This window comes from Pantoea sp. S-LA4 (assembly GCF_054482835.1).
This window is the reverse complement of record NZ_JBTLRC010000002.1, coordinates 57672-173014: the sequence shown is the minus strand read 5'-3', so window position 1 is coordinate 173014 and position 115343 is coordinate 57672. Positions and strand designations below refer to the sequence as shown.

The window sequence follows — 115343 nt, the reverse complement described above, 5'->3', positions numbered from 1 at the left end:
ACCCTGACCCGTGAACAGCTGGCGGAACTGCCGCGCGATGAAGGCGGTAATACGGTGGCCTTCCTCTGGCTGGCGGTCGCACTGATTATCCTGCCGATGTCGACGCGGATGGTGATCGACAACGCCACGGTGTTTGCCGACTATTTTGGCGTCAGCGAGCTGGTGATGGGCCTGACGTTGATTGCGGTTGGCACCAGTCTGCCCGAACTGGCGACGGTGATTGCCGGCGCGCTGAAGGGCGAAGATGATATCGCGATCGGTAACCTGATCGGCGCCAACATTTATAATATTGCTATCGTACTGGGCCTGCCGGCGCTGATGCACCCTGGCAGCATCGACTACCACGCTTTCGCCCGCGATTACTGGGTGATGCTGGGCGTCAGCGCCCTGTTCGCCCTGCTCTGCCTGTTACGCCGCCGACGCGTGGGCCGCCGGGCAGGCGCACTTTTACTCTGTGGTTTCTTCGTCTGGGTGACGCTGCTGTGGATGCAGCCCGCGTTTATGGACGGCTAACAAGGACAGACTGACCATGTCATATCAGCAACCGGCAGTTTTTGATTTCCAGCGCGCAGGCAAAGCGGTATTGCGCATTGAGCGTGAAGGCCTTGAGCAGCTCGATCAGTACATTAACGACGATTTTACCCGCGCCTGTAGCCTGATCTACGGCTGCAAAGGGAAAGTGGTGGTAATGGGGATGGGCAAGTCAGGACACATCGGTAAAAAAATGGCGGCCACCTTTGCCAGTACCGGTACGCCAGCCTTTTTCGTCCATCCGGCTGAAGCCAGCCACGGCGATCTCGGTATGGTAAGCCAGAATGATGTGGTGATCGCCATCTCCAACAGCGGCGAGTCGAATGAAATTCTCGCGTTGATTCCGGTGCTGAAGCGGCAGAAGATCACGCTGATCTGCATGACTGGCCGGCCTGAAAGCGCGATGGGTCGGGCGGCCGATGTCCACTTGTGCGTCAGCGTCCCGCAGGAAGCCTGCCCGCTCGGCCTGGCACCCACCAGCAGCACCACCGCCACGCTGGTGATGGGTGATGCGCTGGCCGTTTCGCTGCTGGAAGCGCGCGGTTTTACCGCCGAAGATTTTGCGCTCTCGCATCCCGGCGGCGCGCTGGGGCGTAAACTGCTGCTGCATGTCGCCGATATCATGCACAGCGGCGATGAACTGCCTCACGTCACTCGTGACGCGTCGCTACGCGATGCCCTGCTGGAAATTACCCGCAAAAACCTCGGACTGACGGTCATCGTCGATGATCTGATGAAGATTGAAGGCATTTTTACCGATGGTGACCTGCGCCGCATCTTCGATATGGGTATCGATTTCCAGCACGCTACCATTGGCGAAGTGATGACGCCTGGCGGCATTCGGGTGCGACCTAATATGCTGGCGGTTGAAGCGCTGAACCTGATGCAAACCAAAAACATTACCTCGATCCTGGTCGCCGATGACGACCATCTGCTCGGTGTGGTACATATGCATGACATGCTACGCGCTGGCGTGGTCTGAACAGGAAATGAAAATGCAACAGGCAACTCCCCCGATTGATACCTGCTACGGACCGGTCAGCGCCGAGGTCATGGCCCGCGCCAGCCAGATTCGTCTGCTGATTTGCGACGTCGATGGCGTGATGTCCGACGGGGTGATTTACATGGGCAATAACGGTGAAGAGCTGAAAGCCTTTAATGTGCGGGACGGCTACGGCATACGTTGCCTGCTGACCTCCGATGTGGAAGTGGCTATTATTACAGGCCGTAATGCGCGTCTGATGGAAGATCGCTGTAAAACGCTCGGCATTCGTCATCTTTATCAGGGACAATCGGATAAGCTTTTGGCCTATGGCGAACTTCTGGATAAACTGTCTCTTTCCGATCGGCAGGTCGCCTATATCGGTGATGACCTGATCGACTGGCCGGTGATGGCAAAAGTGGGATTAAGCGTGGCGGTGGCGGATGCACATCCGGTGCTGTTGCCGCGTGCGCACTACGTGACGCGCATTGCTGGCGGACGCGGCGCGGTGCGTGAACTGTGCGATCTTATCTTAATGTCGCAGAACAAATTTGAGGATGCCAAAGGGCAATCAGTATGAGTAAAAGCAGGCGTTGGATGACGCTGATTCTGACCTTGATTGCACTGGTTTTAATCGGCTGGAATCTTACCAATCAGGATGAGAGTACGCCGGTTGCCACCGATGATCAGGCACCGACCTATACCAGTGCGGATTCACACACCGTGGTCTACAACCCACAGGGTGCGCTGTCGTATAAGTTGATCTCCGATAAAGTGACCTATTTTTCGGATCAGGAGATCAGCTGGTTTGATAATCCGGTCATGACGACTTACGACGAAAATAAAGTGCCGACCTGGAAACTCCGTGCGGACAAAGCAAAGCTCACTAAAGATCGTATGCTCTATCTGTATGGTCATGTTGAACTGAACACGCTGACGCAGGATTCTCAGCTTGAACGGGTCAAAACCGACAATGCCCAGATCAATCTTGTCACTCAGGATGTAACCTCTGACGACCAGGTGACGTTATATGGCCGTAGTTTTAACTCCACCGGCATGAAAATGCGCGGCAATTTACGGACAAAAAACGCCGAGTTAATCGAAAAGGTCAAAACTTCTTATGAAATTCAAAATGAACAAAAATAGCCTCAGGTTTTTACTGGCCAGCATGCTGCTGGCGAGCAGCGTACCTGCGCTGGCCCTGACCGGTGACTCGGATAAGCCCGTCAATATTGACTCACAGAACCAGGCGCTGGATCTGCAGGGCAATGTCGCGACCTTTACCGGCAACGTTATCGTCACCCAGGGTTCGATCAAAATCACCGCCGATAAAGTGGTCGTGACCCGTCCGGGCGGCGACAGCAAGAAAACCATCGTCGATGCCTACGGCAATCCGGCTACCTTTTACCAGATGCAGGACAGCGGCAAACCCGTTCAGGGCCACGCGGCAAAACTGCATTATGAACTGGCTAACGACTTTGTAGAGCTGACCGGCAACGCCTTCATTGAGCAGCAGGACAGCAACATCAAAGGCGATCGCATTACCTATCTGGTGAAAGAGCAGAAAATGCAGGCGTACAGCCAGGGCCAGAACAAGCGCGTCACTACAGTGCTGGTGCCATCGCAACTGCAGGATAAAGGTTCGTCCAACAGCGGAAAGAAGAGTAACTGATAGCTATGGCCACATTAATCGCAGAAAACCTGGCGAAGGCATATAAAGGCCGTCGCGTGGTAGAAGATGTCAGTCTGCAGGTAAAGTCCGGCGAGATTGTCGGCCTGCTGGGCCCGAACGGCGCCGGTAAAACCACCACTTTTTACATGGTGGTCGGTATTGTGCCGCGCGACGCAGGCCGCATTATTATTGATGATGAAGATATCAGTATCCTGCCGCTGCACGCCCGCGCGCGCCGCGGTATCGGCTATCTGCCGCAGGAGGCCTCGATTTTCCGTCGCCTCAGCGTCTACGATAACCTGATGGCGGTCCTGCAAATCCGTGACGATCTCACTGAAGAGCAGCGTCAGGATCGCGCCAACGAACTGATGGAAGAGTTTCACATCGAGCACCTGCGCGACAGCATGGGCCAGGCGCTATCCGGCGGTGAACGCCGCCGGGTCGAGATCGCCCGCGCGCTGGCTGCGAACCCCAAATTTATCCTGCTGGATGAGCCGTTTGCCGGTGTTGACCCGATCTCGGTCATCGACATCAAGAAAATCATCGAGCACCTGCGTGACAGCGGTCTGGGCGTATTGATCACCGACCATAACGTGCGCGAAACCTTAGCGGTGTGCGAACGGGCTTATATCGTGAGTCAGGGTCACCTGATCGCGCACGGCACGCCGAATGAAATTCTGGCAGATGAGCAGGTTAAGCGGGTTTATTTGGGTGAAGAGTTCAGACTCTGATAAGGTGTCGTAAATACTGATGTTTACCTGGGAACTACCATCCTGTCTATGAAGCAAGGTTTGCAACTCAGGCTCAGCCAACAGCTGGCGATGACACCGCAGTTGCAGCAGGCGATTCGCCTGCTGCAACTCTCTACGCTTGAACTCCAGCAGGAGTTACAGCTGGCACTGGAAAGTAATCCGCTGCTTGAACAGACCGATCTGCATGAAGAAATCGACTCTCGTGAGGCTCAGGAAGGCGAAGCGCTGGATACCCGTGAGGCGCTTGAGCAGAAAGAGATGCCTGATGAGCTGCCGCTGGATGCGACCTGGGATGAGATTTACACTGCCGGCACGCCGTCAGGCACCGGTACCGATTACCAGGATGATGAATTACCGGTTTATCAGGGTGAGACGACCCAGTCACTGCAGGATTACCTGATGTGGCAGGTTGAACTGACGCCGTTCAGCGATACCGACCGCGCCATTGCCACCTCGATCGTGGATGCGATCGATGACACCGGATACCTCACCGTTTCGCTTGAAGAGATTCTCGACAGCATCGGCAACGATGAGCTTGAGGCCGATGAAGTGGAAGCGGTGCTGAAACGCATTCAGCGCTTTGATCCGATTGGCGTTGGCGCACGCGATCTACGTGACTGCCTGCTGGTTCAGCTGTCGCAATATGCGCCCGAAACGCCGATGCTGGCGGAAGCCCGGCTAATCGTCAGTGAACATCTGGATCTGCTGGCTAACCACGATTTTCGCAGCCTGATGCGGGTTACGCGCCTTAAAGAAGAGGTGCTGAAAGAGGCGATGCTGTTAATTCAGTCGCTGGACCCGCGTCCCGGTCAGTCGATTAATACCGGCGAACCGGAATATGTCATTCCCGACGTGCTGGTGCGTAAAGTCGGCAACCGCTGGACGGTTGAGCTTAACGCCGACAGCGTTCCGCGCCTGAAAATCAATCAGCAGTATGCCGCCATGAGCGGGGCGACGCGCAACGACAGCGACAGCCAGTTCATTCGCAGTAACCTGCAGGAAGCGCGCTGGCTGATTAAAAGCCTGGAAAGCCGCAACGACACACTGCTGAAGGTGACGCGCTGTATCGTCGAGCAGCAGCAGGCGTTTTTTGAGCAGGGCGAAGAGTACATGCGGCCGATGGTGCTGGCTGATATCGCACAGGCGGTAGAGATGCACGAGTCGACCATTTCCCGCGTGACCACGCAAAAGTATCTGCACAGTCCGCGTGGCATTTTTGAACTGAAGTACTTTTTCTCCAGTCATGTGAATACTGAAGGTGGCGGCGAAGCCTCATCGACGGCGATTCGCGCGCTGGTGAAAAAATTAATCTCGGCGGAAAATCCAGCCAAACCCTTGAGCGACAGTAAACTCACCTCCATGTTATCTGATCAAGGGATCATGGTGGCACGTCGTACCGTCGCCAAATACCGCGAGTCTTTATCCATCCCGCCATCGAACCAGCGTAAACAGCTGGTTTGACAGAAATGAGAAGGAAGACCTATGCAGCTGAACCTTACCGGGCAAAATGTTGAAATCACCGCACCACTGCGCGATTTCGTCAGCGGTAAATTTGCCAAACTGGAACACTATTTCGAACATATCAATCAGGTCTATATTGTCCTGAAGGTCGAGAAGGTCACGCAGGTGGCCGACGCAACGCTTCACATCAACGGTGGCGAGCTGCACGCCACGTCGGAAGCGGAAGATATGTATGCGGCCATCGATGGGCTAATCGACAAGCTTGCCCGTCAGCTGACCAAACACAAAGACAAACTGAAAAAACACTAACCTTCACGCTCGCTAAGCGCGCTCTGCGTGCAGAGCCGACAGTATGGGGCGGATATCCGCCCCGTTTTGTCATCTAAGCAAGCGCCATTCGCTCTCAGCATCATGACAGGCTGAGGGTTAATGACCAGGTTAACTCGCAAGTGAAACGATAATGAACAACGATCTAACACTGGAATTGAGCACAGTGCTTTCGCCCGACTGCACCCGCAGCGGCGTACACTGCCAGAGCAAAAAACGCGCGCTGGAAATTATCAGCGAACTGGCCGCTAAGCAGCTCAACCTGCCGCACCAGACGCTTTTCGAAGCGATCCTCACCCGTGAGCGCATGGGCAGTACCGGCATTGGTAACGGCATTGCCATTCCGCACGGTAAGCTGGAAGAGGATACGCTGCGCGCTGTCGGGGTGTTTATCAGCCTTGAGCAGCCGATAGCGTTTGATGCCGTTGATAATCAGCCGGTCGATCTGTTGTTTGCCCTGCTGGTGCCGGCTGACCAGTGCAAAACTCACCTGCACACCCTTTCACTGGTGGCGAAGCGTCTGGCGGATAAAACCGTCTGCCGCCGTCTGCGCGCCGCGCAGAGTGATGAAGAGCTTTATGCCATTATCACAGAAGGCCAGTCAGAGCAGTAACGCGTCTTTACCGGCTGCGAGCCGGTTTTAAAACGGGAGAGAAGGTCATGGTGCTGATGATCGTGAGCGGTCGGTCAGGCTCGGGGAAGTCAGTGGCGCTGCGCGCGCTGGAAGATATGGGTTTTTACTGCGTCGATAACCTGCCGGTGGTGCTGTTGCCCGAGTTAGCGAACTCGCTGGCGGAACGCAACATCTCGGCAGCGGTGAGTATCGATGTCCGCAACATGCCTGAATCCCCTGAAGTTTTTGAAACCGCGCTGAATAATCTGCCCGACACATTTTCGCCTCAGCTGCTGTTTCTTGATGCCGATCGTAATACCCTGATTCGCCGCTACAGCGATACCCGCCGTCTGCATCCGCTCTCCAGTAAAAACTTATCGCTGGAAAGTGCCATTGATGAAGAGAGCGATCTGCTGGAGCCGCTGCGTTCGCGTGCTGACCTGATCATTGATACCTCAGAGATGTCGGTGCACGAACTGGCGGAGATGCTGCGTACCCGACTGCTGGGCAAGCGTGAACGCGAGCTGACGATGGTGTTTGAGTCGTTTGGCTTCAAGCACGGTATCCCGATTGATGCCGATTATGTGTTTGACGTGCGCTTTCTGCCGAACCCGCACTGGGACCCTAAGCTGCGCCCGATGACGGGCCTCGATCGGCCGGTTGCCGCCTTTCTCGATCGCCATACCGAGGTGCATAACTTCATTTACCAGACCCGCAGTTATCTGGAACTGTGGCTACCGATGCTGGAAACCAACAACCGCAGTTACCTTACTGTCGCTATCGGCTGTACCGGCGGGAAACATCGTTCGGTCTACATTGCCGAGCAGCTGGCGGACTACTTCCGTTCACGCGGCAAGAATGTCCAGTCACGCCACCGTACGTTGGAAAAGCGTAAATCATGACCGTCAGACAAACCGTTGAAATCAAAAATAAGCTGGGCATGCATGCCCGGCCAGCCATGAAATTGTTTGAACTGGTGCAGAGCTTTGATGCTGAAGTGCTGCTGCGCAACGAAGCCGGCACCGAAGCGGAAGCCAGCAGCGTGATTGCGCTGCTGATGCTCGATTCGGCACAGGGCGGACATATTGAAATCGAAGCCAGCGGACCGGAAGAGATCCCGGCGCTGGCTGCGGTTATTGAGCTGTTTGAAGCGGGCTTTGATGAAGATTAAGGCTTAATCCAGCCGGTTACGCTGCAGGAAGCCCTCGCCGCCCAGCTGGCGCATCTGACGCAAAATCCACTGCTGGCGCTGCCGTACGTAGCCCGACGGCGCCGCCGCACGGAAACGGATAGGATTAGGCAGCACCGCCGCCAGCAACGCCGCTTCAGCGGCCGTCAGCCGACTGGCTGGCTTGTGGAAATAGCGCTGTGACGCTGCCTCCACGCCAAACACCCCTGGCCCAAACTCGGCGATATTCAGATAGACGGTTAAAATACGTCGCTTGGTCCAGACCGTCTCAATGCCCACCGTCAGGCCCGCCTCCAGCCCTTTACGAATCCAGCTGCGTCCATCCCACAGAAACAGATTTTTAGCCGTTTGCTGCGACAGGGTTGAGGCACCACGCATCCGGCTATCACTGTTATCCAGTACCGACTCAATCGCCGCGACATCAAAACCCCAGTGAGTTGGGAATTTTTGATCTTCAGAAGCAATCACCGCTAATCCCATCCAGGGTGAAATATCATCGTGCCCGACCCAGTCCGAATGGGCCACATAGCTGAAGTCTCCGCGCAACCAGGCACCCAGCTGACGCTCAACCATCACTGCCGAGAACGGCACTGGCAAAAATGAAAACAGCAAAATGCCCGCCAGCCAAATCCCCAGCCACGCCAGAATGAGTCGGATAGCAATCCGCTTAATACGTTGCCCGACGCTTCCTTTATGCTTACTCATGCAATCTTCCCATACTTGTTTCAGGCGTTAATCAATTACTCGCGTAATCAGTGCGTAGTAAAACCATTTATCGCCGTTTTCGGTGAAAATGGCCGTGCGGTTTCCAGACTTCGGGCCGCTATTTTGCATTAAAAAGCTGCAACAGATCGAAATAGTTCAAGCACTTCCGTAAAAAAGGAATCGGTTCCATTCCTCAGCATTGCTTAGCACCTTTCCAGATAAACGCTTATTAATTGGTGATAAGCATTAATTTGAATCATTTACCATGCTTAACTATCCTGATTTTCTGGCTTCGATATTTTTCATTGATTGCCTACGATTATTCGCATAATGCATCAATTTTTCGCCACTACCTCCCGGCTGGCATGGCTGAGTTGCTTAACTTATGACCCGCCCTGACGGTCGGGGATGGCGGTCAACAGCCTGAAGAAGCGAAATCTTTTTTTCCTTTCCAAAACGTTTTGGATAAATCGCGCCATTTTGCACCCCCGCCGAGTAATATCAGCGCGTTAGCAGTGCAGATCCGCCTGACAGAGCGGCGGCTTCGCCTGACCCCTTCCCCCGGTCTGTCGCTGCCGTCCGGGCGCGTTAAAAGCGCACAAAAAGCGGGAGAACTGATTAAAATTACCGCAATGCAACGCAGAAAATGATTCCTTACTTGACTGTGTTGCCAAATTAATGTTTTCTGTATTTAAACGCTGCTCAACATCACACATTTTAATGAATCTTGTAACACGTTAAGATGAATTTGCTAAGGTGATGGCAGAGTTAACCAATACCATGCGGCTGCATTTATTACTCAAAGCATAGCAGCCGCTACTTTTTCCCTGGTGTTGGCGCAGTATTCGCGCACCCCGGCCTCGGCTGGGGTCATTTTTTTCTGGCGGATGAAACTTCCTGTTCCGCTACCCAGTCGCGCAGCACCTGCACATCATGTCGCCACTCCTGCTTCAGCTCATCAATCCATTCGACGACGTTATCCCACCAGGCTGGCAGTTCCGGGCTCTGGATCTGTTTTGCCAGCAGTTGCAGATGCTGTAACCCCACCGATCCCGCCGCGCCTTTGATTTTGTGACCCTCTTCAGCGATGCCTTTCTGGTCGCGCGCCATCAGATTAGATTCCAGCACCTCCAGGTAACCCGGCATCATCTTTTCAAACATCGTCAGGCTTTGGGTAATCAGGCTCGGCCCGACCAGTTCGAGATACTGTTCCAGCATCGGGATATCCAGCAGCATCTGACTGTTATCCGCCTCGTCGAGGACTGTCTCATCCTCCGGCTCCGCCTGGTAGTCCCAGAACTTTTTGATCATCGCCGTCAGCGCCGGCACGGCCAGCGGCTTGCTGAGCACATCATCCATTCCGGCATCGAAATACTCTTTTTTGTCCTTCAGCACGTTGGCGGTCAGCGCCACCAGCGGCGGCAGATGCACACCCTGATGCTGCTGGCGAATCGCCCGCGACACATCCAGCCCGGTCATGTCGGGTAGCTGAATATCCAGCAGCACCAGATCAAACTCCAGCGGGTCAAACATCGCCAGCGCGTCGCTGCCGGTCATCGCCACCTCTACGCTGCAGCCCAGCTTCTCCAGCACCGAGCGCGCCACAATGACGTTCAGTTCAATATCTTCGACCAGCAGAACGTGCAGCGCCGGTAAAGGCAGGCTGTCATCTACGCCTTCATCTTCGACCTCTTCCGCAATGCGTGGTGCTTTAACCTCTACGGTGAAGCATGAGCCCTGCCCCGGCGCACTTTGCACCCGGATATCGCCGCCCATCGCCTGTGCCAGCCGGCGTGATACCGCCAGACCAATACCGGTGCCGGTCGCCGGTTTGCCGCCGTGCTGATCCTTGACCTGGTAATACATGGCGAAAATCTTGTCCTGCTCCTCCTGGCGGATACCCATGCCGGAATCCTGTACCTCAAAGCGCAGCATCTCATCCTGCCCATACGCCACCCGCACCACGATCTCGCCCTGCTGGGTAAACTTCACGGCGTTGCCAATCAGGTTCCACAGGATCTGTCGCAGTCGGGTGCCGTCGGTGGAGATCATGTGCGGCAGCGGCAGCGCCGGCGCGAGCACAAACTTCAGCCCTTTTGGTTGCGCCAGCAGCCCGGACAGGTTCTCTAAATCGGCGAGGAAACTGGTGAAGTCGAGCGGCTGATTGTCCAGCTGCACTTTACGCCGCTCAATTTTGTCGACCTCAATCACGTCATTGAAGATGTTGCCCAGCGTGATGGCCGAAACATGAATGGTTTTCAGGTATTTCAGCTGCTCCTGATTCAGATCGGTATCGAGCAGAATGCGGCTTAGCCCGACTATGCCGTTAAGCGGCGTACGCAGCTCGTGGCTGATGGTTGAGATAAAGGTGGTCTTTTCCCGGCTGGCGTTCTCTAACGCGTCCTGGTAGCGCTTACGCTCGGTAATATCGCGGCCAAACCCCATCAGTCCACTGCGTTTGCCAACGCGGTCGTAATAAGGCACTTTACGGATCTCAAAACAGGCTTTGCGCCCGTCAGGGTATTGCAGCCACTGTTCATAAGTCAGCGAGACGTTATGACGGAACACTTTCTCATCGGTTTCCAGCACCTTGGTGGCCGCTTCATCATCGTAGATATCGCGCGGCGTCAGGCCAATCAGCTGCTTTTCGCTTTTGCCGGTCAGCAGTTCCATCGCGCGGTTACAGCCCGAGAACTGCTTGTCGATGTTGCGATAGAAGACCAGATCCGGCGAAGCATCGAGGAATGAGCGCAGAAAAGAGGATTGCTGCTCCAGCTCTATCTGTGCCTGTTCGCGCCGCGTCACTTCCTCGCGCAGCTTGTCCATCACCTGTTCACGCGCCTGCTCCGCCTTTTTACGGTCGGTAATCTCCTGATTGAGCTGCGTGATGGTCTCTTTCATCTGCTGATTCAGTTCCAGGTCGCGGGTACGCATCTCTTCCAGCTTGTCCACCAGCCGCGCCAGCCGCTGTCGCGACTCTTCCAGTTGATCGACCACCACCGACAGGAAATAGACCGCCCACGGCGTTATCAGCAGCCCGAAGAACACCGATCGCACCATATCGATGCTCTCGACGTGGCCGCGCAGCACCATGGTGACTGCCATCTGGACAATCATCGCCAGCACCACCAGTGCCGAGGCCAGCAGCAGCGAGAACCGCACCAGGCCGAGCTTCACCATCAAATCAACGTAATATTGCGCCAACAGCCGAATTTGTTTCATAAAAACTCCCTGGAAGAGAAACAGGCTCATGATAGCGTAATTCGGGCTGCGCCGTCGCAGCCGCGCAAGGGAAGATAAGCGATGTAGTGCGCTTTTATGGTGCATCGGCCTTACCGATCGGCGACGTTTATGACAACAGGATTAAAACCCTTGACTGATTGTGCCAAATGAATAATCTGTAAGGCCGCCGCTGAAACGGCAAATCCTCCGCACGGTGTTTTTTCAATCTCCTGGCAACGCTCAGTTGTACAGGCTGACCTCATTTAATGAATACTCATTCATCTTTAATGATGTTTTAAGCATATCCATCCTGATTAATTTTTCTTATAACCCTGCGCTGTTTCATTCAAATATACGGACATAAGAAAAACAGATACATCCTGCGCATCAGCGGTACTGAACAGCATTTAATGCTGTTAAAGACCGACTCACCAGCATGGTGCAGAGATTGGACGGCTGCACTACAGTGAGTCAGTTCACATTTATCGACCGATCGCGAGGGGCTAAAGTAAGACAATTTAAACCCTATAACCCTTTAAATTCATCTAGTTATCGTGATAAACGGCACAATAAGCCCGTCTGCCCGCCTCATTTGACCTGATTACGCTTTCCCGATAAGTTGGAAATCCGCTGAAAGCTTTCCTGACGGGCCAGTGTCTCGGCATATCTATGCAACAAGAAGACTCCCGCGTGGTTTAAGTCATCTCCTTTAAGAGACCGGAAATCGAAGAGCAGCTCAATTAAGGACGTTTCACCGATGTCTGGAGAGAAATGCTCAGGGTTATGACGCGCGCTCGACAGAGCATGGCGATGAAAATGAAGTGCGCCTCAGTTGCGCTAAGACCCTGAAACAGTGCAGGTAATGTCAAAAGCAGTTTAAGGAGACCCTCAATGTCCACTAACAAACCTCATTCCTATGGCTTGTATGACCCAACAGCAGGCAGTGATAGCTGTGGTGTAGGTTTCATAACGCGTAAGGACGGCGAGCAGACCCATGAGATTCTGCAGATGGCGCATAGCGCCCTTTGTACCGTACCGCATCGTGGCGGCATGTCGGCGGAAGGCGTAGGCGATGGCGCTGGCGTTAACGTCGATCTCTCCCTGCATTTCTTCCGTAAAATCACCGGCCAGCCGCTGGAAGCGGGCCGCTTTGGCGTCGGCAACTTCTTTGTGCCGAAAGATGCCGAACTGCGTGCGAATGCAGAACGTCTGGTCGATGAAACGCTGAGCAGCTTTAACCTGCCGGTGATCATGAAACGTGACATGCCGCTCGACAGCAGCGTGACGCGTCCGGCGGCAGTGCAGTTCCAGCTACCGATTCTGCAGTGGATTTTCACCGCACCTCAGGACGTGGTCGATCAAAACGACTTCGAACAACGCATTTACCGCGCCCTGTTAACCATCGAAGCGCGTGCCTTTACCGAAAGCGAATTTGGCGGTCTCTATCCGCTGTCGCTCTCCTCGCGCACTCAGGTATTCAAAGCGCGTCTGAATTCCAATGAAGTCATCCCTTACTTCAAAGATCTGACCGATCCCGATCATCAGGTGCGCGGACTGTTTTTCCATACCCGCTTTTCGACCAACACCGATCCGCATACCACCATGGCGCAGCCGTTCCGCCTGATGGCGCACAACGGTGAACTGAATACCGACCGTAAAAACCGCATCGCCGAGTCGGCACTGGCACTGGCGCGCGGCAAGAAAATTGTGCGGCCGAAAGGCCAGTCGGATAGCTCGCGTCTCGACCAGAGCATCCATAGCCGTCTGATGGAAGATAACCTTGACCTGATCACCGCCGTGGTCTCGATGATGCCGCCCGCCTGGGAAAACGACAGCTCGCTGTCGCCACAGGTGCGCGACATGCTGGAATACTTCTCGCTGTATGAAGAGAAGAACGACGGCCCGGCGGCATTAATCTTCGGTAATGGCGAAGTGATTGGCGCGCGTCTCGACCGTCTTGGCCTGCGTCCGCTGCGCTCGGTGGAAACCGCGGAATATATCGGCGCGATGTCCGAAGCGGGCCAGATCGCCTTCCCACCGGAAAGCGTGCTGCGTCGCGGCCGTATCGAAGCGGGCGGAATGCTCTATTTCGATCATCGCGAAAAACGCAGCTACACCACGGTGCAGGCGCTGGAAAAACTGGCGGCCGAAAAAGATTATCCGGCGCTGCTGCGTGAAGCGCGCGTCGGACTGGAAGATCTGCCAGAGATCCCGGCTGAGCAGCAGGGTTCGCCGCTGCGCTATCGCGGTGACCTGAAAACCTATCAGCGCTTTGTGGCCTACTACTACAACCAGGAAAGCTTCAAGTTCATGATGGACCCGATGCTGAACACCGGCGCCGAGAAGATCTCAGCGATGGGTTACGGCAACGCGATTAACGGTCTGTCCGATCATGAAGGCGGCATGGCGCACTATTTCTCTCAGCGCTTCGCCCAGGTGACTAACCCGCCGCTCGACTCTATCCGTGAAGTGGATGGCATGACGCTGCGGGTCGCGCTGGGTGCTAAACCGCATCTCGGCCGCAGCAAAGGTCGTCAGATCGTGGTGCCTTCGCCGATCCTCAGCCATCTTGATATGTTGCGTTTACGCGAGCAGACCATCGCACCTTATGCCCGCTTTGAGATGCTCTATGAGCCGGTGATTGGCAAAGATCTGTTGAGCACCACGGCTAACGCCAACGCGCTGGAAAAGGCGATTGACGATCTGGCGCAGCAGGTGGTCGATTTCGCCCGCAGCCAGGGCGGCATCGCGGTCCTGACCGATCGCCACATCTCCTCTAAGCAGGCGGCGATTCCGATGCTGCTGGTGGTCTCTGCCATCAACCAGCGTCTGGTGCAGGAAGGCCTGCGTCTGGATGTTTCGCTGGTAGTTGAGAGCGGCCAGAGCATTTCGTCGCACCACATTGCCGCCACGCTGGGCTTCGGTGCCTCGGCTATCTATCCGCTCGGTGTGCAGATGCGCGCCGAAGAGAAGTTCGGTGAAGGCGAAGAAGGCAACAAAGCCTTTAAACGCTATGCCAAAGCGGCTGAAAAAGCGCTGATGAAAACCATGGGCAAAGTGGGTCTCTGTACCGTTGAAAGCTACAGCAGCGGTGAGTTCTTTGAGCCAAACTTCCTCAACACTGACGATCCGGTGCTGAAAAAGTATTTCCCGAATATCAAAACCCCGGTTGGCGGCGCTGGTTTCGCCACCATCGCTCAGATGGCGGTCGACTGGCATCAGAGCGCGCTGAAGATTCAGGGCGAATCTGAAGTGCCGTTGCTGGGTCTGTTTAAAGAGCGTGCCGAAGGCGCGGGCCACTCGTATGGCACCATCGCGGTACGTACCTTTATTGATATGACCGAAGAGCCGATCCGCTTTGCCAATAAAGCGCGTGAAGAGGATAACTTTATCCGCCTGATGACGCTGGCGAAGCTCGACAATGCCTTTGGCATCAAGCCAGAAACCTTTAAAGACAGCAGCTTCGAGCGCATCCCGGATGAGGTGATCAACAATTTCGCCATCACCGCCGATTACCGTCAGTTCTCCAGCCTGATGTACGAAGAGCGTAAACGTCGCCCGGCGGCACTGCGCGATATTCTGACCTTCCCGGCTGACCTGACCCACATCGACAGTGAAGCGGAGTTCCGCCGCAAGCTGGGCCGTTATTCACTGACCAACAACGGCTTTGCGATCCGCGGCCTGGTGTGTGAAGCGGTGGATGGCAGCCTGAATCACTTTATGCTGCGCCTGACCGATGCGATCGCCGGTCTGAAGCCAGAGCCAGAGCGTCTGCAGAACCTGTCGCGCGCGCTGAAATCCCGCTTTAACGACGATATCGAGAGCAGTGAAGTGGTCGACGGTGGTCTGAAAGTGACCGCTTACGGCAAAGCGGCCGATTATCTGTCGCGTATTTTCACTACTCTGCCGTCACTGCCGCTGAGTGAGGTGCAGCCCGCCTGTGAAATCACCCGGACCTTTGCGTCCGGTGCGATGAGTCACGGTGCGCTGGTCGCGCCAGCCCATGAAGCCGTCGCGCATGGCACCAACATGGTTGGCGGCATGAGTAACTGCGGTGAAGGTGGTGAACACTACTCACGTCACGGCACCATCCGCGCATCACGCATCAAACAGCTGGCGTCGGGTCGCTTCGGCGTCTGGGCAGCCTATCTGGCAGATCCAATGCTGGAAGAGCTGGAGATTAAAATTGGTCAGGGCGCGAAGCCGGGCGAAGGCGGCCAGTTACCGGCTGCTAAAGTCACGGTGGAAATTGCCGCCGCCCGTGGCGGTACGCCTGGCGTCGAGCTGGTCTCGCCGCCACCGCATCACGACACCTATTCGATTGAAGATCTGGCGCAGCTGATCCATGACTGTAAAGCCGCTCGAGTACGGGTCATCGTTAAGCTGGTCTCGTCGGAAGGCATCGGCACCATCGCGGTTGGCGTGGCCAAAGCGGGCGCAGACGTCATCAACGTGGCTGGCAACACCGGCGGCACCGGTGCCGCTTCCGTTACCAGCCTGAAATATACCGGCCGCGTGGCGGAAATCGGCATCGCGGAAGTGCATCAGGCGCTGTGCGCCAATGGCCTGCGTGACAAAGTGCTGCTGCGTTGTTCGGGTGCCCAGCAAACCGGCAGCGACGTGGTGAAATCCGCGCTGCTGGGCGGCGACAGTTTTGAATTTGGCACCACTGCCCTGATGATGCTGAAATGCGTGATGGCGAAAAACTGTAACGTCAAATGCCCGGCAGGCTTAACCACTAACGCCGAAGCCTTTGATGGCGATCCACGCCAGCTGGCGCAGTATTTCCTCAATGTTGCGCATGAAGTGCGTGAGATTCTGGCGCGTATGGGCCTGCGTTCGCTGCGTGAAGCCCGTGGCCGCTCTGACCTGCTGCACCTGATGGATCACCCGCTGGAAGTGGGCAAGCTCGATTTACGCGCCATGCTGACCGTGGTGCCGGAGCTGAAAATCGAACATCCGGTTTATCTGGAAAAAGATTTCGAGCTGGATGATGGCTGGGTTGAGCAGCTGAAACTGGCGCTGGTTGAACAGCGTCAGCCAGAGATTACGCTGGGCGATAACGTGGTCCTCAACAACCGCAATAAGAGCGTGGGCGGCCAGCTGGCGATCGATATTGAGCGGATGCTGAACCATCAGCTGAGCGCAGAGCAACTGCAGGCGATGCCAGCGGTGCTGGCGGACGATCGTGGCCGTCACTATCTGGCACCGGAAAGCGTGAGAATTTCCACTTCCGGTTCTGCCGGTCAGTCGTTTGGTGCCTTCTGCAACGATGGTATGCAGATGCGGCACTACGGCACCTGTAACGACGGCGTCGGCAAAGGACAGTGTGGCGGTGAACTGGTGGTGATGTCGCCAGGCGGCGGCGCACAGGATGGCGATGGCAACGTGCTGATCGGCAACTTCGCCCTGTTTGGTGCCACCGGTGGACGTCTGTTTGTCCAGGGTCAGGCGGGTGACCGTTTCGCGGTGCGTAACTCCGGTGCCACAGCAGTGGTTGAAGGGGTTGGCGATTTCTGCTGCGAATACATGACCAACGGAGCCATCCTTAACCTGGGTACCTTCGGTAAAGGATTTGGTAACGGCATGAGCGGCGGGTTCGCCTATCAGTACGATCCCTATGGCTCACTGGCCAGCCACGCTGCCGGCGATTCGGTGCTGTTTGGTTCGATTGCCGATCAGGATGAGATGGCCCAGGTCCACAAGCAGGCGGTGCTGACCATGCTGAACTGGCATCTGGAAGCGACCCAATCGCCGCGTGCGGCGTGGCTGCTGGAGAACTGGGAAACCGAGTGTCACCACTTCGTCTATGTCATGCCGCGCTCGCTGCTGCTCTACCAGGATGGCGGTGAAATCCTGAAAGCGAAAACGCGCAAAGATCTGCTGGAAGAGCTGTCGACAGCGCTGGCGGGTCATCAGGTGGCGAAGTTTAAAGCCGCATGGCGTCAGGGGAAAACCATCGCCAACGGCGCGGTACCGGCTTACGGTGCCACCGACACGCTGGAAATGTATGTCCTGCTCAACAACTACACCGTGCTGAGCTTCGCGCAGCAACTGGCGCTGGGCAAATTGCCGAAAGGGACACCGGTTGAAGATCCGGCGGTTGAAAAAGCGGTGCGCAACCTGCTGATGACCGAAGATTTTTCACTGGTCAGCAAGCTGCAACGCCATGCCCGTTCAGCCATTGAAAGCTACACCGACGATGAGCTGGCCAGCCTGATCGGTACCAAACGGATGTCAGATTACAAAGCCGCGTTAACGCAGCGTAACATCCGTTCGATGGACAGCCTGGCGACCTATGGCTGGATTATGTATCAGGATGCCTGTAACCGTGAAGTGCTGGGACATCTGCCTGATTTTGAAGAGCTGTTTGCCCGTGCGGCACTGCCTGAAATTGCCGCAGCGGTGGGTAAACTGTCCTGACAGGACGGCCGACCTGAGTGAACGTGAATATTATTAATTGATATTATCCGGATTAAGCGTGGTAACGCGCAGCAGAAGGTCCGCCCTCTCCGCCGCCGACTCTGGCGGTGGAGAAACCGGACCGGCTTCCTGCGAACGGCGTGGCTTATGACGGGTGAAAACGGGATTGAGTAAAAGTACCCATGAAAATTCCTTATATTCCAGAAGATGCACCCTTTAATGGCGATCAGAAATACTGGCTGGCGGGCTTCCTCGCCGGTCTTCACTCCCGTTTACTGGTGTTAGAAGACAAGCAGCAGCCTGCGGCCGGAACGGGCGCCGCGGCCACTACCCAACTGCATATTCTCTACGGCTCACAAACCGGCAACGCGGAAGCGCTGGCGCAAACTGCCGCCAAATCAGCCCGTGCCAAAGGGCTGGTGCCGGTGGTTCAGGCGCTGGGCGATGTCGATCTGGATGTGTTCGCCACCATGCGTCACGTGTTGATCGTCACCTCCACCTACGGTGAAGGCGAAATGCCGGACAACGCTCAGTTGTTCTGGGATGCGATCTCCGCCAGTACCGCGCCCCGGCTGGAGCAGATGCACTTTGCCGTGCTGGCGATTGGTGATACCGGCTACGATGGCTTCTGCCAGGCGGGTAAATTCATTGATATGCGTCTGGAGCAGCTGGGCGCGAAACGCGTGGTCGATCGTATTGATTGCGATATCGATTATGAAGAGCCGTCCAGCGAATGGCTGAACAGTTCGATGCCACAGTTTGCCGCCAGCGCGGGCAGTAGCGGCACGGTGCTGGAGAGCGCGCCAGAAGCGCCGGTAATCCCGGGCAGCAACAAGTCGAATCCTTACGCTGCAGCGCTGATCACCAATAAGCGCCTGTCGGGCGAGCAGTCCGCGAAAGACATTCGCCACTTTGAATTTGATCTCAGCGACAGCGGCCTGAAATATGAAGCGGGCGATGCGCTGGGCGTGATTCCGGTCAATGAACCGTCGCTGGTCAGCCTGCTGCTGACCCAGCTGAATGCCGATTACCAGACGCCGGTACCCGGTTTTGACCGCAGCCTCGGCGATCTGCTGACCTATCAGTTTGAAATTTCAGAACCGTCACGCAAGCTGATTGAGTGGGTGGGACAGAACACCACCAACCAGGAACTGCGCCACGTATTGCAGCACGACGATAAAGATGCACTCGGCGTGTGGCTGTGGGGCAAAGATACGCTCGACCTGCTGCAGCTTGAGCTGACCCGTTCGCTGCCGGTGCCGGAATTTGTCGCGCTGCTGCGTCCGTTACAGCATCGTGCCTACTCTATCTCGTCCAGCTCAAAGGCGCACCCTAACCAGGTTCACCTGACGGTGGCGTCGGTACGTTATCACAGCGGTGGCCGTAATCGTGGCGGCGTCTGCTCGACCTATCTGGCCGAGCGCGTGCGTCGTGGTGAAAAGCCCGCCATTTTCATCTCGCCAAACAAAGCGTTTCGCGTACCGGCGAATAACAGCGCCCCGCTGATCATGGTCGGACCGGGCACCGGTATCGCGCCATTCCGCGCCTTTTTGCAGGAGCGCCAGGCGACCGGCGCGCAGGGTAAAAACTGGCTGTTCTTTGGCGATCAGCATCAGGAACATGACTTCATCTATCGTGACGAGCTCACCGGCTGGCATGACAGCGGTTTACTGACCCGGCTGGATCTGGCGTTCTCGCGCGACCAGGAGAAGAAGATCTACGTGCAGACCCGTATGCTGGAACAGGGCGCAGAGCTCTATGCCTGGCTGCAGGAAGGCGCTTATTTCTACGTCTGTGGTGATGCCTCACGCATGGCGAAAGATGTCGACAGCGCGCTGTATGAAGTGGTGCGTCAGTTCGGCGGACTTTCCAGCGAACGTGCCGCGGACTACATCGATCAGCTGAAGAAAGAGAAGCGTTACCTGCGCGACGTCTATTAATCGGCGCCCGCGTTAACGCATAAAAAATCCGGCTTGCGCAGGCAGCCGGATTTTTTTATGCCCGATCGGCAGGCAAAAAAATACCCGTCGTGATGACGGGTATCTGATGTTATTTCACGACGCGCAGTGAAGGCCGTCCGCCACGCGGTGGTGGATCGTCGTCAGGTGGCGTCTCGTCATCGCCGGCATCGTCAGGACGATCACCATCAATCACGGACATCATCGTCTCTTCCTGACCGTCTGACGTCTCCTGAGAGGCCAGCTCGTAAGCCGGTTCAGGTTCAAACATGGTTCCTGCACCGTTTTCGCGGGCATAGATCGCCAGAATCGCCGCCATCGGCACATTAACCTGGCGAGGAACGCCGCCGAAACGGGCGTTGAACGACACCTGATCGTTAGCCAGATCGAGATTGCCGACTGCGCGCGGCGCAATGTTCAATACGATCTGACCATCGCGCGCATACTCAAGCGGCACCTGCACGCCAGGCAGATTGATGTCGACCACCAGATGCGGCGTTAACTGGTTGTCGAGCAACCAGTCATAGAAAGCGCGCAGCAGATAGGGACGACGTGCGGTAAGTTGCGACATTTCCATAAATCAGCCCCGGGCTTGCAGGCGCATTTCACGTTCAGCTTCAGTTAATGAAGCAAGGAAAGAGTCACGCTCAAACACGCGATTCATATAGCCTTTCAGCTCTTTTGAACCGGAGCCGATCAAATCGATGCCCATTGACGGCAGACGCCACAACAGCGGTGCCAGATAGCAGTCGACCAGGCTAAACTCTTCGCTCATGAAGAACGGTGTGCGACCAAACAGCGGTGCAATCGCCAGCAGCTCTTCACGCAGTTGCTTGCGAGCCGCTTCAGCTTCCTGACCGCTGTTGTTCTCAACAGTTCTCATCAGGCTGTACCAGTCCTGCTCAATGCGGTGCATCATCAGACGGCTTTCACCACGGGCAACCGGATAAACCGGCATCAGCGGTGGATGCGGGAAACGCTCATCTAAATATTCCATGATGATGCGTGATTCATACAGCGTCAGCTCACGATCTACCAGCGTCGGCACCGTGCGATACGGGTTGAGGTCAATCAGATCCTGCGGCAGGTTATCCATTTCGACCTGCTCGATCTCTACGCTGACACCCTTCTCCGCCAGGACGATACGTACCTGATGGCTGAAAATGTCAGTAGGACCAGAAAACAGCGTCATTACCGAACGTTTGTTGGCAGCGACAGCCATGAAAACCTCCAAGTTTGTTCACAAAAAGTTACTGCGAATAGCCAACCATCCGGCGACTCACTTGCTCATAGAACTCGCACGCAACCCACGTTAGCTGCGTCGTATACTGATATCCCGACGGCGGGGAGACGCATAACGCACCGGCCTGCGGGCGCAAAGTGACACAGAGTTTACCAGATTTTAGGCAGCTTGTGGGCGTGGAATGAATCTTTGCGGGGAAATTGCGAGCGCCGTTAACGTTTTCCGCCAGCACCGGTACGGCGGCAGAAAGCAAAAAACCCGCCGAAGCGGGTTTTTTGTGCCAATTGTCGCAGCCAGAGCTGCAAACAATTAACGCTTGGAGAACTGAGGACGACGACGTGCTTTACGCAGGCCGACTTTCTTACGTTCAACCTGACGCGCATCACGGGTAACGAAGCCAGCTTTACGCAGCTCCGCACGCAGAGATTCGTCATATTCCATCAGAGCGCGGGTGATACCGTGACGGATCGCACCAGCCTGACCAGAAATACCACCACCTTTAACGGTGACGTACAGATCGAATTTACCAACCAGATCCAGCAGCTCAAGCGGCTGACGAACTACCATGCGGGCAGTTTCGCGACCGAAGTACTGTTCCAGAGAACGTTGGTTGATAACGATGTTACCGCTACCCGGCTTAATAAATACGCGAGCGGTAGAGCTTTTGCGGCGACCAGTGCCGTAGTTTTGAGTTTCAGCCATTGCCTTTAATCCCGATTAAATGTCAAGAACTTGCGGTTGCTGTGCCGCATGGGTGTGCTCGTTGCCTGCGTAAACTTTCAGTTTACGGTACATAGCACGACCCAGCGGGCCCTTCGGCAGCATGCCTTTAACCGCGATCTCAATCACACGCTCAGGACGGCGAGCAATCATCTCTTCAAAGGTCGCCTGTTTGATACCACCGATGTGGCCAGTGTGGTGATAGTAGATCTTGTCAGTACGCTTGTTGCCGGTTACAGCAACTTTTTCTGCGTTCAGAACGATGATGTAATCACCCGTATCAACGTGCGGGGTGTATTCCGCTTTATGCTTACCACGCAGACGGCGCGCCAGTTCAGTCGCCAGGCGACCCAAAGTTTTGCCCGTTGCGTCAACTACAAACCAGTCACGTTGGACGGTTTCTGGTTTAGCTGTAAAAGTTTTCATCGAAAAGCTTACCCAAATTAAGTTACACGTTGGTGAAATCCCAAACGCTTAAGTAAACGAATGAGGCTCACACGACCATTTTGACCAGCAAGCCACCCCTTCGGATAGAGTTACTGGAACACAGAGGATTTGGGAAAAAAATCCTTTGCTGTAACGTGGGGTCGCAAGATTATAGAGAAGTCGGTTACAAAAATCGAACCCTATTTCACTATTTATCCGCTTTATTCTCACGGCAGGTGCGGCAGACGCAGGTACTCTTCGCTCTGCATCTCCTGCAGGCGGGATAAGCAGCGCTGGTACTCAAATTTCAGCCGCGTCCCCTGATAAATCTCGGTCAGCGAGGTTTCCGCCGCCACCACCAGCTTCACATGACGCTCATAAAATTCATCAACCAGTGCGAGGAAGCGGCGCGCCTGATCCTCGGTTTTATAAATCATCACCGGTACATCATGCAGCAGCACGCTGTGGAAACGGCGCGACAGGGCAATGTAGTCATGCTGGCTGCGCCCTTCCCCGCACAGGGTCGTGAAGTTGATCGCCAGCACACCCTCACTGACGCCCAGCGTCGGCATCTGACGGTGGTTAATCTCCAGCACCGGTGCCTGCTCCGGCTTACCGCCCGCCAGCGCCTGGAACATGCGCGCCATCTCCGCATGGGTCGCCGCGTTCAGTGGATAGTTCCACAGATGGGCCGAGGTCAGCGTGCGTAACCGGTAATCGATACCCGCATCAACGTTCATCACATCACAGTGGGTTTTAATCTGCTCAATCGCTGGCAGGAAGCGCGCACGCTGCAGCCCGTTGCGGTAGAGATCGTCCGGCGGAATGTTTGAGGTCGCGACCAGCGCGATACCGCGTTCAAACAGCGCCTCCATCAGGGTACCGAGCAGCATCGCATCGGTAATGTCAGAAACGAAAAATTCGTCGAAACAGAGGATATCGGTTTCGGCTTTGAAGCGGTCGGCGATGATCAGCAGCGGATCGCTCTGGCCCTGCAGTTGGGTCAGCTCTTCGTGTACCCGCAGCATAAAGCGGTGAAAGTGCAGCCGCAGTTTGCGCTCGCCAGGAATAGACTGAAAAAACAGGTCCATGACCCAGGTTTTTCCCCGACCCACACCGCCCCACATGTACAAGCCACGCAGCGGGGCGAGCGTCTCATTTTTCTCTTTGCCGATCAGCTTCGACAGGCGGCCCAGCAGGCCAGATGTGGCAGGCGCAGCAGATTGCTGACGGGCGACCAGAGCGTGCTGGAGCGCGTCTAAACGGGTAATGGCTTCACGTTGTACGTCATCGGGCTTGAATTCGCCCTGCGACAGCGCCTGCTCATAACGAGCAAGCGGAGATGAGGTTTGCATTGTTCTCTCAGAGTCCCTGAATTTTGTCTGATTCATACAGCGGTTGTCGAAAAAAAGGCCGCTCTACACTAAGCCATGCCGCTCCAGAGTTCCACATCCATAAGATTAACGGGTATAGTGACTACTATTGAAATGGTGCAATGCCCTACGGAACAACGGAAATAACACGGGAGTCATTATGACCTGGGAATACGGGCTAATTGGTTTAGTGGTAGGCATTATTGTCGGCGCAGTCGCGATGCGTTTTGGCAACAGGAAATTGCGTGAGCAGCGCAGCATGCAGTACGAACTGGAAAAAACCAAAGCGGAACTGTCAGATTATCGCGAAGAGCTGACCAATCACTTCGCGCAGAGTGCGGAGCTGCTGGACAACATGGCACGCGACTATCGTCAGCTCTATCAGCATATGGCGAAAGGTTCTAACGACCTGCTGCCTAATCTGCCGGGTGAGAAAAACCCGTTTGCCTATCAGCTGACCGAGGCGGAAGCCGATAACGATCAGGTCCCGGTACAGATGCCGCGTGACTACTCTGAAGGGGCATCCGGTTTACTGCGCGGCGAGCGCCCTGCCCGCGACTAATCTTTTTGGGGCGCAGCCGGTCTGCGCCCACGTTTTTTGCGAACCCTGACCTCAAACGACTGTCACACTGATTTATTCCTCCCACTTTTTGCAGCGAGAGCGTTGTAGCAATGAAAAAACAAGCCCGACTGTTTAGCGCATTAGCCTTGAGTATTGGGATGAGCCTTGCCGCCGCGCCAGACGCGATGGCAACGCTACCGGCACAAATCGCCGGTCAGCCGCTGCCAAGCCTGGCGCCGATGCTGGAGAAAGTGCTGCCCGCCGTGGTCAGCGTTCACGTTGAAGGCACCGAGTCAGCGTCTCAGGGCCAGGATATTCCTGAACCACTGAAACGCTTCTTCGGCCAGATGCCTGGCGGAAATAATCAGCCCCAGCCCTTTGAAGGACTCGGCTCAGGGGTAATCATCGACGCCGCCAAAGGTTACGTGCTGACCAATAACCATGTGGTCAACGGCGCGGATAAGATTAATGTGCAGTTGGGCGACGGCAGCGAATATGAAGCCAAACTGATCGGCCATGATGAGCAGACCGATATCGCCTTAATTCAGATCCAGGGTGCAAAAAACCTGACTCAGGTAAAAGTGGCCGATTCCGATCAGCTGAAGGTGGGTGATTTCGCCGTGGCGATCGGTAACCCGTTTGGTCTGGGTCAGACCGCAACCTCCGGTATTATCTCGGCGCTGGGGCGTAGCGGCCTGAATCTGGAAGGACTGGAAAACTTTATCCAGACCGATGCGGCGATTAACCGCGGTAACTCAGGCGGTGCGCTGGTCAATCTGAATGGCGAACTGATCGGCATTAACACGGCGATTCTGGCCTCAAGCGGCGGTAACATCGGCATCGGCTTTGCCATTCCCAGCGATATGGCGATGAATCTCGCTCAGCAGCTGATCAAATATGGCGAAGTGAAGCGCGGCCAGCTCGGCATTAAAGGCACTGAAATGACCGCGGATATGGCCAAGGCGTTTAACGTCGATGCGCAGCGCGGTGCCTTTGTCTCAGAAGTGCTGCCGCAGTCAGCAGCCCAGAAAGCGGGCGTGAAGTCCGGCGATATCATCACCTCGGTGAATGACAAACCGATTACCAGCTTCGCCGAACTGCGGGTGAAGATCGGCACCACCGCGCCAGGCGAGCAGGTGAAGCTCGGCTTGCTGCGTGAAGGTAAGCCGGTCACGGTGACCGTCACACTGGAGCAAAGCGCACAAACCACTGCCAGTGCCCAATTGATGTCGCCGGCACTTCAGGGTGCCACGCTGAGTGATGGCCAGACCAAAACCGGTGATAAAGGGGTGAAGGTCGATACCATCGAGAAAGGCACGCCGGCGGAACAGGTTGGCCTGCAGAAAGATGACGTGATTGTTGGCGTTAACCGCAACCGCGTTCAGTCGATCGCGGAAATGCGTAAAGTGCTGGAAGGCAAACCGCCGGTACTGGCGCTGAATGTGGTACGCGGTGACGAAAGTATCTATCTGTTGTTGAGATAAACCTCGCATTATGGCGGACACAAGCGCGTGTGTGTCCGCCGCTCTCATGTTATTCTGCCCAGCGATCTCCCCTGGCGTAATTTAACACCATGTTTCTTAAACTTTTGCGTGCCGTGGTGCTGGGCCTGATTGTGGCGGGTATTTTGCTCGCAGCACTGCCTGCACTGCGTATGGGCAGCGACGCCCTCTATAACCACGAAGACAGTAACGACGAAACTCCCTTTAGCTTTAACCAGGGGGTGCGCCGTGCTGTGCCTGCAGTCGTGAACGTCTACAACCGTAGCGCGCATGGCAATAACAATCGCGGCATCACTACCCTGGGTTCAGGGGTGATCATGAACGCAAAAGGCTACATCCTCACCAATAAGCATGTCATCAACAATGCCGACCAGATTATTGTGGCGCTGCAGGATGGCCGTTTCTTTGAAGCGACGTTGGTGGGTTCAGACGCCATGACCGATCTGGCGGTGTTGAAAATCACCGCCTCCAGCTTGCCAGTTATCCCGATCAATCCTAAACGTCTGGCCCATATCGGCGACGTGGTGATGGCGATCGGCAACCCCTATAACCTCGGCCAGACGGTCACACAGGGAATTATCAGCGCCACCGGCCGGGTAGGATTAAGTTCTTCGGGCCGGCAAAACTTCCTGCAAACCGACGCCTCGATTAACCAGGGCAACTCTGGCGGTGCGCTGATCAACTCGCTGGGCGAACTGATGGGCATCAATACCCTGACCTTCGACAAAAGCAATGATGGCGAAACGCCAGAAGGCATTGGATTCGCTATTCCGACTGCGCTGGCCTCGAAGATCATGGATAAGCTGATTCGTGATGGCCGGGTGATTCGTGGCTACATCGGCATTACCGGGCGCGAACTGCCGCCACTGCATGGTCAGGGCAGCAGTCTGGATCGGGTACAGGGCATTATCGTTAGCGTGGTGACCCCGGACGGTCCGGCCGATAAAGCCGGTATTCAGGCCAATGATGTGTTGCTGAGCGTCAACGGCAAGCCAGCGGTTTCCGCGCAGGAGACGATGGACCAGGTGGCTGAGATTCGCCCGGGTTCAGTGATTGATGTGCAGGTATTGCGTAACGATCAGACGCTGACGCTGCCGGTCACCATTCAGGAGTTTCCTGACAGCAGCCAGTAGCACAGCACGCGGCATGCCAGCCGCCATGATTTAGCCTGACAGGCAGGGCTGGCCCAGCTGAAGAGCAAAGCGTCCGAGCCAGGAAGGCGAGGCCGACCTACAGGGAAGTAGGTCTCCTTTGCGATCGGCTGGGCCATCCCTGCCCTTTCCACCTTTTTCCCGCCAGATGGTTAGCAACGATCCACCGGGAACGCGATTACATCGCTCAATGACTCCGCTTTCAGCGCCAGCATAATCAGCCGATCCACGCCGAGCGCGACGCCGGAACAGGCGGGCATCCCATGCGCCAGCGCATCCAGCAGATGAGTATCGATGGGATGTTGCGGCAGGCCACGCGCCGCACGACGGCGATTATCCTGCTCGAAGCGCTGACGCTGTTCACGGCTGTCCGTCAGTTCACGGAAACCGTTCGCCAGTTCGATGCCCTTGTAATAGACCTCGAAGCGCTCAGCGACGCGGTGATCCTCGGTACTGATCTCCGCCAGTGCCGCCTGGCTGGCCGGGAAGTGATAAACGAAGCAAGGCTTATCCTGGCCAATCTTCGGTTCCACGCCCAGCATAAACAGCAGCATCAGCAGGGTATCGCGATCGTCTTCCGCCCGCGCCAGTTCGCCTTCGCCCAGCTTTTCTGCCACTTCACGCAGCTGCGCCTTGTCCGCAGAGAGCGGATCGATTTCGAGATGACGAATAAACGCCTGCTGATAGGAGAGGGATTCCGCGCTGTCGCACTCCAGCACCTGTTGCATCAGATCGTCGACTTCATTCATCAGACGATACATGTCGTAGTGCGGCCGGTACCACTCCAGCATGGTAAATTCCGGGTTATGGTGACGGCCCGCTTCCTCATTACGGAAACTGCGCGCCATCTGGTAAATCGGCCCGCTGCCAGCAGCCAGCAGGCGCTTCATGTGATATTCCGGGCTGGTCATCAGCCAGAGATCGCGCCCCTGCGCGGCACCCGGCCCGACAAACCGCGTCTGGAACGGCACCAGATGGATATCGGTAATCGTCGCCTGACTCATCGCCGGCGTATCCACTTCCAGTACGCCACGATCGGCAAAGAAACGACGCACTTCGGCTAAAATCGCCGCGCGTTTTAACAAATTGGCGATGGATGCGCTTGGTTGCCAGCTTGCCGTTTCGCTCATGGTGATGACTCCTGATACAAATAAGGGGTGGAAGTCTACCTGCAATACCTGCGGCAAACAATCTCGCGCCCGCGCTGCCAAAAACAGCGTTTCGGCTTCTATACTTAAACAGTTAAATCACAAAGGAATCCCACTATGTCTCCATGGAAAACCGTTATTGCCAGCCTGAGCGCCTTTCTCTCCGTCGCCTGTAGCACCACGCCGCCAAAGAACGTCACCGTGATTGAAAACTTTGACAGCCAGCGCTACCTCGGCCAGTGGTATGAGATTGCCCGTCTGAATCACCCTTTTGAACGCGGCCTTGAACAGGTGACGGCGAACTACAGTCCGCGCGACGATGGCGGTCTGAAGGTGATCAATCGTGGCTACAACGTGAAGAAACAGCGCTGGCAGGAGAGCATCGGCAAGGCGTACTTTACCGGCGATCCGCAACGCGCGGCGTTGAAAGTTTCCTTCTTTGGCCCCTTTTACGGCGGCTATAACGTTATCGCCCTCGACCCGGACTACCGCTATGCGCTGGTGTGCGGACCGAATCGTCACTATCTGTGGATTCTTTCGCGGACTCCGCAACTGGAGCCAGGCGTGAAAGAGAAGCTGGTCGATCAGGCACGCCGGGATGGATTCCCGGTTGACGAGTTAATCTGGGTAAAACAGAAATAGTGCGGAAACGAACAGCCGGTACGAAAAGTGTTTCGTACCGGTTGGAATAGCGGTTTACTTAGTGCTGTTTTGAATCGCCTGACCACCCGCTTCGACGTCTTCACCCACGCCACGCGTGGTATTACAGGCCGTCAGCAGTGAAGAGAGAAACAGTACAGATAAGAGTGTGACAATACTTTTCTTTAACATAACAATGTCCTTTTTGATGGATGTAAAAGTACAGCGCTTTAAGCATAGCCGGATTTCCGACGACTGCCGCTGGCGAGTCCACAAAATAGACGATGTTTAACAGTCAGTTTGCCGCACGCGAAATGGCACCACCTAAGTGGGAGACATCTTCGCCAAAACCGTGGAAAGTGTTGCAGGCGCTCAGCGCAGAGGAGACCAGCAACGCGAATGCGATTAATTTTGCCAGCTTTTTCATTTTTTCACTCACACAAGAAAAAGGCGCATCTGAGGATGCGCCTGCGGCACTTATTTTACGCGTGACACGTATTCGCCAGAGCGGGTGTCAACTTTCACCACTTCGCCCTCTTGTACGAACAATGGCACTTTCACCACTGCGCCAGTTGAGAGCTTGGCTGGCTTACCGCCGGTACCTGCGGTGTCACCTTTCAGGCCTGGATCGGTTTCGATGATTTCAGCTTCGATAAAGTTCGGCGGCTGAACGGCGATCGGACGGCCATTCCACAGCGTAACGATACATTCAGCGTTATCCTGCAGCCATTTGGCGGCATCGCTGACGGTCTTCTCTTCAACCTGGAACTGCTCGAAGCTTTCCGGGTGCATGAAGTGGTAGAACTCACCGTCGTTGTACAGGTAGTTCAGGTTGGTATCCATAACGTCTGCGCCTTCGGCGGAGTCGGTGGATTTGAAAGTTTTCTCAACGCGAGAACCCGTCAGCAGGCGACGCATTTTAACGCGCGCGAATGCCTGACCTTTACCCGGTTTAACGAACTCACTGGATTCGATGGCATACGGCTCGCCTTCGAACATGATTTTAAGACCGGGACGGAAATCGTTGCTAGAATAAGTCGCCATGAAGGCCCTCTACGAAAATTGATACTGGTACTAAGCCAAAAAAATGGCACACATTGTAACCCTAAAAACACCTTCCAGAGAAGATTGGTTGCAGCAACTTGCTGATGTTGTCACTGAACCTGATGAATTACTGCGGATTTTAGCGCTGGATCAGCATACCGAGCTGGCCGAAGGTGCGGACGCGCGGCGTCTTTTCGCCTTGCGCGTTCCTCATGCGTTTATCAACCGGATGAAGAAAGGTGATGCGCACGACCCGCTGCTGCTTCAGGTACTGACCCGTCGCCAGGAATTCATCGATGCGCCAGGTTATAGCACCGATCCGCTGGATGAACAAAGCAACGTTGTCCCTGGCTTGCTGCATAAATACCGAAACCGCGCTTTATTGCTGGTGAAAGGCGGCTGCGCGGTCAACTGTCGCTACTGTTTCCGTCGTCATTTTCCTTATCAGGATAATCAGGGAAATAAACGTAACTGGCAGGCGGCGCTGGACTATATCGCTGCTCATCCGGAGCTGGATGAGATCATTTTCTCTGGCGGCGATCCGCTGATGGCAAAAGATCATGAGCTCGCCTGGCTGATTGCGGCGCTGGAGAAAATCCCGCACCTGAAACGGCTGCGTATCCATAGTCGTTTACCGGTGGTGATCCCGGCGCGGATTACCGACGCACTCTGTCAGCTGCTGAGCGAAACGCGGCTGCAGGTGCTGATGGTCACGCACATTAACCATGCGCAGGAGATTGACGACGCGCTGCGTGAGGCGATGGGTGACCTGAAACGTGCGGGCGTCACGCTGCTTAACCAGAGCGTGCTGCTGCGTGGCGTCAACGACAATGCACAGACCCTGGCGACGCTGAGTAATGCGCTTTTCGATGCGGGCATTCTGCCCTATTACCTGCACGTGCTGGATAAGGTACAGGGTGCCGCGCATTTTTACGTCTCTGATGACGAGGCGCGTCAGCTGGTGCGGGCGCTGCTGTCGCAGGTCTCCGGTTATCTGGTGCCGAAGCTGGCGCGGGAAATTGGCGGCGAACCGAGTAAAACACCACTCGATCTGCAGTTGCGGCAGGAATAAAAACGGCCGGCGCAAGGCCGGCCGTCGGAAGAAGGCATCATGCCGGATTTACATTACGGGCACTTATAAACCTGGCCGGTCATTTTGCTGTCGAGTGGCGCGAAGGCAGACAGCAGGTTCTGCGTCGGGCTGGTCGCACCGTAAATCACGTTGCCGCCCATTTCCGCTGCCCGGTTGCGCAGATCATTTGCCGCACCGCGCAGGGCGCTGCTCTCTCCACCTGCACCGCTCAGCCAGTTACTCTGTGAGCCGGTAAGATTCCCCAGAAGCTGACACTCACTGCCGGGCTGCTGATCGGTAAAAGTCACGCGCTGGCCTGCCGAGGAGAGTTGAGTAGAGCTGCTACAGCCCGCCAGCAATAACGCGCCAGCCGTCAGTCCGAGCAAGAGGTTAATCCGCATTGTAATCCCCATTTATTATCATCAGAGTCGGGTGGCAGCGTAGCAGAAAGCGATGTTTTCTTTCTGCACATTCATTGCCCTATCCCGTTATATCGTCTCAATATTTCATGCCGCCAGCAGCCTGGCAAGCGTGCCGATCCTGATGAACTGATTTTAACCAGTAGATCCAGCGATGCCCTCGCAGACAGCGTGACATATCAAGAGAAAAGACGAACGATTGCGCCACTACTTATACTATTTTCCGCCCCAAAAGAAAAACCCCCGACCGTTTCCGATCGGGGGTTCCTGATGACTTAAGCAGTCAACGGCAGATTACATCATGCCGCCCATACCGCCCATGCCACCCATACCGCCAGCGCCGCCGCCTAAATCAGGTGCGTCGCCTTTTGGCAGGTCAGTGACCATACATTCGGTGGTGATCATCAGACCCGCAACAGAGGCCGCGTACTGCAGAGCAGAACGGGTCACTTTGGTTGGGTCCAGGATACCGAAGTCGATCATGTTGCCGTACTCTTCAGTCTGTGCGTTGTAACCGTAGTTACCGTCGCCCGCTTTCACGTTGTTAGCGACGACAGATGGCTCTTCACCGGCGTTAGAAACGATCTGACGCAGTGGAGATTCCATTGCGCGCAGCGCAACTTTGATACCGACGTTCTGATCTTCGTTCTGACCACGCAGATCGGCCAGCTGTGCAGCAACGCGAACCAGCGCCACACCACCACCAGCAACCACGCCTTCTTCTACCGCAGCACGGGTTGCGTGCAGGGCATCTTCAACGCGGGCTTTCTTCTCTTTCATTTCAACTTCAGTCGCTGCGCCCACTTTCAGAACGGCAACGCCGCCTGCCAGTTTCGCTACGCGCTCCTGCAGTTTTTCTTTATCGTAGTCAGAGGTTGCTTCTTCGATCTGCTGACGAATCTGGGTTACACGGCCCTGAATCGTCGCTTCTTCACCCACACCGTCGATGATGGTGGTGGTGTCTTTGTTGATCACAACGCGTTTTGCCTGACCCAGATCTTCCAGAGCCGCTTTTTCCAGCTCCATACCGATCTCTTCAGAAATCACGGTACCGCCGGTCAGGATAGCGATATCCTGCAGCATGGCTTTACGACGATCGCCGAAGCCTGGTGCTTTAACCGCAGCCACTTTCACGATGCCGCGCATGGTGTTAACCACCAGCGTTGCCAGCGCTTCGCCTTCTACGTCTTCCGCGATGATCAGCAGAGGTTTGCCCGCTTTCGCCACGGCTTCCAGTACTGGCAGCATTTCACGGATGTTAGAGATTTTCTTGTCAGCCAGCAGGATGAATGGAGATTCCAGTTCAACCGCACCGGTTTCTGGCTTGTTGATGAAGTAAGGTGACAGGTAGCCGCGATCAAACTGCATACCTTCAACCACATCCAGCTCGTCCTGCAGGCCGGTGCCTTCTTCAACGGTGATCACGCCTTCTTTACCCACTTTCTCCATCGCCTGAGCAATCAGCTGGCCCACGGTTTCATCGGAGTTAGCAGAGATCGTACCCACCTGCGCAATTGCTTTAGAGTCTGAGCAAGGTACAGACAGCGCTTTCAGTTTCTCAACCGCAGCGATAACTGCCTGGTCGATACCGCGCTTCAGGTCCATCGGGTTCATACCCGCGGCAACCGCTTTCAGGCCTTCGGTGATGATAGACTGCGCCAGTACGGTCGCTGTGGTGGTACCGTCGCCCGCAGCGTCGTTCGCTTTAGAGGCCACTTCTTTCACCATCTGCGCGCCCATGTTCTCGAACTTGTCTTCCAGTTCGATTTCACGTGCCACAGAAACACCATCTTTAGTGATGGTCGGTGCACCAAAAGATTTATCCAGAACCACGTTACGGCCTTTCGGGCCCAGGGTAACTTTTACTGCATCTGCCAGTACGTTCACGCCACGCAGCATTTTTACGCGTGCGTCATTACCGAATTTTACGTCTTTAGCTGCCATTTTAAATATCCCTTAAATTCGTTTCGTTCAGTGAATTACGCGAAAAAATTACGCTTCAACAACGGCCAGAATGTCGCTCTCAGAGATGATCAGCACCTCTTCGTTGTCGATTTTCTCGGTTTTCGCGCCATAACCTTCGTTGAAGATCACGACGTCACCCACTTTCACGTCCAGCGGCTTAACGTCACCACTCTCAAGGATGCGGCCGTTGCCGACAGCCAGCACTTCACCACGAGTGGATTTGCCGGCTGCAGAACCGGTCAGCACGATGCCGCCAGCTGATTTAGCTTCAACTTCTTTACGCTTGACGATAACGCGATCGTGCAATGGACGAATTTTCATTTGATAGCTCTCCTTTGAGAAGTCCAATCATTCAGTTTTGGGGTTGAACACCGGGCTGCATGGCTTCCGGCCTCGTGACCTGAGAGATAGGGCCGCCGCCACCCTCTTTCAAGGGGGCGGACAACAAATTTTTTACGCAGATGTGATAAGTGATGGCTTTTTGAGCAACCGGCGCAAAGATCGCCGCCGGAAATAAAAAACGCAACCCGAAGGTTGCGTTTTACCGTGCTGATAACGGCATCAGCGATCTTTGGGATCGTCATGGTGCTCAAGGCGATCGCTGTTTTTGCGCTCGAACTCGCCATCCATGGTATAGCCGCTGTCCGGTCCGGCGCCCGGACCGCGCCAGACGCGCAGATGCGGCATCAGCTTCAGGGTCAGATGCTTTTGCACCGGCGGCAACAGCAACAGCAGGCCCAGCAGATCGGTAAAGAAGCCGGGCAGCAGCAGCAGGAAACCGGCGATGATCAGCGACACGCTTTTGATCATCTCTTTGGCCGGGCTTTCGTTACGCGCCAGCTTCTCCTGCATCAGCATGAAGTTTTTCATGCCCTGGTTTTTGACCAGCGAGACCCCGATGCATGAGGTAAAGATCACCAGCAGCATGGTGAGCAGCACGCCCATGACGTGCGCGACCTGAATAAACAGCGAAATTTCGATCCAGGCCAGGACAAAAAAGACTAATAACGGTATCCAGCGCACCGTACTCTCCTGTAAGTGAGGGCTGACCGGCAGCGTGCCGATCAGCAGAAAGCGTTCATCTCAGTGATGATAAGAAAAGAGATGGGCACCCGTGCCGCCTTTTTCAACCGATCCTGTCAAATTTATCCCGCAGGGTTAATTTTGTAACCAACTTCACATATCGTTAACCTGACGGCAGCGTTAAGTGATCTGCATGCGTGCTTTTCTGATGCATCAGAATATGATCGTGCTCACCAGTATGAAGACGGATAAAATGTCGGTACGGGTACACCACGACGAAATAAACACATCCTCTGTGATGGTTAGCGGCAACAACAAGAAGGTTATCATGGCGAACAACATTCGTATCGAAGAAGACCTGTTAGGTATGCGCGAAGTGCCGGCGGATGCCTATTATGGCGTTCATACTCTGCGTGCGATTGAGAATTTTTACATCAGCAATAGTAAAATCAGCGACATACCTGAATTTGTCCGCGGTATGGTGATGGTCAAAAAAGCGGCAGCAATGGCCAACAAAGAGCTGCAAACCATCCCGCGTAACATCGCCAATACCATCATTCAGGCCTGTGACGAAGTGCTTAACAACGGTCGCTGCATGGATCAGTTCCCGGTCGATGTCTATCAGGGCGGCGCCGGAACCTCGGTTAACATGAATACTAATGAGGTGCTGGCGAACATCGGGCTGGAGCTGATGGGACACCAGAAAGGGGAATATCAGTACCTTAACCCTAACGATCACGTCAATAAATGCCAGTCAACCAACGACGCCTACCCGACCGGTTTCCGTATCGCGGTCTACAGTTCCCTGCTGAAGCTGCTGGATGGCATCAGTCAGCTGGCCGAAGGTTTCCAGCGCAAAGCTGACGAGTTCCAGACCATCCTGAAAATGGGCCGTACCCAGTTGCAGGATGCGGTGCCGATGACGCTGGGTCAGGAATTTCACGCCTTCAGCGTGCTGCTGAATGAAGAGACCAAAAGCATTCTGCGCACCGGCGAGCTGCTGCTGGAAGTGAACCTCGGCGCCACCGCTATCGGTACTCGCCTGAACACGCCAGATGGCTATCAGCACCTTGCGGTGCAGCGTCTGGCGGAAGTCAGCAACCTGCCGGTGGTGCCGGCGGAAGATCTGATCGAAGCGACCTCCGACTGTGGCGCCTACGTAATGGTGCATTCGTCACTGAAACGCCTGGCAGTGAAACTCTCTAAGATCTGTAATGACCTGCGCCTGCTCTCCTCAGGTCCGCGTGCTGGCCTGAATGAAATTAACCTGCCGGAATTGCAGGCGGGTTCGTCGATCATGCCAGCCAAAGTCAATCCGGTGGTGCCGGAAGTGGTGAATCAGGTCTGCTTCAAAGTGATTGGCAACGACATCACCGTGACGATGGCCTCTGAAGCGGGCCAGCTGCAGCTCAACGTGATGGAGCCGGTTATCGGCCAGGCGCTGTTTGAATCGATCAGCATCCTGACCAACGCCTGCTACAACCTGCTGGAAAAGTGCGTCAACGGCATTACCGCCAACCGCGCGGTGTGCGAAGCCTATGTCTTCAACTCGATCGGCATTGTCACTTACCTCAATCCTTACATCGGCCACCACAACGGCGATATCGTCGGCAAAATCTGCGCGGAAACCGGTAAGAGCGTGCGTGAAGTGGTGCTGGAACGCGGACTGCTGACCGAAAGCGAACTGGACGATATTTTCTCGGTACAGAACCTGATGTATCCGGTTTATAAAGCGAAACGTTATACCGACGAAAACGAGCAGTAAGGTTTAACCCACGCTGGTTAACTAAAGGCACACCGCGATCAACACGGTGTGCCTTTTTCTTTGGTAAACAGCACAACAGATTCTCGCAGGTTAAATATTCAGGAGTGATGCATGTTTGTGGTTGAGCTGCTTGTCGTGTTGCTGGCGATCTGGTTGGGTGCGCGTCTCGGCGGCATCGGCATCGGGTTCGCAGGCGGAATGGGCGTACTGATCCTGACGCTGGGCTTCGGCCTGCCGCCAGGCACCATCCCGTTCGACGTGATCGAAATTATCATGGCGGTGATCGCCGCCATCGCCGCCATGCAGGTCGCAGGCGGAATGGATTATCTGGTGAGCCTGGCCGAACGGCTGCTGCGCCGGCATCCGCGTCACGTCACGCTGCTGGCCCCGCTGGTCACCTACCTGATGACGCTGCTGGCCGGCACCGGCCATACCGCCTTCTCGACATTGCCGGTGATTGCGGAAGTGGCGAAAGAGCAAGGCGTGCGTCCTTCCCGTCCGCTCTCCATCGCCGTGGTCGCCTCACAGATTGCCATCACCGCCTCGCCGCTTTCCGCTGCGGTGGTATTCTTCGCGACCCTGCTTGAACCGCGCGGCGTCAGCTACATTACGCTGCTGGCTATCGCGATTCCCTCAACCATGGTCGGCCTGTTTCTGGCGGCGCTGGTCACCAACTTCCTTGGCAAAGAGCTTAAAGATGATGAGGTTTATCAGGCGCGTCTTGCCAAAGGCGAAGTCAGACTTCGCGGTGCCAGCGTCTATCAGCCGAAACCGGGCGCAAAAAAATCGGTGCTGCTGTTTCTGGTTGGCATCATCGCCGTGGTGCTTTACGCCACCGCTACCAGCCCCAGCGTTGGGCTGATCGTTAATCCGCCGCTGCCGCGCAATGAAGCGATTGTGGTGTTAATGCTGACCATCGCCACGCTGATCAGCCTTAGCTGCAAACTGGATACCGGCGAGATCCTCAGCGCCAGCACCTTTAAGTCTGGCATGAGCGCCTGTATCTGCGTGATGGGCGTCGCCTGGCTGGGCGATACCTTCGTTAAAGCCCATCTGGCGGATATTCAGATGCTGGCCGGCGATGCCCTGAAAACCTATCCCTGGATGCTGGCGCTGGTGCTGTTCTTCGCCTCGATGCTGCTCTATTCGCAGGCTGCGACCACCAAAGCGCTGATGCCAGCCGCCCTGCTGCTCGGCGTCTCGCCGCTTACCGCCATCGCCTCCTTTGCGGCGGCTTCGGCGCTGTTCGTGCTGCCGACTTACCCTACCTTACTGGCGGCGGTGGAGATGGACGACACCGGATCGACCCGGATTGGCAAGTTTGTTTTCAACCATGCCTTTATTATTCCCGGCGTGATCGCCATTACGCTGTCGGTGATGGCTGGCTTTATCTTCGGCGGGATGCTGCTATAGCCCGATAACGGCATCGCTGTCTGAGCGTGCTATCATCGGCGCTCTTTGAAACAGGAGCATTGCGATGAATGCCGTCGTTATCCTTTGTACCGCGCCCGATCAGGCGACGGCGCAACGTCTGGCCACCCTGGCGCTTGAGGCCAGACTGGCGGCCTGCGTCACGCTGCTGCCGGGCGCGACCTCGCTTTACCTCTGGCAGGGCCAGCTCGAACAGAGCAGCGAAGTGCAGATGCTGCTGAAATGCGATAGCGATCACCAGCAGGCATTGTTCGATCTGATCAAACAGGCGCATCCCTACGAGGTGCCGGAACTGCTGGCGCTACCGGTTCAACATGGAGACAGTGAATACTTGTCATGGCTGCACGCATCTCTCGCTTAATTACGCTGCTGCTGGCGCTGTTTATCAGCCTGCAGGCGCACGCTTCCCTTTTTTCCAACACCGCCAGTAGTCGTTTTGTGCCGGTCGATCAGGCGTTTGGTTTTGACTTCGACCAGCAGGGCGCGCAGCTCAATCTGCACTGGAAAGTCAAATCGGGCTACTACCTCTATCGTCAGCAGATTCACCTCACGCCAGCCAATGCCACGCTGGCACCGCTGACGCTGCCCGCCGGACAGCCGCATGAAGATGAATTTTATGGCAAGAGTGAGATCTATCCGCAGGATCTGACGGTGCCGGTGACGCTGCTACAGGCCGCCAGCGGTGCCACGCTGAGCGTCACTTATCAGGGCTGTGCCGCTGCCGGGTTCTGCTATCCGCCTGAAACCCGCACCGTTCCGCTGAGTCCGGTCACGGCCAGTAGCGCCCCGCCGGTGGTAAGCCTGCCGCCTGCACCCGCCACGCCGCTGCCCTTTTCACCGCTGTGGGCGCTGCTGATTGGTATTGGCGTCGCCTTCACGCCCTGTGTGTTGCCCATGTATCCGCTAATTTCCGGCATTATTCTCGGCGGCCAGCGCCACTATTCGTTTGGCCGGCTGTTTGCACTGGCGATGGTCTATGTGCAGGGCATGGCGCTGACCTACACCCTGCTGGGTCTGGTGGTGGCCGCTGCCGGTCTGCGTTTCCAGGCGGCGTTGCAGCATCCCTGGGTGCTGTCGGCGCTGTCGCTGCTGTTTATCGTGCTGGCGCTGTCGATGTTCGGCCTGTTTACGCTGCAGTTGCCCGCCAGCCTGCAAACCCGCTTAACCCTGTGGAGTAATCGCCAGCAGGGCGGCTCGCTGCCCGGCGTATTTTTGATGGGCGCGCTGGCCGGTTTAATCTGCTCCCCCTGCACTACCGCGCCGCTCAGCGCCATTCTGCTCTATATCGCGCAGAGCGGTAATCTGTGGGCCGGTGCCGGTACCCTGTGGCTCTATGCGGTTGGCATGGGCTTACCGCTGATTGCCGTCACCCTGTTTGGCAATAAGCTATTGCCGAAGAGCGGGCCGTGGATGCAGACGGTTAAAGAGGGGTTTGGTTTCGTCATCCTTGCGCTACCGGTTTTCCTGATGGAACGGGTGCTGGGCGAGCTATGGGGATTGCGGCTGTGGAGCCTGCTGGGCGTGGCGTTCTTTGGCTGGGCGTTCAGCGTCAGCCTGCGCGCCAGCAGCGGCAAGTGGCGCGTGGTGCAGATTATCGTGCTGGCTGCGGCCCTGATCAGCGCCCGTCCGCTACAGGACTGGGCCTTTGGTGGCCCGACCGCGCAGCAGACGGTGGCACACCTGCCGTTCCAGACCATCCAGACGCCGCAACAGTTACAGACAGCGCTGCAACAGGCCAATGGCCGCATCACCATGGTCGATCTCTATGCCGACTGGTGTGTCGCCTGCAAAGAGTTTGAAAAATACACCTTTAGCGACAGCGCGGTACGCGATAGCCTGAGCCAGGTGCAGCTATTACAGGCTAACGTCACCGCCAATAGCGCCAGCGATAATGCGCTGTTGCAGCATCTTCAGGTGCTGGGATTACCGACCATTTTATTCTTTGATGCGCAGGGTCATGAGATTGCTGATTCGCGCATCACCGGGTTTCTCAATGCTGCCGATTTCCAGGCGCATTTGCAGAAACTCACCCGATAAACAACACTGGAGTCAGGCAATTGCCCGGTGTAAAACGCCGGGCCTGCATACCAGAGGAGAGTCACTTGCAGCGTGAACAAATACTCGAGCATGCATTGAATGTGCTTGAACAGAACGGCCTCGCCGCCACCCTCTCATTGGAAACCCTGGCGGGCCAGACCGACCTTTCGCTCGAACAGCTCCGGCTGTTCTGGCCCGATCGTGACGCCCTGCTCTACGATGCGCTGCGCTGCGCTATCACGCCCAGCAGATTGATACCTGGCGGCGTCAGATCCTGCTGGATGAGGCGCTGTCGCCGGAACAGAAGCTGATGGCGCGCTATGAAGTGTTAAGCGAACACGTCAGCAAAGGCCGTTTTCCTGGCTGTCTGTTTATTGCCGCCTGCAGTTTCTATCCGCAGCCGGACCAGCCGATTCATCAGCTGGCGGAGCAGCAGAAGCGCGCCTCCTGGCAGTTCACCCATGAGATTCTGCTGGAACAGGCGCTGGATAACCCGAGCATGGTGGCCGATCAGATGGAGCTGATTCTGGAAGGCTGTCTCAGCAAACTGCTGGTGAAGCGCAACGTGCAGGATGTCGCTACCGCTCAGCGGCTGGCGGAAGATGTTTACAGCATTGCGCTGTGCCGTAAAAACGGCGCGCTGGCCTGAGGTTTTACCCGCTTTGACTGAAAAGCAGGCAATCAGTCACGTTTCCCGTGGTTTTTTGGTGAAAGCCGTTGACGCCCGGCGGCCTTTACGGTTTAATGCGCCCCGTTGCCCGAATAGCTCAGTCGGTAGAGCAGGGGATTGAAAATCCCCGTGTCCCTGGTTCGATTCCGGGTTCGGGCACCATCTTTAAAGAACCCGCCTCTGGCGGGTTTTTGCGTTTCCGGGCGACGAACCCGTCATCGAAGGTTCGATGACCTCGCCACATCCCTGTGGCTCGCCCTGCGGGTTCGCGCGCAGGCGCGCGATGCAAAAATGCTCCCGGCATTTTTGTCCGGGTTCGGGCACCATATTTAAAGAACCCGCCTCTGGCGGGTTTTTGCGTTTCCGGGCGACGAACCCGTCATCGACGGTGCGATCCACGCCTCACTTCAGCAATCGACCCACACCGCGCCGGCATCCGCGGATTTCACACACTGCGCCACCCAGCGCACGCCCATTAATCCGGCATGCACATCGGGATACCAGAAATCCTGCAGGAAGGCGCTGTCACGCCGATCGGTGGCATCCATCGCCAGCGCGAAGCGCCGATAGAGATTCGACCAGGCCTCAAATAAACCTTCAGTATGCCCTCCGCCGATGCGGTCCTCTTCCAGCGCGCGCGGACTGAGATAGCCCATGCCGCGCTCCAGAATCCGCACCGGCTCGCCCTGCACTTCGTAACGTAGCTGGTTCGGCTGCTCATCCCACCACTCCAGGCTGGCTTTTGAGCCGACAACCCGAATTTTCTGTCCGTGCATTGAGCCAGCATTCACCGCTGAGGCCCAGAGCGTACCAACCGCCCCGTTGTCATATTCCATCATCACAAAGGCGTTATCCTCCAGTGGTGCGCGGCTAGCGACAAAGCTCTGACGTGAACAGAGCAGCCGTGTCACTTTCAGCTGCGGCAGCATCGTTTCCGCGATAAACAGCGGATGCGTGGCGAGATCGCCCAGCACATAACTTGGCCCGACAAAGCGCGGATCGACCCGCCAGCGGGTACTTTCGCTTTGCAACTCGACTGCCTCATTGTGGAAGCCATGCGCAAACTGCATATTGACGATGCGGATCTCACCCAGCGCACCGGCAGCGATCATCTCGCGCGCCTGATGGACCAGCTGATGCCCGGCATAGCCGTAGGTCACGCCGACCACCTTCTGCTTCTCCCGGCTCAGCCGTTCCAGCTCATCCGCCTCTTCGACGGTGAAGCAGAGCGGCTTCTCGCACACCACATGCAGTCCGGCGTTCAGCGCTGCCCGACAAATGGCGAAATGGGTATTGTTGGGTGTGGCAATCGAGACCGCTTCAATGCCATCTTCCCGTTCCGCTTCTGCGGTAAACAGGCTGGCGTAATCGGGATAACAGCGTTCAGATGCCACACCAAGCGCATTGCCAAATTCACGCCCGCGCGCGGCGTCGATATCAAAGGCGCCCGCCAGCAGCGAGAAGTTGCCATCGCGCTGCGCCGCAGAACGGTGGATATAGCCAATCTGGCTGGTTCCGCCGCCGCCGACCATGCCCCAGCGCAGTGAGCGATTCAGTGCTTTTTTACCGTTAATCATGATGTTGTCCTCAGAATCCGATTGAGCGCAGGTAGTTCAGGCTGGCGGTGACATCAGCCAGGCTGGTGTCGGCCTGGCGTGGGTCACGTTCCTGTTCGATGGTGATCCAGCCCTGATAGTCACGTTCGGCCAGCAGCGCGCGCACCGCCGGATAGTCAATCGTGCCCTGCCCCAGCGGACACAGCACGCCTTCAGCGCAGGCGCTAAAAAAGTCGAGCCCGCGCGTAATCGCGTCGCGCCAGCGCGCATGATTAACGTCTTTGAAATGCAGGTAGTCGATACGCGTCCAGTAACGTTGCAGTGCTTCAATCGGGTCCATACCGGCATAGTAGAGATGGCCGGTATCAAGGCATAAACCAGCGACCTGATGCGGAATATCATTCACCAGCCGCGCCAGTTCATCAGCAAACTCGATATAACCGCCGACGTGCGGATGGATCACCGGCCGCACGCCATACTCCTGCCAGGCGATCTGACTCAGCGTGGTGATGTGCTGCATCATGCGTTGCCACGCCTCATCGGAGAGTCGCGGCGCTTTGTCTGACTGACCAGCATATTTCGCCCGCAGCGGATTGCCGAAATCGATAATCACCAGGTAAGGCGCTGGCGCATTGGTTGAGTGGGTTTTCGCGGCGGTCGGCACCCGCGCCAGGTTGCGGCACAGGTTATGCGTCAGCGTCACCAGCGAGGGAAAATGCGCTTCGCTGACTAAGTCATCAAAAAGCGTGCCCGCCACCAGCGACAGCTGATGGTCATTAAGCTGCCGGGTCAGTTCTTCGGGATCGGTGGGTAAATAGCCCCAGGGTCCCAGCTCGATACTGCGGTACCCCGCCTGGGCGGCTTCGGTCAGCACTTTCTGCCAGGGCGGCAGAAACGGATTATTCGGATCGTCAACGCCCCAGCTGCAGGGCGCGTTTGCAATATGTAAGGTCATGATATCTGCCTTTATGGTAAGGATCGCAGGCAGTATCAAATAAAAATTTCATCCCAGACAACAATGAAAGTTTCATTTTTTGATAGGGATCGCGTTTAAATATTTCATTTCATGATAGTTTTTTATCATAACCGCTCTATCTGGCGGATTTTACAGGTTTTCCCGCGTCACCACCTCAAACGGCAGCGTGACCTGAGCAAAGTGATCGCGCTGTTCCGTACCGCCGTTCAGGCATGTGGCGATCACCACATCGGCCATCACATCAAGCCGATGGCGCAGCATCAGCGATATCGTGCCGTCAATCAGCGCCAGTTCATCGCCGGGTAGCGGACCGTGGCACAGCAGATCAATCTGGCGACGTCCACTGTCACGCAGGGCCTGTACCACGCCCTCAATGCCGCCGCAGGGCGCATAGATCATCACCAGATCGTCATGCGCCGCCAGTAACTGCCGGGTTGCCTGATAGCCGCCCTCATTGGATTCGTGGGTTTTTAACGGTTCGAGTACCCGCTGACTGACGCCCGACTCGCGCAGGTAAGAGCGGAAGCTGATCTCACAGCGCTCCTGGCAGGTAAAGCGATGGTCGCCCAGCAGCACGCCGACGCATCCCGGCTGCCGCAACAGGTGCTGTGCCATCCATCCGGCGGTGCGCCCCGCTTTCTGGTTATCAATGCCGATAAAACCGGCATGCTCACAGGGCGAGAAATCTGACAACAGCGCGTAAACCCGCACGCCCAGCCGCGACACATCCTGAATCGCGTGACGAATCAGCGGATGATCCAGCGCCACCAGGCCAATCACATCACAACACTGAGCCAGCTGGCGCAGAGAGCGAGCCACCGCCTCCACTTCGTGAATATCGTGCCAGCGAAATTCGGTTTCGCTGCCCGGCGGCTGATGCCCGCGCGCCCGCTGTTGCAGCGCTTCACTCAATTGCTGATAAAACGAATAACGGGCCGGCAGCAGGATAAAACCAAAGCGCAACTGAACCGCTGCCGATTGCGCCGCAGGCAGGCTGTACGCCGCAGGCAGCCGATAACCAAGCTGCCGGGCCGCCGCCAGCACCTTCTGCTCGGTTGCGCTTCGCACCGGCGCACGGCGGTTCAGTACCCGATCGACCGTCGCGACCCCCACGCCTGCCGCGTGAGCAATTGCCGTCATGGTGACTTTTGACATCCATCCTCTCCCTGTATCACTTCTCGTTTACCGTCACGGGATAACTCCCTGACAATATCTGCGCTGCTCTGGCACCAGAAAGTCACGGCTGCCGCAAGCCCGATCATTTTCTCTCATTTATTTGATAGGAAACACCTCATTATTTTGATCCCCTTCGCAAAATGAAATATTTATTCCTTTTTGGATTCTGTTTAAAACGGGCATTTGCTAAAACGGGGATCAATCTGACGCTAAACCGCATGATGGAATCCCATCATCGAAACAATAGAGCGGTGGCAGCAGGCTTCCTATAGTGGGGTTCTGACTGGACCCTGCACCGATAACAAGGACTGGCTATGTTTCCTTCAACGCTTCCTGCCCCACGCTTACCTGACGCCCGAACCCTGCCGCCGCTACGCTGGGGAATTATCGGTCCCGGCTGGATTGCCGATCACTTTGCCCATGCGCTGCGTCATCACACCGATCAGCAACTGACGGCGGTGGCAGCACGCAACCCGGCCAAAGCGCAGGCGTTTGCCGAAAAATGGTCAATCGCTTATGCGGCCAGCAGCATGGATGCGCTGCTGGCACGGGATGATGTCGACGCGGTGTATATCGCTACGCCACATAACCACCATTTTCCGGATGGCCTGCGCGCTATCGCGGCGGGAAAGCACCTGCTGATTGAGAAGCCGCTGGCGCTGAATGCGCAGCAGGCGACTCAGCTGAAGCAGGCGGCGGCGGCCCGTAAGCTGCTGTGCATGGAAGCGATGTGGTGCAACTTCGCGCCAAAATATGACGTGATCCGTCAGTTGCTGGCGGATGGCGTGCTCGGCGATGTTCATACGCTGATCGCCGATCATGGCGAATATTTTACCGCGGATCACCGCATCTTTAATCACGATCTGGCTGGCGGACCGATGCTGGATCTCGGCAGCTATCTGGTGGCTCTTAGCGTATTTATCGGTGGCGGCGCACCCGACAGCATCATCGCCCAGGGCCAGCCGGTGCCGGGCGGCAGCGTAAACGGCCAGACCTCAATGTTGCTGACCCATCATCACGGTATGCAGTCACTGCTGAATACCACGCTGTTCAGCAACACGCCAGGCGGTGCGGTGATTGCCGGGCGCGATGCCAGCCTGGTGCTGGACGGTCAGTTCTACGCGCCGGGTCACTTTCGCCTGACCTCCAGCGATCGGCGCCATAGCCTGCAGTGGCAAGAGCCTGCCAACCGCTATCAGCAACTGTGCCATGAAATCAACCACTTCGCCTGGTGTATCGGGCAGAACCTGATCGACTCACCGAACCATCCGCTCGATCAGGCAATCACCACCTTAGCCATCATGGATAACGTCAGACAGCAGATCGGCGTCACGTTTAATGAAGAACAGCAACCTTAATGTTTCCGGAGCAGACAGATGAAAATCGCTTTTGATGTGGATGTGATCAAAGACCTGGGCATCACCCGCATGGTCCATCAGGTGGCTGACTGGGGATATAAATATATCGAACAGTCGCCGCATCCGCAGATCAACCCGTTCTATAAGCATCCCAAAGCCAGCCGTGAAATCATGACGGAATATAAGAATGCGCTCAACGCCACCGGGCTGGAGATCTCCTCGTTTATCGTGGTCTATCGCTGGTCCGGTCCGGACGAACTGCGCCGTCAGGCCGCGGTGAAGAACTGGAAACGGATGATTGAGATTGCGGTTGAGATGGGTGTGCAGGTGATCAACACCGAACTCTCCGGCACGCCTAACGAGCCGGAAATTTGTGAAGAGATGTTTTATCGTTCGATGGATGAACTGCTGCCGATTATCGAACGTGAAGGTATCCGCATCGAGATTCAGGCGCACCCGTGGGATTTCTGCGAAGAGAACAACGAAACGGTGGATATCGTGAAGTCGTTCCGCAGTGATAACGTCAAGTATATCTACAGTGCGCCGCACACCTTCTTCTATGACAAAGGCAAAGGCGATGTGAAACCGATGCTGGAGTATGCCGGTGATGACCTGTCACACATGCTGATCGCGGACACCATGAACCACACCAAACATTGCCGCTACATCGTTAACCCGCCAGGCGTTGATGCCACGATTCACCAGCATGTCGGTGTCGGCGAAGGTGAAGTCGACTTCGATACGCTGTTCCAGACGCTGCGCGACACTCACTTTGCCACACGCAGTTACAAAGTCGGTGGCGAGCCGATCATCGCCGCCTCGCTGTTTGGTTATCCGGAGAAAATGAAGGTGCAGGCGGTACAAACCCGTGAACTGATTGAGCGCGAATTACTGAGCAAATAACCTCGCTGGCCGCCACTGGCCGCGCTTTGCCCCTTCTCTGCCCGCCTCGCCGTCCGCGCGGCGGGCACCGTTTGCCCGTCGTCTCTCACTTCTCCCCCAGCCGATAACCCGGACGACAGACAATTTGTCAGACCGCGATCACCGCCAGCAGAGTTAAACCGGCTTTTTTTCACCTGCTACACTCCAGACAAACATCACACAAAGGCGAACCTTCACTATGTCGGAAAATGCATATCAGCCCGCAAAAGTCTGGAACTGGGACCCTGAAGCAAAGGGCAACGGCGCGAAAACCAATCGTCCGTTCGCTGGCCCTACCCATGAAAAAGCGCTGCCGGTCGGCAAGCACCCTTTGCAGCTCTATTCGCTCGGCACCCCGAACGGCCAGAAAGTGACTATCCTGCTGGAAGAGCTGCTGGCGCTGAACGTGATTGATGCCGAATATGATGCCTGGCTGATCCGCATTGGCGAAGGCGATCAGTTCTCCAGTGGTTTTGTTGAAGTGAATCCCAACTCCAAAATTCCGGCGCTGAGTGACCACTCCGCCACGCCGCCGATTCGGGTATTCGAGTCGGGCAATATCCTGCTCTATCTGGCGGAAAAGTTTGGCTACTTCCTGCCAAAAGATCTGGCTCAACGCACCGAAACGCTGAACTGGCTGTTCTGGCTGCAAGGCTCCGCGCCTTATCTGGGCGGCGGTTTCGGCCATTTCTATCACTATGCGCCAGAGAAAATTGAATACGCTATCAACCGCTTTACCCTGGAAGCCAAACGTCAGCTCGACGTGCTGGATCGCCAGCTGGCGGACCATCGCTACCTCGCCGGTGACGATTACACCATCGCCGACATCGCGACCTGGCCGTGGTACGGCAATCTGGTGCTGAACGACCAGTATGGTGGCGCTGAGTTCCTCGATGTGCAGTCCTATAAAAATGTGGTGCGTTGGGCGAAAGAGATTGCCCAGCGACCTGCCGTGATCCGTGGCCGCAAGGTTAACCGTGTGATGGGCGACCCGGCCGATCAGCTGCATGAGCGTCATGATGCATCTGACTTTGATACCCAGACCCAGGATAAAAAAGCTTAAGGAGACACCCTGTGAGTGCTTACGTCGTATTTATTCGTGATAACACCCTGAACGATGATGAAATGGCGATTTACGCCGAGAAAGCGGGCCAGGCACGCGGCGATCATCCGATCACCCCGCTGGCTTTTTATGGCGAGCTGGAAACGCTGGAAGGTCAGGAAGCAGAAGGCGTGGTGATTCTGGAATTTCCAACCCGCGAAGCGGCACACGCCTGGTATGACAGCCCGGAATATCAGGCAGCCAAAGTGCATCGCCTGAAAGGGGCCAACTACCGCGCGATCCTGGTTCAGGGCGTCGAGAAATAAAAAAGGGACGCCGTCGCGTCCCTTAATGTGCAGGCGGCAACGCTGCCGCCTGCATCCGTTACTCCAGTCCGATCCGTACCACGCTGTCCAGCCCCTGACTGCTGTGATCCGGGTTAACGCCCTGTTTCACCGTGACATACAGTGTCTGACCATCAGGCGACACCAGCAGACTGTTGGGATGGCCGTCGAACGACCAGCTATTTTTCACTGCATAGGTGGTGCCATCCAGCTGCAGCACTTTCTTCGACTCACGCTGACTGATGTAGATCTCATTGCGCTTGCCGTTGAATTTAATTCCCAGCGAATCCCCCAGATCCAGCCGCTTAATCACCTTACCGCTGCGCTCATCGAACACCAGCGTATTTTTTGCCTTTGAATTATCGGTGACAAACAGCCGGCCGGTCGCCGGATCTTCCGCCATATTGAGGAACAGATACTCTTTGCCGTCACCTGCGGTCAGCCGCTGTTCAATTTTGTTATTCCGCGGATTGATCACCAGGATTTCGCCGCTGCCGTTGGCGGCATAAATTCTATCGCTGACCGGGGAATAGATGATGCCGGTGACCCATTTTCCGGCATTTTTGATGCGGGTTTTCAGCGTCAGGGTTTTTGCATCGACCACCCAGATGAGACCGGGATCGCCTACGCCGCCGACATACAGCAGCCCATCGTGCAGGAAAATTTCCCGCGTCCCGAACGGCAACCCTTTTTCATTTTTCTCACTGAACATCAGGCGCTTCAGCACCTTACCGCTTTCCGGATCGATTTGTGAGATGCCGCCATCGAGCGAATTGGTGGTATAGAGCGCGCTGCCGTCGGGTGCGCTAATCAGACCGAAGTTTTTCAGGTCGTAATGCCCTTCGCCGGTGGTCTTCAGGGTCGTGGCATCCAGCCGATAAATCATGCCGCCGCTGACCTCTTTGAAGCCCTGTGCGCTGGCCACATAGAGTGCATTTTTGGCGGGCAGATAAGCCATTTCGTACAGGCCTTCACCCAGTTCGCGTTGCGTCAGTTTGCCCTGACCTGAGGTTTCCAGCGTGACAGGCGTGCTGGTGTCTGCTTTTCGCGCCGGGAACTGACAGGCCGTCAGGCTGAACGTGGTGGCAATCGCCAGAACGAGTGCCGCTTTACGCGGGCTGAACAAGGTTTTCATTCTTAACTCCAGTAAGAGGCGAACGGCTTCCGTCAGACCGCGGCGCGGCGGGAAGGCTCAGAACAAAAAGAATGAGAATCATACGCATTAGAAAAAAAGATGTAAACGCAGCGGCACTACCGTCGCCATTGCGGATTTTGCACTGTATGCCGGTAGCGGGTCCGCCATTGCAGCGTCACGCTCCGACCGGCAGCAGTTGCTGTTGCAGAAACGCAACGAAGGCGCTGATGCGCGCAGGCAGCTGGCGTTGCGCCTGCCAGACCGCGAAAATATCGCCATCCGGTGCCTGCCAGTCTGGCAGCACCGGCAGCAGATCGCCCGCATCAATGCTGTGCTGCGCATCCCACCACGAACGCAGCAGAATGCCGTGTCCATCCATCGCCAGCCGCATCGCCACTTCACCATCATTGGTCACCAGGCTGCCGCGCACTTTCTGGCTGAGGCTCTGCTCACCGCATGTCAGCCGCCACAGAGTGAAATCGCTGTCGTGCTGGCGCAGCAGAATACAGTTGTGCTGCGCCAGATCGCGTACCGTCTCTGGCAGGCCGTGTCGGGCAGCGTAGGCCGGAGAGCAGCAGAGAATGCGCGGATTGGTGCGGAGCTTTCGCGCCACCAGCCGCGAGTCGGGCGGTTCGCCGACCCGGATATCAATGTCCATGTGCGCATCGAGAAAATTGAGCGGCTGACTGGTGAGCTGCAGTGACAGTGAGAGTTGCGGATGCAGCGCGGCAAACGCCGACACGCAGGGAGCGATATGGCGACGGCCAAATCCAAACGAGGCGTTAATGTTGAGCGTGCCGCGCAGTTGCGCCGTCTCGCCGCTCACCGCCTCTTCCAGCGCCGCCAGCTGATCCAGCAACGGACGCGCGCCCGCCAGATAACGGCGTCCTTCCGGCGTCAGCTCCAGCCGTCGGGTGGTGCGACGCAGCAGTTGTACCCCGAGCCGCTGCTCCAGCTGGCTCAGTCGTTTACTGACGGCAGCCAGCGATAGCCCGAGTTCACGAGCGGCGGCGGTCAGGCTGTCCAGCGCGGCAAGCCGCACGAAGAAAGCCAGGTCGTCGGTTGAGGTGCGGGATTCTCTACTTTGATTCAACACTGGATTGCGTTTCAGGCTCATTATTTCCCCGGAATCGACAGTTATACTGCGTACACAATTCGAACATCAACCGGAAAGGTGCCCTGTGACTGACAAAATCCATCGTATTGCCGTAATTCCTGGCGACGGTATCGGCAAAGAAGTGATGCCGGAAGGCATCCGCGTGATGAATGCGGCGGCGGAAAAATTCAATATTCCGCTGCGCTGGGAGTGGTTTGATTATGCCAGCGCCGACTACTGGCAGCAGCATGGCAAGATGCTGCCCGACGACTGGTTTCCGCAGCTGAAAGCGTTTGATGCCATCTACTTTGGCGCAGTCGGCTGGCCAGAGGTGGTGCCTGACCACGTTTCGCTGTGGGGCTCGCTGTTGCAGTTCCGCCGCGAGTTCGATCAATACGTCAATCTGCGTCCGGTGCGCCTGATGCCGGGCGTTAAAGCGCCGCTGGCCAACCGTCAGCCGGGTGATATCGACTTCTATGTAGTGCGCGAAAATACCGAAGGTGAATACTCCAGCGTCGGCGGCACTATGTTCCCCGGCACCGATCGCGAGGTGGTGATCCAGGAGACGGTGATGACCCGCACCGGGGTCGATCGCATCCTGAAATTTGCTTACCAGCTGGCGCAGAGCCGCCCGAAAAAACACCTGACCTCCGCCACCAAATCGAACGGCATTGCCATCACTATGCCTTACTGGGATAGCCGGGTTGAGGCGATGGCCGGTCAGTTCCCCGAGGTTCGCGTCGATAAGTATCACATCGATATTCTCACCGCTAATTTCGTGCTGCATCCGGACTGGTTTGATGTGGTGGTCGCCAGCAACCTGTTTGGCGATATCCTCTCCGATCTCGGTCCGGCCTGTACCGGCACCATCGGTATCGCGCCGTCGGCCAATATCAACCCGGAAGGCCACTTCCCGAGCCTGTTTGAACCGGTACACGGGTCCGCGCCGGATATCGCCGGTAAAGGCATCGCCAACCCGATTGGGCAGATCTGGTGCGGGGCAATGATGCTGGAGCATCTGGGCTACAAGGCGGCGGGTGACGCGGTGTTAGACGCGATTGAACGCACGCTGGCCGCCGGTGAGCATCTGACGCGCGATCTCGGCGGCAGCGCCAGCACCGAACAGCTCGGCAGTGCCATCGCCGCCGCGCTGTGAGTTAGTCCGGCAGTTGCACCACGCTGTCGGGATGCCAGCCTGGCGGTAACGGCTCCGGCCGCACGATCGCCAAGTTGTGCAGTTGCAGGTTCTCCACGCCGCGCGCAAACAGTCCCGGCAGACCGCCGGGATAGCGCTCTACGCCAAAGGCTTCGCCGGTTTTCGGATCGAGCTTATAGGCGTTATCCAGCCCCATGCCGGTCGGTGAATCGGGATTACACGGCGGCCGGATGTCATACTGACCCTGCGCCACCTGCGCCACGCTTTGCCGCAGCTGCACCTGGCTGATTAGCACATCGCGGATCCAGCCCGGCTGCGCCGCATGCAGGTTAATCGCTCCTTCTGCTACGCCCGTCAGATTACTGAACTGCACCTGCTCCACGATACCGGGCGCAATCGCCGGATCGCGACTCCGCACCGAGATAAACAGCGGGTCGGCTTTACCCCAGTGGCACGGCGGCGCATGGTGACAGGCAAAAGTGAGATTGCTGAACAGCAGACGCCGCATCGCCCCGCCGTCGCGTGACAGAATGCCAATCGCCCGATTGGAATCGAAAATGGTGCAGCCGGTCACCGTCACATCCTCCACATCATCCCAGGTTTCGGTGCCGATCTTAAAGGCGCAGCTGTAACTGCGCAGCAGGCAGTTGGTGATCATAATCTGCCGCGCCGGACGCCGCAGCGCCGCAGGCTTGTGGGTGGTCTTGATGCAGATGGCATCATCGGCGGCGCTAAGGTAGCTGTTACTGACAAACACCGCTTCGCAGCTGTCGATATCGAGCGCATCAGTGTTCGGCATGGTCATGGCGTTGTCGATGGTGAGATGATCGATATGCACATGGCGGCAGCTCACCAGATGCACCGTCCACATCGGGGCCTGCACGATGGTGAAATCTTCCAGCCTCACCTGCTCACAATCTTCAAAAACGAGGATACGCGGGCGGTCGGCACGCGGCAGACGATAGCCCTGCTCATCACGTTCGGCGGCAAACCAGGCTTCGCCATCGCCATCAATGCGACCGGTGCCGCTGATAGTAATGTTGCGCTGGCCCAGGGCGTAGAGCAGCACGTTGTGTGACTTCTCAGCGCTGCTCAGCGCCTGTACCGGCTGATAATCGGCCAGCCGCTGGCTGGCGATCAACACCGCACCCGCTTCGAGGTGCAGTTCAAAATCAGAGGGTAGCGTCAGACAGCCGCTGCGATAACGTCCGGCAGGCAGCGTCAGGCGGCCACCACCGGCCGCGGCAATCTGATCCATGGCGCGTTGCAGCCGCGCGGTATCCAGCGTTTCGCCGTCGGCGGCAGGATGAAAATCGGCAAGGGAAAGGTGCATCATGCGTCTCCCGCAGGATTGAGGAGGAGGAATTGCAGCACGTTGCGGCGCAGTAAACCTTTGTCTGGTCGCCATTGCGCCGTTCCGTGCCGACGCTCACAAATTACTTCACGGCACCTTCGGTCACACCGCTGATAAATTTGCGCTGGAAAATCAGGAACACCGCCACCAGCGGCATAATCACAATCATCGCGCCCGCCATCAGCACCGGAATGTCGATGGTGTTTTTATTCTGAAAGAACATCATGCCAATCGGCAGGGTACGCAGCTCATCTTTGTTGACCAGAATCAGCGGGATCAGGAACTCGTTCCAGGTCCAGATAAACAGCAGCAGACCCAGCGTGGAGAGCGTCGGCCAGATCGCCGGAACCAGGATGCCCCACAGAATTTTGACCCGCGAAGCCCCATCCATCACCGCCGCTTCCACCAGCTCTTTCGGCACCTGCTGAAAGGCACTGGCGATCATCAGGGTGGTAAAGGGTAGCGACAGCGCAATCTGCGGCAGGATCAGCGCCAGATAGGTGTTGGTCAGCCCCATCCAGCGCAGCTCGTGATAGAGCGGGATGATAAACGCCTCGCTCGGCAGCACCATGCCCAGCGCCAGCATCGCCGCGATCGCCTTTTTACCGGGGATCTTCAGCCAGGCAAAGCCAAATCCGGCCAGAATCCCCAGCAGCACGCTGCACAGCACCACCGGGATCACCACCAGCACCGAGTTGAGGAAGTAGACGTTAAAATGTCCCTGCTGCCAGGCGGTGAGATAGTTTTTAAAATTAAGCGAGGCGGGCAGCGTGAAGACGCCCTGAAACAGCTCCATCTGGGTTTTGAACGAGGTCATCAGCGCCATCAGAAACGGCAGAATGGTCATCAGCGCCACGATCCAGATCAGCGCGCGTGAAATCACCGGCGTACTACGCATCAGTACCGCTCCTTTAAGGCCAGGTGAATCAGGTAGTTAATCCCTAATACAATCAGCATGCTGAACACCGCCACCGACGAGGCATAGCCAAAGTAGTGCAGGTCAAACCCCTGCTTGTACATAAAGATATTGGTCACCATGGTCGACGTACCCGGTCCGCCCTGCGTCATGACATAGACCAGGTCAAAGGCTTTCAGGCTGGCGATCACCGTCAGCAACAGGGCAATCCGCACCTCAGGCCGCAGGCCTGGCAGGGTAATGCGCATAAACTTCTGGCGACGCGACGAGCCATCCAGATCGGCCGCTTCCAGCAGCGAAGGGTCCATTCGTTGCAGGCCCGCCATAAACAGCACCAGACAGAAACCGAAGAAGTACCAGGTGGCGACCAACCCGACCGCCGGCAGCGCCCAGGTAAAATCGCCGAGCCACGACATCGCCAGCTGCGGCAAACCGATAGCCCGCAGTAGCTGATCGATCGGGCCAAACGCCGGGTTATAGAGCCAGCGCCATACCACGCCCAGCACCGCCATCGGCATGATATAGGGCAGGAAGAAGAGGATGCGCAGCACGCTGCGTTCGCTGTTGTTGCGGGTGTCATACAAAAAGCTACACAGCAGCAGACCGATGCTAATCGGCAACAGGGTGTAGAACAGCATCAGGATGGCGTTATTGCCCAGCGCGATCCAGAACACCGGATCGCTGAACATCCGCAGATAGTTGCTGACGCCGCTGAACACTGGCAGCGAGGTGCCGTCCCATTCGGTGAAGCTGATGCCGAGCGAGGCCAGCAGCGGCAACAGCAGAAACACCGCATAGACCAGCACCGCCGGCAGAACATAGAGAAAATTACGCCAACCGCTTAAATTCAACATAACCGTACTCGTGGCTCAGAACGACGCTCAGGCCCGGCGGTGCGCCGGGCCACCGGCTTAGTGTTTCAGGGTTTTCAGGTAACGCTGATAGTTGTTATCGAAATTGAGCACCATCTGATCGGCAGTCTGACGCCCGGCCAGCAGTAACTGCACGTTCTGGTTCAGTTCGGCATTCATGGTCGGCGTCGCCCAGTCCACGTAGTGGCCTAAACCGTCATAGTCGTTGAGCGTCAGCCAGACCTGATACGCCTCCGCCAGCAGCGGATTGTCCGCCGGCATTTTGGCGGCTTTGTTGGTGCTGGCGGGCAGGAAGCCCACCTTCAGCCAGCGGTCTGCCATCGCATCTGACACCATATAGTTGATGAACTTCGCCGCCGCATCCTGCTGCTCTTTGCCCTTCGCGGTGCTGGTCACCGAGAAGGCCAGATCGGTGCCGCCGACCATCAGCGGCTGTTTCACGCCCTCACCGGCCGGCATCGCGGCAAAGTGAATATCTTTGTTATCTTTAAACTGGCCGAGATACCAGGTGCCGCTCACCAGAAACGCCGCCTGATTGTTCTGGAACAGCGTGGCGGCATCATCGTGACCGATGCCCTGGAAGCCAGGGAAGAAGTAGCCTTTATCGGTCCAGCTCTTCATCATGCTGGCGGCCTTAACCAGTTTGTCATCTTTGAAGCTGCCGCCGACGTCGTAGATCAGATTATCCAGCGTCTTGCGGTCATGACTTTCGATCTGCGCCTGCCACAGCGTGCTGAGCAGTTGCTGACCCATGTTGCCATCCAGCAGGCCGAGCATCATCGGCGCGGTGCCCTGCTGCTTCAGCTTCGCCATCGCACTCTCCAGCTCGGCCAGCGTTTTCGGCACCGCGATTCCCGCTTTATCCAGCAACGCTTTGTTGTAGTAGAGTCCGACCATTTCGCCGAGGCTGGCAACGCCGTACAGTTTGCCGCTGCCGAACTCGCCGCTGTCTGACCAGCGGTTACGTTTGAGGATCGAGTCGGGGAAGCGGGTGGTCCAGCCATCTGCGCTGGCGTAACTGTCCAGCGGCACCAGCAGCTTATCTTTGACCAGCGATCCCATATCACCGCCGCCCTGATTGACCTGGGCGATCTGCGGACCGTCGCCTGCGGTCAGTGCCAGCTTGAGCGGAATACGCGTGTCTTCAAATGAGTGAACCGAGCGGTTAATCACGATGCCTGGATTCTGCTGCGTGAACTCTTTGATACCTTCATCCACCGCCGCGGTCTGCTGCGGATAGTTATAGATATCCCACTCATTCAGGGTAACGGCAGCCTGCGCGACGTGGGCAACGCTGCCCGCCAGCAAGCCCGCCGCCAAAAGCCGACCCAGACTGCAAACCCGGAACAAACCAACTGAGGAAACAGACATTATGCTCACCTTCTCCAGACCAGGATCGGCATCCCTTCATCTCACCGCCTGCCATCCCGCAGACTGAAGCCGCATAGAAAATGCACTCACCCATACTTACTTTAATAAAAAAATAAAGTCAAACAGCCAGCTGGTGAAATTGCAACGCTGTGAGCGCGCGCAAATAAACAGCGATCTGCGGCTAAAATCAGCCGTTTGCGCTGGCCGGGTGAAGGATTGCCACGGTAAGAAAGGCTGAAGCAACCTGCACGCAGCATGATATTCCAGCGCCATTCTGACAAAATAACTGCCTGATAAAACATATGAAAATCCTATCACGCTCACAGTTTACTGTTTTTTCCAGCCGTCAAAGCACAGACAAGTGCCGTGCGCCGGGCGTGTTGGCGATCACAGTTGTGAAGTGAGAAACGGGTAAAGTTTGCTGAACCAGGGGGGTTAGTGCGATAAGGTAATTATTCTATCTTGAAAACTAAGTCCACTTTCATTAACGTAACTTTTATCGGCGGGCAGCCTCTGTCACTGTCCCCTTCATCCACTCATGAGAACTCACCATGGCGAATCAAGGTGTCACTCGTCCGGCGACCCCGGCGGACTATCCGGCGCTCTACCGTATCTGCCTGGAAACAGCGGATGCGGGCGGAGATGCCCGTGCGCTCTACTCTGATCCCGACTATCCCGGCCAGCGGTTTGCCGTGCCTTATGCGCGCTTCGCACCCGATTTTGCGTTTGTGCTGGAGATCGCCGGTGAGGTAGTGGGCTATGTGGTCGCCGCGCCCGATACCCGCGCCTTCGAGGCGCAGCTGGAAGCGCAGTGGTGGCCGCTGCTACAGCAGCATTATCAGCAACGCCGCGCCGACGCCCCGCTCGACGACAAAATACTCGACGCCATTCGCCATCCCGATCGTGCGGCTGACGCGCTGGTTACCCAGTGGCCCGCTCACCTGCATATCAACCTGTTACCGGCCGCACAGAAAGGCGGCTGGGGACGCAAAATGATTGAGCATGAGCTGGCGGCGCTGCGGGCAGCGGGCGTCAGCGGCGTTCATCTTGGCGTCAGCCTGCAAAACGAGCAGGTCTGCGCCTTCTATCAGCGCATGGGATTCACCCCGATTATGCGCAGCAACGCCATCTACATGGGCCAGTTACTCTGAGTGAGGTAGCCGATGACCAGCCTGCGCTTGCAGAATGTGAAGAAGTCTTACGAGCACGTTAATGTGATTCATGGTATCGATCTGACGATCAACAGCGGGGAATTTGTGGTCTTTGTCGGCCCATCCGGCTGCGGTAAATCGACGTTGCTGCGGATGATCGCCGGGCTGGAGGAGATCAGCAGCGGGCAGCTGCTGATTGAGGAAAAGGACATGACGCAACAGCCCGCCACCGAGCGCGGCATTGCGATGGTGTTTCAGTCCTATGCGCTCTACCCCAACATGACGGTGCGCGGTAACCTGGCCTATCCGCTTGAGGTGATGAAGAAGTCGAAGGCGGAGATTAACCAGGCCATTGAGCAGACCGCCGCCCGTCTGCACCTGACCGAACTGCTTGACCGTCTGCCACGCGCGCTTTCCGGCGGGCAGCGGCAGCGCGTGGCGATTGGCCGGGCGATTATTCGTCATCCGCGAATCTTCCTGTTCGATGAACCGCTCTCAAACCTTGATGCCGAGCTGCGCCTGCAGATGCGGATTGAGATCGCCCGGCTGCACGCCTCGCTGGGCAACACCATGATCTATGTGACCCACGATCAGCTGGAAGCGATGACGCTGGCGGATCGGATTGTGGTGCTGCGGCAGGGCCGGATTGAGCAGGTCGGCGCGCCGCTGACGCTCTATCACGACCCGGATAACCTGTTTGTCGCCGGTTTTATCGGCTCGCCGAAGATGAACTTCCTGCAGGCGGAAATCGCGGCGGTCGGAAACGGTGAAGTGCAGCTGCGGCTGCCGGAACTGAAGATAGATGGCCTGGTGCTGAACATCGCCGCGCCGTGCCAGGAAGGACAAACCGTGACGCTCGGCATTCGTCCGGAACACTTTCAGCCCGCCGCGCAGACGCCGGACGCACTGCGCTTTCACGGCGAGCTGGCCTATGGCGAGATGCTGGGCCATACCAACTATCTCTATCTCGATATTGGCCGGGAGCAGATGCTGGTCGTGGAAGAGCGTGAGGCGCATCAGCGTGAGCTGGGGGCGCAGGTCGAACTGGGGATTTCCGCCGCCCACTGCCTGCTGTTTGATCAGCAGGGATTACGCCTGCGTTAGGGTGAAGAGGTGACGATCGGCGGGCGCTTCGGCGCCCGTTTTGCTGGCAGAAGCGGTCAGGTGACCGGCTCTTCATCCGCCTGGGCGGCCAGCAGGTCGAGCAGACGATTCACCGCAAAGCCGGCCGCGCCGAGTGCCCACATCCGGTTGGATTCGGTGAGAAACTGCAGCGGCGTCATGTGTGGCGTCAGTTTCAGCCGGTAAGCCTGAAAGCTCTGGGTGATGTGGTCGAGCAGAATGCGTGACGCCATATGCGGCTCCATCGCCAGATAGACCACGTCCGGATCGTAGGCCACCGACAGGTTCGCCAGCGAAATCCCTAATTCCCGTCCCGCCTCTTCCAGCGCCGCCAGCACCTCAGGCGTCGGGCGCTGATCCAGCGCCTGTAAGGTCAGCGTAGCCGGTTCGTCTTCCGCTACCCGCTGTAAAATAGCGCGCGAGGAGGCCACATCTTCCAGCAGGCGCAGCGAGCCATCCCCGACCAGCCCGTTACCGATCTCGCCCGCTTTGCCGTGGCGACCGCGATAGAGCTGACGATTAAGGATAATCCCGGCGCCGATCCCTTTACCGTAGGTGGCAATCACCGCCGACTGGGCGGTGCCCAGCTGGCCAAACACCAGTGCCGCCATTGCCATCGCGTTGGCGTCATTCTCAATAAACACCGGCAGTGAGAAACGCTCCTCCAGCTGGCGGGCAATGGGAACGTTATCCCAGTCGAGCACCTTCGAGCGGATGCAGTAACCATTTTCGGCATCCACCAGTCCCGATAACGCCAGCCCGATGGCCCCGACCCGCTTCTCTTCCACCCCGCGCAGAAATTTCGCCAGAGCATCACCGAGCTGGCGTGGGGACATGCTGCCCGGCGGCATCTGCTGTTCACCCAGCAGATTGCCACTGAGATCGGTCATGACGATCAGGTTACGCTCTGCGTTGAGCTGGATGCCGATGACGCTGGCACGATCGGGATTGAGTCCGAGCAAGGTCTTTGGCCGCCCCATCGACACGCGCCGCAGTCCCAGCTCCTGCACAATCTCTTGTGCCAGCAGGCGATTGGTCGCTTGCGAAACCGTCGACATGCTCAGCCCGCTGCGGACTTTCAGGTCGGACTGGCTAATCGGCGCGTTTTCAACAATCAACCGCAGGATGCGTGCAGTCACGTTGGGAGCGGTCATAAATTCCTCAGATTGACGCACTGACGCTGGGGAACCGGCTTCAGGTCAGTGATGGGGTAAAGGGAGCGGGCTGGTCGCCGGCAGCCAGCGTCCGGGCGAGCGTTAAGGCTCCGCTCAGCGCGTCACCCAGCGGCGTGACCAGCCGGGTCTGAATATCGGTCGCCAGCCAGCGGTAAACCGGCGCGGCCAGCCCGCCCATCAGTGCGACCCGTCCATTGCTCAGCGCGGTCAGACGACGCACCATCATGCCGATATCGGCTGCGGTCTGCTGCAGCAACGCCTGCGCATGGTCATCACCGGCGCTGGCCGCCGCGAAAATCTGCGGTACCACGCGCGCCCAGTCGGCAGGCGCGGCGGTACGGGTCCACAGCAGCATGGCTTCCGGACTGTGATCAAACTGCGCCATCAGCTGCTGCGTCAACGCGCTGTGTTCAACCATCGCCTCGTGGGCCAGCAGCGCCAGACGCAGCGCCCGGCGACCCAGCTCCGCGCCGGAACCCTGATCGGAAAGCGCAAAGCCCCAGCCACCCAGCAGCGTGAAGCGCTCGCCATCCCAGGCCGCGCCCTGACTGCCGGTGCCAATAATAAATACCGCGCCAGGCTGCCCGGCGTGCGCGCCCGCACAGGCGATTTCCACATCGCTGACCACCTGCAATGCGGCACAGGCAGGCTGCCAGCCGGAGAGACGCGCCTGCACCGAGGCGACGTTGGCACCGGCTAATCCGGCCACCAGTGAGGTCTGCGCCAGCGCCTGTGGCGTTAATCCGGCCAGGGAAAATACCCGATCAATCAGCTGTTCAACGCAGGCCAGCGCCGCCTCATACTGCGACCAGACGTTGGCGGGTCCGCCCGTGGCTTCCGCCAGCACCGTACCCTGAAGGTCGGTTAACCGCGCACGACACTGGGTGCCGCCGCCATCAATGCCAAGGAGATAGTGTGATTGCACGCGCTTCCTCCCGCCTCCACTGATTAAGAGTTGTTGCCATCATCAGCGAACGATAGGGTAAAAAAACTTAAATCGCAATAACAAATAAATATGGCAATAAAAGATTGGATATTTTTTGTTAATTTACATAGATATAACACAAAGACACCTCGCAAAACGCGCAGGCGGATATTGACATTACTTTTTCTATCGTAATAAGTTGATGGTCAGATTATCAACAGCCGCGCCGGGCGACGGGCGGGCTCTGCATCATCCGAATTCAGCATCAGGGGTTTAACATGAAAGTAGGCATTATCGGTCTCGGCTTTCGTCTGTCCCACGTGATTAAAGAGTTTAACAACGCCGACGACGCCTTCTCGGTAGTGGGTTATTACGACCCGGCACCTGCCGGACTGCCCAATCTGCACAGCTTCGCTATCGATCCGGGCCAGTCGTTTGAGTCGATTGAGGCGCTGTTGCAGCACGGCGGTATGGATGTGGTGCTGGTCGGCTCACCCAATTTTCTGCATCTTGAGCATGTCGGCCAGGCGCTGGCAGCGGGCTACACCGTGTTTACGGAAAAACCGGTGGTGATCAATGAACAGCAGACCATGGAGATGGCGAAGCTGGTGCGGCAGTATGGCGAGGCGCGCATTCTGGTCGGTCTGGTGCTGCGCTATTCCCCGCTCTATCACGATCTGCTGGCGGCGCGTGACGCTGGCCGGCTGGGCGAGATCACCTCGATTGAAGCCACGGAACATATCAAGCCGTATCACGGCGCTTTCTTCCAGCGCGACTGGCGGCGGCTGGAAAAGTACGCTGGCCCCTATATTCTGGAAAAATGCTGCCACGACATCGATCTTTATCAGGGCTTAATGCAGCAGCGTCCGGTGCGGGTTGCCAGCTTTGGTGGCCGTAAATCCTTTACGCCAGCCCATGCGCCGCAGGGTGCAATCACCGCCGACGCAGAGGTGTATCACATCAAGCCCAGCGGCTGGTCCAGTACCGATGCGGTATTCGACAGCGACGCCGATATTGTCGATTACCAGACCGCGCTGATTGAATATGCCGGCGGTGCCACCCTCGCCTTTCACGCCAACCTCAACGTGCCGGATGAGTTCCGCCGTTTCTGCGTGATCGGCACTGACGGCATGGCTGAAGGCGATTTCGTCCGTAACTACTTCCGCGTTCACAACGCGCGTAGCGGCGAGAAAGAGATCGATACCGCTTACAGCGGCAATGCTTACGATGGCCACTACGGCGCTGACGCGCTGATGGCGGAAGAGATCGTCAAACACATTAAACAGGGAACGCCGCTGAAAGTTTCAGTGGTGGACGCGCTGGAAGCGGGCCTCACCGCGATAAAAATCGATGAGGCGCGCAAAACCCGCAGCGTAGTGGACATGCGTGAAAGCTGGCAAACATTTGACGCCAACCTGGGAAAAACCGGGGCCTGATGGCCCTACCTGCGGGTCGGCCTCCCCCGTCGCCCCACAGGCTGTGACTAGCGGTATGACTGGAACCTGACTGTAACCGGCCTGCGGGCCGGTTTTTTTATGCCGGATCGACGTCGTTCTCCAGCTTCTGACGCCGCCGTAAATGCGGAAACAGCTTCATCCACAGCGCCACCACCACCAGCGTGCCAATACCGCCAATCGCCACTGCCGGTACCGCTCCCAGCCAGGCCGCCAGCAGCCCCGACTCAAATTCCCCCAGCTGATTAGAGGTGTTGATGAAAATGGCGTTCACCGCATTGACCCGCCCGCGCATCGCATCCGGCGTATCGAGCTGCACCAGCGCGCCGCGGATCACCATGCTGACCATATCAAATCCGCCCAGCGCGGCCAGCGCCAGCAGCGACAGCCAGAGCTGACTGGAGAGCGCGAACACCAGCGTCGCGACGCCAAAACCGGCCACCGATCCGAACATAATCATGCCGACATGCTTGTCCAGCTTGTGACGACTCAGCCAGATCCCCACCAGCAGCGCGCCTACCGACGGCGCACCGCGCAGCATCCCTAATCCCCACGGTCCGGTGTGCAGAATATCTTTCGCAAAGATCGGCAGCAGCGCGGTGGCACCGCCCAGCAGCACCGCAAACAGGTCCAGCGAGATCACTCCCAGCACATCTTTGCGCTCACGGATGAAGTGAATCCCGGCAAACAGGTTCTTCATGTTCATCGGCAGCCGCGGCTGGCTGGGTCGCTGATAGCGCAGCAGGGCGACCAGCGTCAGCGAGATAAAATAGAACAGCCCGGAGACGCCATAAACCACTTCAGGACCGGCCACGTAGAGCAGCCCGCCCAGGGTCGGTCCGACAATCACCGCCGCCTGCCCGCCCACCGAGTTCATCGCCATCGCGCGCGCCAGAATCGACGGCGGCACCAGTGATGGCAGCATCGAGGACATGGCGGGCCACTCCAGCGCTTTGGCGACCGCAATCATAAACACCAGTCCCCACAAAGCGGTTTTATCGACCGAATGAAACAGCGTCAGAACCACCAGCCCCAGCAGTGCGGCAAACTCCACCAGCTGACCGAACAACACGATACGTCGCCGATCGTACTGATCGGCCAGATGTCCGGCCGGCAGCGCCAGCAATACCGAGGGGAGAAACTGCATCAGACCGATCATGCCTAACGCCAGCGCACTGTTGGTCAGTGCGTAAATCTGCCAGCTGATCGCCACTGAAAACATCTGAAACCCAAACGACGAGCAGGTGCGTGCCAGCCAGAATGCGACAAACGTCCGGTGTCGCCACAGCGACTCTTCTGCTGCCGGTGCCATCAATCCCATGTTCTATCCCATATTAAGTGATGATTCCCGCGTTGTTGCGCGGTGTTATTGGTGCAGTCTGACGGCATGATAAGGGTCAGGATGCGCGGACCGGCCGCGTCAGCCTTGCCTGCCTGCACGGCCAGCGGGTCTCATCGGGATCTGCCCTGATAATTACCAGCCTATTGGTCCTTACTGTTGAATATATTCCAGGTAATCATCAGACGCCAAAGGAATAATTTTCTCTTTCATATCGGCTTTATTTACTTTTTCCGGCAACAAAGGGGTGATTTGGAATAAGCAGTTGATCTATATTTATTCACGCGTTCAGAAAAATGCGACTTTTTATATCAATAATTATCAACACCACCTTTTATATTGCATTTCATAGAGATAATGAAAAACAGTTTATATAACCCCTATGTGACTGAACCTATCCATCATGTTGAGCGACAAGTCGCTGGCATTTGCTATAGCGTTCCCTATCTTCAACAAACTCAGGACAGCAGTAATATACTTAATACACACAACATTATTTCGCTACACAATCAAATTGCTACTGAAGCAGCATTAATGATTATTCCGGTTGAGGCTATTCGTTTACAGGGAATGATTGCCCTGCCGGAAGCCTATTTGCATTTACAGGACCCGCGTGTCCGGGTAGGGATTAATTATCGCAGTTTAGTGGCGCACGGCGCGTCACTGCTTGAATTAACGGAGAAATTTAATTTCTGGCTGTATGATTTTGCTCCACCCGGTGCCGACTGGCGATTACTGGAATCGTTCCCCTTTTCCGGTATTGTTTTAAGCGAACCGTTCTTTAAAGATAATTATCAAAAATTCACCTTCCCTTATTTTATGGCGTCGTTTCGGGAAAAAGGGGCAGAAGTGATTGTCCGCAGTCAGTCGCCAGCTTTAACGGCGGAGCAGTTCGCTGAGATTAATATCAGCGGCTGGCAACAACAACGCTCGGATGGCGAACTTATTAGCTGCTGATTCACAAATCCTGCCTTCCGGCGTTAAGGGCACATGGCGGTGCGCTTAACGTCTCATAACCCCCCATAAAATGTCGTATGACTTCGTATGTGAAGCGATTTAAGCTAAAAAAATCAAACCTTGATCTAATTTTGCTATAACATTTAACACAAAGGGATCGTCTGACTTAGCGGAAGAGAGATTTAAGAACACCCTTCATCATTTGTACTTGATAACTGAAGACAACCTATCTGGTTGTTTTCGTGTGTTTTATGGCAACGAAACGAGGTCGATATTATGGGGAAAAACTCCTCATCTTTTGGCGTAATTCGTTTCCTGACGGTGCTGTTCGCAGTGCTGACGGGTGCGTTTATGCTGATTGGCGGTATTTGGTTAGCCGCCATTGGTGGTTCCTGGTATTACATCGTCGGCGGTGCAGCAATGCTGATCACCGCTTTCCTGCTGTGGCGTCGAAACAGCGCCGCGCTGGTGGTATACGCCCTGCTGCTGCTGGCTACGCTGGCCTGGGGCGTCTGGGAAGTCGGTACTGACTTCTGGGCGCTGGCACCGCGTACCGATGTGCTGGTGATCTTTGGCGTCTGGCTGGTGCTGCCGTTTGTCTGGCGCAGCCTGCACAATGTGGGTAAAGGTCCGCTGGGTGCCATGGCCGTGGCGCTGATCGCCAGTGCGGTGGTACTGGCTTACGCCGTGTTCAACGATCCGCAGGTCATCAACGGGACGCTGCCGGAAACCGCTGACAACGCCCCGCAGGCACAGCCGCTGAGCAACATTCCGGACGGTGACTGGCCAGCTTATGCGCGCGATCAGCAGGGAACCCGCTTCTCTCCGCTCAAGCAGATTAATCACCAGAACGTTAAAGAGCTGCAGGTCGCCTGGCAGTTCCAGACCGGTGATTTAAAAACCGCCAACGATCCGGGTGAAATCACCGACGAAGTGACGCCGATTAAAATCCGCGACACTCTTTACCTCTGCTCGCCACACCAGATCCTGTTTGCACTGGACGCGGCTACCGGCAAACAGAAGTGGAAATTTGATCCGGGCATGAAGGTGAATCCAACCTTCCAGCACGTCACCTGTCGCGGCGTCTCTTATCATGAAGTGCCGGCCGCTGCCGATGCAGCCAACAGCCAGCCTGCGCTCTGCTCACGTCGCATCTATCTGCCGGTCAACGATGGTCGTCTGTTTGCGCTGGATGCGGAAACCGGCGAACGCTGCCCGTCATTCGGCGTCAACGGCGAGCTGGATCTGCAACACAAACAGCCCGTGACCACGTCAGGTCAGTATGAGCCGACTTCACCGCCGGTGATTACCAACACCACCATCGTGATGGCGGGTGCAGTCACCGATAACTACTCAACCCGCGAGCCGTCAGGCGTGATCCGTGGTTTTGATGTGAATACCGGTAAACTGCTGTGGGTGTTCGATCCGGGCGCGAAAGATCCAAACGCGATACCGGCCGATGAACACACCTTCACCATGAATTCCCCGAACTCATGGGCACCGGCGGTGTACGATCCGAAACTGGATACGGTCTATCTGCCGATGGGCGTGAGCACACCGGATATCTGGGGCGGTAACCGCACGCCAGAACAGGAACGTTATGCCAGCAGCGTGGTGGCGCTGAACGCCACCACCGGTAAGCTGGTCTGGGCCTATCAGACCGTGCACCACGATCTGTGGGATATGGACCTGCCATCGCAGCCGACGCTGGCTGATATCACCGATAAAGAGGGCAACACCGTACCGGTGATTTATGCGCCGGCGAAAACCGGTAACATCTTTGTGCTGGATCGTCGTACCGGCAAGCCGGTTGTTCCGGCTCCTGAAACACCGGTTCCGCAGGGTGCGGCGAAAGGCGATCACGTCTCCGCCACCCAGCCCTACTCTGAGCTGACCTTCCGTCCGAAACAGAATCTGACGGACAAGGACATGTGGGGCGCGACGATGTACGACCAGCTGGTGTGCCGCGTGATCTTCAAGCGTCTGCGCTATGAAGGTCCGTTCACCCCGCCATCTGAGCAGGGTACGCTGGTGTTCCCGGGTAACCTCGGTATGTTCGAATGGGGCGGCATCGCTGTCGATCCACATCGTCAGATCGCGATTGCTAACCCGATGGCGCTGCCGTTTGTCTCGAAGCTGATCCCTCGTGGTCCAGGCAACCCGATCGAACCGCCGAAAGGCGCTGAGGGGGGTTCAGGCACGGAAACCGGTATTCAGCCGCAGTATGGCGTTCCCTACGGTGTTGAGCTGAACCCGTTCCTGTCACCCTTTGGTCTGCCGTGTAAACAGCCAGCGTGGGGTTACGTCTCTGCGGTGGATCTGAAGACCAACAACGTGGTGTGGAAACAGCGTATTGGTACTACCCGCGACAGCGCGCCAGTACCGATTCCGTTCAAAATGGGTATGCCGATGCTGGGCGGTCCGATCACCACCGCCGGTAAAGTGTTCTTTATCGGTGCAACTGCCGATAACTACCTGCGTGCTTACAGCACCGATACCGGTGAGCTGTTGTGGCAGGCACGTCTGCCAGCCGGTGGTCAGGCTACGCCAATGACCTATGAAGCGAATGGCAAGCAGTACGTTGTCATCGCGGCCGGTGGTCACGGCTCGTTTGGCACCAAACTGGGCGATTATGTGATCGCCTACGCGCTGCCAGACCAGAAATAATCCTGTCATCAGCGGTTAACATCAGGCGGACTCCGGTCCGCCTTTTTTGATCGCGCTATCTTTCATTGCCCGCCCGTTCAGCCATCCGCACAGCAGCATCACCGCGCTGGTCGCCAGAAATACCGGCCGCATCCCAAACGATCCCCCGACCAGACCGCCGAACAGCGGGCCCGTCACCTGGCCGATATACTGTGCCGATGTCGAATAGCCCAGCATCCGTCCGACCTGCGATCCCGGCACGCTGTGCCGGATAATGGCGGTGATGCAGGGCAACAGTCCGCCCAGCGCCATCCCCATCAGAAAACGCAGCAATACCAGTTGCCAGGCAGCGGTAATAAAAGCCTGCGGGATCAGCAGCAGCGCACTCACCACTAAGCCCGCTGTCAGCACCCGCTCGTGTCCGACACGGTCCGCCAGCCGTCCGAGCCGCGGTGCGGCGATCACCGTGCCCAGTGCGGCAGCCGACATCGCCAGTCCGGCGACCCGCGTTATCTGGTGATTACCCGACACAAACTCGCCGACATAGAGGGTGATAATCGGTTCAATCGACATCGTAGCGAAGATCAGCAACATGCCTGACAGCCACATCAGCCAAACCCGCCGCTGATTTACCGGTGTTGCTGCAGGCGCTGGCGCGGAATTTTCCCGCGGCGAGGCGGCGGCGCGTGGCTGCTCTTTCAGCAGAAAAGTGGTCGCCAGGAAGGCGAGAAAAATCACCGCGCCGGTTAACCAGAAGGTCTGGCGAATACCGATCAGCGGCGGCAGCACGCCGCCCAGCAGCGGCCCAACCACGTTGCCCGCCATGATACCGGAGGATAATATGCCCAGCGCCCAGCCGGTCTGGCCTTTGGGCGTTTGCGCCGCCACCAGAATGGTCGATCCGGAGGCGTATCCGCCCAGCAAACCCGCCAGCAGACGCAGCGCCACCAGCTGCCACGGCGCGGTCGCCATGCCGATCAGTGACATGGCGATAGCCATCCCGAGGCTGGCGCGGATCAGCATCAGCTTACGACCATAACGGTCAGCCAGTCGGCCCCAGAGTGGCGCGGTCAGCGCCGCGCTGAAAAATGTGGCGCCATAGGCCAGCCCCGACCAGCGCGCAATGGCGGCGGGTTGCTGCACGCCAAGCTGCTGAACGTAGAGCGGTAAAAACGGCAGCAGCAGCGTCATCGCCACGATGGTGCTGAATGAGCCCAGCACACAGACCCATAAGTTGCGCTTCCAGTGCTGAAATTCTGCTTTTTCTGCTGGCAGTTGCATAAAGATATCCCGTCATTGATCAGGGATACAGGCTAACCAGGCGCGCCGGATAACAACAGTGGCGGCACGATAGTTACTTTGTGGCGCTGACTGTTGCACTACAGCAACAATCACGGGCTGACCAGCGCGGCGATCAGCGTGTCGCATAATAAGCTGACTGGCGAAGCGGGCTGCAGCGTGTCGTGCAGCAGCAGATAGCTCTGTAGCCGATCCATCTGCCACTCCGGCAGCAGTTGCTGAATATCCCCACGGGCGACCGCTTCCTGCGCCATATAGGAGGGCAGATAGGCGATGCCGCTGCCCGCCAGCGCCGCGTTCAGCAGCGCCATGCTGTTATTGGCACGAAAACGGCTGCGGACATCCAGTGCCAGCCGCTGCTTGTCGCGGCGAAACGGCAGCGCGGCGGTATGCGCCGGCCCATGAAACAGCAGCAGGTCATGGCGCGGCAGCATCTCAGGATGATCGATAGCAGGCCGCTGCGCCAGATACGCCGGTGCCGCATACAGTCCCCACTCAATGTCGCTGATCACCCGAAAATGCCCCTGCTGCGGTGGCCGGGATCGAATCACGATGGCCACATCCACCTGCTCATCCAGCCGATCGTGGTTACGGTCGGTCAGATCGAGGTCGACGTTAATGTGCAGATGGCGGCGCAGAAAGCGATTAAGCACCGGCACCACGCACTGACAGCCATAGGTCACCGGCGCCTGCAGACGTACGTTACCGGCCGGTTGCTGATGCAGTTGCTGGACAAAGGCATCGGCCCGCTGCACTTCTGCCAGCATCCGGACGCAATAGGGATAGTAAGCCTGACCGAGCTCGGTCAGCGCCAGTCGCCGGGTGGTGCGCTGCAACAGCCGGATGCCGAGCCGCAGCTCAAGACGGGAGATTTCGCGGCTGACGTGGGATTTAGACCAGCCGAGCGCCCGCGCCGCTTCACTGAAACTCTGGAGTTCCACCACCCGCGCAAACACCAGCATGGCGGTTAAATTAGCACTGTTTTCCATGCGTTACCGCTCCGATACCCTGAGGATTCTGGCATCAAACTAGCATGTTCGGGGCAGCTTACGGCGGCAGGTCAGTAAAAAAGAAGGGATGGGATCAGACAGCGGAGCCGTGCCTGCCGACCTTCCCGCGCGTTTCATCTGGCGGGAAGGCCATCAAAGGCATCAACTGGCCATGGCCAGCGGAAACAGTAACCGGTCCGGCTCGACCCGGCGCTGGCGGCGTAGCTGGCCTGGCGTCATCATAAAATAGTTTTTGAAGGTGCGGGTGTAGGCCTGCTGGGTGTCGAACCCGTAGTTCATGGCGACCTGCAATATCGCTTCATTGCTGCTCAGCAGCGTCAGCGCAGATTCGGTTAACCGGCGCTGTCGGATATATTCCGCCAGGGAAAATCCGGTATGCTGGCGAAACAGCCGTTGCAGATGCCAGCGGGAATAGCCAGAGCGACGCGCCACCTCATCCAGATGCAGATCGTGTCCTAAGTTGTTCTCAATCCAGTCCAGCAAACTCCGAATAAACTCGCGCTGATTCATGGGTTCCTCCTGATTTACGCTGATGTGCAGTGAACCCACTTTACCCGGTTAAATTTATCCCTTAATTAGCAGAAAATTAGCGCAGAATTAGCAACCGCCAGATTCCGGCCTGCGGCCCCCTTTATCGGTCAGATAACGGCAACAACCTGCCTGAATAATAAGCATTAAGTGATCCTGGCAATCCGGTAAAATAATTTGCGTTAAGTTACATCGGCGTCGATTTAACTCTTTTTCGTTGCCTCCTGGCGGCCAGCATTTAAATAATTTGTGTTAAGTCACCGTCGAATCCGCCAGGCTAATTTGCGTTAAGTCACACCCGATTCGCCCCTATAATTCGTATTACCGCAAGGCGGCCAGACGTAGCCAACGCCGCTGTAGTACGAAGTATGACGGCGGAATGACGGCGGATAATTCTGACCTAACAATTGATGTATAAACTCTCTCCCATCTTTACGAAGGAGATCAGCCATGCGCGTGTTATTGGTTGAAGATGATGAAATGATCGGCGCGAACCTGCAGCAGGCTTTAGAGGGCGCGGGCTGGTCGGTGGACTGGGTACGCGATGGCGTTTATGCCCATAACGCCTGGAGCGAAGGCGGCTACAGCTGCGTGTTGCTGGATCTCGGCTTACCGCGTGATGACGGATTGCAGGTGCTGCGCCGGGCGCGCGGGCGCGGCGATTCTACGCCGGTGCTGATCCTGACTGCGCGCGATACGGTGGCGCAGCGGATACAGGGGCTCGACAGCGGCGCTGACGATTACCTGCTTAAACCTTTTGATCTGCAGGAAGTGCTGGCCCGGATGCGGGCGATTACCCGACGTCGCCACGGTGCGGCGGATTCGGTGCTGGGCAGCGGCGATGTGCAGCTGGATATGATGACGCGCGAAGTGCTCTATAAGGGCCAGCGCGAGCAGCTGACCGCGCGCGAATATGCCCTGCTTTATGCCTTGCTGGAGCGTCCCGGCGCGATTCTCTCGCGCGAGCAGCTGGAGAACCGTATTTACGGCTGGGGCGACGAAGTGAGCAGCAACGCGGTTGATGTGCTGATCCACGGGATGCGGCGCAAGCTGGATAACGACGCGATTCGCAATGTACGCGGGCTGGGCTGGCGGGTGCCGGCAATATGAAACCGTTCCCCTTTATGCGTTCGTTACGCAATAAATTACTCAGTACGCTGCTGATTATTCATCTGCTGATGATTGGCGGCGTCACCTGGTACTTCTTCAGCTGCTATGGCGACATGGTCGGCACCATGAAGGACGATCAGCTGTCGAAAATCGCCGATGCCTGGTCGACCAACAAGCAGATGCCGGCACTGATGCCGATGCTCATTCCGCCTGACAAGGCGAAGAGCGCTTTTGTGGTGCAGCTGTGGGATAACCAGGGCCGGCTGCGTGCCAGCTCGTGGCCGGAACTGCACGCACCGCTGCAAGCCCAGCGCGGTTACCGCGATGTCGATGTGGGCCATTGTGATGACTGCGAATGGCGTATCTATACCCGACCCGGTCAGCCTGGCAGTGAGATCAAGACCATTCAGGTGATGCACAACCTCAGCTACATGAAAGCGCTGATGGTCAAACGGGCGCTGTCGGCGATCATTCCGTTGATCCTGATGATGCCGCTGTCGCTGCTGGTGATCTGGCTGGTGGTGCGGAAGATCACCCGCGATCTGCAGGTCGCCTCGCGGCAGATCGCGGCGCAGGAGACGCATCATCCGCACAATGTCTCACCGGAAGGCTTGCCGGATGAGATCCTGCCGCTGGTTGCCGCGTATAACGCGTTGCTGAATAAGCTGCGCGAGGCCTGGTCATCCCAGCGGCAGTTCCTGGAAGATGCCGCTCACGAACTGCGAACCCCGGTCACCGCTGTCACGCTGCAGCTGGAGAATCTGCGTCAGCATATTCAGCCGGGCGAGGCCAGCCGGCAGTTCAGTCAGCTCGAAGCGGGCGTGACGCGTACCCGTCACCTGGTGACCCAGTTGCTGAACGTCTCCCGTCAGGAAGATCAAAGCGTGGTGGCCAGCATTGAGCAGATTGAACTGGAAGATCTGCTGAAAGAGAGCATTGAGCAGTTGATGGTGGTGGCCGATAAACGCGGCATCGATATCGGCTTTAACGGCTCGACCCAGTATCGCCTGCAGGCCAGCCGCTCTGAACTGCGTAGCCTGTTCGACAACCTGATTGGTAACGCCATGTTGCATACGCCGGAAGGGAGCCTGGTGGATGTTCTGCTGCATCGGGTGGCGGGCAAGACGGTGGTGGATATTGTCGATAACGGACCAGGTATGCCGGAATCCTTTATTGAACGCGCCTTTGACCGTTTCACCCGTTCCCCTGACGTTAAAGCGCAGGGCAGCGGTCTGGGTTTATCGATTGTGCGCAGCGTTGCGCAGAAGCATCAGATTCATGTCGCCCTTTCCAATTGCCTGACGCCACAGGGTGCAATTTGTGGTTTGCAGGTCCGCGTCACTTTTCCCTGATCCCGCACGTTTGATCGCGAACCAGACAACGTAAACGGTTGCCTGGTTCCGTTCGATCACCGCCATTATTGTGAAGCACGTCACATTTTCACTGAATTGTAATGCAACACTTTTTGACAAACGTGAGCAAAATCTATTTTCTATCGCTATGTTGCAGGCACGCTACGCGGGCTGGAAACTGGCTGTTATGTCCTGAATAACTCACTCCCCACCCCGGGATCGACTTCTCTCTGACTGCGCCTGCTGTGCAGCGGTCAAAAGCATGTGGTTAATGATAATGAAATTCAAAACGTTGATAGCAGGTGCCGTACTGGCATGTTCCTGGACGGGTGTTGCGCAAGCCGCTGATAGCGATCCGCAATATCTGTCCGACTGGTGGCATCAGAGCGTAAACGTGGTGGGCAGCTACCACACGCGCTTCGGGCCGCAGTTTAACAACGACGTTTATCTGGAATATGAAGCGTTTGCCAAAAAAGACTGGTTCGATTTCTACGGTTATCTCGATCTGACCAACTTCTTCGGCGCGGGTAACAGCAACGCCAACGGTATTTTTGACCACGGTTCGCCGATGTTTATGGAGATTGAACCGCGCTTCTCGATCGACAAACTGACTGGCACCAGCCTGGCCTTTGGTCCGTTCAAAGAGTGGTATTTCGCCAACAACTACATCTACGACATGGGCCGCAACAGCGATAACCGCCAGAATACCTGGTATATGGGTCTGGGCACCGATATCGATACTCACAGCGATGTGGGTCTGTCACTGAACGTCTATGCCAAATATCAGTGGGAAAACTACGGTGCGGCAAATGAAAACAGCTGGGATGGCTATCGCTTCAAGGTGAAATACTTTGTGCCGATCACCACGCTGTGGGGCGGTAACCTTGGCTATGTCGGCTTCACCAACTTTGACTGGGGTTCCGATCTCAACGAGAAAGGCGGTTCGTCGCGCACCAGTAACTCAATCGCTTCAAGCCATATTCTGTCGCTGGGTTACGATCACTGGCACTTCTCAGCCGTGGCGCGTTACTTCCACAATGGCGGTCAGTGGGCGGATGGGCAGGAGCTGAACTTCGGTAACGGTCCGTTTGAAGTGAAATCGACCGGCTGGGGTTACTACCTGGTGGCGGGTTACAACTTCTGATGAGCGGGCGGCTGGCTGCAAGGCTGGCCGTGCTCAGGCGACCCTAAAACGGCGCCGCTGTCACCGGCGCCGATCCCGCATCCTGCTTTATTCCTGCGGCTTCACCACGTTGATGCGCCACGGAATGCCGAACTGATCGATAAACATCGCAAATCCATTTGACCAGAACGTCTCCTGCCACGGGGTCGTCACTTTGCCGCCCACGGACAGTTTTTCAAACCAGGTTTTGCCCTGCTCTGCATCCGTGGTGGCGAGGCTGACCGCATAGCCGGCGTGATCCGAGGCCGGCGGCTTCTGCGTGTTACCGTCGCTCAGCATCAACTCTCCCTGACCGATACGCAGATGCGCGTGCATGATTTTTTCCGGCGGCTGCGGCGGCGCAGATTGATCGCCTACCTGCTCGCCCTGCTCTGGCATATCGCCAAAGGTCATTTTCTCCAGCAGTTTCCCGCCTGTGGCCTGCAGGTAAAACTCGATTGCCTCTTCACAGCGACCATAGAGAAACAGATATGGACAGACTTGCATCGTCACCTCCGATTGTGGGTTGAACTCACATTTACGCGAATACACCAAGTGTAGACGATGAGAGAACGCTACCCGTCAGCGCTGGCAATAACGACGAAATAACTGCGCCATATAACTGCTCATCGGCGTCAGCGCGGTATCCTTACGCTGAATCAGATAAAAGATCGCTTTCGGCAGCGGTTCGTCCAGCGACAGCGCCACCAGCGAGCGGCCGAGAATGGGATCGTCGATCACATCCACCGATAAAATACTGATGAAATCGCTTTGCGCCACCAGGCTGGTACAGGCCATAAAGGTTTCGCAGGTCACCACTATTTTGGGTGCCATGCCGCGCTCGTCAAACAGATCGTGCAGTAAGCGATAGTAGCTGCCCTTGGGCGTCGGCATGGTCCAGTCCGCCTGCTGCAACTCGGCCAGCGAGCGTGCCTTCTCCAGCGGATGGCCCTTGCGCACCACCACTTTATACTCGCGCTCCATCATTCGCTCATACATCAGCTCCTGATCGAGATGACTTTGATCGTAGGTATTGATGGTGAAATCAAGCGCGCCCTGCCGCAACTCATGCACCATCGACACCAGTTGCCCTTCTACGATGCGCACCTTCACCAGCGGGTATTCACGATGAAACTGGTTAATCACCTGCGGCATGATGGTGCGCGCCACGCTGCCGCCGACGCCGATGTTCACCTGCCCGCCGCCCAGCCCCAGCCGCTGCTGGATATCCTCCTGCGCTACTCGCAACTCCGCCAGCACCAGACTGGCATGTCGAAAAAAGTTATCACCGATATCGGTTAAGACCACGCCCTGCTGACGGCGGATAAACAACCGGGCACCGAGTTCACGCTCCAGTTCCTGAATCGCTTTGGTTAATGCCGGCTGCGAAAGCCCGGAAAGACGGCTTGCCGCCCGGATGCTGCCCTGGCGTGCCACGTCAACAAAGGCGCGCAGCTGATGAAGTTTAAGGTTGGCAGTCATAGTTTTTGTGATAACCGTTGTTTATCAGTCACAAGATATTCGCATCTTATGCCGGCTAATACCATTGTGTAGATTCGAGGCAGTGCGTAAAAAACCAACAGTAAGGACAGTGCCGATGAATACCCTTTCCGACCTTATCAGCGCCCGGCTGGCGCAGCTCAAAAGCTGGCGCCGGGAGTTCCATCATTACGCGGAATCTGGCTGGCTGGAGTTCCGTACCGCCACGCGGGTCGCCGACGAGCTGCACAAGCTGGGTTATCACCTGCAACTGGGCCGTGAGGTGATCGACGCCGATGCGCGCATGGGCTTACCCAGCGAGACCGTGCTGCAGCAGCAGGAAGCCCGGGCGCTGCAGCAGGGCGCGTTACCGCAGTGGATCAACCACTTCTCCGGCGGTTTTTGCGGCATCGTTGCCACGCTGGAAACCGGTCGTCCCGGCCCGGTGATCGGCTTCCGGGTCGATATGGACGCGCTCGATCTCAATGAGAGTCAGGCGGAAGATCACCTGCCACAGCGTGAAGGCTTCGCCTCCTGCAATCCCGGCATGATGCACGCCTGCGGACACGACGGCCACACTACCATCGGCCTCGGCCTCGCCTCGGTGCTGATGGCGATGAAAGATCAGCTGAGCGGCACGATTAAACTCATTTTCCAGCCCGCCGAAGAGGGGGTTCGCGGTGCCAGAGCGATGGTGGCGGCTGGCGTGGTGGATGATGTTGATCTGTTTACCGCTATCCATCTCGGCACCGGCGTGCCAGCGGGTGAGCTGGTGTGTGGCAGCGACAGCTTCCTCGCCACCACCAAACTCGACGTCAATTTCACCGGCGTCGGCGCGCATGCCGGTGGTCGACCGGAAGAGGGCCGCAATGCCCTGCTGGCGGCGGCTCAGGCAACGCTGGCGCTGCACGGTCTTACCCAGCACAGCGGCGGTGTGGCGCGTGTCAACGTTGGCGTACTGCAGGCCGGTACCGGACGTAACGTGGTGCCCGACTGTGCGCTGCTGAAAGTCGAAACCCGCGGCGTCACCAATCAGGTTAACGATGACATCTACCAGCAGGCGCTGCGGGTCATCGCTGGCGCGGCGGCGATGTATGGCGTTGAGCACCAGGTCACGCTGATGGGGGCCGCCCGCAGCTGCACCCCAACCCAGCCGTGGGTCGATTTTATCCATCAGCAGGCAGAGGCGCTCGGCATCTTCGATTCGGTGGTCGATCGTAAGGCCCAGGCGGCCGGATCGGAAGATGCCACTTACATGATGGAGCGGGTGAAGCAACGCGGCGGGCAGGCTTCGTATGCCATCTTCGGCTGCGATCTGGCGGCGGGTCACCATAACGCGAAGTTCGACTTTGATGAGCAGGTGATGCCCGTGGCGATCGCGATGCTGGCAACCCTGGCGCTGAATCAGGCGCAGTTTGACGGAGGCCGATGATGGAAGCGTTCATTGCTGATTATATCGACCGTCATCAGGCGCGCTTCAGCGCACTCAGCGACGCCATCTGGGATACGCCGGAGACCCGCTTTGCCGAGACCCGCTCCTGCGCGCTGCTGGCCGATGCGCTGGCGGCGGAGGGCTTCACGGTAGAACGCGGCGTGGGCGGCCTGGATACCGCCTTTATTGCCAGCTTCGGCAGCGGTAAACCGGTGATTGCCATCCTTGGCGAGTTTGATGCGCTGGCGGGCCTGAGCCAGCAGGCGGGATGCGCCCGCCCGCAACCGCTGGAGGCCAACGGCAACGGTCACGGCTGCGGCCATAACCTGCTCGGTACCGCAGGCGTGGCGGCAGCCAGTGCGGTGAAAGCCTGGATGCAGCAACATCATACCGGCGGAACGGTGCGCTTTTACGGCTGTCCCGGTGAAGAAGGCGGCTCCGGCAAAACCTTTATGGTGCGCGAAGGGCTGTTTGATGATGTCGATGCCGCGGTGACCTGGCATCCCGAAGGCTTCAGCGGGATGTTTAATCTGCGCACGCTCGCCAATATCCAGGCGGCGTTCAGCTTCAAAGGCGTCGCGGCACATGCTGCTAACTCACCGCACCTCGGTCGCAGCGCACTGGATGCGGTCACCCTGATGAACACCGGTGCCAATTTTCTGCGTGAGCACATCGTGCAGGAAGCACGGCTGCACTATGCGGTGACTAACAGCGGCGGCGTCTCGCCGAATGTGGTGCAGGCCGACGCGGAAGTGCTCTACCTGATCCGCGCGCCGGAACTGCAGCAGGCGCAGGATATTTACCAGCGGGTGATCAATATCGCCCGCGGTGCGGCGCTGATGACCGACACCACCCTGACGGTGCGTTTTGACAAAGCCTGCTCTGACTACGTGCCCAATCGCGCGCTGGAAGCCGTGATGGAGCGTTATTTGCATCAGTTTGGTCTGCCCGATTACAGCGATGAGGAGCGAGCGTTCGCGGCAGAGATACGCGCCACCCTGACCGACGACGATCTGCGCAATGCGCGGCTCAACGCAGCCCGAACCGGCGGCGAAGCAGGCCAGGCCTGGGTTGAGCAACTGGGTGACCGGCTGTTTATGGATCAGGTAGCGCCTTATGCCGTGACGCGCGAGCTGCTGTATGGCTCAACGGATGTCGGGGATGTCAGCTGGGTGACGCCGACCGCGCAGTGCTTTGCGCCCTGCTTCACCTTCGGTACGCCGCTGCATACCTGGCAGCTGGTGGCGCAGGGTCGCACCAGCATCGCGCATAAGGGGATGTTTCTGGCTGGCAAAGTGATGGCCGCCACCGTCGTCACGCTGTTGCAGGATTCGGCGGCGCTGGCCCGTTGTCAGGCGGAGTTCGATCGGGTGCGCGCCTCACAGCCTTATCACTGCCCGATCCCGGCGGGGATCACACCGACAAAACTGGCCGAATGAGCCAACGGCCGCGTCACCGGCGCGGACCGCTATAAAAAAATATGATTGCAAACACCTTCCCGGATTCCGGCGTGCCGTTTGTAACCTATCGCCGGACGTCTCACTCAACGACCGGCGTCAGCGAACGCGCACCCGGATGACGGGACACAAGACGAGACCAGAAACTATGGAAGCAACATCAGAGAACCGCAGCCCTGGGCGACTTTTTAGCTGGGTTGAGCGGGTGGGAAATAAAGTTCCTAATCCCTTTTTACTGTTTGTCTATTTGATTGTGGTGCTGATGATCGCCACCGCCATTATCAGCGCGCTGGATCTGGCGGTTAAAAACCCCAGCAACGGCGAAATAGTGCGGGTTAATAACCTGCTGAGCATCGCCGGCATTCAGTGGATATTGCCCAACATCATCAAAAACTTCAGCAGTTTTACCCCGCTGGGATCGATTCTGGCGCTGGTGATTGGTGCCGGTCTGGCGGAAAAAGTCGGCTTACTGCAGTCGCTGATGGTGAAGATGGCGTCGCGCGTCAACCGCCGCTACGCCAGCTACATGGTGCTGTTTATCGCCTTTTTCAGCCATATCTCTTCCGATGCGGCGCTGGTGGTGATGCCGCCGCTGGGCGCGCTGATCTTCCTGGCGGTCGGCCGTCATCCGGTGGCCGGACTGCTGGCGGCGATTGCCGGTGTGGCCTCCGGCTTTACCGCCAACCTGCTGATCGTCACCACCGACGTGCTGCTTTCCGGCATCAGTACCGAAGCAGCCAAAGCGGTCAGCGACACGGTGCACGTCAGCGTCATCGATAACTGGTTTTTTATGGCGACCTCGGTGATTGTGCTGACCCTTGTCGGAGCGCTGCTGACCGATAAATTTGTTGAGCCGCGCCTGCCACAGTGGCAGGGCAGCGGCGAAAAACTGGCGGCTCTTACGCCGCTGGAGAACCGCGGCCTGCGCGCCGCCGGGATTGCCGCCCTGCTGTTTATCGCCCTGATGGCGCTGCTGGTGATACCGGAGAATGCGCCGCTGCGTAACCCCACCAGCGGGGCCATTATTCCCTCGCCGTTTATTCAGGGTATTGTGCCGATCATCATTCTGTTCTTCTTTGTGGTGGCGATTGCCTATGGCGTGGTGACCCGCCAGATCCGCCGTCCGGATGATATTCCGCAGCTGCTGGTCGATCCGATGAAAGGGATGGCGGGGTTTATTGTAATGGTGTTTCCGCTGTCGCAGTTCGTGGCGTTCTTTAACTGGAGCAACATGGGCAAGTTTATGGCGATCGGCCTGACCGACGTGCTGGAGAGTGCCGGCGTAAGCGGCGCACCCGCCTTTCTCGGGCTGATGTTCCTGTCGGCGTTTCTCTGCATGTTTATCGCCAGCGGCTCGGCGATCTGGTCGATTCTGGCGCCGGTGTTTGTGCCGATGTTTATGCTGCTCGGCTTTCATCCCGCCTTTGCGCAGATGATTTTCCGTATCGCCGACTCGGCGGTGCTGCCGCTGGCGCCGATGTCGCCGTTCCTGCCGCTGTTCCTCGCCTTTTTGCAGCGCTACCAGAAAGATGCGCAGCTCGGCACCTACTACGTGCTGATCTTCCCCTATCCGCTGGTGTTCTTTATCAGCTGGATTGCGCTGCTGGTGGTGTGGTACTGGCTGGGACTGCCGATCGGACCGGGCATCTGGCCGCATCTGCCGTAATGCACAACGCCACGGACGGCAAAAAGTGCAACGTACGTTGCTAAAAACTCACCAACATGCCTCTCGGCAACCGCAGGCGAATTGATTATTCTGCTATTTCTTCGCGTGCTAAGGGTTAACTATTTTAATAAGCATCAGCCCTGCGATTCCTGCAAACACTGCCCGAGGTCTGCCCCGACATGACAACCACCGTTACCACCGGGATCACGCCGATGCCTGCCGCATCGGCCTCCCGTTCCAGCTTAGCTGGCCGTATTGATGCCCTGCCCTCGTCCGCCGGATTATGGCGCTTTATCACCCTGCTGGCGCTGGGCGGCTTTTTCGAACTCTACGATCTGTTTGAAACCGGCTATATCAGCTCCGGCCTGCTGGCGGCCGGACTGTTTCACACCGGCGGCGCTGGCGTGTTCGGATTCTCCGATCAGGCGGCGTTTGCTTCTGCCACCTTTCTCGGTCTGTTTATCGGTGCCAGCCTGCTGGCTCCTTACGCCGACCGCTTTGGCCGCCGTCTGACCTTTATGTGCGCGCTGTTGTGGTACGGCCTGTTTTCACTGCTGATGGCGTTTCAGCAGAGCGCAGAGATGATTATCCTGTTCCGCCTGCTGGTGGGTATCGGCCTCGGCGTCGAGCTGGTAACCATCGATACCTATCTGTCGGAATGGGTGCCCAGTCATCTGCGCAGCCGGGCGTTCGCCTTCGCCTTTTTTGTACAGTTTCTGTCGGTGCCCGCCGTGGCACTGATCTCCTGGTGGCTGGTGCCACAAACGCTGCTCAGCCTCGAAGGCTGGCGCTGGGTGGTGATCGCCGGTGCGGTCTGTTCGCTGGTGATCTGGTTGATTCGCAAAAACCTGCCGGAATCGGCGCGCTGGCTGGCACAGCAGGGCCGTCATCAACAGGCACACCAGGTGCTTTCTACCATGGAACAACGCTGCGGCCTGACGCCAGGCGCGCCCTTTCCGCCCGATGACGCCGCCGCACAGCTGCCAAAACGGGGGCGTTTTCGTGAAATCTGGTCACCCGCATACCGCCAGCGCACCCTGATGCTGGTGGTGATGAACTTCTTCCAGGCGATCGGCTTCTTTGGTTTTGGTAACTGGCTGCCTGCGCTGCTGTCGGGCAGCGGCACCACGGTGACCCACAGTTTGCTGTATGCCTTTTTTATCACGCTGGCCTATCCGCTCGGTTCGCTGATCTCCAGCCGCTACGCGGATAAGCTGGAGAATAAATGGCAGATCGTGTTGTCATCGCTGATGACCGTGGTGTTCGGCACGCTGTTTGCCTTTCAGACCCAGCCGCTGATGCTGATCGCCTGTGGTTTCCTTATCACCTGGTCTAACGCCTGGCTGACCTTCAGCTATCACGCCTATCAGACCGAGATTTTCCCGACCCACATTCGCGCCCGTGCCGTTGGCTTCTGCTATTCGTTCAGCCGTCTCTCTACGGTGTTCAGCAGTATCCTGATCGGTGTGATTTTGCAGTACGCCGGTACGCCAGGCGTGATCGCCTTTATCGTACTGAGCATGTTGATTGTGATGCTGTCGGTGGGCTTGTACGGACCTAAGACCCGCGGGATCGATCTGGAGAATATCTAGCAGAAAAGAAGCGGCCGGTACCGCCAGGGTACCGGCCCGCTTTATGGCAGTTTACTTACCTTCCAGCACCCGGATATCGGCGCTGCCCAGGCGATCTTTCTCATCTTTACGCAGCTCAGCGACCTGCTTTGCGCTGACCGGTTCAGACGCTTTGTTGCCCCAGCTGTTGCGCACGAAGTTCACCACATCGGCAACCTGCTGATCGTTCAGACGCCAGCCGAACGCCGGCATGGTAATGGTTGACGGTGCGCCCTTCACGCCAGGCAGCTGACCGCCCACCAGCACGATATGGATCAGCGAGGTCGGATCATCGGCCTGTACCACCGGATTGCCACGCAGCGCCGGGAAGAAGCGCTGATAGCCGCTGCCGTCGGTTTTATGGCAGGCGGCACAGCTGTCGACATAGACCGATGCGCCGGTCGCGCTGTCATCGCCTTTCCACAACGCTTTGGCGGTGGCGTCATCGATGCTGAAGACCGTCTGGTGCGGATCTTTCGCACCCAGCGACTTCAGATAGCGCGCAATGGCGGTGATATCGGCGTCGCTCAGATGCTGCAGACTGTGCTCCACCACCTCGGTCATGCCACCAAAGGCGGCGGTCTGATCGTTGCGGCCATAGCGCAGGAACTGACGCAGATCCTCTTCACTCCAGCGGCCCAGGCCGTCACGGTTATCGCCGCGCAGGTTGCTGGCGGTCCAGCCATCAATCGGCGCGCTGCTGCCAGCCAGATAGTCGTGACCTTCCTCGTTGTTCAGCGCTTTTTCCTGCATGGTGACGCTACGCGGCGTGTGGCAGGCACCACAGTGGCCCAGCCCTTCGACCAGGTAGCGACCGCGCGCCAGCACCGGGTCCTCCTGTGCGGCAGGCTGGAACGCCTTCACTTCCGGCGCAAATACCGTACGCCAGATCGCCAGCGGCCAGCGCATCGACAGCGGCCACGGAATGTCACTCTCTTTATTCGGCTGCTTCACCGCCGCCACGCCGTGCATGAAGTAAGCATACAGCGCCTTCATGTCCTCATCGCTGACCACCGCGTAAGAGGGAAACGGCATCGCCGGATAGAGCGTATCGCCATTTTTCGCCACGCCGTGACGGACCGCTTTCTGGAAGTCATCGTAGCTGTAGTCGCCAATGCCGGTCGCCGCATCGGGCGTGATATTGGTGGAGTAGATTGTGCCAATCGGCGTCGCCATCGGCAGGCCGCCGGCAAACGCCGCACCGTCTTTCGCGGTGTGGCAGGCCACACAGTCACCGGCTCGCGCCAGATACTCGCCCCGCTTCACCAGCTCGTCACGGTTGTCATCCGCCAGCGCGGCGAAGGTCAGGGTGCCCAGAATCAGGGCCAGAATGCCATTTTTCATCGCCATGTTCCTTATGCCTGCACCAGTGGACCTGGGTTTTTCAGGTACTGCTCACGAATCGCTCTGGCTGACCAGTATGTCAGCGCCGCCACCATGCCGGTCGGGTTGTAGCCCAGTCCCTGCGGGAAGGCGGAAGCGCCTGGCACGAACACATTTGGCACATCCCAGCTCTGCAGATAGCGGTTGACCGCGCTGGTTTTCGGGTCCTCGCCCATGATCGCGCCACCGCTGATGTGGGTGGTCTGATAGACGGTGGAATCAAAATGGGCACCCGGCTTTTTCGCGCCGCCGATGATCATTTTCGGGTTCATCGCTTCGGCGATTTTATGCATCTTGCCGACCATGAACTGCGCCATTTTGATGTCGTTCTCCTGCCAGTCGAAAGTCATGCGCAGCAGCGGCTGACCATAGGCATCTTTGTAGTTCGGATCGAGATCGAGGTAGTTCACGCGATAGGACTGGTGCGCACCGTGGGCATCCATCGACAGATGATGGGTATAGGTGTCGGCCACGGCGGCTTTCCACTGGCTGCCCCAGTTTGGCGTGCCCGTTGGCACCGGCAGGCCAGAGACCGGTTTGGTGCCCGCCTGGTTGACCCAGAATGGCGATCCGCCGACAAAGCCATGCGGGCCGTGATCGAAGTTATCAGCATTGAAATCATCAATCCCGACGCCCGCGCCACCCGCACCGATAAACGGGTTGGTGGTGGTATTTTTGTCGAACAGCGCCTTCAGCGTCGAGAGGTTCTGATAGGCGAAGTTACGACCGACGGTGCCTTCGTTGGTGATCGGGTTGTAAGGCTTGCCGATGCCCGACAGCAGCATCAGGTGCACGTTGTGGAACTGGAAGGCGGAGAGGATCACCAGATCTGCCGGCTGCACCTGCTCACGGCCCTGGCCATCCACATAGGTCACGCCGGTGGCGCGCTTTTTGTCGTCAGTGAGGTTAACGCGCAGCACGTAAGCGTTGTTGCGCAGCTCAAACTTCGGCTCCTGGCGCAGCGCGGGCAGAATATTGACGTTCGGCGAGGCTTTGGAATACATGTAGCAGGCATAGCCACTGCAGAAACCGCAGAAGTTGCACGGTCCCATCTGTGCGCCGTAGGGATTGGTGTAAGGACCTGAGGTATTCGCAGACGGCAGATCGTAAGGATGATAGCCCACTGATTCCGCCGCCTGGGCGAACAGCTGCGCCGAATAAGTGCGCTTCTGCGCGGGCAGCGGGAAGTTATCTGAGCGATCGGGCGCAAACGGGTTACCGCCCTTCTCTTTCCCCACCACTTTGCCTTTGATGCTCCAGGCGCTGCCTGAAGTACCAAACACCTTTTCCGCCTTGTCGAAGAAGGGCTCCAGTTCGTCATAGCTGACGCCGAAGTCCTGAATCGTCATGCCTTCCGGAATGAAGTTTTTGCCGTAGCGCTCTTCGTAATGGCTGCGCATCTGCAGCTCAATCGGATCAACGCGGAAATGGACGCCGGACCAGTGCAGGCCTGCGCCGCCGGTGCCGGTACCCGGCAGAAACGCCGCCAGCTGGCGATAAGGCACCGCAGTCTGCGAAGCATCATGACGGATGGTGACGGTGCTTTTAGAGAGATCCTGGAACAGTTTTTTGCGAACGTTATAGGTCAGCTCGTCAATTGACTGCGGATACGCGCCGTCAGGATAGGTATCGCGATGCGGTCCGCGCTCCAGCGCCAGCACGTTGAGGCCCGCCTCGGTCAGCTCTTTCGCCATGATCGCGCCTGCCCAGCCGAAGCCGACAATTACCGCATCCACTTTTTTCATTTCGTTTGCCATGCTTACGCTCTCTCCCCGCGAATTGACACTGACGGGAACGGATAACGTTCACCGCGCTCTACCCAGTCCATAAAGTCGGCGCGTGCGCCAGGGAAGTTGATCAGCTTCCAGCCCACCATCCCCTGATTGCCGCCGTGGATGGGATCGCTGAAGAAGCCTTCGCGGGTGTTTTGCAGCAGGAACGCAAAGAAAGTTTTGGCCGGTAGCTGGCTGAACTGCGCGCTGCCGCTTTCCATCGCCTGCAGTAAGGCATCCTGCTGTTCGCCGCTCAGCTGCGCGAACGCCTTGCCATGCTGCTGTTGGCTGAAATGATCGGCGTCGGCAATGCCGAGGCGATAGATCTGCTGCGGTACCAGCGGCAGCTGGTAGCCCAGCTCTTTGGGCAGGTCGGGATTAAACGGTCCCTGCATATACCAGTTGGAGCCGGTGGCGTACGGAGTATTCATCTGACGATCGATGAACTCAGGTACGCCCGCCTCCAGCGCGCCAGGACCGCGTTCATCGTTTGGGATCAGGCGCGCAACGGCGGCGGTGATAAACGCAAATTCTTCGGCGGTGAACCAGGCTGGCTGGTAGTCACGCGCCTGTTGCGGTGCGGCCGGGGCCTCAGCCGCCTGTGCCGCCAGCGGCAGCGACAGTGCGCCCATCGCCGTGGTGCCTACCGCCATTGCTGGCGCCAGGGTAATAGTCTTCAGCAAAAAATCCCTGCGTGAATGACCCTTTTTTTGTTCTGACATGACATTGCCTCATTCCCGCCATTCAGGCGGTATGAAAGGGTAAATGGTTGCGTTGTTATGGTTTTTATTAGCGGATTCAGGGTTACAGCTTGATTGTTACCGGTAACAATGGGCGCTAGTGTAACACTGCTGTCGAGAAAGATTTAGCCTCTGGAAACAAAACCGCACAATTTCATTAACATCTATCCCCTTACTGTCATCAGCAGAAACAACAGACTACAGACATCAGGCAGGCAAAACGTTATAACAGGCAACACACAACAGCGGAGTGCCTATGTTTAAGTCTTTTTTCCCGCGGCCAGCGCTGTTTTTCAGCTCAGCGGCCATCTGGAGCTTATTAGCGATTTTTGCCTGGTTCGGCTTTGCCGCGCACCTGCCCGGTATGTGGCCAACATTCGAAGCCGCCATGAAACAACCTTTGCCAACCACTGCCGCACGGTTTATCGCCGCCAGCCAGCTGTGGTTTTATCTCTATTACTGGGTAATGGTGGCCATTTTTGCCCTCGCCTGGCGGCTGATTGATAATCATCCGTGGCAGCGCTGGTCAGTCTGGGGTTCGGCGCTGATTATCTTTGTCACCTGGTTTGGGGTGCAGGTCGGCGTAGCGGTCAACGCCTGGTATGGCCCGTTTTACGATCTGATTCAGAAGGCGCTGACAAAAGCAGGATCGGTGCAGATCGTCGAGTTTTACCACGAAGTACGTGCATTTCTCGGCATCGCGCTGATTGCGGTGGTGATTGGAGTCCTTAATTCCTTCTTTATCAGCCACTGGGTTTTCCGCTGGCGTACCGCCATGAACAATTACTACATGCACAACTGGCAGCGACTGCGTCACGTTGAAGGTGCGGCGCAGCGTGTACAGGAAGACACCATGCGGTTTGCCTCCACGCTGGAAGACTGGGGCGTCAGTTTTATTCAGGCGATCATGACCCTGGTGGCCTTTTTGCCGGTGCTGGTGGCGCTATCACACCACGTTAAAGATGTGCCCTTCCTTGGCAATATTCCTTATGCGCTGGTGATTGCCGCCGTGCTGTGGTCGGTGTTTGGCACCGGATTACTGGCGATAGTCGGGATTAAACTGCCAGGCCTGGAGTTTCGTAATCAGCGGGTGGAAGCGGCTTACCGTAAAGAGCTGGTGTATGGCGAGGATAATGCGGACCGTGCCCGGCCGCAGACGGTGCAGGAGCTGTTTGGTCGGGTGCGGTTCAACTACTTCCGCCTCTACTTTCACTATCTCTACTTCAACATCACCCGCATTCTCTATCTGCAGGTTGATAACGTGTTTGGCCTGTTCCTGCTGTTTCCGTCGATTGTGGCGGGCACCATTACGCTGGGCCTGCTGAACCAGATCACCAACGTGTTTGACCAGGTGCGCGGTTCGTTCCAGTACCTGATCGCCTCATGGTCAACGCTGGTTGAACTGATGTCGATCTACAAGCGTCTGCGCAGTTTTGAGCAGATTCTGGATGATATCCCACACGATGAGATGATGCGCGAAGCGTCAGAAGAGGTCTGATCGATTAAGGATAGCGACACTGTAGCTAGCGTGATCGGCTTCCCGCCTCGGTCGGAAATGACCTCAGCTCCCGGCCCGCGTCAGCGGGCTTTTTTACGGCAAAAAGCCACTCGTCAGAGTGGCTTCAGAGTACACAACGCCGGGGTTAAACGGCTCGCCCGTGCCGATAAGCGGCGATCACCTTTTACAGTGCAATACGCATTACGCTGTCAGGATCTTTTGGCGGCGCTTTACGCGAACCCGGTTGCTTCACGCTGACATACAACGCTTTGCCGTCAGCAGAGAGCGCCAGGCTGTTGGGTAAACCGGGGGTTTTCACGCTGCGCTTCACGCTGTAACTGCTGGCATCAATGATGCTGACTTCACCCGCTTTACGATGGGTGACATAGAGCTCATTACGATCCGGATTGAACAGCACCGCCAGCGACTCCGGCACAGCGATCCGCTGGATCACCTGCTGATTACGCAGATCCACCACCAGCACCTGCGCCTGCTTCGAATCGCTGAGGAAGGCTCGCTGACCGCGCGTATCCAGCGCAATGTTCAGGAAAAAGTGCGCTTTATCGCCATCGATCTTCTGCTTTTTCTCCACGGCATTGGTGCGGGCGTTGATGGTGACCAGTTCACCGTCGCCGTTGGTCACGTAGACTTTCTGCGCCGCCGAATCGACCGCCAGGCCGGTTCCCATCTTGCCGGTATCTGGCACGGTACTAATCAGTTGCAGCGTGCTGCCATCCACCACCCAGACCACGCTCTGCGGTCCCAGACCGGTAACATAGACGCGATTGGTTTTGACATCGACCGCCACCTGTCGCGGCTGCAGCGGACGCACCGTTTCACTGCGCTTACGGCTATCCAGTACCAGAGTGTTCAGCACTTTTCCGCTGCTGGCATCGATGGCGGTCAGCGAACCCTCAACGGTATTGCCGACGTAAAGCACATTTGTCTGCGGATTGATCGCCGCGCCAAACGCCTTCAGTTCGGTATTGATCGACTGCTGCACCGCCAGCGTGGTGGGATCGAGACGGAACACCGTGCCGCCGTTACCGCTGCTGTTCTGCGATGAGGCCACAAACAGCGCGTTATCTTTTGGGCTGACGGCCAGTTCATATACGCCTTTGCCGATCGGCTGATTGATATCGTCTGCCTGCGCCGTCACTAATCCTGACGCAGAAAACAGCGCGGTTGCCAGCACCAGAGGACGCAGCGCCCAGCGGGTTTTGATTAACGCTTTCATAACTTCTCCATAGTTAATTCACCGCAGACGCGGTGAAAAGAAAGCCCGACATTGCAACCAGAAAGTCTCTGATCCGGGATCAGATGAGTTTGTTTTTGAGAATAATAATTATTTCGGGGGGAAAGAGACAGGATTATTATGGATGAGCGGCAAACGCCGCCAGGACGCCGGGTGGCGTCCTGTCAGCATAAGCGGATAAAGCGTGGCTTATTTCAGCAGTTCAGCGGTCATGTGAACGCCGTTATTGGTGTAGGCTTCGGTGATTTTATATGAAGCACCTTGTTCCTGCGCCTGAGCAGCAATTTTCGCTTCAGCGCCATCAAGCGTAGAGTCGATAGCGGTCACAGACTGGGCGAAACTGGCGAATGGCAGAACAGAAAGCGCGATAACTGCTGCAAAAGTTTTGATAGATTTCATGGTCAATTCCTCGATTAAGTTTTATCAGGTAAGGCGTGCTGCCTTGTTGATAGATATACTAGACCGGATCTTGATCAGTAAAAAGCGGAGACTTTTGCTTAACTCATTCAATAAAACTGATGATAAAAAAGCACGTCTTGTATAGTTATCGCTCAAAAGGTTAATAATCCACACTCAGAAAAAAAGGCAGCATAAATGGCTGCCTTGCTCGATTTAACCGTGATGCCGTACCCGGGTGAAGATAGTCAGCGCCGCCAGCAGCATCAGTCCCCCGCTGGCGAGGAACACACCGCCTGCGCCGCGCAGGTCAAACATCCAGCCGCCTGCCGCTGCCCCAACGGTGATCGCCAGCTGGATGGTAGCCACCAGTAAGCCGCCGCCCGATTCTGCATCGTCCGGCACGGCGCGTGAAATCCAGGTTGACCAGCCGGTCGGCATCGAACCAAACGCCATGCCCCATACCGCCACCCCGACGCCTACCAGCCAGCTGACGTCGCCGAAGCTCACCAGCAGCAGCGCGGTGAGGCTCATCAGCAGCGCCATGCCGCTCAGGGTCAGCGATACGCTGCGGGTCACCAGATAACCGGCCAGCGAGGTGCCAAAAAAGTTCGCCACGCCAAAGGCCAGCAACGCCAGCGACAGCTGGTTGAGATTCAGTTGGGCAACGCTTTCCAGGAACGGGCGCAGATAGGTAAAGAAGGCGAAGTGACCGGTAAACATCATAATGACGGCCAGCATACCCCAGCGCATCACCCCGATACGCAGCAGATCCAGTACCCCGCCGCTGCGCGTTTTGTTCTCTGGCGGCATCGCGGGCAGGGTAAAGAACTGCCACAGCAGCGCCACCGCACCTAATCCGGCGGTCAGCATAAAGATGTTACGCCAGCCGACCAGCCCACCGAGGTAACTGCCGAGCGGCGTTGCAATGATTGTCGCCAGCGAGATGCCGCTAAAGACAATCGATAACGCGCGTGGCACCTGATCGGCCGGCACCAGCCGCATGGTAATGGCGGTCGATAACGTCCAGAAGCCACCGATCGCCATTCCCAGCAGTACGCGCGCCAGCAGGATTGTCGTCAGGCTGCCAGCCAGCGCTACCATTAGCGCTGAAGCGATCAGCAGCAGCGAAAACACCAGCATCACGATGCGGCGGTCAATCCGTCGGGTGACGCTGGCGGTGATCAGACTGGTAAACAGCGCGACCAGCGCGGTGATGGTAACAGTCTGGCCCGCCTGGCCTTCGGAGACGCCAAGGCTGTGGGCCATTGGCGTCAGTAAACTGACCGGTAAAAATTCGGCGGTGATCAGGCTGAATACGCCAAACGCCATAGCAAATACCGCGCCCCACGCGGGACGGGCGGGCGAGGAAACCTCATCAGCCACTTCGGTTGTCAGACTCATGCTGCTTCTCCGGATAGAAAAAAAGTAAGTGTGAGCATAGAGGGCAGACGCAAGACGATCTATGATGCTTACACCGTCATTTTTGATAATTCGTCTGGATTCACATGAGCCATTATGAAGATCTGACCAGTGAACTGCTGATGGGAATGCGGCTGTACGGCGTGAACTATCAGCGCATCGCCGTCAGCGCCCCGTTTGGGTTGCGCTTCGACAATTCGCCAGGCCGGGCGCAGTTTCACTTTGTCGGACGCGGTTCGCTGCTGGTGCGCAGTGCCTCAGGCGAGGTGTTTCAGCTTAACAGCGGCGATGCGTTGCTGGTGCCGCACGGTAAACCGCACAGCCTGATCTCCAGCGAAGAAGCGGATTGTCAGTGCATCGCCAATATGACCAGCAAGCCGATCTGCGACAGCGTCTGTGCCATTAATGCGCCAGCCGATGCCTGCGACGATGAGCATAGCGTGCTGCTGTTCAGCGCCTGTATGGCGTTTGAACTCGGAGGGATGCAGCCGCTGATCAATACCATGCCGGATGTGATGCTGGTCAGCACGCTGCTGTCGCAATACCCGGAGATCCGGCCGATTCTGGAAGCGATGGAGCGCGAGTCGCGGACCCGTCAGGCGGGCTTCGCTGGCATTCTTTCGCGGCTGGCGGACGTGGTGGCGGCGCTGATTGTGCGCGGCTGGGTGGAAAACGGCTGCGGCAAAAGTAGCGGGCTGGTACAGGCGATGCGCGACCCGCGGCTCAGCCAGGCCATTGCGGCCATGCACCGCGAACCGGGTGAAAACTGGACGGTAGCGCGGCTGGCGCGCGTGGCGGGCTGCTCACGCTCGGTATTTGCCGAACGCTTTCTGAACGCCACCAGCATGACGCCGCTGCGTTACCTGACCGAACTGCGGATGCGGCTGGCAGTGCAGCGCATTGTGAATAACGGTGAAGCGGTGGAAGCCGTCGCCTTTCATCTCGGCTACGGCTCGATTGCCGCCTTCAGTCGCGCCTTTAAGCGCATTGTCGGTCAGTCGCCTGGCGCGCTGCGGGCCGGACGCGAGAGCGCCCAGGCGCTGGCCTCTTAGCGAAAGACGCTGATCGCCTCGACCAGGCGGTTAGCCTGATGCGTCATCCGACCGGAGGCTTCAGCGCTTTCGGCCACGCGGGCGGCGTTCTGGTGGGTGATGTCGTCGAGATCTTCCACCGCGCTGCTGACTTCGCTTAACGCCGTCGCCTGTTCCGCGGTGGCCGCGCTGATCTGCGCAATCAGTGCCGTGACGTTCTGTACCTGCGACACGATATCCTGCATCGTCCGGCCGGCCGCGCTGGCGTGATCATTGCCGGATTGCACCCGGCTGGCGCTGGTCTCGACCAGCGTTTTAATCTCGCTGGCGGCTTTGGCGCTGCGCTGCGCCAGGTTACGCACTTCACCTGCCACAACCGCAAACCCTTTGCCCTGTTCGCCAGCGCGTGCGGCTTCGACTGCCGCGTTCAGCGCCAGGATATTGGTCTGGAAGGCAATGCCGTCAATCACGCTGGTAATGTTGGCGATACGCTTTGAGCTGTCGGCAATTTCGCCCATCATCTCCATCATCTCTTTCATCACGTCGCCGCCTTTCATCGCCGCGCTGCTGGTATCTGACGACAGGGTGTTCACTTCATGAGCGGTTTCGGTGTTGCTTTTCACCGTCGCGGTCATCTCATTCATGGTGGCGGCGGTCTGCTGCACGTTGGCCGCCGCCTGCTCGGTGCGGCGACTCAGTTCATTGTTGCTGCGGGCGATGGCATCGCTGGCGCTGAGCACGTTGATTGCCTGTCCGCTGACGTCATCGACCAGCCAGCGGAACATAAGTCCGAGCTGGCCGATGGCGCGCAGCGTCACGCCGACTTCATCCACCCGATCCATCTGCTCGACTTTATGACTGGCACCGGTCGCCACGCTCAGCGCCTGTTTGCACATCCGCTCGATAGGTCGCGAGATCTGCTGCTCCAGCCACAGGCTGGACAGCGCCAGCAGCGCCGCCATGCCTGCGGTGAAGCTGCCCAGCGCCGTCGGCGTGACGCCCAGCGCCCAGACACCCGCCACCGACAGCGGCAATAAGGTCAGTAGCGTGCTGCGGATGCGCCAGCGAAGCGGTAGCGTTTTCAGCAGTGAGGCGGGACGACGCCAGCCGCTGCGCACCACCAGCCCCTTGTAGAAACGTCGCCCTTTCGCGCGTCCGGCCTGGAAATCCTGATACAGCGCCTCGGCCTGACGCACCTCTTCCACGCCCGGTTTAGTGCGCACCGACATATAGCCCTGCACTTTGCCGTCCCGGACCACCGGAATGGCGTTGGCACGCACCCAGTAGTGATCGCCATTTTTACGGCGGTTTTTCACCAGTGCCGTCCAGGGTTCGCCCTGTTTCAGCGTCGCCCACATATCGGCAAAGGCCTCAGGCGGCATATCCGGGTGACGCACCATATTGTGTGGCTGCCCGTTAATCTCTTCGGTAGTAAATCCGCTCGCTTCGATAAAGGCATCGTTGGCATAGGTAATGTAGCTGTTGAGATCGGTAGTCGACATCAGGGTCGCATGATCGTCGAACAGATATTCACGCTGGGAGACAGGCTGGTTGTTACGCATCACAAGAGTCCTTGAGTACCCATCTCCTGCACGCTGCCAGTGAACGCCAGTGTGAAAAAGTCAGGTTGAGAAATAACGATTATCTTTTTTTATGTTTTCGGCATGGCCCATCACTCTCTTTAGCGTTTTGACTTAATTAACCGCAATAAAAAAGCCGCTTTGCAGCGGCTTTCACAATTTTTCCTTTATTCATTCGTTAGCACGACTGGAGAATAATGCCGCGGCGGGCCGCAGAGTCAGCTGAGGTCCACGTTGCGGGTACCAAACCACCAGGTCAGAAAAAATCCGCCCGTCCACGCGACCACCAGTCCCGCCAGATAAACCGCCATGCCGGCAAAAATGCCCTGGCTGGAGGTCATCAGCGGCAGCGTCACCAGTCCGGACGGGCCAAACACGGTGTTCATGCCGACCGGTAAGCCCAGCCACGCCACCAGGCCAATGAAGAAACCGCCCAGCGCGCCGCCGCCACAGGCGGTGATAAACGGCTTGAGGCGCGGCAGCGTGACGCCATAAATCAGCGGTTCGCCGACGCCAAGCAGCCCCGGAACAATCGCCCCTTTGATTTGCGCCCGCAGCAGCGCTCCTTTTTCCGCCTTACACCATAACGCCAGCGAGGCCCCGACCTGGCCTGCACCGGCCATCGCCAGGATCGGGAACAGCGAATTGAACCCCTGGGTTTCCATCAGCGCAAAGTAGACCGGAATAAACCCCTGATGAATGCCAAACATCACGGCGATCAGAAACAGTCCGGCCAGCAGTGCGCAGCCAAAAGGGTTGTTATTCAGGTGGATAAACAGCCAGGACATCCCTTTAAACAGCTCGCCACCCAGCGGCATAATCAGCAGGTAGGTGATTGCACCGGTGATCAGCAGCGTAAACAGTGAGGTGAGGATCATATCCAGATTATCCGGAATGATTTTGCGGATCTGCTTTTCAATGCCCGCCCCGATGATCGCCGCCAGCAGTACGCCGATGATATTGCCGCGCGGGTCGATGGTCAGGCCAAAAAAGCTCTCCATACCGCTGTAGTAGCCGACGGTGGCGGTCGGGACATAGCCGAGCACAAACAGTGAGGCGATGATCGCGCCATTCACTCCGCTGCCGCCAAACGCCTTCTGCGCGTTATAGCCAATCAGGATGCTGAGAAAGGTGAACAGCCCTTTGCCGAATACCTTCATGTAAGCCACGCTGTGCAGCAGCCACGGTGCATGGTCGCCTGGCGTATTGAGGTGCAGGCTCTGTTCTATCAGGGTGGCAAAACCCAGCAGTAAGCCCGCGCCGATAAAGCCCGGAATAAGCGGAGTAAAGATAGTGGCGAAGCGCGACAGAAACTGATGCAGGCCGCTGGTCTGTTTCGCCTTTAATTGTTGCTTATGCTGTGCGGCCAGTTCGCCGAGCGCAGGCGCTTCGCTCTGTGCCAGTAAGGTCTGCATCCTTTCGGCGGCGGTCTGCGCTTTGCCAGGACCCAGTACAATCTGTAGCTGGGCGTCACTGTCGATCACCCCCAGCACGCCCGGCAGGCTTTTCAGCCGGGTGAGGTCGACCCGTTCGGGCTGGCTGAGCGTCAGCCGCAGCCGTGTCATGCAGTTGCCGCAGGCCGCGATATTCTGCGCGCCGCCGACCGCCTGCAGGATGTCGCGTAATAGCGCGTCAGTGATTTTCGCCATCAGCGTGCTCCCGCCGCCTGCAGCGCCTGGCGGATAAAGCCCTGATGTTGCCCCAGCAGCGTTTTCGCTTCCTCCGCCGTGAGTCCGGCCAGTACCATCAGGATCGCCGTTTTGCAGTGGCCGCCACAGGCGTTCAGCGCGGTGCTGGCAGTGGCGTCATCGCAGTCGGTTGCCTGTTTGACGATGTTGACCTGGCGCTGCACCAGTTTCTGATTGGTCGCTTCCACATCCACCATCAGGTTGCCGTAGACTTTCCCGCTGCGGATCATCGCACCGGTGGTCAGCATGTTCAGCACCAGTTTCTGCGCAGTTCCCGCTTTCATGCGCGACGAGCCGGTGACCACTTCCGGCCCCACCACGGGCGTCAGGGCGATTGCAGCGGCCTGCGACATCGGACTGTCGGGATTACAGGTTAGCGCGACGGTGGTGGCACCAATCTCACCAGCATAGGCCAGCGCACCCAGCACGTAAGGGGTGCGGCCGCTGGCAGCGATGCCCACCAGCACATCCTGGCGGCTGAAGTGGATGTCGCGCAGATCCTGCGCGCCCTGCTCCCGGTTATCTTCGGCATTTTCTACCGCCTGCAGAATGGCTTTATGACCACCGGCGATCAGCCCTATCACCTGTTCCCGCGGTGTACCAAAGGTTGGCGGGCACTCGCTGGCATCCAGAATACCCAGCCGGCCCGAGGTGCCGGCACCACAATAGATCAGCCGGCCACCGGCCTGGAACGCCGCGCAGATAGCGTCAACCGCCGTGGCGATCTGCGGCACAATCGCTTCCACCGCCAACGCCACTTTTTTATCTTCATCATTAATGACGCGCAGCATCGCTTCGGTCGACAGTTCGTCAATGTTCTGACTGGCAGGATTACGGCCTTCGGTGATCATCTGGCTAAGGTCAATTTTCATAGCAGGCTCCGTATAGGAATAAATTATTCAATAGATGAACTATCATAACGAATGATTAATTCATGGGGTGAGATCTTTTTTTTATTGCTGCGAGGTGGGGATTAAATAAAACGGGAATCCCGGTGGGCAGGTGTCCAGCTCTGAGCGGGTGCCGGAGGCGCGCTTCAGGTCGGGTGCCGGGTCAGAAAAGATTCACCCGATCGTAAAGACGCATTCGTCATCCATGACGCTCGTCCCGCGCCTTCCCTGGCGCGGGACGCTTTACTCTTCGGGTGAACCTTTTCTTCCCGCGGACTTTTGGATCGCTTTTGAAAAGAGAAGAGACAAGGTCAGGTGTCAGGTAAGGTGTGCGGTTGAACCGGTCACAGTCATTTGCCGGAAACAAAAAAGGCCCAACCTTCGTTGAGCCTTTTTATTAAACCGCGTGATTAACTGGCGGTCTGAGTCCGCAGTTGCAGTTCGTACTCTTTCGCCTGCTCAGCGTCGAACTGGTTTTCCCAGCGGGCAATCACCAGCACCGCCAGGGCGTTACCAATGACGTTCAGCGCGGTACGCGCCATATCCATAATACGGTCGACACCGGCGATAAACGCCAGCCCTTCCAGCGGAATACCGACGCTGCCCAGCGTTGCCAGCAGGACCACAAACGAAACGCCCGGCACGCCAGCGATGCCTTTCGAGGTCACCATCAGCGTCAGCACCAGGATAATCTCGTCGCCCAGTGACAGGTCGATGCCATACAGCTGCGCGATAAAGATGGCAGCGATACTCTGGTAGAGGGTTGAGCCATCCAGGTTAAACGAATACCCGGTCGGCACCACGAAGCTGGTGATCGCTTTCGGCGCGCCGTAGGCTTCCATCTTCTGCATGATGCGCGGCAGTACCGTCTCCGAGCTGGAGGTGGAGTAAGAGAGAATCAGCTCATCTTTAAGGATGCGCATCAGCGTGGTGATACGCAGCTTACAGAAACGCGCCACGCCGCCCAGCACCACAAAGGCGAAGAACAGAATCGCCGCGTAGACCAGCAGCACCAGCTTAGCCAGCGGCCACAGCGAGGCGAAGCCGAAGTTCGCGATGGTGACGGCAATCAGCGCAAACACACCGATCGGCGCATACCGCATGATCATGTGCGTCACTTTAAACATCGCTTCTGAGATGCCACGGAACAGGTTCACCAGCGGATCGCGCTGCTCTGACGGCAGCGATGAGAGGCCTAAGCCAAACAGCACCGAGAAGAAGATAATCGGCAGCATGTCACCCTTCGCCATCGAGGCGAAAATGTTCTGCGGGATCAGCGACAGGATAGTGGCGACCAGGCTATGCGGCCCGCCCTGCACTTCTGCCGTGGTGGCTTCATATTTAGAGATGTCCACCGTTGCCAGCGTTGACATATCGATGCCGGTGCCAGGTTGAAATACGTTAGCCAGGGTAATCCCGACCACAATGGCAAGGGTGGTGATCACTTCAAAGTAGAGAATCGTTTTGACGCCGATGCGCCCCAACTTTTTGGCATCGCCGACGCCGGCAATGCCGACGATCAGTGATGAGATCACAATCGGTACCACAATCATCTTAATCAGATGGATAAAGATGTCGCCCGCCGGGCTGAGAATATTGGTGACTAACCATTCACGATTGTCTGGCTGATTATGCAGCACGGCACCCACAACGATGCCAAGCACCAGGGCTATCAGAATCTGCCAGGCCAGGCTGATTTTAAAACCTTTCATAACGCGTAATTTCCTCAGTCAAAACCCGTTTCTCTCTACTGCGAAGGTGCAGAAGACAATACACACAGGGAAGTGAGCAAAAAGCCCGGTAAATTAGAGGGTGTTTGGAGACAGCGCCTCGCACGAAAATCTGATGATTCCCATACCCATTTTCAGACGCGGTCTGAGTTGATACCTGCAGAACAGGGGCGAGATAAGTACCATTTTCACTGTGGTAAATGCAACCCTTGGCGTCTTCGTTTAAAAGTTCACCACCTGAGTAGCATAAAATGCTGCGCCAGCCGTAAATCCCTAACCTGCTGTTATGAAAAGTATTAGTTCGATGAATTAACGCATAGCTATGCAGAATTGCGCAAAAACTCACCCGGCGCGTTTGCTCGCTTTTTGAACACGGGAAAACACAAAAGGTTACACCTTAATTCCCTATTACCGGCAGGGAGTTAAGCGCAATTCGGTCGTCATCGACGCGCGGGCGCGCGCAGGGTTTATCGCGTGATCTACGGCGCAAAAAAGAAACAAAGCCTCAGGGCGGGCTTCAATTAACCATTGATTGACATATCATTAACATCTTCAAGGAGATCCGCCATGAGCCAAATACATAAACATCCCGTTCCAGAGAATATTGCAGCAAACACCCTGATTACCGCTGAACAGTATCAGACGATGTATCAGCAATCTGTCACTGATCCGGATGCATTCTGGGGCGAACAGGGCAAAATCCTCGACTGGATCAAGCCTTACAGCAAAGTGAAAAACTGCTCGTTTGCGCCGGGAAATATTGACATTCGCTGGTACGAAGATGGCACGCTCAACCTGGCGGCAAACTGCCTTGACCGGCATTTGCAGACCCGCGGCGACCACCCGGCAATTATCTGGGAAGGCGACGACGCCAGCGAGAGTAAGACCCTGACCTTCCGCCAGTTGCATGCTGAAGTCTGTCGCTTCGCCAACGTGCTGGAATTACTCAAGGTGAAGAAAGGCGATGTGGTAGCGATCTACATGCCGATGGTACCGGAAGCCGCGGTAGCGATGCTGGCCTGTGCGCGCATCGGTGCCGTCCATTCGGTGATTTTTGGTGGCTTCTCACCGGAAGCGGTGGCGGGCCGGATCGTCGATTCCAGCGCCTCGCTGGTGATTACTGCCGATGAAGGGATTCGTGCCGGACGCAGCATCCCGCTGAAGAAGAACGTCGATGATGCGTTAAAAAATCCTAACGTTACCAGCGTGAAGAACGTGGTGGTGTTTCAGCGCACCGGCAGTGATATCGGCTGGGTAAAAGGCCGCGACAGCTGGTGGCATGAGCTGATGCTGAATGCCAGTACCAATCACTCTCCTGCTGAAGTCGGGGCGGAAGATCCGCTGTTTATCCTTTATACCTCAGGCTCGACCGGCAAGCCGAAAGGGGTGCTGCACACCACCGGCGGTTATCTGGTTTACGCTGCCACTACCTTTAAATTTGTCTTCGATTACCATCTGGACGACGTCTACTGGTGTACCGCTGACGTCGGCTGGATCACCGGTCACAGCTACCTGATTTACGGCCCGCTGGCCTGTGGCGCGACCACGCTGATGTTTGAAGGCGTGCCGAACTGGCCGACCCCGAGCCGCATGGCGGAAGTGGTGGATAAGCACAAGGTGACGCTGCTCTACACCGCTCCGACCGCTATCCGCGCCCTGATGGCCGAAGGCGATAAAGCGATTCAGGGCACCGACCGCAGCACGCTGCGCATCATGGGTTCGGTCGGTGAACCGATTAACCCGGAAGCCTGGGAGTGGTACTACAAGAAAATCGGTAACAGCCGCTGCCCGATCGTCGATACCTGGTGGCAGACTGAAACCGGTGGCTTCATGATCACGCCATTGCCGGGTGCGACCGAACTCAAGGCGGGATCGGCCACCAAACCTTTCTTCGGCGTGCAGCCAGCGCTGGTCGATAATGAAGGCCAGCCGCAGCAAGGGGCCTGTGAAGGCAATCTGGTGATCACTGAATCCTGGCCGGGTCAGGCGCGTACGCTGTATGGCGACCATGAGCGCTTTGAACAGACCTACTTCTCTACCTTTAAGAATGTCTACTTCAGCGGTGACGGCGCGCGTCGTGACGAGGATGGTTATTACTGGATCACCGGACGGGTAGATGACGTCCTCAACGTCTCCGGCCACCGTCTGGGCACCGCTGAGATTGAGTCAGCGCTGGTGTCGCACCCGAAAATTGCCGAAGCCGCGGTGGTGGGCATTCCGCACAGCATCAAGGGCCAGGCGATTTACGCTTACATCACTCTGAATCATGGCGAAGAGCCGTCGCCGGAGTTGTACACCGAAGTGCGTAACTGGGTACGTAAAGAGATCGGCCCGATTGCCACCCCGGATGTGCTGCACTGGACCGACTCGCTGCCGAAAACCCGCTCCGGCAAGATCATGCGCCGTATTCTGCGCAAAATCGCCACCGGTGATACCACCAATCTTGGCGATACCTCGACCCTCGCCGATCCTGGCGTAGTGGAAAAACTGCTTGAGGAGAAACAGTCGATCAAAATGCCGTAAGCGCACCTTATCCGGCGGGAAGATCATTTCCCGCCATGCCCGCCCTACGCAGTGTGTTTCTGTAGTCACAAATAAAATTACCAGCCGAACCCGCGCCCAGGCGTGAGGTTTACGCCTGCAAGACCTCTGGAGAAAATGTGATGAATGACGCCCTTTCGAAACAGGATGCAATCTACCAACAGATTGAACGTAATCCCCGCTTTCATGAGTTAGTTCGTAAGCGTCAGGCGTTTGCCACGCTGCTGTCGCTGATCATGCTGGTGCTCTATGTCGGATTTATCCTGCTGATCGCCTTCGCGCCGGGCTGGCTCGGCACGCCGCTCCATCCCGGCACCAACGTTACCCGCGGTATTCCTATTGGCGTCGGACTGATTGTGATGTCATTTGTGCTGACCGGCATTTACGTCTGGCGCGCCAACGGCGAGTTTGATCGCCTGACCAAAGCGATCCTGAGCGAGGTGAAATCATGATACGTCTCTGCTTATGGATGCTGGCGGCGCTGCTGCCGTTTTCGGCGCTGGCCGCCGATGCGATTACCGGCGCGGTGCAGCGTCAGGCGGTCAACTACCAGGCGATCATCATGTTTGTGATTTTCGTGGGTGCCACGCTGGGCATTACTTACTGGGCGTCAAAGCGCACCCGTTCGCGTAGCGACTATTACACCGCTGGCGGCAACATTACCGGCTTTCAGAATGGCCTGGCGATGGCAGGCGACTTTATGTCTGCCGCCTCGTTTCTCGGTATTTCGGCGCTGGTCTATACCTCCGGTTATGACGGCCTGATCTACTCGCTCGGCTTTTTAGTCGGCTGGCCGATGATTCTGTTCCTGATCGCCGAACGGCTGCGTAACCTTGGGCGCTACACCTTCGCCGACGTGGCCTCATATCGCCTGAAGCAGAAACCGATCCGTACCCTGTCCGCCTGTGGTTCGCTGGTGGTGGTGGCGCTCTATCTGATCGCCCAGATGGTCGGTGCCGGTAAACTGATTCAGCTGCTGTTTGGCCTCAATTACCATGTGGCGGTGGTGCTGGTCGGCATTCTGATGGTGATGTATGTGCTGTTTGGCGGCATGCTGGCGACCACCTGGGTGCAGATTATCAAGGCGGTGCTGCTGCTGTTTGGTGCCACCTTTATGGCGGTGATGGTGATGAAAACCACCGGCTTCAGCTTCAATACGCTGTTTACCGAAGCGATGGCGGTCCACCCGAAAGGCATCGCGATTATGCAGCCGGGCGGGCTGGTGAAAGATCCGATCTCGGCGCTGTCGCTGGGGCTGGGATTGATGTTCGGTACCGCCGGCCTGCCGCATATCCTGATGCGCTTCTTTACCGTCGCCGATGCCAAAGAGGCGCGTAAAAGCGTTTTCTGGGCCACCGGCTTTATGGGCTATTTCTACTTCCTGACCTTTATTATCGGCTTTGGCGCGATCCTGCTGGTCGGTGCCAATCCGGCGTTTAAAGATGCCAGCGGTGCGCTGATTGGCGGCACCAATATGGCGGCGGTGCATCTGGCCAACGCGGTGGGCGGCAGTACCTTCCTCGGCTTTATCTCGGCAGTGGCTTTCGCCACTATTCTGGCGGTGGTCGCGGGCTTAACCCTGGCCGGTGCCTCGGCGGTTTCGCACGACCTCTACGCCAGCGTCTACCGTAAAGGCCAGGCGAGCGAACGTGATGAGCTGCGGGTCTCTAAGATCACCGTGCTGGTGTTGGGGATTGTGGCGATTGCGCTGGGTATCCTGTTTGAGAAGCAGAACATCGCGTTCATGGTGGGCCTGGCCTTCTCAATTGCCGCCAGCTGTAACTTCCCGATTATTCTGCTGTCGATGTACTGGTCAAAACTGACCACGCGCGGCGCGATGGTCGGTGGCTGGCTGGGGCTGATTACCGCCGTGGTGCTGATGATCCTCGGCCCGACCGTCTGGGTGCAGGTGCTGGGTCATGCTAAGCCGATCTATCCGTATGAGTATCCGGCGCTGTTCTCAATGGCGATTGCCTTTATCGGCACCTGGCTGTTCTCGGTCACCGATCACTCGCAGCAGGGAGCCGAGGAGCGTTCACGCTTCCGGATGCAGTTTATCCGTTCGCAGACCGGCTCCGGTATCGATCAGGGCAGAGCGCACTAGGTTCCGGTTAAGCGCGAGATAAAAAAAGGGCGGCACCCCTCAGGGTGCCGCCCTTTTCTCTTGATCGGCAGAATCAGAAACGCAGCGAAGCGCCGACGTACGGACCGTCGACCAGTACGTTATCTTTACGGCCATCTTTGTTGTTCAGTTCGATGTACTGATAACCGACGCGCAGGTTAAGCAGTGAAATCGGGGTGAAGCTCAGGCCACCGCCCGCTTCCTGGTAGCTGTCGAGCTGATCGGTAAACGATTCTGGCGCATAGTAATATTCGCCATACAGACCCCACATGCTGTTGAAGTTGTATTGCGCTGCGCCACCCAGCGCCACCGCAAATCCATCTTTTCCATCTTCAGGATGGGTGAAGATCGCTTTTGCGGTCGGCGCCAGACGCAGAGGTCCGAAATCAACGTTGTAACCCAGACCGGCACCGTAGGTGCTGCCGTCATGGTCGCTGCGCAGCCAGTTGCCTTTCAGAAACAGGCCGGGTGTGGTGGTGCCAAGACCTACATTCAGGTTGGTGTTGTGCTCGCTGACGTCAACACTGCCTTCGATAGCCTGTGCTGCACCGCTCAGTAAAACGAGGCCAAGTGCGCTCCCGGTAACAAGTTGCTTAAACATGATTCCACTCCATGAAGGACAATTAATTCGGCGGCAAGGTTAACAGCCTGAAATGGGGAAACAACAAAATCTGGAAAACTTTACGTAAAAATACGTGTCTCATTCAGGACGCCCGCCGTCGCCTGCGTAACGCAGTCTGGACTATATCGCCCACATCAGATGGCCGATCAGCGGCGCCAGCACCACGGTAACCACGCCGGACAGCATCATCACCAGACTGGCGACCACGCCCTCCTGCTGACCGAGCTGATAGGCGCGAGCCGTACCGGCACCGTGCGAGGCTGCGCCGAATCCCGCGCCTTTTGCCACGCCCTGCTTAATCGCAATCCGCAGAAACAGCACATCACCTACCGCCATGCCAAACACCCCGGTGATGACCACAAACAGCGCCACCAGATCCGGCTGACCGCCAATCGGCCCCGCCGCCGCCAGCGCAAACGGCGTGGTGATGGAGCGCACCGCCAGGCTGCGCTGAATCGACTCCGGCAGCGTTAACAGACGCGCCAGCCAGACTGAACTGCAGACGGCGACCAGAGTAGCGGTTAACACGCCCGCGCTGAGCGATAGCCAGTGGCGTTTGATGATGGCCACGTTCTCATATACCGGTACCGCAAACGCCAGCGTTGCCGGTCCCAGCAGCCACAGCAGCCAGTGGTTTTCGGCAATATAATCCTGCCAGCTGATGTGGGTCAGCAGCAGCAGCGCCACCAGCACCACGGGCGTCATCACCAGCGGCATTAACAGCAGCGTGCGCCAGCGGCGATAAAGCCGTTTATTCAGCGCATAAACCAGCAGCGTGACCGCCACGCACAGCAGGCTGACCATCAGATCACGCATCGTTGCCCTGCTTACGCGCGGCACGCGCGACTTCGTAACGGTAAAGCCGATCGACCACCAGCGCGGTCGAGGCCAGCACCAGCAGCGTACTGACGCCAATCACCACGCAGATGCGCCAGCCATCAACCCGCAGCAGATCACCGTAGTTCACCACCGCCACCACCGCCGGAATAAAGAACAGCAGCATCTCCGCCAGCAGCCAGCGGGAGCCCGCTTTAACCCAGCTCAGCGGCAGCACCCGCGTGACGATTAACGCCAGCATCAGCAGCATACCGACAATATTGGCGGGCAACGGCAGATGCAGCCAGTTGACCAGTTGCTGACAGGCAACAAACACACCGATATACAACCCCAGCTGTAACGGCAGGCTGAGCCACTGCAACCGGCCGGGCCTGTGTGAACTGAGCGCGAGTGCCATCACCTTTTCTCCCCGATTAAATTCAGGGGAACAGTATAAATCGCCGACAGAGAGTGAAAAAAATGAATTAATATTATTGAAATCATGCCTGAAAGGAATAGTTATGGACGTTCGTGCCCTGCGTTACTTTACCGAGGTGGTCCGCCAGCAGAGTTTCACCCGCGCCGCGCAAAAACTGTTCGTCACCCAGCCGACCATCAGCAAAATGCTGCGCCAGCTGGAGGAGGAGCTGGGCTGTACCCTGATTCTGCGTGATGGTCGTCGCCTGCACCTGACCGACAGTGGTCAGGCGGTCTATCAGCGTGGCGTGGCGATTCTGCAGGAGTTTCATCAACTGGAAGCGGAGATTGGCGACATTAACCAGCTGAAGACCGGTGAACTGCGGCTCGGTATTCCGCCGATGGTCGGGATGCAGATTGCCGGATCGATCTCCGCCTTTCGTCGTCGCTATCCCGGCGTGAAGCTGAAAATCTCTGAGTTTGGCGGTCTGACGGTACAACAGGCGGTGCTGGCTGGCAGCCTCGATATCGCCCTGACGGCGCTGCCGGTCGATGCCGACCTGCCGCTCAACACTCTGCCACTGATGCATCATCCGCTCTGCGTGCTGCTGCCGCGTCGGCCGGAATGGCTGAGCCGCAGCCAGATAGGGCTGGCCGAACTGGCGCAGCATCCGTTGCTGATATTCAATGAGGAGTTTTCGCTCAATCGTCAGCTGATGCAGGCGTTCCAGCGACAGAACCTGACGCCAACGGTGGCGGTGCGCAGCGGTCAGTGGGATTTTCTGGCGGCGATGGTACAGGCGGAAATGGGGCTGGCGATTCTGCCGGAGCCGATCTGTCAGCGTCTCGATAAGCAGTCGCTGCTGTGGCTGCCGCTGGAGTCGGAGCTGAAGTGGAGCCTGGGATTGATCTGGCGTGAAGGGAATTATCTGTCGCGTAGTGCTCAGGCGTGGATTGACTGCTGCCGCGAACACTGGCCCGATCGGGTACCGCGCCTGTCGGTGTGAGCCAGCGGCACGCTGCAACAGCTGCGCAGCGTGCCGGCCGGGTATTACTCTTCTTTTTCGATCAGTAACGCTTCAAGCAGGTCGAGATCGTGCAGTAACTTCTGCATCGTCTCGTTGGAGATCTGCTGAGTGGCGCGCAGGTGATAGACCTCGGCCCGTTCGGCACGCAGGCCGGTCAGGCGGAAGCGGCGCTCCAGGTTTTCCGCGAACAGCGCATGTTCAAGGTCGTTCTTGCCCTCGGCGCGGCGACGTAAGTTGCCAATCACCCGCAGGCTCACCTCTTTCAGCAGTTCCGGGTCGATATTCTGATCCGACTCATTCTCCAGTCGCGCTTCCATCTTATGCAGGCTCTCAATCGCCACGCTGGCCATCACCGCACGGGCATTTTGCAGCTCGCGGCGCTGTGCGCTTTTATCGATGGTATCGATGCCGCGCAGCAGAATCGGCAGGATCACCACGCCGACCAGCAGCGAGAACAGAATCACCCCGGTGGCGATAAAGACCAGCTCATAGCGTGCCGGGAAAGGGTCGCCATTGCTGAGGAACAGCGGAATCGATAACACACCAGCAAGCGTAATTGCCCCGCGGACCCCGGCAAACGAGGCGATCAGCAGTTCACGCAGCGAGTAGTTGGAGAACTCCAGTGGCTTTTTCTTCAGCAGACGTTTGCTGAAGCGCTGCATGATATACAGCCAGCCAAAACGCACCAGCATCAGCGCCAGATAGACCAGACTGATGTCGGCGAACAGCATCCACAGCTCGACGTTAGGATCGGCATTCGCCTGGTCCACCGAGGTTTGCAGGATATCTGGCAGCTGCAGGCCCAGCATCAGGAACACCATGCCGTTGAACACGAATTCCAGCATCTGCCAGACGCTGTTGGCGCGCAGACGCATCGCCAGCGGTGCCTGACGAATAATGCCGGAACGGGTGATGGTCATGCCCGCTGCGACCGCAGCCAGGATACCCGACACGCCGAGGTGTTCAGCAATCAGATAAGAGGCGAACGGCAGTAACAGCAGCAGCACGGTCTGGGTGGCCGGATCGTCACCGCTCCAGCGGCTGAGGATGCGCAGTGATTTGCCGTAGAGCCAGCAGACCGCCACACCGGCGATCAGACCGCCAATCGCGACTTTCAAAAATTCGACGCTGGCTCCGCCCCAGGTGAACACCATGGTGCCCATCGCGACCGCGACGGCAAACTTCAGCGACACCAGGCCAGATGCGTCGTTCATCAGGGCTTCGCCCTGCACGATCGACATGATTTTTTTCGGAATGCGGCCTTCGCCGACAATCCCGGAGAGCGCCACGGCATCGGTCGGTGACAGCACCGCCGCCAGCGCAAAGGCCGGAATCAGCGGAATGCCCGGCACCATCCAGTAGATCAGATAGCCAATCCCGACCACGGTGATCAATACCAGCACCAGCGCTAAGCCAATAATCTCCCGGCCATGATGCAGGAACTCGCTGATGGGCGTTTTCCAGCCGTCGGCAAACAGCAGCGGCGGGATAAACAGCACCAGAAACAGTTCCGGGTCAAAATCAACATGCAGACCAAAGTTGGGCCAGGCCATCAGCGCGCCAGCGGCGATCTGTACCAGCGGCAACGGGATCTGAAAAGGCAGAATGCGAGCCGCGACGCCAGAGAGCGACACGACCAGCGTCATGATGAGAATAGTAAAAAAGATTTCCATGCTTTCCTTAGGCGTCGTTATCTTTCAATCATTGTTTGAGCGCTAAAGTGTAAAACAAACCGAACTCTGAAGGGTCAGCTACGCGTGCGGCGGGCGGGAAAAAAGTGAAAAATACCGGACGCACGCCTGCACGTCCGGTTGAACAGTCAGATCGCCCAGCCTCCGGCGTAAAATGCCACTAACGCGACGGCAATCACCACCGTGCCGACATTCAGCTTGCGCCACTCGCCGGCAAAAATACGGCCCACCACCAGCGAGGCAAAACCGATCATAATGCCGGTAACGATGTTGCAGGTCAGCACGATAATCACCGCGGTTAACAGGCCAGACATCGCATCGACAAAATCATTGAAGTCGATTTTCGCCACGTTACTCAGCATCAGCAGGCCGACATACATCAGCGCCGGCGCGGTAGCGTAGGCCGGAACCAGCCAGGCCAGCGGCGACATAAACAGAATCACCAGGAACAGCAGGCCGACCACGATAGCGGTCAGGCCGGTTTTGCCGCCCGCCGCTGTTCCGGCTGCCGATTCGATATAGACCGCCGCAGGTGAGGCACCGACCAGGCCGGCAAACAGGCTGCTGACCGAATCGGTCGTCAATGCGCGGCCGCCATTGATTATCTGTCCCTGCTTATCCAGCAGGTTAGCCTGGCCCGCGACCGCGCGAATGGTGCCGGTGGCGTCAAACACGGCGGTCATCACCAGCGCCAGTACGCTTGGCAGCACCACCGGCTGCAACGCCCCCATGATGTCCAGACTGAACACCAGCGACTGACCGCTGGCGTCACGCAGGCTGGGCAGCGCAAATAACCCTTTGTAGCTCACCGTCGGGTCAAAGATCAGTCCGAGCAGCGAAATGGCGATAATGGTCATCAGAATGCCGCCCGGCACCCGCCGTTTTTCCAGGCCAAAAATCGCCGCCAGCCCAAGCAGTGACATGATCACCGGAAACGTGGCGAACTGGCCCAGCGCCACCGGCAAGCCAGGTGCCGGATTTTTTATCACCAGCCCGACGCCATCCGCCGCAATCAGCAGCAGAAACAGGCCAATCCCGACGCCGGTACCGTGCGCCACGCCCATCGGCAGGTTACGCAGGATCCACGCACGGATGCCGGTGACCGAAATCAGGGTAAACAGCAGCCCCATCAGGAATACCGCGCCAAGCGCGACCGGTACGCTGATGTGCTGGCCCAGCACCAGGCTGAAAGCGGTAAAGGCAGTCAGCGAGATGGCACAGCCAATCGCCATCGGCAGATTGGCCCACAGCCCCATCAGGATTGAGCCGAAGCTGGCGACCAGACAGGTCGCGACAAAGACCGCCGTTGGGGGGAAACCGGCTTTACCGAGCATCCCCGGCACCACAATCACCGAATAGACCATCGCCAGAAAGGTGGTCAGTCCGGCCAGAATTTCCTGGCGCACGCTGCTGCCGCGCGCCGAGATCGCGAACCAGGCGTCCAGTTTTCCACTGGCCGGGCGTGATTCAATTGACATAGTTGAGCCTCAAAGATTTTTTGTTGTGTGGATCGCTCTGCGACCGTCGCTGTCCCTGAAATAAGCGGGTAATCCGGGCGCGCTGACGGAATAAGCCCGTCAGGCAAACGTTTACCTTGCCGCAGATAGTTGGCAGTCAAAGGACCGCCAGATAAAAAGGCAAACGATTATCCGGCGTTTAGCGGCACATTTTCAACTGGCTGGAAGACATTATTCAGCACAAAGATCAGGTAACAGCCCTACAGCCTGGCAGGACAAAGGCTATCGCGCGCGGCTGACACCTTGAAGTTACAGGCCTTTTTTACTGCGGAGAGGCTGGCGTCACCGGGCGAAAAAACGGTGCGCCAGCAAAGAGGATTAACCTGGCAGGGAAAGCTCACCGCCCTGATCGATAGCCCGCTGCCAGGCGGCGCGCTGCTGGACGGTTTGCAGCCATTTCTCACTGGCGGGCATCTGCTCCAGCCCGGCGCGTTGCGCCAGCGCCAGCAGCGGGAAGCTCATCTGTATATCGGCAATGCTGAAACGCTGCCCGGCAAACCAAGGATTGGCCGCCAGATGCTGTTCAATCATCTTCTTATGCGGTTGCAGCTGCTTGTCCAGCCAGGCTTTCTGTACCCCTTTGCCAAACGCGGCGCCCACCGGACGCAGCAGCCACGGCACCGGCGCTTTCCCCATCTGTCCGAAGATCAGCTTCATCACCAGCAGCGGCATCAGCGATCCCTCGGCATAGTGCAGCCAGTAACGCGACTGCAGCCGCGCCTCTTCATCACTGAGCTTCAGCCGAAATTCGTGATCGTATTTCTCCTCCAGGTACTCCAGGATGGCGCCCGATTCGGCCACCACCCGGTTTTCATCGGTAATCACCGGTGATTTACCCAGCGGATGCACTTTTTTCAGCGCCTCGGGCGCCAGCATGGTGGGCTCGCGTTGATAACGTTTGATCTGGTACGGCACTTCCAGCTCTTCCAGCAGCCACAGCACCCGATGCGAGCGCGATTGCTCAAGATGGTGAACAGTGATCATCATGATTCCCTGTGTGTTGACCTTCCACCAGTATAGACCTCACCCAGCGTCCGGATGTTTATCGTCCTGTTCCGGGTCGAGCAGCACCGCACCCGATCCTTGCTGGCCGAGCCGGTCGCCGGGATTGCGCAGCGGACAATCACGCATCGACAGACAGCCACAGCCGATGCAGCCATCCAGATCGTTACGCAGTCGGGTCAGGGTTTCGATGCGCTTGTCCAGCTCCTCACGCCAGTGCTGGGTCAATGCATCCCACTCCGGGGCCGACATCCGCTTATTGGCCGGAATATGCTCCAGGCTGTCGCTGACCGTCGCCAGAGGAATGCCAATGCGTTGTGCAATCTTGATGATGGCGACGCGGCGCAGCACGTCACGGCTGTAGCGTCGCTGATTACCGCCGTTGCGGGTGCTGAAAATCAGCCCTTTGGTTTCATAAAAATGCAGCGCAGACACCGCGACACCGCTGCGGCGCGCCACTTCGCCCGGCGTTAATACCGGTTTGGGGTAGTTGCGATCTTTTTTCATCTGGCTCTTTACCTCAAGTTAACTTGAGGAATTATACTCGCATCCCATCAAAACGACTAAACTCCCATTATCGCTAATTAAGCACCAGAAGGATGAGGCCATGATGCAAGAAGAGATCATTCATTCCCTGACGCACTGGATTGACCAGAATCTGGACAAAAGTCTGTCCATTGATGAAGTGGCTGCAAAATCGGGCTATTCGAAATGGCACCTGCAGCGTATGTTCCGTACCGTGACGAAACAGACGCTGGGTGGCTATATTCGTGAACGCCGCCTGACGCTGGCTGCCGAGGCGCTCTCTCAGACTCAGCGTCCGGTCTTTGATATTGCCATGCAGTATGGTTATGACTCGCAGCAGACCTTTTCGCGGGTATTTCGCCGCCAGTTTTCGCAAACCCCTACCGCCTATCGCCATACCATGCGTCGTCAGGCGATTCAGCGCCCTCGTCTGCTGAGCTTTGACTGCAAAGAGAGCATGGCCAGCTTTACCCAACGTACCACCGGCGAGTGCTGCCCGGTCCGCTAATGCCCAGGCCGCCCGTCATCGGGCGCGCCTGATCGCCTCTGCTTCCCCTGCTGTTCAAATCTGCAACACTTTCCTGCCATACCAGTGTCAAATTTTGTTCAAAATTTCAAATCGGGTGATATAATGTGACCCAAGTCACACTATGAACCTGGGTTGACGGCGCTAAAGCACTTCCTGACACGCTTTTCCGCCGCCGGTGATGTCCGCAGGTTGTCAGGAATACTTACTGATATTGAGGTCCGGCCGATGGCTACGTTAACCACCAGTCTTCTTGTTATGCGTTGGGAATTGTTGAGCGCCGTAATGATGTTTTTCGCCAGCACCCTGAAAACCAAACTGCGTCAGGATAGTCATCATGTGATGGCATTCATGTGTGGCGGCATTGGTTTGGGCATGACCTGCTGGTTTGTTACCGGTCTGATGGGAATTACCCTGAGCATGGAAAACGTGCACAACTTTATGGAAATCTCTAAGCACGCCTTTATCGACGTAATGAGTCAGGCGCCCGCTGAGTGGCCGATGCCCTGATGGAGGGCGCGCGTCATGATGCGCGTTTAATGTGCTGATTTTTCCCAATAAAAAACCCCGCTAAGCGGGGTTTTTTACATTGCTGTGTGTGCTTAAACTTTCTTCAACATGGCAGGGATATTAACATCCTGCACTGTGACGCCCGGTCTCTGCGTTCCGCGGCGGTCCTGAATCCACATATCTCCCATCATCTGGTTTAAACCCCGATCCAATCCGGTCACCAGGCCTGCACCCGGCGTGAAAGTGAGTTCACCGAAATAGATCTGTTCTTCATGGATATACCAATCGACCCGCACGTAGTCGAAGTCACTGGCCAGCTTTTTGCTCAGATCGAGCGCATGTTGCAGTGACGGCAGAATCGGTGAGACATCCAGACCGGTATCGCGAATCTTATGAAACGCCTCGTTGAGGTTATTCACATAGAAATTCATCGACAGCAGCGGCTGGCAGCGGTTGTAGATCACCTGCAACACATATTCGAACTTGCCATCACGCTTGTTGAACATATGAAACTTGTAATCAATCGGCGCGCTTTTGCCATCACCAATGTACTTCTCAACCAGAATGCGCGGCTTGATGTAGCGATAGTGGATCTCACGCGCTTCGTTAGCGAAATCGGTTTTCAGCCAGCGATAGCAGTCATGAATAATCTGCTGTTTGCGCAGCGCGTCTGGCTCTTCCAGCAGAATCTCCACCATGTTGGAGGCGTGGTTCGGCTTGATCACCGTCCCTTTCCAGCACGGTAAGCTGTTCAGCGTGGTCGGGTCAGTGGTTTCGTGTACCAGCGGAATCAGGTACTCATTACCGATTTTTTCAGCAATGAATTCGCGTACCGAATATTTGTCCGACAGACGACCGTAGTTCTGGTAATCGCCATAGACAAATTTACGGTACAGCACCTTTTCGTTGAACACTTTTGGCTGACGCAGATTGGGCAGCTTTCTGAACTTGTGGAAGTAGTAGATGCGGTCCTGGTACGCCCAGGGCATCTTCTTAATAAAGTACTGCACACTTCTTCTGAGTTCTTCTTTCAACTTGAGCATATCTGACCTCATTTGTAGGTTTTGTAGTTGAGTGAGGAAACCTGAATCTTTTGAATGACGCCGTTTTTAAAGAAGTAATTCATTACGGTCAGGGACAAAAGCTCGGAAAGGAACACGCTCCATGCGGCTCCCATGATGCCGTGGCCCTGGATCAACCACCATGAGAGCGGCAAACTGATGACCATCAGACAAATGATTTTCTTCAGCAGGTAGTTAAACCCTCCTTCCTTGACCATGTAGCGATAAGCTACTGTCCCCATTGCCGAAAAGCTGGTCGCTATCGACAGCAACGTAATGAGACTTCCTGACTGTGTGTATTCCGGACCGTACAACGCGATAATGATCTGCTCGCCATACATCGAGATGACCAGCAGCATCAGCAATGAAACACCCATCACATAACCATTGAGCCGGGCAGCCAGCCGGATGGCGACCTCGCCACGCTCTCTGAAGATTTCAGTGAAGCAGGAGGTGATCAGCGCCACCGGGATAAAAATCCAGGAGGCAGAAATGGTATTGGCGGCGGCAAACAGCCCGAGATCCCGCGCCGGCGCGGTGCCCGCCAGAAACATCTGCGCCGCTTTGACCTGCACAGAAATAAAGATGCTGGAGATCGCCAGCGGCAGACCGGCATACATCAGGTAACGCAGATAAGCCGTGCGCTTTTCACGCGGCGGCATCTGATCCTGATGTTCCTGATAAAAGTTGTGACGTTTGATCAGGTAAGGCACCAGCGTCACCGCCACAATCGACAGCGTCAGCCACAGCGGATTGAGGCGCAGCCAGGCGATGGTGAAGCTAATCGCGAAACTCAGCAGCATACCGACCGCGTTGGCGATGGTGTTCAGCCGAGAAGCGAGACGCGCATTGTTATAAACGCTGAACGTATCCTGGGTGACAAAAACCGAGGCAACAAATGAGGCCAGTGCAAATGCCAGGAAATTTTCCTGCATGTTGTACCAGACCCAGATTAAGACTGGCACCGAGGTGAGCAGCAATAACACCATCCGCAGGGTGCGCGCGATGGTCATCAGGCGTAAGCCTTTCGACGCATTTTTACTGACGCGCTTAAACAGAATGGTTTCGGTGCCAAAGATTGCCACGGTTTGCACCATCGCAAATAGTGAGGTTGAAAACGCCATCTGGCCAAACACCGTTGGGCCAAAGGATTTCGCCACGTAAGAAGTCACAAATATGACGCCAAACACGGAGATGATCTTCTCAGACATCATCCAGGCGGCATTCGACATTACGCTCAATTTCATCGACTCTTCCTTAGTATTACTCAACTACAACCGCTTCGGTACAACATCCCTGTAACGAATTAATAAGCGCTCAGTGGGCCTGGCGAAAATGTAAGACTTCAAACCAAGCTGGTCCGAAAATTGAGAATCAAATCATGATCCGGAGAATGAATTCAGGATAATTCTTATTATATCTGGCGCGAATCACTTCTTCTGGAAACGATTTCAGGCTGAAAATAGTGCAATCTTCAAGAGACATAACCGCTGAATTAATCAAGTCGGTTATGCTAAATATCCAATGTACGTAGAATTTTTTCGTATTTGGGATGCGATGAATTTATAACAAAAAACCGCCTCCAGGAAGGCGCGCCCCCCTGATCGGAATAAAATAAGATTTATCCCATGATGATATTTATTCTAAATATCTTAATTTAACCTTCGCAATTGAATACGCGCACTTTAATACTGCATTAATAGAAACTTACAGTGCCAGGAATTATTAAAGTCATTCTCATCCATTAATCGATAAGAAAGGTAAGAGCATTTATGAGAAAGTCACGATACAGCGAAGATCAAATCACAAATGCCATTAAAGCTTCTGAATCGGGCGTTAAAGTCAGAGAGATTTGTGAAGAGCTTGGCATCTCTGAAGCTACGTTCTACAGCTGGAAGAAGAAGTTTTCTGGGCTGTCTTCAGAAGAAGGCAGAAAAATCAAAGAGCTGGAGGAAAAACTGCAGAATCTTACCCGTGAGCTGCAGACCCTGAACTCCGACAAGGAGATGCTGCAAAGCGTACTGAAGAACTTCTTTACCACCAATGAAAAGCGTCAGGCAGTCAACTTCCTGCAGAGTACTTTCGACATTGGCACCCGTCGCAGCTGCCGTTTATTAGATATCAGTCGCAGTGTCTATCATTATCCGTCAGGCACCGAGAATCGCTAAACCCAATGCTACCGCGCTTTTTAGACTTAACGCTGAGATTTGTTCTTACCAGAAGAGATGAAGATCATTTAACAGGACAATTGCGGCACCCTTTTCCGCTCCATTTATAACTAATGAATGGCTTCACGGCTAAGCTTCTTTTTTTGCGGTAAAATTGATTCACAACAGCAAAAGTCTCGCATTCTACGCCCCTTTCCCCTCTCCCAATCCCGTTTCGACGGGATTGGGATCTCCTTTTCATTGGTTAAGCTCGGCTAATCATCGGAACTAAACAGAGACTATTCCGTTAAGCCGTCTTAAACATCCGGTCAGAAATAGCCAACCTGCCTTTAAGTTAATGATGGATCTGATCGTCATTTTTACGGTTACGCTTTAATTGGCAAGGAGTGTAAGTTGCCAAAAGTTTCACCAGGATTAATCCAGGATAAATAGTTTATTGCTCCTTATCACTAACGTAATGCATCGCAGTTTTTTCTTACTTCATTGCGCATCAATGGTGCCAAACATTAACCTTTAATTAAAAACGCAGCGGCGGAATTTTCTTACTCTTTTATCAATGAATGAAGTTAATGGTGGTTTTTAGCCCCCATTAATCAGGGCCAGAGAGCAATTACAGCGCAGGGTTAAAAGCATAATTGTCCTGAATTGCCTGAAATTCGCCTGATTAATGGATGATTTTCCATCACCGTCACGCCGTTAAACCGGCAAAAGGATCGGATTCGCTCGCTGGCAGACTGTTTTTTAGCCTGGCCTGGCCGTCTGGGAAACCGGATGAGGGGAACAACGCGAGGTCAGGCTGGCGCATGAAATCGATTACGCGCCGGAAAAGCGCGCAAAAGGGCCAGAATCGGGATGCGACTTAATCTTAAAAAGCCGCGCGGACCGCTGACCGCGCGAAACGGGAAAAGGAGGCCACTGTGCGTATCAGGTCTTCACCGCCACCACCTGCGGTTGCGGTTTTATCCGCATCGCCCACAGCACGCCCGCCATCAGAAAAATAATTCCGGTTACCGTGAGCAGCGGCGGCCAGCTTTGATGCCAGAGAAAAGTCCATAAAAGGCCAAAGAGGATTTCAAAAACGATCAGCGGCCCCATCAGGACGGTGGGCAAACGCTGGCTGGCTGCATTCCAGCACAGCGTCCCCAGCCAGGAGCAGAGCAGGCCAATCGCCAGCATTAAGGGAATGAACACCTGAGGGTGCGGCCCAAACGGCAGCGCGAATGCGGGCTGTTGCCAGGCGAGCTGAAGGCTGACCAGCGCATAAAGAATTAACGCCATCGGCAGCGTGACCAGCCCCTGCGCCGTCGCCCAGGTTGAGGGTCGGAGTTCAGGATGAGTGCGCAGCCAGCGCGCGTTACGCAGCGGATACCAGGTCCAGCACACCACCGCCAGCATCGCCAGCCCGATACCAGTGAGGTAACGGCTGAGATCCAGCGTCGCGCCCTGGCTGCGTAATTCTGCGGCATTCACACACAGCAGCCCGGCCGCCATCATGATCAAAGCAGGAAACAGTCGCCGCCACGGCAGCCGCCCTTCAAGATGGCCGTAACAGAGGTTGGCGGTGACGGCGATCACCACCGGCAGCGTCCCGATGATCATGGTTGAGACCGGCGCGCCGGTACGCTGGATCGCGTTGGCGAGAAAGGCGTAATAAAGAAGGTTTCCCACCAGCGAGAGTTTTACCGCCTCGCGCCAGGCCGCCGGTGCCAGCTGCCGCAGTCGGTGGCGATCGTGCCAGGCCAGCGGCAGCGCAATCAGGCCAAAGGCGACATAGCGACCAGCCGATTGCAATGCGCCGGGATAGTCAGGCACCAGCAACGGACCGACAAAAATCAGTCCCCACATCAGACCTGCGGTAACAGCAAACAGTACGCCAGCGAGCATGATTTCTTTCCTTTATGACTTTTTGGCGCAGTGTGACGAAATGAGGCGGGAAAGGCTTGTAGCAGATTGCGATTCTCAGGGCTGCTGTACCTGTTTCTGATATCGCACCGGGGTAATGCCATAGCGGTTGGCGAACGCGCGGGTCAGATGTGCCTGATCGGTGAGTCCTACCGCAGCCGCCACGCTGGCCGCGCGCTCTCCCTGCGCCAGCCGTAGCTTGGCGTCATACAGCCGGAATGCCATCAGCATCTGATGAGGTGTCACATGAAAGTGCTGGCGGAAAGCGCGTAAGAAATGCCAGGGCGATAACGATACCAGCGCGGCCAGCTCCTCCAGCCGTACCGGCTCCGCCAGATTTGCCCGCAGATAGTCGCGCACCGGTTCAAAGCGATGCTGCGCCTGTCGCGGACCCGGCGATGACATCCGCGCCAGTGGCCGCATCTGCGACAGCAGTTCCGACAGCAACCCCTGACGTGCCAGCACCGAGTCCGCCTGCCACAGCGCCGCCAGGGTCTGTGACAGCGGCTGCGCCACGCGGGGATCGGTCAGCAGTGCCTCATTAAACCACCAGCCGCGGTCGCCGGTCAGCTCATCCATTAACTGCGGCTGAATATAGATCATCTGATAACGCCAGCCTTCGGTACAGGCCGACTCACCGGTATGCAGTTCGTCCGGATTCATCATTACCAGCGAATCTTTCGGCGCGGTGTATTGGGTGCCGCGATAGCGAAAGCGCTGAGCGCCCGCTTCAATGGTGCCGATCCCAAAGGCTTCATGGGTATGCGGTTCAAAGGCGTAGCGGGAGATGTGCGCCTGATAGAGTTCCACGCCGGGTAACTCCGACAGCTGCTGAAACTGCGCGCGATCTTTCTCGCAGGGAAAAATAGCCGGAACGCCCTCCACGTCACTCTCCTCAATTCACCAATATGTGGTTTAGCATGCCTCTGATGGGCGATAAAATGCAAAACATTGCTATCCGACCTGCGCCAGGCAACACTGTTTTTTTCACTCCTCAGGATAAAGCATGGCACAGCGAGTGGTATTGGTTATCGATATGCAAAATGGCGTGTTCGCTACGCCCCGTTTTGACCGGCCAGGCCGGGTGGCGCAGATAAACCGCCTGACTGAACGCGCCGACGTCACGGTGTTTATTCAGCACACCGAAGAAGAGAGCCTGCCTGAAGGCAGCGAAGCCTTTGCGCTGTTGCCCGACATCCGGCAGCCTGCCGGCGCCTGCTTTATCACTAAAACCGCCTGCGATAGCTTCTGGCAAACCGGTCTGGCGGCACTGCTTGAGACGCTGGCGGTGAAGGAATTTGTGGTGTGCGGCTGTGCCACAGACTACTGCCTGGATAC

At 56.9% G+C, this 115343-nt stretch carries 104 protein-coding genes, 1 tRNA gene and 1 pseudogene (2 of these 106 cut by a window edge); 51 read left to right on the top strand and 55 right to left on the bottom strand.

Annotated elements, in window-relative coordinates:
* From ACX3P5_RS01690 to npr, 11 genes are all read left to right on the top strand, one after another.
* Positions 1–513, top strand: the 3' portion of a protein-coding gene (locus ACX3P5_RS01690) for a calcium/sodium antiporter (protein WP_336755943.1). Its footprint begins 468 nt before the window's first position; 513 of the gene's 981 nt are visible here — the last part of the coding sequence; the start codon falls outside the window, past its left edge; the stop codon is at positions 511–513.
* Between the two features lie 16 nt (positions 514–529).
* The gene (kdsD, locus tag ACX3P5_RS01685; protein ID WP_233985484.1) at positions 530–1513 is read left to right on the top strand and encodes an arabinose-5-phosphate isomerase KdsD; all 984 of its coding nucleotides are present in this window, start codon (positions 530–532) and stop codon (positions 1511–1513) included.
* A 13-nt stretch (positions 1514–1526) separates the two neighbouring features.
* The gene (gene kdsC / locus ACX3P5_RS01680; protein WP_233985485.1) at positions 1527–2093 is read left to right on the top strand and encodes a 3-deoxy-manno-octulosonate-8-phosphatase KdsC; all 567 of its coding nucleotides are present in this window, start codon (positions 1527–1529) and stop codon (positions 2091–2093) included.
* Positions 2090–2659, top strand: a complete 570-nt coding sequence (gene lptC / locus ACX3P5_RS01675) for an LPS export ABC transporter periplasmic protein LptC (protein WP_233985486.1) — start codon at positions 2090–2092, stop codon at positions 2657–2659. Before kdsC ends, lptC begins: the two co-directional genes overlap by 4 nt.
* Positions 2634–3185 (top strand): lipopolysaccharide ABC transporter substrate-binding protein LptA, encoded by a 552-nt coding sequence (gene lptA, locus ACX3P5_RS01670; RefSeq protein WP_233985487.1) that lies wholly within the window; start codon positions 2634–2636, stop codon positions 3183–3185. Before lptC ends, lptA begins: the two co-directional genes overlap by 26 nt.
* Before the next feature lie 5 nt (positions 3186–3190).
* Positions 3191–3916 carry an LPS export ABC transporter ATP-binding protein gene (gene lptB, locus ACX3P5_RS01665; protein ID WP_031375449.1) on the top strand — a complete coding sequence of 242 codons (726 nt, stop codon included), beginning with the start codon at positions 3191–3193 and terminating at the stop codon, positions 3914–3916.
* Positions 3917–3964: 48 nt separating this feature from the next.
* Positions 3965–5398: an RNA polymerase factor sigma-54 gene (gene rpoN / locus ACX3P5_RS01660; RefSeq protein WP_233985488.1), complete on the top strand. Its 1434-nt coding sequence runs from the start codon at positions 3965–3967 to the stop codon at positions 5396–5398.
* A 21-nt stretch (positions 5399–5419) separates the two neighbouring features.
* Positions 5420–5707 (top strand): ribosome hibernation promoting factor, encoded by a 288-nt coding sequence (gene hpf, locus ACX3P5_RS01655; RefSeq protein WP_031375450.1) that lies wholly within the window; start codon positions 5420–5422, stop codon positions 5705–5707.
* A 151-nt stretch (positions 5708–5858) separates the two neighbouring features.
* On the top strand, positions 5859–6338 hold the full coding sequence (gene ptsN, locus ACX3P5_RS01650) for a PTS IIA-like nitrogen regulatory protein PtsN (RefSeq protein ID WP_031375451.1): 480 nt from the start codon (positions 5859–5861) through the stop codon (positions 6336–6338).
* A 47-nt stretch (positions 6339–6385) separates the two neighbouring features.
* Positions 6386–7240, top strand: coding sequence for an RNase adapter RapZ (gene rapZ / locus ACX3P5_RS01645; protein ID WP_094122240.1), 855 nt, complete (start codon positions 6386–6388; stop codon positions 7238–7240).
* Positions 7237–7509, top strand: a complete 273-nt coding sequence (gene npr, locus ACX3P5_RS01640) for a PTS phosphocarrier protein NPr (protein WP_094122239.1) — start codon at positions 7237–7239, stop codon at positions 7507–7509. The genes rapZ and npr overlap by 4 nt, the downstream gene beginning before the upstream one ends.
* A gap of 3 nt (positions 7510–7512) precedes the next feature.
* Here npr and mtgA read toward each other — a convergent pair whose 3' ends face one another.
* Together mtgA and arcB are read right to left on the bottom strand one after the other, a co-directional pair.
* Positions 7513–8232, bottom strand: a complete 720-nt coding sequence (gene mtgA, locus ACX3P5_RS01635) for a monofunctional biosynthetic peptidoglycan transglycosylase (protein ID WP_233985489.1) — start codon at positions 8230–8232, stop codon at positions 7513–7515.
* A gap of 870 nt (positions 8233–9102) precedes the next feature.
* Positions 9103–11454: an aerobic respiration two-component sensor histidine kinase ArcB gene (arcB, locus tag ACX3P5_RS01630; RefSeq protein WP_458968197.1), complete on the bottom strand. Its 2352-nt coding sequence runs from the start codon at positions 11452–11454 to the stop codon at positions 9103–9105.
* Between the two features lie 891 nt (positions 11455–12345).
* On the opposite strand from arcB, the gene ACX3P5_RS01625 reads away from it, so the two are divergent.
* Positions 12346–17877 (top strand): glutamate synthase-related protein, encoded by a 5532-nt coding sequence (locus tag ACX3P5_RS01625; RefSeq protein WP_458968196.1) that lies wholly within the window; start codon positions 12346–12348, stop codon positions 17875–17877.
* A gap of 182 nt (positions 17878–18059) precedes the next feature.
* Positions 18060–19817 carry a sulfite reductase subunit alpha gene (locus ACX3P5_RS01620; RefSeq protein WP_233985492.1) on the top strand — a complete coding sequence of 586 codons (1758 nt, stop codon included), beginning with the start codon at positions 18060–18062 and terminating at the stop codon, positions 19815–19817.
* Positions 19818–19926: 109 nt separating this feature from the next.
* On the opposite strand, the gene sspB is transcribed toward ACX3P5_RS01620, so the two are convergent.
* The 5 genes from sspB to zapE all read right to left on the bottom strand — a co-directional run bounded on the left by sspB (position 19927) and on the right by zapE (position 23579).
* On the bottom strand, positions 19927–20412 hold the full coding sequence (gene sspB, locus ACX3P5_RS01615) for a ClpXP protease specificity-enhancing factor (RefSeq protein ID WP_233985493.1): 486 nt from the start codon (positions 20410–20412) through the stop codon (positions 19927–19929).
* A 3-nt stretch (positions 20413–20415) separates the two neighbouring features.
* Complete coding sequence (gene sspA / locus ACX3P5_RS01610) at positions 20416–21057, bottom strand: stringent starvation protein SspA (RefSeq protein ID WP_458968195.1); 642 nt, start codon at positions 21055–21057, stop codon at positions 20416–20418.
* A 330-nt stretch (positions 21058–21387) separates the two neighbouring features.
* The gene (rpsI, locus tag ACX3P5_RS01605) at positions 21388–21780 is read right to left on the bottom strand and encodes a 30S ribosomal protein S9 (protein ID WP_031375459.1); all 393 of its coding nucleotides are present in this window, start codon (positions 21778–21780) and stop codon (positions 21388–21390) included.
* A gap of 15 nt (positions 21781–21795) precedes the next feature.
* Positions 21796–22224 carry a 50S ribosomal protein L13 gene (rplM, locus tag ACX3P5_RS01600; protein ID WP_008925400.1) on the bottom strand — a complete coding sequence of 143 codons (429 nt, stop codon included), beginning with the start codon at positions 22222–22224 and terminating at the stop codon, positions 21796–21798.
* A 227-nt stretch (positions 22225–22451) separates the two neighbouring features.
* Positions 22452–23579, bottom strand: a complete 1128-nt coding sequence (gene zapE / locus ACX3P5_RS01595; protein ID WP_336755947.1) for a cell division protein ZapE — start codon at positions 23577–23579, stop codon at positions 22452–22454.
* 178 nt (positions 23580–23757) lie between these two features.
* On the opposite strand from zapE, the gene zapG reads away from it, so the two are divergent.
* From zapG to degS, 3 genes are all read left to right on the top strand, one after another.
* Positions 23758–24159 carry a Z-ring associated protein ZapG gene (zapG, locus tag ACX3P5_RS01590; protein WP_233985495.1) on the top strand — a complete coding sequence of 134 codons (402 nt, stop codon included), beginning with the start codon at positions 23758–23760 and terminating at the stop codon, positions 24157–24159.
* Positions 24160–24269: 110 nt separating this feature from the next.
* Positions 24270–25643 (top strand): serine endoprotease DegQ, encoded by a 1374-nt coding sequence (gene degQ / locus ACX3P5_RS01585; protein ID WP_233985496.1) that lies wholly within the window; start codon positions 24270–24272, stop codon positions 25641–25643.
* Between the two features lie 89 nt (positions 25644–25732).
* A complete protein-coding gene (gene degS, locus ACX3P5_RS01580; protein WP_233985497.1) occupies positions 25733–26794 on the top strand; it encodes an outer membrane-stress sensor serine endopeptidase DegS in 1062 nt (353 codons plus the stop codon).
* Positions 26795–26964: 170 nt separating this feature from the next.
* Here degS and epmA read toward each other — a convergent pair whose 3' ends face one another.
* Positions 26965–27942, bottom strand: a complete 978-nt coding sequence (gene epmA, locus ACX3P5_RS01575; protein WP_233985498.1) for an elongation factor P--(R)-beta-lysine ligase — start codon at positions 27940–27942, stop codon at positions 26965–26967.
* A 135-nt stretch (positions 27943–28077) separates the two neighbouring features.
* Here epmA and ACX3P5_RS01570 point away from each other — a divergent pair, with 135 nt between their 5' ends.
* On the top strand, positions 28078–28602 hold the full coding sequence (locus ACX3P5_RS01570) for a lipocalin family protein (protein ID WP_336755948.1): 525 nt from the start codon (positions 28078–28080) through the stop codon (positions 28600–28602).
* Positions 28603–28656: 54 nt separating this feature from the next.
* On the opposite strand, the gene ACX3P5_RS01565 is transcribed toward ACX3P5_RS01570, so the two are convergent.
* The 3 genes from ACX3P5_RS01565 to efp all read right to left on the bottom strand — a co-directional run bounded on the left by ACX3P5_RS01565 (position 28657) and on the right by efp (position 29643).
* On the bottom strand, positions 28657–28791 hold the full coding sequence (locus ACX3P5_RS01565) for an entericidin A/B family lipoprotein (RefSeq protein WP_233985500.1): 135 nt from the start codon (positions 28789–28791) through the stop codon (positions 28657–28659).
* Between the two features lie 103 nt (positions 28792–28894).
* Positions 28895–29026: an entericidin A/B family lipoprotein gene (locus tag ACX3P5_RS01560; RefSeq protein ID WP_031375467.1), complete on the bottom strand. Its 132-nt coding sequence runs from the start codon at positions 29024–29026 to the stop codon at positions 28895–28897.
* Positions 29027–29076: 50 nt separating this feature from the next.
* Positions 29077–29643: an elongation factor P gene (efp, locus tag ACX3P5_RS01555; RefSeq protein WP_233985501.1), complete on the bottom strand. Its 567-nt coding sequence runs from the start codon at positions 29641–29643 to the stop codon at positions 29077–29079.
* Positions 29644–29686: 43 nt separating this feature from the next.
* On the opposite strand from efp, the gene epmB reads away from it, so the two are divergent.
* Positions 29687–30715, top strand: coding sequence for an EF-P beta-lysylation protein EpmB (gene epmB, locus ACX3P5_RS01550; RefSeq protein WP_336755949.1), 1029 nt, complete (start codon positions 29687–29689; stop codon positions 30713–30715).
* Positions 30716–30768: 53 nt separating this feature from the next.
* Here the strand turns inward: epmB and ACX3P5_RS01545 are convergent, their stop codons facing one another.
* From ACX3P5_RS01545 to ACX3P5_RS01530, 4 genes are all read right to left on the bottom strand, one after another.
* On the bottom strand, positions 30769–31116 hold the full coding sequence (locus tag ACX3P5_RS01545) for a DUF4156 domain-containing protein (RefSeq protein WP_233985503.1): 348 nt from the start codon (positions 31114–31116) through the stop codon (positions 30769–30771).
* Positions 31117–31428: 312 nt separating this feature from the next.
* Entirely contained in the window at positions 31429–33078 is a 1650-nt protein-coding gene (gene groL / locus ACX3P5_RS01540; protein WP_094122227.1) for a chaperonin GroEL, read from the bottom strand.
* Between the two features lie 48 nt (positions 33079–33126).
* A complete protein-coding gene (locus ACX3P5_RS01535) occupies positions 33127–33420 on the bottom strand; it encodes a co-chaperone GroES (RefSeq protein WP_003848316.1) in 294 nt (97 codons plus the stop codon).
* A gap of 240 nt (positions 33421–33660) precedes the next feature.
* Positions 33661–34122 carry an FxsA family protein gene (locus tag ACX3P5_RS01530; RefSeq protein WP_233985505.1) on the bottom strand — a complete coding sequence of 154 codons (462 nt, stop codon included), beginning with the start codon at positions 34120–34122 and terminating at the stop codon, positions 33661–33663.
* A gap of 328 nt (positions 34123–34450) precedes the next feature.
* On the opposite strand from ACX3P5_RS01530, the gene aspA reads away from it, so the two are divergent.
* The 6 genes and pseudogenes from aspA to ACX3P5_RS01500 all read left to right on the top strand — a co-directional run bounded on the left by aspA (position 34451) and on the right by ACX3P5_RS01500 (position 40187).
* On the top strand, positions 34451–35887 hold the full coding sequence (gene aspA / locus ACX3P5_RS01525; protein ID WP_233985506.1) for an aspartate ammonia-lyase: 1437 nt from the start codon (positions 34451–34453) through the stop codon (positions 35885–35887).
* Between the two features lie 111 nt (positions 35888–35998).
* A complete protein-coding gene (locus ACX3P5_RS01520) occupies positions 35999–37300 on the top strand; it encodes an anaerobic C4-dicarboxylate transporter (RefSeq protein WP_458968194.1) in 1302 nt (433 codons plus the stop codon).
* A 64-nt stretch (positions 37301–37364) separates the two neighbouring features.
* Entirely contained in the window at positions 37365–37679 is a 315-nt protein-coding gene (gene cutA, locus ACX3P5_RS01515; RefSeq protein ID WP_233985508.1) for a divalent cation tolerance protein CutA, read from the top strand.
* Positions 37655–39355 (top strand): protein-disulfide reductase DsbD, encoded by a 1701-nt coding sequence (locus ACX3P5_RS01510; protein WP_336755950.1) that lies wholly within the window; start codon positions 37655–37657, stop codon positions 39353–39355. The genes cutA and ACX3P5_RS01510 overlap by 25 nt, the downstream gene beginning before the upstream one ends.
* A gap of 65 nt (positions 39356–39420) precedes the next feature.
* A pseudogene (dicD, locus tag ACX3P5_RS01505) lies at positions 39421–40004 on the top strand (division control transcriptional repressor DicD).
* A 107-nt stretch (positions 40005–40111) separates the two neighbouring features.
* Positions 40112–40187, top strand: a tRNA-Phe gene (locus ACX3P5_RS01500).
* Between the two features lie 3 nt (positions 40188–40190).
* Here ACX3P5_RS01500 and ACX3P5_RS01495 read toward each other — a convergent pair.
* The 4 genes from ACX3P5_RS01495 to ACX3P5_RS01480 form a co-directional block, all read right to left on the bottom strand.
* A complete protein-coding gene (locus tag ACX3P5_RS01495) occupies positions 40191–40424 on the bottom strand; it encodes a hypothetical protein (protein WP_458968193.1) in 234 nt (77 codons plus the stop codon).
* A gap of 8 nt (positions 40425–40432) precedes the next feature.
* On the bottom strand, positions 40433–41602 hold the full coding sequence (locus ACX3P5_RS01490) for a Gfo/Idh/MocA family protein (protein WP_233985515.1): 1170 nt from the start codon (positions 41600–41602) through the stop codon (positions 40433–40435).
* 10 nt (positions 41603–41612) lie between these two features.
* Complete coding sequence (locus ACX3P5_RS01485) at positions 41613–42536, bottom strand: TIM barrel protein (protein WP_458968192.1); 924 nt, start codon at positions 42534–42536, stop codon at positions 41613–41615.
* A gap of 150 nt (positions 42537–42686) precedes the next feature.
* Positions 42687–43712, bottom strand: coding sequence for a LacI family DNA-binding transcriptional regulator (locus ACX3P5_RS01480; protein ID WP_233985517.1), 1026 nt, complete (start codon positions 43710–43712; stop codon positions 42687–42689).
* Between the two features lie 335 nt (positions 43713–44047).
* Here ACX3P5_RS01480 and ACX3P5_RS01475 point away from each other — a divergent pair, with 335 nt between their 5' ends.
* The 4 genes from ACX3P5_RS01475 to ACX3P5_RS01460 all read left to right on the top strand — a co-directional run bounded on the left by ACX3P5_RS01475 (position 44048) and on the right by ACX3P5_RS01460 (position 47380).
* A complete protein-coding gene (locus ACX3P5_RS01475) occupies positions 44048–45091 on the top strand; it encodes a Gfo/Idh/MocA family protein (protein WP_458968191.1) in 1044 nt (347 codons plus the stop codon).
* Positions 45092–45109: 18 nt separating this feature from the next.
* Entirely contained in the window at positions 45110–45994 is an 885-nt protein-coding gene (locus tag ACX3P5_RS01470) for a sugar phosphate isomerase/epimerase family protein (protein WP_233985519.1), read from the top strand.
* Between the two features lie 217 nt (positions 45995–46211).
* On the top strand, positions 46212–47075 hold the full coding sequence (gene yghU, locus ACX3P5_RS01465; RefSeq protein WP_233985520.1) for a glutathione-dependent disulfide-bond oxidoreductase: 864 nt from the start codon (positions 46212–46214) through the stop codon (positions 47073–47075).
* Positions 47076–47086: 11 nt separating this feature from the next.
* Positions 47087–47380: a DUF1330 domain-containing protein gene (locus ACX3P5_RS01460; protein ID WP_233985521.1), complete on the top strand. Its 294-nt coding sequence runs from the start codon at positions 47087–47089 to the stop codon at positions 47378–47380.
* 58 nt (positions 47381–47438) lie between these two features.
* On the opposite strand, the gene ACX3P5_RS01455 is transcribed toward ACX3P5_RS01460, so the two are convergent.
* Entirely contained in the window at positions 47439–48533 is a 1095-nt protein-coding gene (locus ACX3P5_RS01455; protein ID WP_336755954.1) for a YncE family protein, read from the bottom strand.
* A gap of 175 nt (positions 48534–48708) precedes the next feature.
* A complete protein-coding gene (locus ACX3P5_RS01450) occupies positions 48709–49650 on the bottom strand; it encodes a LysR family transcriptional regulator (RefSeq protein WP_233985523.1) in 942 nt (313 codons plus the stop codon).
* A gap of 64 nt (positions 49651–49714) precedes the next feature.
* Here ACX3P5_RS01450 and ACX3P5_RS01445 point away from each other — a divergent pair, with 64 nt between their 5' ends.
* On the top strand, positions 49715–50785 hold the full coding sequence (locus ACX3P5_RS01445) for a tartrate dehydrogenase (protein WP_262287796.1): 1071 nt from the start codon (positions 49715–49717) through the stop codon (positions 50783–50785).
* Position 50786: 1 nt separating this feature from the next.
* Here the strand turns inward: ACX3P5_RS01445 and ACX3P5_RS01440 are convergent, their stop codons facing one another.
* The 5 genes from ACX3P5_RS01440 to ACX3P5_RS01420 form a co-directional block, all read right to left on the bottom strand.
* Positions 50787–52118, bottom strand: a complete 1332-nt coding sequence (locus ACX3P5_RS01440; protein ID WP_233988231.1) for a glycoside hydrolase family 28 protein — start codon at positions 52116–52118, stop codon at positions 50787–50789.
* Positions 52119–52221: 103 nt separating this feature from the next.
* Entirely contained in the window at positions 52222–53037 is an 816-nt protein-coding gene (locus ACX3P5_RS01435; RefSeq protein WP_094122209.1) for a carbohydrate ABC transporter permease, read from the bottom strand.
* Positions 53037–53909, bottom strand: coding sequence for a carbohydrate ABC transporter permease (locus tag ACX3P5_RS01430; protein WP_094122208.1), 873 nt, complete (start codon positions 53907–53909; stop codon positions 53037–53039). The genes ACX3P5_RS01435 and ACX3P5_RS01430 overlap by 1 nt, the downstream gene beginning before the upstream one ends.
* 57 nt (positions 53910–53966) lie before the next feature.
* Positions 53967–55298, bottom strand: a complete 1332-nt coding sequence (locus tag ACX3P5_RS01425) for an extracellular solute-binding protein (protein WP_233985524.1) — start codon at positions 55296–55298, stop codon at positions 53967–53969.
* A gap of 101 nt (positions 55299–55399) precedes the next feature.
* Positions 55400–55600: a hypothetical protein gene (locus ACX3P5_RS01420; protein ID WP_458968190.1), complete on the bottom strand. Its 201-nt coding sequence runs from the start codon at positions 55598–55600 to the stop codon at positions 55400–55402.
* Between the two features lie 249 nt (positions 55601–55849).
* Here ACX3P5_RS01420 and ACX3P5_RS01415 point away from each other — a divergent pair, with 249 nt between their 5' ends.
* Positions 55850–56449, top strand: a complete 600-nt coding sequence (locus ACX3P5_RS01415) for a GNAT family N-acetyltransferase (protein WP_458968189.1) — start codon at positions 55850–55852, stop codon at positions 56447–56449.
* A 12-nt stretch (positions 56450–56461) separates the two neighbouring features.
* Entirely contained in the window at positions 56462–57553 is a 1092-nt protein-coding gene (locus tag ACX3P5_RS01410) for an ABC transporter ATP-binding protein (protein ID WP_233985527.1), read from the top strand.
* A gap of 56 nt (positions 57554–57609) precedes the next feature.
* On the opposite strand, the gene ACX3P5_RS01405 is transcribed toward ACX3P5_RS01410, so the two are convergent.
* The gene (locus ACX3P5_RS01405; RefSeq protein ID WP_233985528.1) at positions 57610–58725 is read right to left on the bottom strand and encodes an ROK family transcriptional regulator; all 1116 of its coding nucleotides are present in this window, start codon (positions 58723–58725) and stop codon (positions 57610–57612) included.
* Positions 58726–58765: 40 nt separating this feature from the next.
* Complete coding sequence (locus tag ACX3P5_RS01400) at positions 58766–59671, bottom strand: glucosamine kinase nucleotide-binding domain-containing protein (RefSeq protein ID WP_336755957.1); 906 nt, start codon at positions 59669–59671, stop codon at positions 58766–58768.
* Between the two features lie 278 nt (positions 59672–59949).
* Between ACX3P5_RS01400 and ACX3P5_RS01395 the strand changes: the two genes are divergently transcribed.
* Positions 59950–61107, top strand: a complete 1158-nt coding sequence (locus ACX3P5_RS01395; protein WP_233985530.1) for a Gfo/Idh/MocA family protein — start codon at positions 59950–59952, stop codon at positions 61105–61107.
* 97 nt (positions 61108–61204) lie between these two features.
* Here the strand turns inward: ACX3P5_RS01395 and ACX3P5_RS01390 are convergent, their stop codons facing one another.
* The gene (locus ACX3P5_RS01390; protein ID WP_233985531.1) at positions 61205–62446 is read right to left on the bottom strand and encodes an MFS transporter; all 1242 of its coding nucleotides are present in this window, start codon (positions 62444–62446) and stop codon (positions 61205–61207) included.
* Positions 62447–62821: 375 nt separating this feature from the next.
* Here ACX3P5_RS01390 and ACX3P5_RS01385 point away from each other — a divergent pair, with 375 nt between their 5' ends.
* Both ACX3P5_RS01385 and ACX3P5_RS01380 read left to right on the top strand, forming a co-directional pair.
* A complete protein-coding gene (locus ACX3P5_RS01385) occupies positions 62822–63421 on the top strand; it encodes a hypothetical protein (RefSeq protein ID WP_233985532.1) in 600 nt (199 codons plus the stop codon).
* A 276-nt stretch (positions 63422–63697) separates the two neighbouring features.
* Positions 63698–66088, top strand: coding sequence for a glucose/quinate/shikimate family membrane-bound PQQ-dependent dehydrogenase (locus ACX3P5_RS01380; protein ID WP_458968188.1), 2391 nt, complete (start codon positions 63698–63700; stop codon positions 66086–66088).
* A gap of 21 nt (positions 66089–66109) precedes the next feature.
* Here the strand turns inward: ACX3P5_RS01380 and ACX3P5_RS01375 are convergent, their stop codons facing one another.
* The 3 genes from ACX3P5_RS01375 to ACX3P5_RS01365 form a co-directional block, all read right to left on the bottom strand.
* Positions 66110–67348 carry an MFS transporter gene (locus ACX3P5_RS01375; protein ID WP_458968187.1) on the bottom strand — a complete coding sequence of 413 codons (1239 nt, stop codon included), beginning with the start codon at positions 67346–67348 and terminating at the stop codon, positions 66110–66112.
* Between the two features lie 110 nt (positions 67349–67458).
* Positions 67459–68355, bottom strand: coding sequence for a LysR family transcriptional regulator (locus ACX3P5_RS01370; protein ID WP_458968186.1), 897 nt, complete (start codon positions 68353–68355; stop codon positions 67459–67461).
* A gap of 162 nt (positions 68356–68517) precedes the next feature.
* Positions 68518–68886 (bottom strand): helix-turn-helix domain-containing protein, encoded by a 369-nt coding sequence (locus ACX3P5_RS01365; RefSeq protein WP_003855685.1) that lies wholly within the window; start codon positions 68884–68886, stop codon positions 68518–68520.
* A 468-nt stretch (positions 68887–69354) separates the two neighbouring features.
* Between ACX3P5_RS01365 and ACX3P5_RS01360 the strand changes: the two genes are divergently transcribed.
* The 3 genes from ACX3P5_RS01360 to ACX3P5_RS01350 all read left to right on the top strand — a co-directional run bounded on the left by ACX3P5_RS01360 (position 69355) and on the right by ACX3P5_RS01350 (position 72510).
* Positions 69355–70014, top strand: a complete 660-nt coding sequence (locus tag ACX3P5_RS01360; RefSeq protein WP_094122195.1) for a response regulator — start codon at positions 69355–69357, stop codon at positions 70012–70014.
* The gene (locus tag ACX3P5_RS01355) at positions 70011–71366 is read left to right on the top strand and encodes a sensor histidine kinase (protein ID WP_233985536.1); all 1356 of its coding nucleotides are present in this window, start codon (positions 70011–70013) and stop codon (positions 71364–71366) included. Before ACX3P5_RS01360 ends, ACX3P5_RS01355 begins: the two co-directional genes overlap by 4 nt.
* A gap of 277 nt (positions 71367–71643) precedes the next feature.
* The gene (locus tag ACX3P5_RS01350) at positions 71644–72510 is read left to right on the top strand and encodes a nucleoside-specific channel-forming protein Tsx (protein ID WP_094122298.1); all 867 of its coding nucleotides are present in this window, start codon (positions 71644–71646) and stop codon (positions 72508–72510) included.
* A gap of 87 nt (positions 72511–72597) precedes the next feature.
* Here the strand turns inward: ACX3P5_RS01350 and yjdN are convergent, their stop codons facing one another.
* Both yjdN and ACX3P5_RS01340 read right to left on the bottom strand, forming a co-directional pair.
* Entirely contained in the window at positions 72598–73035 is a 438-nt protein-coding gene (gene yjdN / locus ACX3P5_RS01345) for a VOC family metalloprotein YjdN (RefSeq protein ID WP_094122193.1), read from the bottom strand.
* 75 nt (positions 73036–73110) lie between these two features.
* Entirely contained in the window at positions 73111–74010 is a 900-nt protein-coding gene (locus ACX3P5_RS01340) for a LysR family transcriptional regulator (protein WP_233985537.1), read from the bottom strand.
* 115 nt (positions 74011–74125) lie between these two features.
* On the opposite strand from ACX3P5_RS01340, the gene ACX3P5_RS01335 reads away from it, so the two are divergent.
* The 4 genes from ACX3P5_RS01335 (at position 74126) to ACX3P5_RS01320 (ending at position 80154) form a co-directional block, all read left to right on the top strand.
* Complete coding sequence (locus tag ACX3P5_RS01335) at positions 74126–75439, top strand: amidohydrolase (protein ID WP_458968185.1); 1314 nt, start codon at positions 74126–74128, stop codon at positions 75437–75439.
* A complete protein-coding gene (locus tag ACX3P5_RS01330; RefSeq protein ID WP_336755962.1) occupies positions 75436–76878 on the top strand; it encodes a M20 family metallopeptidase in 1443 nt (480 codons plus the stop codon). Before ACX3P5_RS01335 ends, ACX3P5_RS01330 begins: the two co-directional genes overlap by 4 nt.
* Before the next feature lie 166 nt (positions 76879–77044).
* Positions 77045–78562 carry a p-aminobenzoyl-glutamate transporter gene (gene abgT, locus ACX3P5_RS01325; RefSeq protein WP_458968184.1) on the top strand — a complete coding sequence of 506 codons (1518 nt, stop codon included), beginning with the start codon at positions 77045–77047 and terminating at the stop codon, positions 78560–78562.
* A 179-nt stretch (positions 78563–78741) separates the two neighbouring features.
* The gene (locus ACX3P5_RS01320; RefSeq protein ID WP_458968183.1) at positions 78742–80154 is read left to right on the top strand and encodes an MFS transporter; all 1413 of its coding nucleotides are present in this window, start codon (positions 78742–78744) and stop codon (positions 80152–80154) included.
* A 51-nt stretch (positions 80155–80205) separates the two neighbouring features.
* On the opposite strand, the gene ACX3P5_RS01315 is transcribed toward ACX3P5_RS01320, so the two are convergent.
* Genes ACX3P5_RS01315 through ACX3P5_RS01305 form a run of 3 tightly spaced genes read right to left on the bottom strand, consistent with a single transcriptional unit; the run spans position 80206 to position 84049 of the window.
* Positions 80206–81516, bottom strand: a complete 1311-nt coding sequence (locus tag ACX3P5_RS01315) for a c-type cytochrome (protein WP_458968182.1) — start codon at positions 81514–81516, stop codon at positions 80206–80208.
* Positions 81517–81527: 11 nt separating this feature from the next.
* Positions 81528–83312 carry a GMC family oxidoreductase gene (locus ACX3P5_RS01310; protein ID WP_458968181.1) on the bottom strand — a complete coding sequence of 595 codons (1785 nt, stop codon included), beginning with the start codon at positions 83310–83312 and terminating at the stop codon, positions 81528–81530.
* Between the two features lie 2 nt (positions 83313–83314).
* Positions 83315–84049, bottom strand: coding sequence for a gluconate 2-dehydrogenase subunit 3 family protein (locus ACX3P5_RS01305; protein WP_233985544.1), 735 nt, complete (start codon positions 84047–84049; stop codon positions 83315–83317).
* A gap of 274 nt (positions 84050–84323) precedes the next feature.
* On the opposite strand from ACX3P5_RS01305, the gene sbmA reads away from it, so the two are divergent.
* Entirely contained in the window at positions 84324–85565 is a 1242-nt protein-coding gene (gene sbmA / locus ACX3P5_RS01300; RefSeq protein WP_233985545.1) for a peptide antibiotic transporter SbmA, read from the top strand.
* Between the two features lie 184 nt (positions 85566–85749).
* Here sbmA and yncE read toward each other — a convergent pair whose 3' ends face one another.
* From yncE to ACX3P5_RS01285, 3 genes are all read right to left on the bottom strand, one after another.
* Complete coding sequence (gene yncE / locus ACX3P5_RS01295) at positions 85750–86802, bottom strand: 7-bladed beta-propeller protein YncE (protein WP_233985546.1); 1053 nt, start codon at positions 86800–86802, stop codon at positions 85750–85752.
* Positions 86803–87009: 207 nt separating this feature from the next.
* On the bottom strand, positions 87010–87219 hold the full coding sequence (locus ACX3P5_RS01290) for a YdgH/BhsA/McbA family protein (RefSeq protein ID WP_233985547.1): 210 nt from the start codon (positions 87217–87219) through the stop codon (positions 87010–87012).
* Positions 87220–87432: 213 nt separating this feature from the next.
* Positions 87433–88620: an MFS transporter gene (locus ACX3P5_RS01285; RefSeq protein WP_293000149.1), complete on the bottom strand. Its 1188-nt coding sequence runs from the start codon at positions 88618–88620 to the stop codon at positions 87433–87435.
* Positions 88621–88724: 104 nt separating this feature from the next.
* On the opposite strand from ACX3P5_RS01285, the gene ACX3P5_RS01280 reads away from it, so the two are divergent.
* Positions 88725–89690 carry an AraC family transcriptional regulator gene (locus ACX3P5_RS01280; protein WP_233985549.1) on the top strand — a complete coding sequence of 322 codons (966 nt, stop codon included), beginning with the start codon at positions 88725–88727 and terminating at the stop codon, positions 89688–89690.
* On the opposite strand, the gene ACX3P5_RS01275 is transcribed toward ACX3P5_RS01280, so the two are convergent.
* The 4 genes from ACX3P5_RS01275 to gltP all read right to left on the bottom strand — a co-directional run bounded on the left by ACX3P5_RS01275 (position 89687) and on the right by gltP (position 95539).
* Positions 89687–91231, bottom strand: coding sequence for a methyl-accepting chemotaxis protein (locus tag ACX3P5_RS01275; protein WP_458968180.1), 1545 nt, complete (start codon positions 91229–91231; stop codon positions 89687–89689). The two genes, ACX3P5_RS01280 and ACX3P5_RS01275, sit on opposite strands and share 4 nt — an antisense overlap.
* A gap of 236 nt (positions 91232–91467) precedes the next feature.
* Positions 91468–92898, bottom strand: a complete 1431-nt coding sequence (gene murP / locus ACX3P5_RS01270; protein WP_233985551.1) for a PTS N-acetylmuramic acid transporter subunit IIBC — start codon at positions 92896–92898, stop codon at positions 91468–91470.
* Positions 92898–93809, bottom strand: coding sequence for an N-acetylmuramic acid 6-phosphate etherase (gene murQ, locus ACX3P5_RS01265; protein ID WP_458968179.1), 912 nt, complete (start codon positions 93807–93809; stop codon positions 92898–92900). Before murQ ends, murP begins: the two co-directional genes overlap by 1 nt.
* Before the next feature lie 428 nt (positions 93810–94237).
* Positions 94238–95539 carry a glutamate/aspartate:proton symporter GltP gene (gltP, locus tag ACX3P5_RS01260; protein WP_233985553.1) on the bottom strand — a complete coding sequence of 434 codons (1302 nt, stop codon included), beginning with the start codon at positions 95537–95539 and terminating at the stop codon, positions 94238–94240.
* A 585-nt stretch (positions 95540–96124) separates the two neighbouring features.
* Here gltP and acs point away from each other — a divergent pair.
* From acs to actP, 3 genes are all read left to right on the top strand, one after another.
* Positions 96125–98080: an acetate--CoA ligase gene (gene acs / locus ACX3P5_RS01255; RefSeq protein ID WP_458968178.1), complete on the top strand. Its 1956-nt coding sequence runs from the start codon at positions 96125–96127 to the stop codon at positions 98078–98080.
* A gap of 140 nt (positions 98081–98220) precedes the next feature.
* Entirely contained in the window at positions 98221–98550 is a 330-nt protein-coding gene (locus ACX3P5_RS01250) for a DUF485 domain-containing protein (protein ID WP_069729448.1), read from the top strand.
* Positions 98547–100202 carry a cation/acetate symporter ActP gene (gene actP / locus ACX3P5_RS01245; RefSeq protein WP_233985555.1) on the top strand — a complete coding sequence of 552 codons (1656 nt, stop codon included), beginning with the start codon at positions 98547–98549 and terminating at the stop codon, positions 100200–100202. The genes ACX3P5_RS01250 and actP overlap by 4 nt, the downstream gene beginning before the upstream one ends.
* A gap of 73 nt (positions 100203–100275) precedes the next feature.
* On the opposite strand, the gene ACX3P5_RS01240 is transcribed toward actP, so the two are convergent.
* From ACX3P5_RS01240 to ACX3P5_RS01230, 3 genes are all read right to left on the bottom strand, one after another.
* A complete protein-coding gene (locus ACX3P5_RS01240; RefSeq protein ID WP_031375496.1) occupies positions 100276–100821 on the bottom strand; it encodes a YfaZ family outer membrane protein in 546 nt (181 codons plus the stop codon).
* 141 nt (positions 100822–100962) lie between these two features.
* A complete protein-coding gene (locus ACX3P5_RS01235; protein WP_233985556.1) occupies positions 100963–101658 on the bottom strand; it encodes an LrgB family protein in 696 nt (231 codons plus the stop codon).
* On the bottom strand, positions 101651–102076 hold the full coding sequence (locus tag ACX3P5_RS01230; protein ID WP_233985557.1) for a CidA/LrgA family protein: 426 nt from the start codon (positions 102074–102076) through the stop codon (positions 101651–101653). The genes ACX3P5_RS01235 and ACX3P5_RS01230 overlap by 8 nt, the downstream gene beginning before the upstream one ends.
* A gap of 103 nt (positions 102077–102179) precedes the next feature.
* On the opposite strand from ACX3P5_RS01230, the gene ACX3P5_RS01225 reads away from it, so the two are divergent.
* Entirely contained in the window at positions 102180–103082 is a 903-nt protein-coding gene (locus ACX3P5_RS01225) for a LysR family transcriptional regulator (RefSeq protein ID WP_233985558.1), read from the top strand.
* A 44-nt stretch (positions 103083–103126) separates the two neighbouring features.
* Here ACX3P5_RS01225 and ACX3P5_RS01220 read toward each other — a convergent pair whose 3' ends face one another.
* The 4 genes from ACX3P5_RS01220 to soxR all read right to left on the bottom strand — a co-directional run bounded on the left by ACX3P5_RS01220 (position 103127) and on the right by soxR (position 107820).
* Complete coding sequence (locus ACX3P5_RS01220) at positions 103127–104776, bottom strand: Na+/H+ antiporter (protein ID WP_458968177.1); 1650 nt, start codon at positions 104774–104776, stop codon at positions 103127–103129.
* Positions 104777–104922: 146 nt separating this feature from the next.
* Positions 104923–106272 (bottom strand): NCS2 family permease, encoded by a 1350-nt coding sequence (locus ACX3P5_RS01215; protein WP_233985560.1) that lies wholly within the window; start codon positions 106270–106272, stop codon positions 104923–104925.
* Between the two features lie 357 nt (positions 106273–106629).
* The gene (locus tag ACX3P5_RS01210; protein WP_233988232.1) at positions 106630–107295 is read right to left on the bottom strand and encodes a glutathione S-transferase family protein; all 666 of its coding nucleotides are present in this window, start codon (positions 107293–107295) and stop codon (positions 106630–106632) included.
* 39 nt (positions 107296–107334) lie between these two features.
* Complete coding sequence (soxR, locus tag ACX3P5_RS01205) at positions 107335–107820, bottom strand: redox-sensitive transcriptional activator SoxR (protein ID WP_233985561.1); 486 nt, start codon at positions 107818–107820, stop codon at positions 107335–107337.
* 100 nt (positions 107821–107920) lie between these two features.
* Here soxR and soxS point away from each other — a divergent pair, with 100 nt between their 5' ends.
* Together soxS and ACX3P5_RS01195 are read left to right on the top strand one after the other, a co-directional pair.
* Positions 107921–108346: a superoxide response transcriptional regulator SoxS gene (gene soxS / locus ACX3P5_RS01200; RefSeq protein WP_094122160.1), complete on the top strand. Its 426-nt coding sequence runs from the start codon at positions 107921–107923 to the stop codon at positions 108344–108346.
* A 246-nt stretch (positions 108347–108592) separates the two neighbouring features.
* Positions 108593–108874 carry a YjcB family protein gene (locus tag ACX3P5_RS01195; protein WP_046288557.1) on the top strand — a complete coding sequence of 94 codons (282 nt, stop codon included), beginning with the start codon at positions 108593–108595 and terminating at the stop codon, positions 108872–108874.
* Between the two features lie 92 nt (positions 108875–108966).
* On the opposite strand, the gene ACX3P5_RS01190 is transcribed toward ACX3P5_RS01195, so the two are convergent.
* Both ACX3P5_RS01190 and ACX3P5_RS01185 read right to left on the bottom strand, forming a co-directional pair.
* Positions 108967–109917 carry an ATP-grasp fold amidoligase family protein gene (locus ACX3P5_RS01190; RefSeq protein WP_031375505.1) on the bottom strand — a complete coding sequence of 317 codons (951 nt, stop codon included), beginning with the start codon at positions 109915–109917 and terminating at the stop codon, positions 108967–108969.
* A gap of 8 nt (positions 109918–109925) precedes the next feature.
* Positions 109926–111182, bottom strand: a complete 1257-nt coding sequence (locus tag ACX3P5_RS01185) for an oligosaccharide flippase family protein (RefSeq protein WP_233985562.1) — start codon at positions 111180–111182, stop codon at positions 109926–109928.
* A 525-nt stretch (positions 111183–111707) separates the two neighbouring features.
* Here ACX3P5_RS01185 and ACX3P5_RS01180 point away from each other — a divergent pair.
* Complete coding sequence (locus ACX3P5_RS01180; RefSeq protein WP_233985563.1) at positions 111708–112103, top strand: transposase; 396 nt, start codon at positions 111708–111710, stop codon at positions 112101–112103.
* 924 nt (positions 112104–113027) lie between these two features.
* Here the strand turns inward: ACX3P5_RS01180 and ACX3P5_RS01175 are convergent.
* Together ACX3P5_RS01175 and ACX3P5_RS01170 are read right to left on the bottom strand one after the other, a co-directional pair.
* The gene (locus ACX3P5_RS01175; RefSeq protein WP_233985564.1) at positions 113028–113987 is read right to left on the bottom strand and encodes a DMT family transporter; all 960 of its coding nucleotides are present in this window, start codon (positions 113985–113987) and stop codon (positions 113028–113030) included.
* Between the two features lie 75 nt (positions 113988–114062).
* Positions 114063–114890 (bottom strand): AraC family transcriptional regulator, encoded by an 828-nt coding sequence (locus ACX3P5_RS01170; RefSeq protein ID WP_233985565.1) that lies wholly within the window; start codon positions 114888–114890, stop codon positions 114063–114065.
* Between the two features lie 121 nt (positions 114891–115011).
* Here ACX3P5_RS01170 and ACX3P5_RS01165 point away from each other — a divergent pair, with 121 nt between their 5' ends.
* Positions 115012–115343, top strand: the 5' portion of a protein-coding gene (locus tag ACX3P5_RS01165) for an isochorismatase family protein (protein WP_233985566.1). The gene runs 202 nt beyond the window's last position; the window shows 332 of its 534 coding nt (coding positions 1–332); it begins with the start codon at positions 115012–115014; its stop codon lies beyond the right edge, outside the window.

What these genes read in the sequence shown, in the direction of transcription:
- kdsD (WP_233985484.1), top strand. Translation starts at nt 530, where the DNA reads ATGTCATATCAGCAACCGGCAGTTTTTGATTTCCAGCGCGCAGGCAAA.
- kdsC (WP_233985485.1), top strand. Translation starts at nt 1,527, where the DNA reads ATGCAACAGGCAACTCCCCCGATTGATACCTGCTACGGACCGGTCAGC.
- lptC (WP_233985486.1), top strand. Translation starts at nt 2,090, where the DNA reads ATGAGTAAAAGCAGGCGTTGGATGACGCTGATTCTGACCTTGATTGCA.
- lptA (WP_233985487.1), top strand. Translation starts at nt 2,634, where the DNA reads ATGAAATTCAAAATGAACAAAAATAGCCTCAGGTTTTTACTGGCCAGC.
- lptB (WP_031375449.1), top strand. Translation starts at nt 3,191, where the DNA reads ATGGCCACATTAATCGCAGAAAACCTGGCGAAGGCATATAAAGGCCGT.
- rpoN (WP_233985488.1), top strand. Translation starts at nt 3,965, where the DNA reads ATGAAGCAAGGTTTGCAACTCAGGCTCAGCCAACAGCTGGCGATGACA.
- hpf (WP_031375450.1), top strand. Translation starts at nt 5,420, where the DNA reads ATGCAGCTGAACCTTACCGGGCAAAATGTTGAAATCACCGCACCACTG.
- ptsN (WP_031375451.1), top strand. Translation starts at nt 5,859, where the DNA reads ATGAACAACGATCTAACACTGGAATTGAGCACAGTGCTTTCGCCCGAC.
- rapZ (WP_094122240.1), top strand. Translation starts at nt 6,386, where the DNA reads ATGGTGCTGATGATCGTGAGCGGTCGGTCAGGCTCGGGGAAGTCAGTG.
- npr (WP_094122239.1), top strand. Translation starts at nt 7,237, where the DNA reads ATGACCGTCAGACAAACCGTTGAAATCAAAAATAAGCTGGGCATGCAT.
- mtgA (WP_233985489.1), bottom strand. Translation starts at nt 8,232, where the DNA reads ATGAGTAAGCATAAAGGAAGCGTCGGGCAACGTATTAAGCGGATTGCT.
- arcB (WP_458968197.1), bottom strand. Translation starts at nt 11,454, where the DNA reads ATGAAACAAATTCGGCTGTTGGCGCAATATTACGTTGATTTGATGGTG.
- ACX3P5_RS01625 (WP_458968196.1), top strand. Translation starts at nt 12,346, where the DNA reads ATGTCCACTAACAAACCTCATTCCTATGGCTTGTATGACCCAACAGCA.
- ACX3P5_RS01620 (WP_233985492.1), top strand. Translation starts at nt 18,060, where the DNA reads ATGAAAATTCCTTATATTCCAGAAGATGCACCCTTTAATGGCGATCAG.
- sspB (WP_233985493.1), bottom strand. Translation starts at nt 20,412, where the DNA reads ATGGAAATGTCGCAACTTACCGCACGTCGTCCCTATCTGCTGCGCGCT.
- sspA (WP_458968195.1), bottom strand. Translation starts at nt 21,057, where the DNA reads ATGGCTGTCGCTGCCAACAAACGTTCGGTAATGACGCTGTTTTCTGGT.
- rpsI (WP_031375459.1), bottom strand. Translation starts at nt 21,780, where the DNA reads ATGGCTGAAACTCAAAACTACGGCACTGGTCGCCGCAAAAGCTCTACC.
- rplM (WP_008925400.1), bottom strand. Translation starts at nt 22,224, where the DNA reads ATGAAAACTTTTACAGCTAAACCAGAAACCGTCCAACGTGACTGGTTT.
- zapE (WP_336755947.1), bottom strand. Translation starts at nt 23,579, where the DNA reads ATGCAAACCTCATCTCCGCTTGCTCGTTATGAGCAGGCGCTGTCGCAG.
- zapG (WP_233985495.1), top strand. Translation starts at nt 23,758, where the DNA reads ATGACCTGGGAATACGGGCTAATTGGTTTAGTGGTAGGCATTATTGTC.
- degQ (WP_233985496.1), top strand. Translation starts at nt 24,270, where the DNA reads ATGAAAAAACAAGCCCGACTGTTTAGCGCATTAGCCTTGAGTATTGGG.
- degS (WP_233985497.1), top strand. Translation starts at nt 25,733, where the DNA reads ATGTTTCTTAAACTTTTGCGTGCCGTGGTGCTGGGCCTGATTGTGGCG.
- epmA (WP_233985498.1), bottom strand. Translation starts at nt 27,942, where the DNA reads ATGAGCGAAACGGCAAGCTGGCAACCAAGCGCATCCATCGCCAATTTG.
- ACX3P5_RS01570 (WP_336755948.1), top strand. Translation starts at nt 28,078, where the DNA reads ATGTCTCCATGGAAAACCGTTATTGCCAGCCTGAGCGCCTTTCTCTCC.
- ACX3P5_RS01565 (WP_233985500.1), bottom strand. Translation starts at nt 28,791, where the DNA reads ATGTTAAAGAAAAGTATTGTCACACTCTTATCTGTACTGTTTCTCTCT.
- ACX3P5_RS01560 (WP_031375467.1), bottom strand. Translation starts at nt 29,026, where the DNA reads ATGAAAAAGCTGGCAAAATTAATCGCATTCGCGTTGCTGGTCTCCTCT.
- efp (WP_233985501.1), bottom strand. Translation starts at nt 29,643, where the DNA reads ATGGCGACTTATTCTAGCAACGATTTCCGTCCCGGTCTTAAAATCATG.
- epmB (WP_336755949.1), top strand. Translation starts at nt 29,687, where the DNA reads ATGGCACACATTGTAACCCTAAAAACACCTTCCAGAGAAGATTGGTTG.
- ACX3P5_RS01545 (WP_233985503.1), bottom strand. Translation starts at nt 31,116, where the DNA reads ATGCGGATTAACCTCTTGCTCGGACTGACGGCTGGCGCGTTATTGCTG.
- groL (WP_094122227.1), bottom strand. Translation starts at nt 33,078, where the DNA reads ATGGCAGCTAAAGACGTAAAATTCGGTAATGACGCACGCGTAAAAATG.
- ACX3P5_RS01535 (WP_003848316.1), bottom strand. Translation starts at nt 33,420, where the DNA reads ATGAAAATTCGTCCATTGCACGATCGCGTTATCGTCAAGCGTAAAGAA.
- aspA (WP_233985506.1), top strand. Translation starts at nt 34,451, where the DNA reads ATGGCGAACAACATTCGTATCGAAGAAGACCTGTTAGGTATGCGCGAA.
- ACX3P5_RS01520 (WP_458968194.1), top strand. Translation starts at nt 35,999, where the DNA reads ATGTTTGTGGTTGAGCTGCTTGTCGTGTTGCTGGCGATCTGGTTGGGT.
- cutA (WP_233985508.1), top strand. Translation starts at nt 37,365, where the DNA reads ATGAATGCCGTCGTTATCCTTTGTACCGCGCCCGATCAGGCGACGGCG.
- ACX3P5_RS01510 (WP_336755950.1), top strand. Translation starts at nt 37,655, where the DNA reads ATGGCTGCACGCATCTCTCGCTTAATTACGCTGCTGCTGGCGCTGTTT.
- ACX3P5_RS01490 (WP_233985515.1), bottom strand. Translation starts at nt 41,602, where the DNA reads ATGATTAACGGTAAAAAAGCACTGAATCGCTCACTGCGCTGGGGCATG.
- ACX3P5_RS01485 (WP_458968192.1), bottom strand. Translation starts at nt 42,536, where the DNA reads ATGACCTTACATATTGCAAACGCGCCCTGCAGCTGGGGCGTTGACGAT.
- ACX3P5_RS01480 (WP_233985517.1), bottom strand. Translation starts at nt 43,712, where the DNA reads ATGTCAAAAGTCACCATGACGGCAATTGCTCACGCGGCAGGCGTGGGG.
- ACX3P5_RS01475 (WP_458968191.1), top strand. Translation starts at nt 44,048, where the DNA reads ATGTTTCCTTCAACGCTTCCTGCCCCACGCTTACCTGACGCCCGAACC.
- ACX3P5_RS01470 (WP_233985519.1), top strand. Translation starts at nt 45,110, where the DNA reads ATGAAAATCGCTTTTGATGTGGATGTGATCAAAGACCTGGGCATCACC.
- yghU (WP_233985520.1), top strand. Translation starts at nt 46,212, where the DNA reads ATGTCGGAAAATGCATATCAGCCCGCAAAAGTCTGGAACTGGGACCCT.
- ACX3P5_RS01455 (WP_336755954.1), bottom strand. Translation starts at nt 48,533, where the DNA reads ATGAAAACCTTGTTCAGCCCGCGTAAAGCGGCACTCGTTCTGGCGATT.
- ACX3P5_RS01450 (WP_233985523.1), bottom strand. Translation starts at nt 49,650, where the DNA reads ATGAGCCTGAAACGCAATCCAGTGTTGAATCAAAGTAGAGAATCCCGC.
- ACX3P5_RS01440 (WP_233988231.1), bottom strand. Translation starts at nt 52,118, where the DNA reads ATGCACCTTTCCCTTGCCGATTTTCATCCTGCCGCCGACGGCGAAACG.
- ACX3P5_RS01435 (WP_094122209.1), bottom strand. Translation starts at nt 53,037, where the DNA reads ATGCGTAGTACGCCGGTGATTTCACGCGCGCTGATCTGGATCGTGGCG.
- ACX3P5_RS01430 (WP_094122208.1), bottom strand. Translation starts at nt 53,909, where the DNA reads ATGTTGAATTTAAGCGGTTGGCGTAATTTTCTCTATGTTCTGCCGGCG.
- ACX3P5_RS01425 (WP_233985524.1), bottom strand. Translation starts at nt 55,298, where the DNA reads ATGTCTGTTTCCTCAGTTGGTTTGTTCCGGGTTTGCAGTCTGGGTCGG.
- ACX3P5_RS01420 (WP_458968190.1), bottom strand. Translation starts at nt 55,600, where the DNA reads ATGTTTTATCAGGCAGTTATTTTGTCAGAATGGCGCTGGAATATCATG.
- ACX3P5_RS01415 (WP_458968189.1), top strand. Translation starts at nt 55,850, where the DNA reads ATGGCGAATCAAGGTGTCACTCGTCCGGCGACCCCGGCGGACTATCCG.
- ACX3P5_RS01410 (WP_233985527.1), top strand. Translation starts at nt 56,462, where the DNA reads ATGACCAGCCTGCGCTTGCAGAATGTGAAGAAGTCTTACGAGCACGTT.
- ACX3P5_RS01405 (WP_233985528.1), bottom strand. Translation starts at nt 58,725, where the DNA reads ATGACCGCTCCCAACGTGACTGCACGCATCCTGCGGTTGATTGTTGAA.
- ACX3P5_RS01395 (WP_233985530.1), top strand. Translation starts at nt 59,950, where the DNA reads ATGAAAGTAGGCATTATCGGTCTCGGCTTTCGTCTGTCCCACGTGATT.
- ACX3P5_RS01390 (WP_233985531.1), bottom strand. Translation starts at nt 62,446, where the DNA reads ATGGGATTGATGGCACCGGCAGCAGAAGAGTCGCTGTGGCGACACCGG.
- ACX3P5_RS01385 (WP_233985532.1), top strand. Translation starts at nt 62,822, where the DNA reads ATGAAAAACAGTTTATATAACCCCTATGTGACTGAACCTATCCATCAT.
- ACX3P5_RS01380 (WP_458968188.1), top strand. Translation starts at nt 63,698, where the DNA reads ATGGGGAAAAACTCCTCATCTTTTGGCGTAATTCGTTTCCTGACGGTG.
- ACX3P5_RS01375 (WP_458968187.1), bottom strand. Translation starts at nt 67,348, where the DNA reads ATGCAACTGCCAGCAGAAAAAGCAGAATTTCAGCACTGGAAGCGCAAC.
- ACX3P5_RS01370 (WP_458968186.1), bottom strand. Translation starts at nt 68,355, where the DNA reads ATGGAAAACAGTGCTAATTTAACCGCCATGCTGGTGTTTGCGCGGGTG.
- ACX3P5_RS01365 (WP_003855685.1), bottom strand. Translation starts at nt 68,886, where the DNA reads ATGAATCAGCGCGAGTTTATTCGGAGTTTGCTGGACTGGATTGAGAAC.
- ACX3P5_RS01360 (WP_094122195.1), top strand. Translation starts at nt 69,355, where the DNA reads ATGCGCGTGTTATTGGTTGAAGATGATGAAATGATCGGCGCGAACCTG.
- ACX3P5_RS01355 (WP_233985536.1), top strand. Translation starts at nt 70,011, where the DNA reads ATGAAACCGTTCCCCTTTATGCGTTCGTTACGCAATAAATTACTCAGT.
- ACX3P5_RS01350 (WP_094122298.1), top strand. Translation starts at nt 71,644, where the DNA reads ATGAAATTCAAAACGTTGATAGCAGGTGCCGTACTGGCATGTTCCTGG.
- yjdN (WP_094122193.1), bottom strand. Translation starts at nt 73,035, where the DNA reads ATGCAAGTCTGTCCATATCTGTTTCTCTATGGTCGCTGTGAAGAGGCA.
- ACX3P5_RS01340 (WP_233985537.1), bottom strand. Translation starts at nt 74,010, where the DNA reads ATGACTGCCAACCTTAAACTTCATCAGCTGCGCGCCTTTGTTGACGTG.
- ACX3P5_RS01335 (WP_458968185.1), top strand. Translation starts at nt 74,126, where the DNA reads ATGAATACCCTTTCCGACCTTATCAGCGCCCGGCTGGCGCAGCTCAAA.
- ACX3P5_RS01330 (WP_336755962.1), top strand. Translation starts at nt 75,436, where the DNA reads ATGATGGAAGCGTTCATTGCTGATTATATCGACCGTCATCAGGCGCGC.
- abgT (WP_458968184.1), top strand. Translation starts at nt 77,045, where the DNA reads ATGGAAGCAACATCAGAGAACCGCAGCCCTGGGCGACTTTTTAGCTGG.
- ACX3P5_RS01320 (WP_458968183.1), top strand. Translation starts at nt 78,742, where the DNA reads ATGACAACCACCGTTACCACCGGGATCACGCCGATGCCTGCCGCATCG.
- ACX3P5_RS01315 (WP_458968182.1), bottom strand. Translation starts at nt 81,516, where the DNA reads ATGAAAAATGGCATTCTGGCCCTGATTCTGGGCACCCTGACCTTCGCC.
- ACX3P5_RS01310 (WP_458968181.1), bottom strand. Translation starts at nt 83,312, where the DNA reads ATGGCAAACGAAATGAAAAAAGTGGATGCGGTAATTGTCGGCTTCGGC.
- ACX3P5_RS01305 (WP_233985544.1), bottom strand. Translation starts at nt 84,049, where the DNA reads ATGTCAGAACAAAAAAAGGGTCATTCACGCAGGGATTTTTTGCTGAAG.
- sbmA (WP_233985545.1), top strand. Translation starts at nt 84,324, where the DNA reads ATGTTTAAGTCTTTTTTCCCGCGGCCAGCGCTGTTTTTCAGCTCAGCG.
- yncE (WP_233985546.1), bottom strand. Translation starts at nt 86,802, where the DNA reads ATGAAAGCGTTAATCAAAACCCGCTGGGCGCTGCGTCCTCTGGTGCTG.
- ACX3P5_RS01290 (WP_233985547.1), bottom strand. Translation starts at nt 87,219, where the DNA reads ATGAAATCTATCAAAACTTTTGCAGCAGTTATCGCGCTTTCTGTTCTG.
- ACX3P5_RS01285 (WP_293000149.1), bottom strand. Translation starts at nt 88,620, where the DNA reads ATGAGTCTGACAACCGAAGTGGCTGATGAGGTTTCCTCGCCCGCCCGT.
- ACX3P5_RS01280 (WP_233985549.1), top strand. Translation starts at nt 88,725, where the DNA reads ATGAGCCATTATGAAGATCTGACCAGTGAACTGCTGATGGGAATGCGG.
- ACX3P5_RS01275 (WP_458968180.1), bottom strand. Translation starts at nt 91,231, where the DNA reads ATGCGTAACAACCAGCCTGTCTCCCAGCGTGAATATCTGTTCGACGAT.
- murP (WP_233985551.1), bottom strand. Translation starts at nt 92,898, where the DNA reads ATGGCGAAAATCACTGACGCGCTATTACGCGACATCCTGCAGGCGGTC.
- murQ (WP_458968179.1), bottom strand. Translation starts at nt 93,809, where the DNA reads ATGAAAATTGACCTTAGCCAGATGATCACCGAAGGCCGTAATCCTGCC.
- gltP (WP_233985553.1), bottom strand. Translation starts at nt 95,539, where the DNA reads ATGAAAGGTTTTAAAATCAGCCTGGCCTGGCAGATTCTGATAGCCCTG.
- acs (WP_458968178.1), top strand. Translation starts at nt 96,125, where the DNA reads ATGAGCCAAATACATAAACATCCCGTTCCAGAGAATATTGCAGCAAAC.
- ACX3P5_RS01250 (WP_069729448.1), top strand. Translation starts at nt 98,221, where the DNA reads ATGAATGACGCCCTTTCGAAACAGGATGCAATCTACCAACAGATTGAA.
- actP (WP_233985555.1), top strand. Translation starts at nt 98,547, where the DNA reads ATGATACGTCTCTGCTTATGGATGCTGGCGGCGCTGCTGCCGTTTTCG.
- ACX3P5_RS01240 (WP_031375496.1), bottom strand. Translation starts at nt 100,821, where the DNA reads ATGTTTAAGCAACTTGTTACCGGGAGCGCACTTGGCCTCGTTTTACTG.
- ACX3P5_RS01235 (WP_233985556.1), bottom strand. Translation starts at nt 101,658, where the DNA reads ATGCGTGATCTGATGGTCAGCCTGCTGTGCGTGGCGGTCACGCTGCTG.
- ACX3P5_RS01230 (WP_233985557.1), bottom strand. Translation starts at nt 102,076, where the DNA reads ATGGCACTCGCGCTCAGTTCACACAGGCCCGGCCGGTTGCAGTGGCTC.
- ACX3P5_RS01225 (WP_233985558.1), top strand. Translation starts at nt 102,180, where the DNA reads ATGGACGTTCGTGCCCTGCGTTACTTTACCGAGGTGGTCCGCCAGCAG.
- ACX3P5_RS01220 (WP_458968177.1), bottom strand. Translation starts at nt 104,776, where the DNA reads ATGGAAATCTTTTTTACTATTCTCATCATGACGCTGGTCGTGTCGCTC.
- ACX3P5_RS01215 (WP_233985560.1), bottom strand. Translation starts at nt 106,272, where the DNA reads ATGTCAATTGAATCACGCCCGGCCAGTGGAAAACTGGACGCCTGGTTC.
- ACX3P5_RS01210 (WP_233988232.1), bottom strand. Translation starts at nt 107,295, where the DNA reads ATGATCACTGTTCACCATCTTGAGCAATCGCGCTCGCATCGGGTGCTG.
- soxR (WP_233985561.1), bottom strand. Translation starts at nt 107,820, where the DNA reads ATGAAAAAAGATCGCAACTACCCCAAACCGGTATTAACGCCGGGCGAA.
- soxS (WP_094122160.1), top strand. Translation starts at nt 107,921, where the DNA reads ATGATGCAAGAAGAGATCATTCATTCCCTGACGCACTGGATTGACCAG.
- ACX3P5_RS01195 (WP_046288557.1), top strand. Translation starts at nt 108,593, where the DNA reads ATGGCTACGTTAACCACCAGTCTTCTTGTTATGCGTTGGGAATTGTTG.
- ACX3P5_RS01190 (WP_031375505.1), bottom strand. Translation starts at nt 109,917, where the DNA reads ATGCTCAAGTTGAAAGAAGAACTCAGAAGAAGTGTGCAGTACTTTATT.
- ACX3P5_RS01185 (WP_233985562.1), bottom strand. Translation starts at nt 111,182, where the DNA reads ATGAAATTGAGCGTAATGTCGAATGCCGCCTGGATGATGTCTGAGAAG.
- ACX3P5_RS01180 (WP_233985563.1), top strand. Translation starts at nt 111,708, where the DNA reads ATGAGAAAGTCACGATACAGCGAAGATCAAATCACAAATGCCATTAAA.
- ACX3P5_RS01175 (WP_233985564.1), bottom strand. Translation starts at nt 113,987, where the DNA reads ATGCTCGCTGGCGTACTGTTTGCTGTTACCGCAGGTCTGATGTGGGGA.